Raw genomic sequence first — 115,343 nt, 5'->3', positions numbered from 1 at the left:
CGACGCCGGGAAACCGCTGATGTCGGTCAGGATCGGAGCGATGTAGGTGAAGGCCGCGAACACGCCGCCAAAGCCCAACACCGTCATCAACAGCCCCAGCATGACCTGCGGACGCATGAGCACGCGCACTTCCTTGCCGAAGTCGGCTTCTTCACCGCCTTGCGAGCGCGGCACCAGCACGGCGGTCGCAGCCAGCGCGATCACGCCGATGACGGTGACGGCCCAGAAGGTGGCGCGCCAGCCATAACTCTGGCCCAGCCAGGTGCCGAAGGGCACGCCCAGCACGTTGGCCACCGTCAGGCCGGTAAACATCAGGGCGATGGCCGAGGCCTGCTTCTCCTTGGGGACCAGGCTGGTGGCTACCACCGAACCGACACCGAAGAAGGCACCATGGGCGAAGGAGGCCACCACGCGCCCGATCATCAGCGTGGCATAGCCCGGCGCGATGGCGCAGGCCAGGTTGCCGATGACGAAGACCACCATCAGCGCGATCAGCAAGGTCTTGCGCGGCAGGCGTCCGGTGGTTGCCGTGACCAGCGGGGCGCCCACGAACACGCCCAGCGCATAACCGGTCACCAGCAGACCGGCCGAAGAGAGGCTCACGCCCAGGTTGGTCGCTACTTCGGGCAGCAGACCCATGATGACGAACTCGGTAGTCCCGATGGCGAATGCGCTGATGGTCAGCGCCCAAAGTGCAATTGGCATGGCAATCCTTCCAGAATGAGGAGTAATGAGGGTTTCCGGCTGCAGAACCCGAAATGGAGTCGCAGCGATGTGAAGGATTGTGCGCGCAGTCTTTGTTGAGAAAAATGCCGTTACAATCAAAGAATATTTGATCTGGAGTCAACAATGAGTATTCAGTCCGAGGAATTGCGCACCTTCGTCGCGGTCGTTGAGGCCGGCACGCTCTCGGCTGCGGCCGAAGTGCTGGAGCAGACCACCTCCGGGGTGAGCCGCGCGCTGTCGCGGCTGGAGGAGAAGCTGGGCGCGAGCCTCTTGACCCGCACCACGCGCCGCATGGAGCTGACCGAAGAGGGCGAAGCCTTTCTCGAGCAGGCGCGCGCCATCCTGGCCGCCATGGAGCAGGCCGAAGACACGGTGCGCATGCGCACGCGCAAGCCGGTCGGGAAGTTGCGCGTGGATGCGGCCGTGCCTTTCATGCTGCACTGTGTGGTGCCGCATGTGGGCGCTTTCCGCGCGGCCTATCCGGAGATCGAACTGGAGCTGACCACCAACGACCGCTTCATCGACCTGGTCGAGCAGCGCGCCGACATCGCCATCCGCATCGGCGAGTTGCAGGACTCCACCTTGCATGCGCGGCCCCTGAGTTCGGCGCGCCTGAACATCGTGGCCAGTCCCGATTACCTGGCCCGCCACGGTGCGCCGGAGTCGGTGGAAGCACTGGAACAACATCAGCTGATCGGCTTTTCCCAGCCGGACAGCCTCAATCACTGGCCGCTGCGCCACACTGCGGGAGACCGCTATCAGGTGCGTCCGGCGATTCGCGCCTCCAGCGGCGAGACCATTCGTCACCTGGCCCTGCAGGGGCAGGGCATTGCCTGCCTGTCCGACTTCATGACCGCGGCCGACCTGGCGGCAGGCCGCCTGGTGCGCCTGCTGGATCATTACGATAGCGGCTTCCGTCAAAAGATCTCGGCGGTGTACTACCACAACACCCAGCTATCGCGCCGCATCAGCTGTTTTCTGGATTTTTTGCAATGCAAGCTGTAAATCGGAAACGTTTTGCCATTATTCCAGTCTGAGCGCCAGCACTGCCGCAAGGGGGAAGGATCCTGTGGCTGTCATCACGACAAGATTGATCCGGAGAGAACAAGATGAAGCAAACGGAAAACGCCATGGCCACAGGCCGTCCATCGATCGCGGCGATGTGCCGCGCACCGCTGCAAGGGCTGCTGCTGGCCGGGGCGGCCTTGCTCAGCCTCGGCACGGCCACGGCGCTCACCGCACCGGCTGCGTATGCGGCCAATGCCAGCGTGCTGTCCTTTTCGCCGCAGGGCGAAGTGCAGCGCATCCGCCAGGTGCGGGCGCGCTTCTCGGAATCGATGGTCAAGTTCGGCGACCCCAAGGCGGCCTCGCCCTTCGATGCCGATTGCGCCATCAGCGGCACGGCACGCTGGGCTGATGACAAGAACTGGGTCTACGACTTCGAACGCGACCTGCCACCCGGTACCCGCTGCAGTTTCAATTTGCGTGCGGATGCCCGTTCCGTCGCCGGCAACACGGTCAGCGGCAAGACGCGCTTCCAGTTCAGTACCGGCGGCCCGGCGGTGAGCCGCGTCGAACCCTACAGCGGCGCACAGATTGCGGAAGACCAGGCCTTCATCCTGTTCCAGAACGGGCCGGCCACCGGGGCTACGGTTCGCGACCACCTGTATTGCGAAGCCGAAGGCATCAATGAGCGCATCCCCACCAAGGCCGTCGGCGACGCTGATCGCAAGGCCTTGCTGCAGCAGTTCGCCAAGGGCTCGGACCCGGCGTCGGTCACCATCGTGCAGTGCCAGCAGCGCCTGCCCAACGAGGCCCACGTGAAGCTGGTCTGGGATCGTGGCATTGCCGCTGCCAATGCGCCTTCCATCGTGACCTCCAAGCCGCAGGTCTTCAATTTCCAGGTGCGCAGCGAATTCGCCGCCAGCCTCTCGTGCCAGCGCGAGAACGCCAACGCTGCCTGCTCGCCCATCCTGCCGGTCACCTTGTCGTTCTCGGCCCCGGTGCCGCGCAAGCTGGCCGAGCAGGTGGTGATGAATGCCACCACCGGCAAGATCAAGCCCACACTGGAAGGCGACAAGGACGAAGCCGTGCGAGAGCTGCGCTTCAAGCCGCCGTTCCCGGAGAAATCCGACTTCACCATCAGCCTGCCTTCCGGCTTCAAGGATGAAGATGGGCGCACCCTGGCCAATGCAGGAGCCTTCCCGTTGAAATCGGCGCTGGCGGATTTCCCGCCGCTGGCCAAATTCCCGGCCGCCCCCTTTGGCATCATCGAGCTCAACGCTGATCCCACACTGCCGGTCACCCTGCGCCGCGTGGAAGCCGGGCTGCTGGTACGCGGCAAGGATGGCCGCGCCATGCCCGGCCAGGTCGCGGATCTGAAAGTGGATGGCGACAAGGCCGTCATCGCCTGGCTCACGCGCCTGAACAAGTATCACGAGAAGTGGGGCGATCCGAAGAAGGTGGATACGCGCAGCGTCAGCCTGCTGGCCAAGGAACCCGGTGCGAAGAAACTCGATCTGCCTGCACAGAAGGACGCCAAGGAGGGCGAATGGCCCTTTGAAGTGATCGGCATTCCCCTGAAGGATCCGGGCTTCTACGTGGTCGAACTGGAATCCCAGAAGCTGGGCGCGTCGCTGCTGGGCAAGCCGCAGCCGATGTATGTGCGCACCAGCGCGCTGGTGACCAACCTGTCGGTGCACGTCAAGCTGGGCCGCGCCAATGGCGCCGTCTGGGTAACCCGGCTGGACGATGCCAAACCGGTAGCCGATGCCGAGATCCGCGTCTCCAATTGCGACGGCACCCAGCTCTGGCAGGGCAAGACCAACGCCAGCGGCGTGGCCATGATGCCGGTGCTGGAAGATGCCTGCGTGAACCGCGGCTACAGCGCGGAGAACGCCGACAAGATCAGCGGCCTCTTCGTGAGCGCGCGCAAGACCGACGAGAAGGGCCGCCAGGACATGGCCTTTGCGCTGACCTCGTGGAATGAAGGCATCGAATCCTGGCGCTTCAATTTGCCGACCGACATGGACAAGTCGGCCACCACCCGCGCCACTACCATCTTCGACCGCACCCTGTTCCGTGCCGGCGAGACGGTCTCGATGAAGCACGTGATCCGCACCGAGACCATGCAAGGCTTCGGCCTCATGCGCAAGGAAGACCTGCCTACGCGGGTGCGCATCAGCCATCTCGGCAGCGGCCAGCAATACCAGTTCCCGCTGAACTGGCGCGGCAACAAGAGCGCCGAGACCAGCTTCACCCTGCCCAAGGAAGCCAAGCTGGGCAGCTACGAGGTTGTGCTCGACCAGGGCACGGTCGATCCCGCTGCCGGCAGCAATGCCAATGGCCAATCCGATGACGGCGACAATGAAGCAGGCTACGGCCGCGGCACCTACGTCACCGGCAGCTTCCGCGTGGAGGAATTCCGCCTGCCCCTGATGCAGGGGCGCATCACGCCACCCAAGGGCGCGCAAGTGGCCATCAAGGAGCTGCCGCTGGATCTGCAGCTGAACTACATCAATGGCGGTGCGGCTGCCAACCAGGCGGTGCGGGTGTCGTCGTTGTTGCGGTCACGTTCGGTCAACATCACGGGTTACGACGGTTTCTCCTTCGATGCGCCGCGTAATGACGATGACAGCAATGCTGATGACCAGAAGATCGTCGCCGACAAACTCGCCGTCACGCTCGACAAGAACGGTGCCGGCCGCGCCGTCATCGGCAAGCTGCCCGCGCTGCAACGCCCGCAGGAACTGCTCACCGAGATGACCTACAGCGACCCCAATGGCGAAGTGCAGACCATCTCCAACGTCACGCCCCTGTGGCCGTCGGCGGTGGTGGTGGGCCTGCGCACCGGCAACTGGGTCTCGGTGAAGAAGAAGCTCACGCTGACCGCCGTCACCCTCAATACCGCTGGCCAGCCGCAAGCCGGTGTGCCGGTGGAAATCCGTGGCCTGGCGCGCAAGACCAATTCGCACCGCAAGCGCATGGTCGGCGGCTTCTACGCTTATGAAAACGACGAGAGCAAGCAGGACCTCGGCAAGCTCTGCTCCGGCAAGAGCGACCAGCATGGCATGTTCAGCTGCGATACCGAATTGTCCGAAGCGGGCAATGTGGAATTGATCGCCAGCGCCAAGGATGGCAATGGCAATGCGGCTGCCGCCCGTTCCTCGGTGTGGGTCACCGGACGCGGCGAAGTCTGGTTCGATGGCGAGAACCAGGACCGCATCGACATCCTGTCCGAGAAAAAGAATTACCAGCCCGGCGAGACCGCCAACTTCCAGGTCCGCATGCCGTTCCGCTACGCTACCGCGCTGGTCGCGGTGGAGCGTGAAGGCGTGATCGATACGCGCGTGGTGCAGCTGTCCGGCCAGGATCCCACCATCAGCGTGCCGATGAAGGCCGAGTATGGTCCCAATGTGTATGTGTCGGTGTTGGCCGTGCGCGGCCGCATGCGCGAGGTGCCGTGGTATTCCTTCTTCATCTGGGGCTGGAAGGAACCGATCAACTGGTGGCATGAATTCCGCGAATACCAGGGACCGGGCCCCATCGTCGATCTCTCCAAGCCGGCCTGGAAATTCGGCATCGCCGAAGTCAACGTGGGTGACGCGGGCCATCGTCTGCAAGTGGCCGTCAGCACCGACAAGCCGGCGTATCCCATCCGCGCCACGGCCAAGGTCCAAGTGCAAGTGAAACTGCCCAACGGCAAGCCCGCCGCCGGTGGTGAATTCGCCCTGGCCGCCGTCGATGAAGCCCTGCTGGAACTGCAGCCCAATGGCAGCTGGGATGTGCTGCGCGCCATGCTGCAACGTCGCAGCTACGGCGTCGAAACATCAACGGCCCAGATGCAGGTGGTTGGCAAGCGCCACTACGGCAAAAAGGCCACGCCCGCTGGCGGGGGCGGTGGCCGTGCGCCCACGCGTGAACTGTTCGATACCTTGCTGGTATGGAAGCCCAATGTCACGCTGGATGCAGACGGCAGGGCACAGCTGGATGTGCCGCTCAATGATGCGCTGACTTCCTTCCGCATCGTCGCCATCGCCGAGAATGGCATCAGCGATTTCGGCACCGGCAGCATCAGCATTCGCTCCACGCAGGATGTGCAGGTCATCTCCGGCCTGCCGCCGCTGGTGCGCGAGGGCGACAACTTCAACGGCAGCGTCACCGTACGCAATACCACCACGCACGATATGACGATCAAGGTCGCCGCGCGTGCGCAAGGTGGTACTACGGCGAGCACGCTGACTCTGCCGGAACGTGAGGTGAAGATCGCAGCCGGACAGTCTGCCGAAGTCATGTGGCCGGTGCAGACGCCGGAAGGCATCAACCAGCTGGCCTGGGAAATCAGCGCCCAGGAGCAGGGCGGACAGAAAGCGCGAGACGCCATGAAGTTCACCCAGCGCGTCGTCCCGGCCGTGCCGGTCACGGTGCAGCAGGCCACGCTGTTCCAGCTGGACAAGAGTGCCGCCATCAACGTCGCGCGACCTGCCGACAGCCTGCCGGGACGCGGTGGCCTGGCGCTCTCGCTCAAGCCCAGCCTGGCCGGTGGCAGCGATGCGCTCACGCGTTACTTCGTCAACTATCCCTTCGCCTGCCTGGAGCAGAAGACGTCCAAGGCCATCGGCCTGCGCGATGAAGCGGCATGGCAGAAGATCGTGGCCGACCTGCCGACCTATCTGGATGGCGACGGCCTGGCGTATTACTTCCCGCCCAGCGACAGTGGCGCGCGCCGCGGCAGCGATACGCTCACGGCCTATCTGCTGGCTGCCACCAACGAAGCCGGCTATGCCATCCCGCAAGCCAGCCGCGACAAGATGCTGGATGGCCTCGCGGCCTTCGTGGAGGGCAAGGTGATGCGCGATTTCTGGTCGCCGCAAAAGGATCTGGACGTGCGCAAGCTGGCCGCCCTGGAAGCGCTGTCGCGCTACAACCGTGTGCAACCCGCGATGCTGGGTTCGATCCAGATCAATCCCAACGTCTGGCCCACCTCCGGCCTGCTGGACTGGATCGGCATCCTGCAGCGCGTCTCTGCCATCCCCGAGCGCGACAAGAAGCTGGAGCAGGCAGACCAGATCCTGCGTGCCCGCCTGAACTTCCAGGGTACGCGCATGGGCTTCTCCAATGAAGAGGGCGATTACTGGTGGTGGCTCATGAGCAGCGCCGATGCCAATGCCAACCGCCTGATCCTGCTGGAGCTGAACAACCCTGCCTGGCGCGAGGACATGCCGCGCCTGATCGCCGGTGCCATCGGCCGCCAGCAGCGCGGTCACTGGAGTACCACCACGGCCAACGTCTGGGGCAGCCTGGCGCTGGAGAAATTCGCTCGCAAGTTCGAATCAGAACCTGTTACCGGCACCACGCGTGCCACGCTGGAGCAGAACGGCACCAGCACCGCCACCCAGAGCCTGGCCTGGAGCGGTGCCGCCAACGGCGGCAAGCTGCAGCTGCCCTGGCCGGAAGGCAGTGCGCAGGGTGGCAGCGTGCGCCTGACGCAAGAGGGCAACGGCAAGCCCTGGGTGACCTTGCAGAGCCTGGCAGCGGTCCCCTTGAAGCAGCCTTTTGCTGCTGGCTATCGCATCACCCGCAAGGTCGAGGCCATCGAGCAGAAGCAGGCCGGTGTATATACACGGGGCGATGTGCTGCGCGTGACGCTGGACATCGACGCGCAAGCCGAGATGACCTGGGTCGTGGTCAGCGATCCGGTGCCGGGCGGTGCGACCCTGCTGGGTTCCGGCCTGGGCCGCGACTCGGCCATTGCGCAGGGCAAGCAGGAGGCTCCGCGTGATCGTGGCATGGGTTGGCTGGCCTATGAAGAGCGCAGCTTCGAAGCCTATCGCGCGTATTACGAGGCCATGCCCAAGGGCCGCACCAGCATCAGCTACACGGTGCGCCTGAACAATGCGGGTGAATTCAACCTGCCGCCCACACGCGTGGAAGCGATGTATGCGCCGGAAATGTTCGGTGAAGTCCCCAATGGCAAGCTGGTCGTGAAGGCGGCGCAGTGATGCGCATGGCCGCATGCACCATCCGGCCCGGCGCGCTGGTTTCGATCAGCGCGCTGGTGCTGGCTCTGCTGATGCCCACCGCAGCCAGTGCCGTGCCATCGTTCAACGAAGTACAGCGCGACTTCCTGCCCTCGGAAGCCAGCCTGCTAGACCGCAATGGCGAGCTGTTGCAGCGCATGCGCGTGAACATGGACGAGCGCAAATTGTCCTGGGTCAAACTGGAAGACGTATCCCCGGCGCTGCGGCATGCCCTGGTGGCCTCCGAGGACCGGCGTTTCTATCAGCACAGCGGCATCGACTGGAGCGCTGTAGCTGCCTCGGCCTGGGGCAACCTGTGGAATACGAAGACACGCGGTGCCTCCACCATCACGATGCAACTGGCGGGTTTGATCTATGACGATCTGCGCCGCAAGTCCGGCGTGCGTTCGCTCACGCAGAAAGTATCGCAGGCGTGGATTGCACAATCGCTGGAGCGCAACTGGCGCAAGGACCAGATCCTGGAAGCCTATCTCAACCTGGTAGCCTTCCGGGGCGAGCTGGTAGGCGTGCATGCGCTGTCGCGCGTGATGTTCGGCAAGCATCCGAGCGGACTCGACCAGGGCGAGGCGGCCATCGCGGTCGCGTTGATCCGTGCGCCCAATGCGACGCCGCGCCGCGTGACCGAACGCGCCTGCGCCATTCTCAAGGAAGAGGGCGCAGGCGAGCAGTGCAGCGGCATGGATGGCCGCACCGAGCTGGCGTTGGCGCGCGTGTCCGCCAAGCGTGATTTGCCGGGGACGAGCGATTCACCGCAGCTGGCGCCGCATCTGGCCCGCAAGCTCTTGAATGCACCGGGGCAGCAATTGCGTTCCACGCTGGACGCGCCCTTGCAGCGCTTTGCCACGCAAGCCCTGCGTCATCAACTGGCCGGACTGGCCGAGCGCAACATCGAGGATGGTGCCGTCATCGTCATCGACAATGCCACCGGCGAGGTGCTGGCCTGGGTCGGTTCCAGCGGCCCGCTGTCGGCGGCGGCCAATGTGGATGGGGTGGTGGCGCAGCGGCAGGCGGGCTCGACGCTCAAGCCTTTCCTCTACGAACTGGCCATCGAAAAGAAATGGCTGACGGCCGCGTCCCTGCTGGATGATTCTCCGGTCAACCTGGCCACCTCGGCCGGGCTCTACATTCCGCAGAACTACGACAAGCAATACAAGGGACTGGTGAGCCTGCGCACGTCGCTGGGTTCCTCGCTCAATATCCCTGCGGTGCGCACGCTGGTGATGGTCACGCCCGAGCGCTTCTTCCGTCGCTTGCAGGCGCTCGGTTTCAACCTGCGCGAGAGCGGTGATTATTACGGCTACAGCCTGGCGCTGGGCAGCGCCGACGTCACGCTGGCCAACCTGGCCAATGCCTATCGCGTGCTGGCCAATCAGGGCCGCTACACGCCCTTGCGCACGCGGCTCGATGAAGCGCGCACGCCAGCGCGCGCCACGCAGGTGATGGACGCCGATGCGGCCTACATTGTCGGCGACATCCTGTCCGACCGCAGTGCGCGCGCGCGGACCTTCGGTCTGGAGAATGCGCTGTCCACCCGCATCTGGACGGCGGTGAAGACCGGTACTTCAAAGGATATGCGCGACAACTGGTGTGTCGGCTATTCCTCGCGTTATACCGTAGGGGTATGGGTCGGAAACGCTTCTGGCGCGCCGATGTGGGACGTGTCCGGCGTGACCGGTGCGGCACCGGTGTGGCAGGAGGTCATGCAATATCTGCATGAACGAGGCCGCAACGGCGGACGTGATGCGGGCAACGGCCCGCCCGCAAAACCGGCCGGCGTGCAGGCGCAGATGATCCGCTACGAGCAGGATGTGGAAGCAGCGCGCACCGAATATTTTTTACCGGGCACCGGCCAGGCCGAGATCCGCCTGGCGCATGCGCGCGATATTCGTCCGGCCATCACTTATCCCACCACAGGCATGCTCGCTGCGCTGGACCCCGATATCCCGCCTGCGCGCCAGCGCATCCGCTTCCGCGCCCAAGGCGCGCCAACCGGCAGCCGCTGGGTGCTGGATGGGAAGGTGATGCCGCAGGAGGTCATGCAGGCGGGCAGGGTACAGGCGCAGAAGGTGGCGGCCAACTTCACGGCCGCTGGGGAAGAAGCCTTGGACTTCGACTGGATGCCCTGGCCCGGCAAGCATGTGCTGGTGCTGCAGGACAAGCAGGGCAAGGCGCTCGATAGCGTGCGCTTCGAGGTCAGGGGGGCGGTAGTGCGCAATGAATCCAAGGCTGGTGGACCAGCGCGCAAATAATGCGTGCTGCAGGGCCCAGCACAGATCCCTTCCGGCCCATTTCTAGCGCTTGCTGCCGCGCTTGCCGGTCTGCAGCAGTTCGCGCATTGCCTGCAAAGGCAGTTCGCGGCTGCGGCCTCGGCGCAGCACCAGGGAAAACTGCGACTGGTAGCCAAACTCGGAAGGCAGCAAGACTTTCAATCGTCCCTGCTCGACCCATGACTGCGCATAGTGCTCCGGCAGATAACCGATATAGCGGCCCGAGAGGATCAGGATCAACTGCGCTTCCATGCTTTCCACTGTGGCCACGCTGCGCTTGAAACCGTGCCGGCTCAGCTCGGTCTGGCTCCAGTAACTGCGGCTGACCACGCTCATTTCCGAGACGGCCGAGGCGCGCAGGTTGCGCTGCTGGAAGCAGGGATGCCGGTCGCTGCAATACAGCCACTGCTGCTCGCGGTAGAGCGGCTGATAGACCAGGCCGTTGGCCTTGGCGGGGAAGAAGCCCACCGCGATGTCGAGGTCATTGTCCAGCAAGCCCTTCTGCAGTTCGTAGGGGCTGCGGATGAGCAGGTTCAGGTGCATGCCCGGAAACTTGCTGGAAAAGACGCCGATGGCCTCCGCCATCGGCAGGGAGGGATCGGTCACCGTCGTATCGAGCACCCCTATCGTCAGCGTGCCGCCCAGTTCGCCCTTGAGCGACTGGGTATAGCGTTCGAAACTGTCGACCTCACCCAAGACGCGCAGCGTTTCCGAGAGCAGCAGTTCCCCCTTGTCAGTGAGCGCGAAACCACCCCGGCCACGCCGGCAGACGGTAAAGCCGACATCGCTCTCCAACTGGGCCATGTAGGTGCTGATGGCCGAGGTCGTCAGGTTCAGCTCCTGCTGGGCCCTGGCAAATCCCTGGTGGCGGACCACTGCGGCGAATATGCGCAGCAACTTGAAATCGATGCCTGGGGTCATGGATAAATCGTCTTTGCATGGAGGAGGGCGCGCGTTCAGTGCCCGAAATCAGTTTCGAATTCTAACAACTTATTATTTGATTACAGCTATCTTTTGATAACTATCGGCCATTGTATATTCGCTTCGTCGCAGCCTGCTGTTGCTGCCAGAACAAGGGTGATACGCAATGTCCAAAGTCTTCCACCAGCCCCAAAGCGGCAACGACATGCCGCGCTTTGCCGGCCGTTCGACCATGATGCGCCTGCCTGCGATGGACAGCGCCGAGGGCCTGGATGCGGCCTTCATCGGCGTGCCGCTCGATATCGGTACCTCCCTGCGCGCCGGGACCCGCTTCGGTCCGCGCCAGATCCGTGCGGAATCGGTGATGATCCGCCCCTACAACATGGCCACCGGTGCCGCGCCCTTCGATTCCCTGTCGGTGGCTGACATCGGCGATGTCGCCATCAATACCTACAATCTGCTCGAATCGGTCCGCGTCATCGAAGAAGCGTATGAGGAGTTGATGGCGTATCCGGTCATTCCGCTCACGCTGGGCGGCGACCACACCATCACCTTGCCTATCCTGCGCGCCATTGCACGCAAGCACGGCCCGGTCGGCCTGGTGCACGTCGATGCCCATACCGATACCAATGACGACATGTTCGGCGAGAAGATCGCCCATGGCACCACCTTCCGCCGCGCCGTGGAAGAGGGCTTGCTCGACTGCAAGCGGGTGGTGCAGATCGGACAGCGTGCGCAGGGCTACTCCAGCGGCGACTTCCAGTGGGGCGTGGACCAGGGTTTCCGCCTGGTGCAGGCCGAGCAATGCTGGCATCGTTCGCTGGCGCCGCTGATGGAAGAAGTACGCGCCCAGATCGGCGCCGGTCCGGTCTACCTGAGCTTCGACATCGACGGCATCGACCCGGCCTGGGCACCCGGCACCGGTACCCCCGAAGTGGGCGGGCTGACTTGCATCCAGGGCCTGGAAATCGTGCGTGGCTGCCGTGGCATGAACCTCGTGGGCTGTGATCTGGTGGAGGTCTCGCCTCCCTATGACTTGAGCGGCAATACCTCGCAGCTGGGCGCGAACCTGCTCTACGAAATGCTGTGTGTGCTGCCCGGCGTGACCTACCGCTGAGAGGCCGGCCATGGAGCTGAAGATCTTTCGCAGCGGCTGGGGCATGCAAGAACCCTGGAGCCGCTGCGTGGCCGAACTGCGCGAGGCCGGCTGCAGCGGCCTGGAAGCGCGCCTGCCGATGGCGCTGCAGGAGCGGCGCGCATTGCGCGACCGCCTGCAGGCCGAGGCGCTGGATTACATCGCCATCGTCTTCAGTGGCGTGGACGTCGTTCCGCGCCAGGCCGACCGGCCGGAGGTGCATTTGCAGCACCTGGCGCGCGCCTTCGACGCAGCGGCGGAACTGCAGCCCCGTTTCGTGAACCTGCTGGCCGGCAACGACCGCTGGCCCTTGGCGGAACAAGTCGATTTCCTGGGGCGGGCGCAGGCCTTGGCCGATGATGCGGGCGTTCCTTGCAGCTTCGAGACCCATCGCGCCAGTTCGCTCTACAGTCCCTGGGTCACGCTGGACATCGTGCGCCAGCTGCCCCGGCTGCGCTACACCGCCGACATCAGCCACTGGGTCGTGGTCTGTGAGCGTTTGCTGGATGACCCGCTGGATGACCTCACACCCTTCCTTGAGCGTGTACACCATGTGCAGGCGCGCGTGGGCTATGCGCAGGGGCCGCAGGTCCCGGATCCGGCCGCGCCCGAATATGCGCCCGAGCTGGCTTTCCACCAGCGCATCTGGGAGACGATCTGGTCTTTCCAGTACGCCAGCGGCTATGCCACCAGCACGCTCACGCCGGAGTTCGGTCCGGACGGCTACCTGCATCTGCTGCCCTATACCCGCAGCCCCGTGGCTGACTTGTGGCAGCTCAATCGTTGGATGGCGCAGCAGGAGCGCGCGCATTTTGCACGCTGGTCACAACAGCATGGCATCGGTTCTTCGTCATCAACGCAGTCGCCTTCTACCGCAGGAGTTTGAACATGCACACCGGACAGCGCAATTTCACGGCCTTGCCCGTGATCGATATCAGCGGCCTTTATCGCGACGAGCCGGCACAGCGCCAAGCGGTTGCCGACCAACTGGGAGCGGCGGCGCGCGAGGTCGGATTTTTCTACATCACCGGCCACGGGATCGATCCGCGGCTGATCGCCGGCCTGCGCGAGGCCAGCCGCGCGCTGTTCGCGCAGCCGATGCCGTGGAAGATGCGCTATTACATCGGCGACGCCTGGGGCCACAAGGGCTATGTGCCCGAGGGCGAAGAGGTCTATTCCAAGGGCCGGCCCGATCACAAGGAAGCCTTCGACATCGGTTTCGAGGTGCCGGATGACCACCCGCTGGTACTGGCCGGCACGCCCCTGATCGGCAACAACAAATGGCCCGAGCTGCCGGGTTTCAAGGAGGCCGTCTCCCGATATTACGAGGCGGTGTTCGCGCTTGGCCGCACCTTGTTCCGTGGCTTTGCCCTGGCGCTGGGCCAGCCCGAGGATGCCTTCGAGTCCCTGGTGACCTGTCCGCCCTCGAAGCTGCGGCTGATTCATTATCCGGTCGACCTGGAAGCGGTCGATGCGCCCGGCATCGGTGCCCACACGGATTACGAATGCTTCACCCTGCTGCTGGCCGATCAGCCCGGCCTGGAAGTGATGAACGACCAGGGCGCCTGGATCGACGCGCCACCCTGTTCGGTGGCAGGCGAGGAAGCTTTCGTCATCAATATCGGCGACATGCTCGAAGTGATGACCGCGGGCGCCTTCCCCGCCACGTCGCACCGCGTGCGCAAGGTGCAGCAGGAACGCTATTCCTTCCCGCTTTTTTTCGCCTGCGACTATCACACGCGCATCCGCCCCTTGCCGCAATTTGCCAGCGGATCTGAAGACGCGACCCGTTACGGTGAGCTGTCCATCGGAGAACACATGTATTCGCAGGCCCAGCAGACCTATACCTACCTCAAGCGCAAGGTGGAAGCAGGCGAGTTGGCGATGTCTGCGGACGCATTGAAGCCCGGCAGTTTTGGTTATACCCGGTCCAGGACGACGGCCGGCGGTTGAGTTCTCGCCCGTTTTCTTTTCTTTTTTTTCAGCCCGCTCACAGAAGGAGTCCAGCGCCATGACCCACCCCCTCCGCCGCATTTCGTTCAAGCGCCACCTGCTTACGCTGGCCCTGTCAGCCTTGCTGCCGGTAGCCGCGTCCGCGCAGACCATGGTCCCCGGCCAGCTCAAGGTCGGCATGGAAATCACCTACCCCCCTTTGGAATCCTGGCAGGGCGACAAGGTCGTCGGTTTCGATCCGGACATCGCCGAGATGCTGGGCCGGGAATTGAAGCTCAAGCCTTCCTTCGTCGACACCAAGTTCCCCAGCCTGATCCTGGGCCTCGGCGGTGGTCAGTTCGATGCGATCATTTCCGGCATGTACATCACGCCCGAGCGCACTGCCCAGGCTGATGCCATTGCCTACGGCAAGACCGGTGCGGCCATCATGGTGGCCAAGGACGGCGGCGTCATGCCCAAGAGCGAAAACGACCTGTGCGGTCTCAAGGTCGGCCTGCAAGCAGGGACCAGCTGGGTCAACGCCTTGAAGAAACTCTCGGCCGAATACTGTGTGCCCCAGGGCAAGCCGGCCGTGGCCGTGAGCGAATTCCCGACCGCGCCGGAAGCCTCGCAGGCCCTGCTGTCGAAGAATATCCAGGCCCAGATGGAAATCGCCGGTGCCGCCAAGATGCTGGCCGAGCACAGCAAGGGCCGCATCGTCATCAGTTCGCAAGCACTGGTGTATCCGCAGACGCTGGGCATCTATGTCAAGAAGGGCAATACCGCCTTGTACCAGGCTTTGCAGAAAGCGCTGGCGGCAGGACAGGCCAGCGGGGAATACGCGGCCCTCATCAAGAAATACGATCTTGAGCCCGTGGCGGTAGCAAAGTAACGTCGACCTTGAACCACCGGGAGCCCTCGCATGGCATTGGATTGGTCGTATTTCTGGTCCCTGTTTTCCATGGGGATCTTCTGGCGCGCGTGTCTCACGGTGGTCGAACTGGGTTCGCTGGTGTGGGTACTGGGCATGGTGCTGGGCTTCTTGCTGGCCTGCGCCCGCACCTCCGGCACGCGCTGGATCAACTGGGCCGCCGGGCTGTATATCTGGCTCTTTCGCAGCCTGCCGCTGCTGGTCGTGGTGGTGGTGGTCTTCAACCTGCCGCAAATTTTTCCGCTGACCCGTGCCGTTGTCGGTGATCCCTTCTTTGCCGGGCTGGTGGCCATGGTGCTGACCGAGGCGGCCTACATGGCGGAAATTCATCGCAGCGGCCTGCAGTCGGTTGCACGCGGACAGCGCGAAGCAGGGCGGGCGCTGGCGTTGAGCCGCTTTGGTACGATGCGGCTGATCGTCATGCCGCAGGCTTTCCGCATTGCCTTGCCCACTCTCATCAACGAATACGTCACCATCATCAAGCTCACGTCGCTGGTGTCGGTGATCTCCTTGCCGGAGTTGCTGATGACGGGCCTGCGCCTGTATTCGCAGAATTTCCTGGTGATGGAAACCCTGCTTGGCGTGGCCGTGTATTACGTGCTGCTGGTGACTCTTTTCAGCACGCTGCTGGGCTGGCTGGAGCGGCGCCTGGATCTGCAGAAGCGCCATCCCGCAACCCTCAGTGAGGGCCAGTGCAGCGCCTTGCGCAGCCATCTCGGCAAACCGCCTGTCGCACCGGCAGTGCCCCAGGCGGCGGGGCAGCCGAGTGCACTGGAGCTGATCGGCATCCATAAAGCCTATGGTGCGCATGAGGTGCTCAAGGGCGTGAACCTGAGCGTGAGGGCGGGCGAGGTGGTGTCCATCATCGGTCCTTCGGGCTCCGGCAAGACGTCGCTGATCCGCACCATCAATGCGCTGGAGAAGATCGACCAGGGTGAAATCATCCTCTTCGGCGAAGGCTATATCAGCGCCAACGCCTCACTCGAGTCCAGCCTGGTGCGCAATGGCATCGGCCGCATTGGCATGGTGTTCCAAGGCTTCAACCTGTTTCCGCACCTGAGCGTACTGGACAACGTGCTGCTGGCACCGCGCTACCACCGCCAGCCGGGCGAGCCGGCGCTGCGCCAGACCCGGGCCCAGCAATTGCTCGACAAGGTGGGCCTGCTGGCGCACCAGCACAAATACCCGCACCAGCTTTCCGGCGGGCAGCAGCAGCGGGTGGCCATTGCCCGGGCGCTGGCCATGTCGCCTGACGTGATGCTGTTTGACGAACCGACCTCGGCACTGGACCCTGAGCTGGTCGGCGAGGTCTTGAAGGTGATCCAGGAATTGGCGCAGGAGGGCATGACGATGGTGATCGTCACCCACGAGATGGACTTTGCGCTGACCATCTCCGACCGCGTGCTGTTCATGGAAAACGGCCGCGTGCAACTGGATGCTTCGCCCCGGCAGATCCGGGAGGCCACCGCAACCGACGCCGCTACCCTGCGCGTGCGCCGCTTCATGGGATTGGATGCTTGAGATGACTACGACACCCGATGAACTCGTCCTGCGCCGCGACCTGGCGGCCGCTTACCGGCTGGCCGCACTGTTCGGCTGGGATGACACGCTCTACACGCACTTTTCGGTGCGGCTGCCGCGTGCGGACAACGCGGCCCCCGAGGAGGACCGTTTCCTCATCAATCCTTTCGGGCTGATGTTTGACGAAGTGCGTGCCAGCGACCTGCTGGTGGTGGACCTGCAAGGCCGCGTGGTATCGGGCAAGGCCGACTACAACGTCGCCGGTTTCACTATCCACAGCGCCGTACACATGGCGCGCGAGGATGCCCATTGCGTGCTGCATACCCACACGCTGCCCGGCATGGCCGTGGCAGCCTGCGAGCAGGGACTGCTGCAGCTCAACCAGATCAGTACCGAGTTCCACCAGCGGGTCGGCGTGCATGCCTATGAGGGCGTTGCCTTCGATCTGGATGAACGTACACGCATCCAGCAATCGCTGGGCAACAACATCGCCTTGCTGCTGCGCCACCATGGTCTCCTGTCGGTGGGAGCCACGGTGGCCGATGCGTTTGCGATCATGTTCTACCTCAATCGCGCGTGCGAGATCCAGATGGCTGCCGCGCAAATGGCGACAGTCGCCGGACCGGTTACCGAGATTGCCGCGCACTTGAGCCAGCACGCCTGCGAGCAGCTGCAAAGCGTCGAACATGAGCGCCAGATCCTGTGGCAAGCATGGCTGCGGCGCCTGGACCGACTGGATCCTTCCTATCGCGACTGAGGGCCACGCCATGCCGACCTTGTTGATTTGCAGTGCGACCGATGACCTCAGTGACCTGCACGCGGTGTTTCGTGAAGAGGCCGCGCGCCGCATGCCGGAGCTGCAAGTGCGGCTGTGGCCGGACCTGCCCGATCCGGACGATGTAGAGGCTGTTGCCGGCTGGTATCCGCCGGCCGGGGTCATCGAGCGCTTGCCCAATCTGCGCCTGATTTCTTCCATTGCAGCCGGAGTCGATCATGTGCTCGGCGCTGCGCGGGCTCACCCTCTTGTGCCGGTGTGCCGCATCGTTGATCCCGCGCTGGCGGCAGGAATGGCCGAGTACGTCTTGTGGGCCGTGCTGTATTACCACCGCGCGCTGGACCAGGCGCTGCAGCAGCAGGTACAGCGTGTGTGGAAGATCCCGTCGCAAAAGCCGGCGCATCAGACCCATGTCGGCCTGATGGGGCTGGGTGCTCTGGGGAGCCATCTGGCCGGGGTGTTGCGAGGCCAGGGTTTCACTGTCAGTGGCTGGTCGCGTTCCGTGCATCACATCGATGGGGTAAGCACCTGTGCCGGTGACGATGCGCTTCATGCATTCCTGCAGGCACCCGATATCGTGGTCTGCCTCCTGCCGCTGACCGATGCCACCCGCAAGCTGCTGGGGCGCGACGTATTTGCGGCGATGAAGCCGGATGCAGCGCTGGTGCATTGCGGCCGGGGAGAGCATCTGGTGGAGGAGGACCTGCTGGAAGCACTGGACCGGCAGTATTTGCGCGGGGCGGTGCTGGATGTCTTTGCGCAGGAACCATTGCCCGCATCCAACGCGTTGTGGTCGCACCCGCGCGTGGTGGTTACGCCGCATATGGCGTCGAGTGCGCAGCCTGAGGTCATCGTCGGACAGATTCTGGACAACGTGCAGCGGGTACGCAGCGGGCAGCCTGTACTGAATGGTGTTGATCGCGGTCTGGGGTATTAGGAAAGCTGCCTTACCTGAATACGTGAACATGCAGTCCATGGGCCGGCCTGCGCCCATGGACCCGGCAACATCACTCAGGGTTGCGGAATCAATTGCGGCGACACCTGTTGCGCATGAGCCGCAAACAGGTGTTCGGCATCCAGTGGTAGCAGATAGCCTTCCTGCACCAACTTGTCGCCAGAGGCCTTGATCTGCGCGGCATAGTCTGCCCGGCCATGGTAGCGCTGGTCGAGTGCAGGCCGGGGATCACTGCTGCTCCTGCTCGCGCCACTCACGGCGAAGGGAATTGCGCTGCCCAGCGAAGAGCAGGTTTCCCCTTGCGCGTGGCCGCCGGCGCGCAGGTTCCATCCCGTGTAAGTAGCCAGTGGTACTGCCACTTCCGGCTGGGCGATGCCGCCCAGCTCATTGCCATCGGCATCAACCTTGGGCACCAGAATGCGGTAGGGCCGCGTGACATCCACGACCGGGATGGCGTTGCGATAATCGGTGACGGCCAGCGGATTGTGGATGCCGCTGTAGGCCAGCTGCAGTGGGGTTGGCGTGACTGTCCCCGAGGAGTCGGCCAGTGGTACCAGTACGTTGTCCAGTGCAGGGAAACCAATCGAGGCCTGGTCCGGCGTGACCGCCGTGCCGCTGGCCACCGTGGGGTAGCGCGAGGGTGGCGGCAACCGGTCTTTCGCCAGCCAGTTTTCCATCGCCGGAATCATGGCGCGCAGCACGGGAGCCTGCGTTACGGGGCTGGCCGGGAACTGGCACATGCTGTCCTTGCCGTTCCGCTTCACCACGCCATTCCTGATGCCGGCTCCGCCCGCGTGCTGGGTGCCTGAGATCAGGTAATAGCGCACGTTGTCCGGCAAGATCAGATCCTTGCCCGCGCCGTCGGTCACCACCAGTGCACCGCGTCCTCCCCACCATTCAAAGCTGCCATCGATCTGCATGATCTTCGGGCAAGTCGCGCTGGCAGTGCATCGCTTGAGCAAGCCATCGGTGACGCCACTGACGGGATCTTTCATCACGTTGTAGGCGAAGGGAAACTGGTCGCCCGGCATCCAGTGTTCTTCATGGCCCTTGGACCAGCGGCCTGGCTGGGAAAAGCGTTCATTGATCCAGGTGCGGCGTCCGCCCGGGATGATGGCCATCATGCCGTCGAAGACCTTGTTGCCCTGCGCATTCTTGTTGAATCCCATGTAGAGGAAGTCGCGCATGAAGCGGCCCGACTGCGAAATACCTTCACCGATAGTCAAGTCAACATTGCGCTTGTCGCGCGCCGTGCAGGACTGTTGTTCGACGCAGGCGGCGTTCTTCATATCGTTGAGGGGATTGGCCGTGCCTCTGGCATCGGCAGGCGCATCGCGCAGGAAGCTCACCAGGTCGCGGACCGCGGCAAAGCCGATCGCCATCACCTTGGGATGGGCGGCGGGATAGACGAAGCTGTAGATGCTGCCCTGGTCGGCGGGCACGGTCCCGCCTGCGGGGCCGGGGACTGCAGCGGGCGGAGTGAAGACCACGTTCACGCTGCCGTCCGCCTTGGGTTCGTAATGCCAGTCGGTCACCGGCGCAGAAGGAGCCTGGTAATCCTGCTGGCCCTGCGCATTGCGCCAGGTCTGGCGCACGGTGAAACTCACTTGCGATTTGTCGCGCAGGGAGGCAGGTGCGTACGAGAGTTTGAATTCGTTGTTTCCCTGATGGAAGTCGGGGATGTATTCTTCGCGGCTCGGACCGGTGATGGCGGAACCATCCTTGTTCGTGATCACCGGGAATTGTGTGCCCAGTGCGCCGTCGATGGCTGCGCCCGATTGCTTCAGATCACCCTGCCATCCACTCCAGACGATGGTGTAGCCGGCGCGCAGCAGGGAGGGGTAGGTGTCGCCGGGAGCCGGGCCGTTGCGCAGGGATTTGCCGCCGATGAAGAATTCCTCGGCCAGCTTGCGGCCACGATTGGCCACGTCATAGAAGAGCACGCGACGTGCCTGGGTCGCCGACTTCGGACGCAGGATCACGAAGTCGGTCGTGTAGGAAACGTAGCCATGGGCGTCTCTGGGGGCCTTGTCGAGATCGGTGATGCTGGCATTGTCCGGGTGAAGCGGATTGAGCTTGCCGTGCACGACGCCCGAGATCAACTGGTAGGGGCCGGCCGCACCGGCTGGCGTTGCGCCACCGAAGGCATCGGCGGTCTGGGTGATTTCAAGCTGGTCGATGTAGCCGGACGGCCTGGCAGGTGAGTTGGCGGCGAGCGCCTGTTCCGTGGCTGCCGTGCCAGCGACGAGGGCCAGCAAGGTGAGGGTGGTTTTCATGGTCTCCGTGATTTTGTGGGAACGAGGAAGACCAAGCCTACCGCAAACTGGGATGACGGGTTTTTATCGCTAGCGTCACCTTCGGTGATTTCATCTTTATGGAATACAGACTCAAGGGAAAAATGATTGATCAGTTCTGTGAGTGACGTCGCCGATAAGTTTTCTGCTGGTGACGCGAGAGAAGTTGAGTGCGTATCGAGCTGAGCAATAGTTTTGTGCAAACAGGTGTACGCGCCGTGCAATGGCAGGTCCTTGATACCCGGAAGCGAAAGCATTTGAAGACGCCGGTTACACTATTGCAATGAGCTTCGGCGCAGTCTTTGGTAATCCAAGGAGCTTGATGAGTGTCAGTATCGGGACAGCTTGGTTGTCACTTCTGGACGCGTAAAAAATGGGGATGTGGTGACATGGTAAAGCGACCTCAGAGGCAGAAGTCTGATGGCCGCTGAATAGAGTGCTGCTTAACCGGCAGCGATATAAAGATGAAATTTACCCATTGGATCAAAAATAAGTCATCCCTGATTTCAGGGATGCATGATCGCGGCTATAGATTATGTGCGTCCGATGATGAAAATCAGTGTATTTTCTATCCGGAGATCAGGCTAAAAATTTTTCCAAGAATAACGCTTTCGCAATGGGATGAGAGCACCTTTCGAAGCGCAATAATTTTATGCTCACGAGATGTGGCTGAAGAATTTCGTGAAAAAGATTTGTGGCTTGATGAGATGCCAGGTTTGGAAGGGAATTCGATTGGGGTATTGTCCGTGGAGCTGCTATGGCTGCGTTGGAACAACAACCCGGACTTGATGCAAAACTACCGCGATGATTATCGGAAATCATTTGAATCTGGATGCATGAGATTTTTTGAAGACTTGGATACATTCGGAATTCCATTCATTTCTTCGCTATCGAGGCCTGATCAATTGGCGAATGCCCTCGAAAATATTGATGAATATCCGGCTAACATAATGCAGGGGGGAAAGCCGAGATCGGCTGATCCATTTATCTATTCGGCTATTTTGTCCATGCGCAATGGTGAAATCGCTCAGGCGAAAGAGGCCCTGAAAAAAGGTGAGCTGAAATATGCATGTGTTAACCCCGATATCGAATGGCAGCACAGACGATCCTTAAATTACAAAGAGAGAATGCGTCGAATTTTGCGAGCGTAAGGAAATAGGCTGTGCTGCTCGATTGGAAGCGACATGGCTTTCATTCGAAAAAGCGGCATGACGCGTATTTTCCGTGCTGGAATTAAAAGCTCCCTCGGGAGCAGATCTTGAGAAGACGTTCCTCAGGCGCAGAAAATATAGCTGAAACGGAATATTGTCCGGCTAGCATCGTGCAGATACAGCTACCCGGATTTCCAGGAATGCGAACACAAGAACATGTCTGATCAACGACTTATCACTCTGATTCGTCAGCTCATTTCATGGCTAGTCGCGGGTGATTACGAAGCGGCCCAGCGCCGTTCACGCGGTATTCGCCTTTCCGCCGACCTGATGCGTAATGCTGTCTTGAGATACGGCCGGACGTTGGTTATTCCGCCCGACACTGCATTCGCCGGTATCGATGCGATTGAAGTCAGGAATGCCGCTAGCCCAACCTGGTCTGTTCGCTTTGATCTTTGGACGGCTGAGGAGGGCCGGTCAGACCTCTCGTTGGAATGCACATTAATCGACCGCGGTGCAGGGCGTATTGATTTGGAGATTGATAATTTGCACTCGTTTTGAGCTTGATACTGCCGCGAGAACAAGATGAGATGGAGTTAGCCGCCGAGTAACTGGATGTCGCTCCCTACAATGCCTTGACCAATAGCTGTCGAGATTTTACTGCAGCGCAGTTCAACTATATAAAAGCAGAGATTCTTCGGGCTCGCTCCGAGGGACGCGATTCCAAATTTTAGGCGGTCGATATGCAACATTCTCTTTGCCGATTGGTTTTCCTGATGGTCTTATTTTTCATATTGCCGGGATGCGATGGAGAGAGTCCCTTGAAAGAACTGCCATCACAGGTGATCCTGGAATCATATGCGCCCAACGGAGAATTGATTTCGAAGCGCATACTCCCGATGGATGATGCTGTTTATCTGAACTTAATTTCTTTTTTTGAGATGCAGCGTGTCGGCTGGAAGGTCAATGTCACTTCATATAAGACAGCACCCTTCATTCTGAGAGCCAACAACATTATTATTCGTTGCTATCAAGACTTGATGGTTATTGATACTGTTGACTCTGGTAGCTCGAAGTCTGTTAAAAAGGTTGTGCCAGGCTTGTTACTAAAACTTAGCTTGCGTGTGGAATAGTCCGGGCTAAACAAGATAACTCGTTAGAAATTAGCTATGCATATTCGTGCATTTGTAGAAATATTTGGGCTTGCTGCCCACGGAGGACCTCGGTCACGTCCCGCGACCCCGTCCGGCCTTGCAAGGCCGGACTTTCTAGTCCCTCCCGCAAAGCGCGCAGGCGCTTTGCTCGTACGCCCCAAAACGCAAAAGGCCGGTTGATTTTCATCAACCGACCTTTTTTGTTTTGGTGCCCACGGAGGGACTCGAACCCCCACACCTCGCGGCACATGGACCTGAACCATGCGCGTCTACCAATTCCGCCACGTGGGCCTTCTGCAAATGCGTTCAACCTGCATTGCTTGAAAGAGGCTGCATTCTAAGGGCAAACTATTAAGTTGTCACCTGTTTTTTTAAGTTTTTTATTCCTAAAAAACTAAGTAAAAAAAGGCTACTCAAGAATGAGGCGAGCTACTAAAAACTAACAATTTGAAGAGGTAGTTTTCAAAGAAAACCATCACCAAGTAAAAACTATTTTCCAATCCAAGAAACGCAAAAGGCCGGTTGATTTTCATCAACCGACCTTTTATGTCTGGTGCCCACGGAGGGACTCGAACCCCCACACCTCGCGGCACATGGACCTGAACCATGCGCGTCTACCAATTCCGCCACGTGGGCCTTCTGCACTCAGCGGTGACTTGCTGTGCTTGAAAGAGGCTGCATATTAAGGCCTATCAGGCTGATGGTCAACACCTAATTGAGAAATTTTTTATTATTTTTTCTCCAGCCCCGCCACATGCAACAGATCAAGCGCATCAGCCCCCCAGATAAGCCTCCACCACCTTGGGATTGCCCAGCAGATTCGCACCGCTATCCTCCAGCACGATCTTGCCCGTCTCCAGCACATAGCCGCGTTGCGCAATGCGCAGCGCCTGGCGAACGTTCTGTTCCACCAGCAGCACCGTCATGCCGGTCTTGTTGATCTCCTGCACGATGCGGAAGATTTCCTGGATGATCAACGGGGCCAGCCCCATCGATGGTTCATCCAGCAACAAGACCTTGGGCTTGGCCATCAGCGCACGCCCAATGGCCAGCATCTGCTGCTCACCACCCGAGAGATTGCCCGCCAGTCCGGCCGCACGGTTCTTCAAGACCGGGAAGAGGGAATACACCCACTCCAGATCACGCGCCACGCCGTCCTTGTCCTTGCGCGTATAAGCGCCCAGGGCCAGGTTCTCTTCGACGGTCAGCGTGGTCAGCGTCGCACGGCCTTCGGCCACCTGCACCACGCCGGATTCGACGATGCGGTGCGGCGACATCTGCAGCAGGTCCTGCCCGTTGAGCAGCACACGGCCACGCTGCGCCTTCACCAGGCCGGAGATGGCCAGCAGCGACGTGCTCTTGCCGGCGCCATTGGCACCGACCAGCGCGGTGATCTCGCCTTCGTTCAGGGACAGGCTGATGCCCTTGACCGCTTCAATGTGGCCATAGGCCACCGCCAGGTCCTCGACCTGCAGAATGGGTTGCTTGTTGCCGCTGGCGCTCATGCTTCTTCCTTGCCGAGATAGGCCTCGATCACTTCCTGGTTGTTCTTGATCTGGTCCGGGGTGCCCTCGGCGATGATCTTGCCGAAGTTCAGCACCGCGATGCGCTCGCACAGGCCCATGACGAAACGCATGTCATGCTCGATCATGAAGATGGTGAAACCGCGCGCCTTGATGTTGACGATCTCGCTCATCAGCTCGGTCTTCTCGGCCGGGTTCATGCCAGCCACCGGCTCGTCCAGCAACAGCAGCTTGGGCTTGGTCGCCAGCGCACGCGCGAACTCCAGCTTGCGCTGCTCGCCATAGGACAGACTGTCGGCCAGCATGTGCGCCTTGTGATCCAGGCGCACCCAGGACAGCAGTTCCAGTGCACGTTCACGCGCTTCCTGCTCGGCACGGCGGAAGCCGCCGAGATTGAAGAGCATGCTGGCCACGCCATAGTTCAGGTGCTCGTGCATGCCGACCACCACGTTCTCCAAGAGCGTCATTTCCTTGAACACGCGGATGTTCTGGAAGGTGCGGGCAATACCGCGCTCGGTGATCTTGTGCGGAGCGACGGCACCGATGTCGTCGTCATTGAAACGGATGCTGCCGGAAGACGCGCGCAGCAGGCCCGTGATGAGGTTGAAGACCGTGGTCTTGCCGGCACCGTTGGGGCCGATCAGGCCGAAGATCTCGCCTTCCTTGACGTTGAAGTTCACACCCTGCAGCACTTGCAGGCCGCCGAAGTTCTTGCTGATGTCGTTCAGTTGTAAAAGCATTACTTCACCTTCTTCTCAGCGTTGCGGCCCAGGAAGGCGCGGATGCGGCGCGGGTCCCAGATGCCCTTGGGCAGGTACAGCACCACCAGGATCAGGATCAGGCCATTGATGGCCAGGCGGAAGTCCTTGAAATGACGCAGCACTTCCGGCAGCAGCGAGAGAATGGTCGAGCCGATCATCGGTCCGATCAGGTTGCTGGTGCCACCGAAGACGGCCATGGTCAGGATGTCGACTGCGTTCTCGAAGCCATAGTTGTTGGGGCCGATGGTGAAGGTGAAGTGCGCGTTGAGGCCACCGGCCACACCCGCAATGGCTGCGCCGATGACGAAGGCCAGCAGCTTGTAGCCGGCCACGTTCACGCCCATCAGGCGCGCTGCGACTTCATCTTCCTTGATGGCTTCGAAGGCGCGGCCGGTCTTGGAGCGGCGCAGGCGGGCCAGCGCATAGATCGTCACACCCAGCAGCAGCACGATGTGCCACCACTCGGTGATCGGCGGCACGCCATTGAGGCCCATCGGGCCGCCGGTGATCTCCAGGTTGAGGACGATCACGCGCACCACTTCGCCAAAGCCCAGCGTGGCCATGGCCAGATAGACGCCCGACAGACGCAGTGTCGGGATGCCGATCACCAGCGCCACCAGCGAGGGCAGCACGCCGCCGGCGGCCAGCGCGATGGGGAAGGGCATGTCGAACTGCATCGTCAACAGCGACGCGGTGTAAGCACCGATGCCCATGAAGGCCGCATTGGCCAGCGACAGCAGGCCGCAGGACAGGGTGACGTAGATCGAGAGTGCCAGCATGGCATTGACGCCGATGCTGAAAATGACTGTGTTGTAGGTGGCCCAGAAGCCATCCCACCATTCCATGAAGCCCATCTTATGCCTTCCTTTCCAGCACTTTGCCAAACATGCCGGAGGGTTTTACCAGCAGGATCAGGAACAGGAGGCCGAACGCCACCGCATCGCGGAAGTCGCTGGAGATATAGGCCACCGTCAGCACCTCGGCAAAGCCGAGGAAGAGGCCGCCGATCATGGCGCCACGGATATCGCCCATGCCGCCCAGGATGATGACGGCGATGCCCTTGTGCAGCATCGGCTGCCCCATGAAGGGCGAGATCGCATTGAAGGACACGCCCACCAGCACGCCGGCCGCACCACCCAGGGCCGCAGCGGCAAAGGAGGTCAGCAGGAACAGGCCTTCGACGTTGATGCCCAGCAGGTAAGCCGCCTTGGGCGACTCGGCGATGGCGCGCAGCGCGCGGCCGAGCTGGGTCTTGCGCATCACGCCCAGCAGCACCACCATCAGCACGAAGGCGATCACGATGATCGCCACCTGCACGGCGGTGATGTGCAGGTTGCCCAGGCTGACGCTGTCTTCAGGGATGGTGCCCTGGGGGAAGCGCTTGTTCTCGGCACCGAAGAGGCCCTGCGAGATATTGGTGATCATGATGGCCACGCCAATGGTGGCGATCATCGGGATCAGGTGGGGTGCATTTCGTTTGCGCAGTGGCTTCAGGACCAGCACGTCGATGATGAGGCCGAGGGTGCCGGTGGCCACCATGGCCAGCAGCAGCGCCACCCACAGGGGCAGGGCCATCTGCTCCACCAGCAGCAGGGCGGCATAGCTGCCCAGCATGAAGATGGCGCCGTGCGAAAGATTGATCACGCCCAGTACGCCGAAGACCAGCGTGAATCCGAGCGCGAAGAGCGCGTACACGCTGCCCAGCGAAAGGGCATTGATGAGCTGTTGTTCTAACATTGGAACCTGCGATAGGTGATGGGAGACCATGCGCCGCGCCGGCAAATTTGCACGACTTTGCATGCTGCGCGGGGCCCTCCCTCGTTGCGTCGTAGTGCCGGGTTCAACTCGCCCGCGTCATGCGGCAGTTGGTGGTTCCCCGTTCCGGCCTGGCGATTTGCTTCATATCCCCTCCCAGGCGGGCAGCCGGCGGTTGTTGCCGGCTGCGCCCGGGTGAGCGTCGCTTGCGGGTGGCTTGCCGGTTGCCCGGCAGGCCACCCAGCCTGCGTCACACGGCGTGCTTACTTCAGCAGGACGAACTTGCCGCCCTTGGCGATGTTGACGATGGCTTCCTGGTCCGCATCGAAGCCGACCTGCTTGCCTGCCACTGCCGGTGCTGCACGGAAGGCGAACTTGCCGGTGGCGCCGTCGATCTTGACTGCAGGCAGTGCAGCGCGCACGGCATCACGGTCCTTGGCCAGGTTGCCGGAGAGCTTCACGCTCTTGATCGCATCGGCCATGATGTACATGGCGTCATAGGCTTGCGCGGCGAACTGGTCGGGATCGGAACCGAACTTGGCCTTGTAGGCGGCAATGAACGCCTTGTTGGCCGGGGTCTGGTTCTCGGCCGACCACGGGCTGCCCATCAGGGTGTTGTCACCGGCATCCTTGGCGATCTCGAACAGCTTGGGCGAGTTCAGGCCGTTGCCGCCGATGAAGGGCTGCTTCATGCCCAGCGCGCGGGTTTGCAGGATGATGTTGGCGGCTTCTTCAGCCAGGCAGGAGCAGACGATGGCGTCCGGGTTGCCGGCCTTGATCTTGGTCAGCTGGGCCTTGAAGTCGACGTCACCCTTGGCATAGGCCTCGGTGGTGGTGACGGGGATCTTCTGCTGTTCCAGGGTGGCCTTGAAGACGTCATAGCCGGACTTGGTGAAGGCGTCGTCGTTGCCGTAGATCACGGCAACCTTCTTGATGCCGAAGTGCTTCACGGCCGCCTTGACGGTGACGGGCAGCACGTCGGCTTCCATCACGGAATTGCGGAAGGTGAAGGGACCCATGGCAGTGATGCCGTCAGCGGTATTGCTGGTGCCGAACACCACGACCTTGGCGGCGTTGGCGATCGGGTCGGCAGCGAAGGCCGAGTTCGACAGGGTGGGGCCGAAGACGGCCAGTACCTTGTCCTGGAAGATCAGCTTCTTGAAGACGTTGATGGCTTCTTCCTTCTTGCCTTGTTCGTCTTCGATCACCAGGGCCAGCTTGTCGCCGTTGACGCCGCCCTTGGCATTGATTTCTTCGGAAGCCAGCGTGAAGCCGTTCTTGATGGCCACGCCATACTTGGCGGCCGGGCCGGTCAGGGCTTCGGCCACGCCCAGCTTGATGTCGGCGGCCAGCGCGGCCGAGGACAGGGTGGCACCGATCAGCAGGGCCGGAATGGTCTTGAGCATGGTATTGAATTGCATCGAGTTCTCTCCTCAGTTAGATATTGTAGAAATCGTCCGCATCACGGAGCGCCGTGCGCAACAGCGCGGCGCGACGTCATGTGGCGATTCCTTCATCGAGGATGATGCAAAAGACGCCCGGGATGGCCGGGACTTGTGCTCCATCCTCTGAAGACCGTTGTGTGGTCTCTTTCGATACAGCCGCCACAGCATACCCGAAAAGGCAGGCTGCGCCAGCGATTACAACCCGCTGCAACGCGCCCGGGTAGGGCGCGCCACAGCGGCATGCGAATGTCGTCCGGCCAGCGGACGAGGGTGGTGCGAGATGGTACTTAGTTCAGTTCCTTGCGCAGTTGCGCAATGGCTGCACGCACCTGGTTGGGTGCGGTGCCGCCGATGTGGTCACGTGCGGCCACCGAGCCTTCGAGCGTCAACACGGCAAACACGTCTTCGCCGATCAGCCCGGAGAAGGCACGCAGGTCGTCCAGCGACAGGTCGGCCAGGTCGCAGCCCTTGTCCACGCAGGTCCGCACCGCATGCGCCACGGCTTCGTGGGCGTCGCGGAAGGGCAGGCCCTTCTTGACCAGGTAGTCGGCCAGGTCGGTCGCCGTGGCGTAGCCCTGCAGGGCGGCCGCGCGCATGGCTTCGGGCTTGACGCTGATGCCGCGCGCCATGTCGGCGAAGATGCGCAGGGTATCGGTGAGCGTGTCGACGGTGTCGAACAGCGGTTCCTTGTCTTCCTGGTTGTCCTTGTTGTAGGCCAGGGGCTGGCCCTTCATCAGGGTCAGCAGAGCGATCAGGTGGCCGTTGACGCGGCCGGTCTTGCCGCGTGCCAGTTCGGGGACGTCCGGGTTCTTCTTCTGCGGCATGATGGACGAGCCGGTGCAGAAGCGGTCGGCGATGTCGATGAAGCCCACGCGCGGGCTCATCCAGATCACCAGCTCTTCGGACATGCGCGAGATGTGCGTCATCACCAGGGCAGCAGCGGCGCAGAATTCGATGGCGAAGTCACGGTCCGAGACGGCGTCCAGCGAGTTGCGGCACACGTCGTCAAAGCCCAGGGTCTTGGCCACGCGCAGGCGGTCGATCGGGAAGGTGGTGCCGGCCAGGGCAGCCGCGCCCAGCGGCAGGCGGTTGATGCGCTTGCGGGCGTCGATCATGCGTTCGGCATCGCGGCCGAACATCTCGACATACGCCAGCACGTGGTGGCCGAAGGTGATCGGCTGCGCCACCTGCATGTGGGTGAAGCCCGGCAGGATGGTGTCGGCGTGCTGCTCGGCCAGGTCCAGCAGGGCCAGGCGCAGATCGCGCAGCAGGCCGATGATGTCGTCGACCGCACCGCGCATGTAGAGGCGGATGTCGGTGGCCACCTGGTCGTTGCGCGAACGGCCGGTGTGCAGGCGCTTGCCGGCGTCGCCGACCAGTTCGGTCAGGCGCTTTTCGATGTTCAGGTGGACGTCTTCCAAGTCCAGCAGCCATTCGAACTGGCCGGACTCGATTTCACCCTTGATCTGGGCCATGCCGCGTTGGATCTCGGCGTAATCGGCCGCGCTGATGATGCCCTGGTGGGCCAGCATCTCGGCATGCGCCAGCGAGCCCTGGATGTCGACCTGGGCCATGCGGTTGTCGAAGAACACCGATGCGGTATAGCGCTTGACGAGATCGGAGACGGGTTCAGAAAAGCGAGCCGACCAGGCTTCGCCCTTTTTAGCAAATTGGTCTGTCATATAGGGAATTCCGGAGAATGGGCGATTATAGCAAGCACAACTGCGCCAGGCCACGGCCATGCAGCCGGAAATGCTGCGGCACGCGGATTTTTCGCATTTCATCACCAGCCTGTCGCACGCTTTTTTCATCCGTTCCCAGCGGGTGGTTTGGAAAAGCTTTTCTCGACATCAAAGCAGGCGAAGTTTCCAGGTGGCATCATTTTTGCTTGTTGTTTTTGCGCAAGCTCTGCTGAGACCCTAAAAAGCCGTGGGCTACTGACATTTGCTGACGCTATACTCAGGGTGCGATGACTGATCCGGGGGAAGTTCTGCAGGTTTCCGGAGAAGATCAGGGCTGCCAGCCACGGCGCAGCCAGGATGATGCCGGCACCGGCCGGTGTCGTGGGGGCATCGTCCAGCTGCACAACGCCAAGGGGGTGGTCCTGTCAAGCGCTCAAGCGAGATGTATGGGGGTCGTCTTACAGGAGAGAAGCATGAATTTGGAAGCACTGTTTCAGCAGCAAACTGCCTTGCCGAGCATTCCCAAGGTGGTGCAGGAAGTCATCGAAAGCTTCAACAATGAATCGGTCTCGATTGAAGAGATCGCCAAGAAACTGGCCGCAGATCAGGTCCTGAGCGCGAAGATCCTGCGCCTGGCCAATTCATCCTATTACCACGTCTCGCGCACCATCGGCACCGTCGATGATGCGGTGCTGATGCTGGGGTTCATGACGGTTCGTACGCTGGTGGTAAGCACCGGCATGGCTGGCAGTTTCAAGAAGCTGCCCGGCGTGGACCTGAAGCTGTTCTGGCGCTACAGCCTCGATACGGCCATCGTCGCCAAGTGGCTGGCCAAGCAGAAGCAGGTCAAGCTCAATTCCGATTTCGCCTTCACGGTGGGCCTGATGCATGCCATCGGCCAGCTGGTGATGCATGCCGGCATGCCCGAACAGGCGCTGGAGGTGGACAAGGTCGCCGGTCCCCTGGATGCGCGCCGCCTGGATGTGGAGCGCCAGTCCTTCGGCTACGACTTTGCCGATGTGGGTGCCGAGCTGGCACGCCGCTGGCGTTTCCCGGACGAGTTCGCCAAGGTCATCAAGGCCTTCCCGCAGCCGCTCAAGGGCGAGTTCGATCCCTTCGCCGCGGTCGTCCACCTGGCCGCCTGGCGCGCCCGGGCCGAAGAAAACAAGTACTCGGCCGACGAACTGGAATCGACCTTCCCGGCGGAAGTGGCCGCCAAGCTGGGACTGAGCCTGTCCACCTTCACCGAGGACATGCCGCCGCTGGCCGAACTGGGCGAGGGCATGCAGGACCTGATCTCCTGAGCGGCCTGATCCGCCCCAACAGGGCAGGCCGGAGAGCGCCGAAGTACGGTGGTTTCCGGCCGATGTGAAGGAAAAGGACGTAAAAAACGACAATGCCGGCTCCCGCAAGGGGCCGGCATTGTCGTTGGTGAAGGGTACTGTCAAAACCCGGGAGGCGCGTGGCCGGCCCGGATCCTCAGTGTTTCCTCAGTAATTCAGCTTGGCGTCCAGGAAGTTGAGCATGGAGCGATACGCCTGGCTGCGCGCATCCGGGTTGCCGCCGCTGGTGACGCCTTCACCGCGCTTGCCCACGCCGGCCACATCCATGCGCACGTGCACCGGCAAGCCGGGCGCGTCGAAGTCGTGATAGGTATCGGGATAGAGGCGCAGGGCGATCTCGGTGTCGCTGCCCTTCATCTTCTCCTCGATCGCTTCGCAGGCCTGGGGCGGCGTCCAGTCATCGTTCTCGCCCATCAGGATCAGAAGCGGTGCGGCCGGTTTGAAGGGCTCGGTGGTCTTGGCGTAGGGGCGGCAATCCGGATAGAAGGCCACGGCGGCGCGCGGCTGGATCTTGCGCACGGCCACGTCGGTTTCGGCCAGGTTGATCGAGGCCAGCAGGGTCGACGCGCCATGCGACCAGCCCAGCAGGGCGATGCGCTTCACATCCACATCCGGCTGCGAAGTCACCCAGTGCAGGGCGGCCTGCACGTCGTAGCGGCGGTTCATGGCGCTGACTTCGCGCTGGGCCACGGTGTCCTGGCAGGTGGAGCGGCGACCGCGCGGGGTGAAGCTGTCCGGGAACAGCACGTTGTAGCCGGCGTCGCTGAGCACGCGTGCCATCGCCAGGTGGCGCGGGGTGAATTCCCCCTTGCCATCCTTGACCATGCTGTACAAGCCGCCGCAGCCATGCAGGGCGATCACGGTCGGTGCCGGACCCTTGGTGGTGAGCGACTTGCGTGCCTTGATCCAGACGCCATAGAGCGCGGTGGCCTTGCCGCCCTTGCTGTCCACGCTGGTGAGCGAGACGCGGCGTGCTTCCAGTGGTGGCGGCGGTGCCGAATTGGGCGCGGCCTGCGCCCAGGAGCCGATCACGGCCAGCGATGCTGCAATGCAGAACGCAGCCAGCGGTTTTCCCCAATGTCGCATGATGTCTGATTCCCCGTAGTGATGCCAAATCGTTGCCCGACGGCCTTTCCCGTCAACGGGGAAAATGGTCGCTGAAGCAATAAGCTTCACGGATTGCAACGACTGTATGTATTTGAATTCTTCAGCTTGTATTTTACAAAAGCGAAGCGTCGTGCGGCAGGGAAGATTGGTTTTTGCGGTGCAAAAATCTGATCCATCACAAGAGCGCGCCTGCACCTGTGCGTCGCCCGCAACAGCTTGTCGCTTCGTCAAATGTCATATGAGCTATCTGTTATCGGCATGCAAACGCTGAACTTAAGACGGGGCGTCTCAGGCATCTTGCCAGGCCGACATCGCAGGTGCAGCGCCCAATAAAAAGGGCCGCCCGCATCGGCGGGCAGCCCTTGTAGTGGCAAGACGAACGCGTTGCTCAGCCGGTATTGCGCAAGCCGGCTGCCACCCCGTTGATGGTGAGGTGGATGCCACGCTGCACGCGTTCTTCCGGCGCACGCTTCGCTGCAGCCGTAGCGCGGTGGCGCTTGATCAGCTCGACCTGCAGGTGGTTCAGCGGATCGAGATAGGCGAAGCGGTTCTTGATCGAGCGCGCCAACAGCGGATTGCCGGACAGGCGTTCCTTGGTGCCGGTGATGGCCGAGAGCACGCTGCTGGTACGTTCATGCTCGCCGGTGATGCGGCCGAAGATCGTGGTACGCAGCTTGCGGTCCGCCACCAGTCCGGCGTAGCGCGAGGCCACGGCGAGGTCGGTCTTGGAGAGCACCATGTCCATGTTCGACAGCAGGGCGGCGAAGAACGGCCATTCCTTGCACATGGCGCGCAGGGTGGCCAGGCGTTTTGCGCTCTCCTTGGCGTTGCCGGCTTCTTCCAGCCAGCCCGAGACCGCGCTGCCGAAGCCATACCAGCCCGGGAAAAGCAGGCGGCACTGGCCCCACGAGAAGCCCCAGGGAATGGCGCGCAAATCCTCGATGCGCTGGGTCGCCTTGCGCGAGGCCGGACGCGAACCGATGTTCAGTTGCGCGATTTCGGCAATGGGCGTGGCCGCGAAGAAGTAATCGGTGAAGCCCGGGGTCTCGTACACCAGGTTGCGATAGGCGCGATAGGCACGCTCCGACAGTTCTTCCATGACGCGCTCGAATTCGGCCAGCTTCCTGGCTTCCTTGCCATCGGTGGCGGCGGGCATCAGGCTCGCTTCCAGGGTGGCGGCGACCAGCAGCTCCAGGTTGCGGCGGCCGATTTCCGGATTGGAGAACTTGGAGGCGATGATTTCGCCCTGTTCGGTCAGGCGGATCTGGCCGTTGACCGTGCCCGGCGGCTGCGCCAGGATGGCCTGGTAGCTCGGACCGCCGCCACGGCCGACGGTGCCGCCACGGCCGTGGAACAGGCGCAGCTTCACGCCGGCTTCATTGAACAGTTCCACCAGCTGGTTCTCGGCCTTGTAGAGTTCCCAGTTGGAGGTGAGGAAGCCGCCATCCTTGTTGGAATCCGAATAGCCCAGCATCACTTCCTGCAGCTTGCCGTGCTTGGCGATCAAGCCCTTGACCTGCGGCAGGGTCAGCCAGCCGCGCATGATCTCGGCCGCACAGCGCAAGTCGGGGATGGTTTCGAAGAGCGGAATGACCATCAGCTCCAGTTCGTGCAGCTGGTTGCCTTCGATGTGCAGCAGCCCCGTTTCCTTCTGCAGCAGCAAGACTTCCAGCAGGTCGGACAAGGTCTCGGTGTGCGAGATGATGTAGTTGCGGATCGCACGTTCGCCATAGCGGCGGCGAATTTCACGCGCGGCGCGCAGGATGGTCAGCTCGGAGTTGGTTTCATCGGCGTACTGCAGGTAGGGCGAATACAGCAGGCGCGGCTTGGACAGTTCACCCAGCAGCAGGGCGATCTTGCGTTCTTCGGTCAGGCCCGCATAGTCGGCCTCGACCTGGGACTTGGCAAACAGCTCGGCCAGCACGCGCTCGTGCACGTCGGAGCTCTGGCGCATGTCCAGCGTGGCCAGGTGGAAGCCGAAGATTTCTACGGCACGCTTCAATCCGGCCAGGCGCGGCTTGACCAGCGCGGCACCGTGATGGGCCTGCAGCGAGGCCACCAGCACCTCCAGTTCGGCCACGCATTCGGCCGGGCTGGCGTAGGGCGCAGCGGCACCGATTTCCTGGCGCAGGATGTTGACCACGCCCAGCGAACGGGCCGTGGCGGCCAGGCGCGCGTAGATGCCGATGAGGGCACGGCGGTAGGGTTCGTCGGCGCGGTGCTCGGAGTGGTCCGGCGAGGCATCGGCCAGGGCCAGCAGTTCCGGGCTGGCCGCGACCATCAGGGTGGAGATGGACATCTCGGCCCCCAGCGTGTGCACTTCGTCGAGGTAGTAATCGAAGATGGTGGTGGACTGGCGCTTCAGCGCATGCTGCATGGTGGCGGCATTGACGTTGGGGTTGCCGTCGCGGTCGCCGCCGATCCAGCTGCCCATCTGCAGGTAGGGCGGCAGCTCCACGGCGCGGGTCTTGGCGCGCGAGGGGAACTGGCTGTCGATCTCGGCTTCGATGTCGTCATACAGCGCCGGCAGTTCGCGCAGGAAGGTGATGCGGTAGTAGGAGAGGGCGTTCTCGATCTCGTCGGCCACCGTCAGCTTGGTATAGCGCAGCATGCGCGTCTGCCACAGCGTGGCGATGCGTGCGCGCAGCAGTTCGGTGTTGTGGCGCAGCTCGCGCGGGGTCAGCGGCAGGTCGCGTTCGGCCACCAGCCGGGCAATCTCGCGCTCGGCGTCCAGGATGGACTTGCGCTGCACTTCGGTCGGGTGGGCGGTCAGCACCGGAGACACCAGCGCTTCCTTCAGGAAGCTGCGCACCTGCGCGCCCGAGACGCCGGCATCATCCAGGCGCGACAGAGCATAGGCCACGCTGCCGGGCTGGGCTTCGGAGCCGGCCAGCAGGTGCGCGCGGCGGCGGCGGTTGTGGTGCTGGTCTTCGGCGATGTTGGCCAGGTGCGAGAAATAGGAAAACGCGCGCACCACCGAATTGGTCTGGTCGCGGGTCAGTTTCTTCAACAGCTTGTCGAGCTCGGCACCGGCCTTGGCATCGGATTCGCGGCGAAAACGCACGGCGGTCTGGCGGATGGTTTCCACCACCTCGAAGACTTCGTCGCCCTCCTGCTCGCGCACGACTTCGCCCAGGAGACGTCCGAGCAGACGGATGTCTTCCTTCAGGGGCGCATCCTTGTCGGTGCCGCGCACGGGTTTGGTGACGGTCTTGCTGGCCGGGCTGCGCTTGGCGGCAGCGGTGGCGCGGGGAGTGGAGGGAGTGGAACGGGCACTGCGTGGTGTTGGATTTTTAGTCGCCATGATCAACGGTTGCTGCGGTTTTCGGAGGAGAAAGTCGTGCTAGTGGATCGGATTGCCGTGGGTGTGCGTGCTAGAATTCGGCTCGTTTGTTTGCCTCGTTTTTGTGTGCGTCTCGCTTCTGGTCGCTGTGATCGATGTGCGTTGCTGCTTGCCCCCGATCGCTTTTTTTAATCGTATTGTTCAGTCTGGATGCGCCGGTCTCCTGCTTTCCCTGTCTCCTCGGCCGCGGGTGCCACGACTGAATCGGAAAGCCCGTCTTGAAAGAATTTCCTCCTTCCAACATCGTCATCGTCTCGCGTGAAAGCCGCCTTGCCATGTGGCAGGCCGAGTACGTGCGGGACCGTCTGGCGGCATTATATCCGCAGTGCAGCATCAATATCCTCGGAACCACCACCCGTGGCGACCAGATTCTTGATCGCGCGCTCTCCAAGGTCGGCGGCAAGGGCCTGTTCGTCAAGGAACTGGAAGTGGCCATGGCCGAAGGCCGCGCCGACCTCGCCGTGCACTGCTTGAAGGACATGCCGATGGACCTGCCCGAAGGCTTCGAGCTGGCCGCCATCCTGGAACGCGAAGACCCGCGCGACGCCTTCGTCTCCAACGACTATGCCTCGCTCGATGCGCTGCCCGCTGGCGCCATCGTCGGCACCAGCAGCCTGCGCCGCCAGGCCATGATCGCCGCGCGCTATCCGCAACTGGTGGTCAAGCCGCTGCGCGGCAATCTCGATACCCGCCTGGCCAAGCTGGATCGCGGCGACTACGCCGCCATCATCCTGGCCGTGGCCGGCCTGAACCGCCTGGGCCTGAAGGCGCGCATCCGCTCCTTCCTCGATCCTGAACAAAGCCTGCCCTCGCCCGGCCAGGGCACGCTGGCCATCGAGATCCCCGAAGGCCGTGACGACATCAAACGCCTGCTGGCCCCCTTGCACGACGAGCCGGCAGCCGTGGTCTCGGCGGCCGAGCGTTCGGTCTCGCGTATCTTTGGTGCCAGCTGCCAGATCCCGCTGGCGGCCTACGCCACGCTGGACGGTGATCGTCTGCACCTGCGCGCCATGATCGCCACCCCCGATGGCGCACAAGCCGCTGCCGCTGAAGCCGAAGGCTCGCCGGATGCGCCCGAGGCGCTCGGTGCGCAAGTGGCCGAGCTGCTCAAGTCGCGCGGTGCCGATGCGATTCTGGCGGCCTGCAAGGCCCAGGCTGATGCCGCTTCGGCCTGAGACCGCTGCACCGTTGCCGGTGGTCGTGACGCGGCCACTGCAACAGGCTGGCGGCTTTGCCGAGCGCGTGCAGCAGCTGGGCCGGCGTGCCGTGGTATTTCCGCTGCTGGCCATCGGCCCGGTCGAAGATGACAGCGAACTCAAGGCCACGCTGGCGCGCCTGCACGACTTCGCGCTGGTGGTCTTCGTCAGTCCCAATGCCATCGATGCCGCCTTTGCCCATCTGCAGGGCTGGCCGCGTGATGTACCCATCGGCATCGTGGGGGAGGGTAGCAGGGTGGCCTTGCGCGGGCATGGCGTCGATGGCGCCAACGCCACCATCTATGGCCCGCAGCGTGCCGACAAGATGGATTCCGAGGAATTGTTCAGATCCCTCCCGTTGGAACAATTGCGCGGCAGGCGCGCTCTGATCGTGCGCGGCCAGGCCGGCCGCGATTTCCTGAGTGAAGCTTTGCAACAACAGGGCGTGGAAGTCGAATTCCTTACCGCCTACCGTCGCCTGGCCCCCCAGTTGAACGCACAAAACCGCCTGCAACTGCTGGATTTGCTGGACGGTGGTGCCGACTGGGTCATCACCAGTTCCGAGGCCTTGCGCAATTTGCTTCACTTGGCAAGACTAGCCGGGGGCGAGGAACGTGTGGTAAAACTGCAACGACAACGCATCGTCGTCTCTCACCACAGGATCGCCGAGACCGCGCGGGAGCAGGGTTTCGTGCAGGTGGTCCTGACCGGGTCGGGAGATGAACGCCTGCTTGCCGCCCTTGTTCCACCCGCTCCCTGAGTGGCCGCGTAATTTGCCGCGTTACAATCCAGCCCATGAACGAACAGCAACCCACTCCCCAATTGCCGGAGCCTCAACCGCAAGCCAGCCACAGCGCTGGTACTGCGGCCCCGCAGGCGTCCTATACCTTCACTCCTCCGGATGGCACGGCCGTGCTGCGTCGCCGCCAGCGTGCGCAGACCATCGTGCTGCTGCTGGTCATCGCCGGCCTGGGCGCACAGTGGTGGGTCTCGCATGCCGAACTGCGCGACCTGCGCAGCGAAGTCGCGCAGCGCCTGCAGAATGGCGACAACAGCAGCAATGAACTGAAGGGCGTGCTCAAGGCCGTGCAGGAGAGCACCAAGGAACTGCAGTCCAAGGTCAGCGTGCTCGACAGCAAGCAGGCCGAGTCCCAGAGCCAGCAACTGGCGCTGGAACAGATGTACCAGGACCTCAACAAGAACCGCGACGACTGGGCCCTCTCCGAAATCGAGGAAGTCCTTTCCACCGCTGACCAGCAGCTGGAGCTGGCCGGCAACGTGCAAGGCGCGCTGATCGCCCTGCAGAATGCCGACAAGAGCCTGTCGCGTTCGGACAAGGCGCAGTTCATCGCCATCCGCCGCGCCATCGCGCGTGACATCGAACGCCTGAAGGCCCTGCCGACAGTGGACATCGCCGGCATCGCCGTGCGTCTGGACAGTGCCATCGGCCAGGTCGACAACCTGCCGCTGCTGGTCGATGAGCGTCCGGTGGAGTCGGCCAGCGAGCCCAAGCCGCAGCCAGTGAAAACCGCTGCCGCCGAGAAGCCTGCCGCCAAGGGCGATGCCGCCCATGCCAAGACCAAGGCCGAAGCTGCGCCTGCCGAAGCGTCTGCCTGGTCGCAATGGCTGGCCGGTGCCCGCGAAACCTGGCGAAGCATGAGCACTGAAATGTGGTCCGAGCTGCGCCAGCTGGTGCGCATCCGCGAAGTGCAGACGCCGGAAGCCATCCTGCTCTCGCCGGGCCAGGCTTACTTCGTGCGCGAGAACCTCAAGCTGCGTTTGTTGAATGCACGCCTGGCGCTGCTCTCGCGCAACGAGTTCGCCTTCCGCAATGACCTGTCCTCGGCCCAGGACACCATCGCCAAGTATTTCGATACCCGCGCCAAGCAGGTTCAGACCACACAGGCGCTGTTGAAGCAGGTGCAGGGCAGCAATGTCTCCATCCAGTTGCCCACGCTGGCCGAAAGCCTGAACGCGGTGCGCAACTACAAGGCCCGTCCGTGAGCCGCTGACGGGAACCTGATATGAAAATACTGCTCTGGCTTCTGACCCTGTTTGCCTCCGCCATCGGCCTGGCCGTGCTGGCGCGCTTCAACCCCGGCAATGTGGTGCTGTTCTACCCGCCGTACCGCATCGACCTGTCGCTGAACTTCTTCATCTTCGCCGTGCTGGCGGTGTTCCTGACCATCTACGTGGTCATCCGCGCCATCCGCCTGACGCAGAAACTGCCCGGCCGCGTGATCGCCTATCGCCGTGCCAAGCGCGAGAATGAAAGCAACAAGGCCCTGCGCGATGCCCTGAAGGCCTACTTCGAAGGCCGCTTCGGCCAGGCCGAGAAGTCCGCCACGCGCGCAGCCGACCTGCCCGACAACGCCGGCATCGCCGCCCTGATCGCGGCGCGTGCCGCGCATCGCATGCGCCAGGGCGACCGCCGCGACATCTGGCTGGCCAGCACCGAAGTCGATCCGACCTTGAAGGCTGCGCGCCTGATGACGGCGCTGGAACTGCAAGTGGACGAACACCACTTCAAGCAGGCGCTGGAAACGGTGGAAGAGTTGAACGCCAACGGCACGCGCCACATCCAGGCCCTGCAATGGGCGCTGAAGGCCAACCAGCAAGCCAAGAACTGGCCCGAAGTGCTGCGCCTGGTGCAGACCCTGGACAAGCGCAATGCCCTGCATCCGGCCTTGTCGAACCGCCTGCGCGAGCTGTCTTACGATGCCTTGCTGTCGGACCGCTCGCACGATGCCGAATCGATTCGCCTCTTGTGGAATGGCGTGCCTGGCGTGGACAAGCTCAAGCCCTACATCGCCGCACGTGCCGCACACGCCTTCTCCAGCCGTGGCCTGCATGACGAAGCGCGCAGCCTGCTGGAACGTGCGCTGGCCGCCGACTGGGATATCCGCCTGCTGCGTGCCTATCGCGAATCGACCGCCGAAGCCGGCTCGCCGGCCCTGCTGTCGCAGATCGAGCATTGCGAATCCTGGTTGTCCAAGAATCCGACCGATGCCGAACTAGCACTGACCCTGGGCATGTTCTGCCTGCGCCAGAAGCTGTGGGGCAAGGCCCAGCGCCATCTGGAGCAAGCCCTGTCGGACGCCATCGAACCGCGCACCGTGCGCGAATCGCACCTGGCCCTGGCCCAGCTGCACGAGGCGCTGGATCAGCCGGACCAGGCCGCCGGCCACTACAAGCAATGCGCCCTGGCCACGGCCATCCGCTGAACTTGTTGCGCTGGTGAATGACCAAGGCGGAAGCGGCGCAAGCCCTTCCGCCTTTTTCATGTGCGCTGCCGGGCACTGTCATGTTGGCGTAAGTTGCACCGGCCAAGATGCCGGTCTGAGCCTGAATGCCGCTATAATTGCCGCTTTCCGGTGTTTGGCATGCCAGAACTGAGCATTAAGCCCCGTTTAATGCTCATTGCATCGAGCATTAAACAAGATGCCCTTGGCGCTGCCGGCCCGAAAACCGCTTTTCGTTTCTTTCCCTAGTGAGAATCCCATGAGCCTGAACAACGTCCCCGCTGGCCGCGACCTGCCCAATGACTTCAACGTGATCATCGAAATCCCGATGAACGCCGATCCGATCAAGTACGAAGTGGACAAGGACACCGGCGCCATCTTCGTCGACCGTTTCATGGGCACTGCCATGCACTATCCGTGCAACTACGGCTACATCCCCCAGACCCTGTCGCAAGACGGCGACCCGGTCGACGTGCTGGTGATCACCCCGTTCCCGCTGATCCCGGGCGTGGTGGTGCGCTGCCGTCCCATCGGCGTGCTGAAGATGGCCGATGAATCGGGCATCGACGCCAAGCTGCTGGCCGTGCCGGTCGACAAGATCCTGCCGATCTACACCCACTGGCAAAAGCCGGAAGATCTGAACGAACTGCGCCTGAACCAGATCAAGCACTTCTTCGAACACTACAAGGACCTGGAAAAGGGCAAGTGGGTCAAGGTCGAAGGCTGGGAAGGCCCGGACGCCGCCCGCGCTGAAATCCTGGCCGGTGTGGAAGCGTTCAAGAACGCCAAGTAATTCCCCGTCAGCAAGACATAAAAAATCGCCCGACAGGTTTGCGCCTGTCGGGCGATTTTTTTCATGACCGGCACGTGGCCGGTCGATCCCTTCAACGCCGGGTCAATCCAGCTTGGCCGCGTGCTCGCGGGTAGCGTGGAAAGTGATCTCCGGCCAGCGTTCCTGGGTCAGGCGCAGGTTCACGCCCGAGCTGGCCAGGTAAGCCAGGTTGCCGGCTGCATCGATGGCCAGGTTGGCGCCGGCCGAGGACTTCTCGAAGTCGGCCAGTTTCTTCTTGTCATCGCAGCTGATCCAGCGCGCGCTGCTGATGCTGGTGCTTTCAAACACCGCATCCACGCCATATTCATTCAACAGGCGGCTGGCCACCACTTCGAACTGCAGCACGCCCACTGCGCCCAGGATCAGGTCGCTGCCGGTCACCGGCTTGAAGACCTGCACCGCACCTTCTTCGCCCAGCTGCTGCAGGCCCTTGTGCAACTGCTTGATCTTGAGCGGATTGCGGATGCGCGCCACACGGAAGAAGTCCGGGGCGAAGTAGGGGATGCCGGTGAACTGCAGCATCTCGCCTTCGGAGAAGCTGTCGCCGATCTGCATGTTGCCGTGGTTGGGCAGGCCGATGATGTCGCCGGCGTAGGCTTCTTCCACCTGTTCGCGGCTGGAGGCCATGAAGGTCACCACCGAGGACACCTTGATGTCGCGGTTCAGGCGCAGGTGCTTCAACTTCATGCCGCGTTCGAAGCGGCCCGAGCACACGCGCAGGAAGGCGATGCGGTCGCGGTGCGCCGGGTCCATGTTGGCCTGGATCTTGAAGACGAAACCGGAGAAGGGCTCTTCGGTCGGCTTGACCTCGCGCACGGTGGCGTCGCGTCCGCCCGGACCTGGTGCCCAGTCCAGCAGCGCATCGAGGATCTCGCGCACGCCGAAGTTGTTGATGGCCGAACCGAAGAAGACCGGCGTCTGCACACCGGCCAGGAAGTCTTCCAGGTTGAAGGGGTGGGAGGCGCCATGCACCAGTTCCACTTCCATCTTGAGCTGTTCGATTTCCAGCGGGAACATCTCGGCCAGCTTGGGGTTGTCGATGCCCTTGATGATTTCCACGTTGCCGTTGGCGCGTTCTTCACCGGCCTTGAAGAGCATGATCTCGTCACGCAGCAGGTGATACACGCCACGGAAATTCTTGCCCATGCCGATCGGCCAGGTCACCGGTGCGCACTGAATCTTCAGCACCGACTCCAGCTCATCCAGCAGCTCCAGCGAATCGCGGGTCTCGCGGTCCAGCTTGTTCATGAAGGTGATGATGGGCGTATTGCGCATGCGGCAGACGTTCAACAGCTTGATGGTCTGTTCTTCCACGCCCTTGGCGGCGTCGATCACCATCAGCGCCGAGTCCACGGCGGTGAGCACGCGATAGGTATCTTCCGAGAAGTCCTGGTGGCCCGGGGTGTCGAGCAGGTTGACCACGTGGTCGCGGTACTCGAACTGCATCACCGAACTGGCCACGGAAATGCCGCGCTGCTTTTCGATTTCCATCCAGTCCGAGGTCGCGTGGCGGCCGCTCTTGCGGGCCTTCACGGTACCAGCCAGCTGGATCGCGCCCGAGAACAGCAGCAGCTTTTCGGTCAGCGTGGTTTTACCGGCGTCGGGGTGGGAGATGATGCCGAAGGTGCGGCGGCGCTTGACTTCGCGCGCGATCAGGTCGGACGAGACCTTGGTGGCGGCGCCGGGCGCGCTGGCGTTGTCTGCATCAGCGGCCTCAGGAGCGGTGGCGGCGACTTCGGGGCGTTCGTTGCTGGGTTCTTGCATGGCGGATCGGTCGGGGTGGGAGCCCGGCGGAACGCGGCCCCTGGCGCGGCTGGACGATCCAACCCGCATGGCCTTGAGCGGCGCGCACTGTTCCTTTGACAAGGAGGCGGCGCACGCCCTGTTCCGACAGCTCTGGAAAACCCGAGATTATAACTGAAGCGGCCCGCTTGCCCGCATGTTTGCCGGGAGGCAACGTGTGCGCGGCGGGCCGCTCAGGCGATCACTGGCGGGGCAGAGGCGCTGCAGGATCAGGAGCGTTCGTCGCGACGGTCCTCGCGCCGCTGATGGGCGTCGCGCTGCTGGGCCTGCTGCTGGCGCGCGTGCTGTTCATGCTGGGCGGCCTGATGTTGCTGCTGTTGCTGACGGGCTTGCTCCATCTGGCGATGCTGCTGCTCGCGCTGCTGGTTCATCATCTGCTGCTGGCGTTGCTGCTCCTGTTGTTGATGCTGGCGCATCTGCTGCTCACGCTGTTGCTGCTGCAATTGCTGTTGCTGCATCTGCTGCTGGCGTTGTTGCTGCTGTTGCACCTGTTGCTGGCGCTGCTGCCACTGGCGTTCCTGGGCCTGCTGCTGCTGGCGCTGCTCCTGCGCTTGCTGATCGCGCTGGTGTTGCTGGTCGCGGATCATCTGCTCACGCTGGCGCTGCTGGTCATTGGCCTGCTGTTCACGCTGGCGTTGCTGATCGATGGCCTGGCGCTGGCGCAATTGATCCTGCTGTGCCACCCGCTGCTGGACGTTGTCGGCCACCGGCAGCGGACGCGCCACATTCGCGGGGAAGGGCTGCCCCGCTTGCGGTTGCGGGCCATGTCCATTCCACTGCGGCCCTTGCTGTGCCTGCACCAGGTTCTGCGGCTGGGGCCCGGCCAGCGGACGCTGCCCTGGCGGCGGGGCCAGCGCCGGGGCCGGTTGCTGCGCAGTGCGGCCACCGGCGTAACGCGGGTCGTGATGCCACACCACCGGCCGCTGGTTCATGCTCACGTTGCGGTTCACGTTGACGTTGTTGTTGACGTAGCGGTTGTTGATGACGTTGGTATTGTTGACGGTGTTCACGTTGGTCACATTGGTGACATTGTTGATGCGCGTCTGCGTCACCATCACCTGGCGCTGGCGCCAGTCGGGGCGCGCATCGCCAAACACAGCACTCATGACACCAATGCCCACCCCGAAGCTGATGCTGGCCGAGAAGCCCGGCTCATAGCTGGGCGGACGATAGCGCGGCGGCGGCGCCCACACCACCGGCGGAGCCGACGGCCACCACCAGCTGCCATACACCACGGTCGGGTTGTAATACGGCACGTAGACCACCTGCGGATTGACCGGCACGATCTCGATGACTTCATCCTGCACCACCACGCGCTGCTGCGGGCTGGATTCCAGCGTGCCGGCGATGCGGGCGCGTTCGCGCAGGTTCTGTACCGTGTCCATTACCGAGGGCTGCTGGGCGAGGAAGGCCTGTCCCAGCTGCTGGGTCCAGTCGAGGCGATCATTGAGCATGGCCAGCACCGAGGGGAACTGCACCAGCGCCTTCACGCTGGGATCCCACGGCATGGGGGCCACGGCGCGCGCCAGGCCATCGCCCTGCAGACCGGGCCGCGCTTCGACGAAGCGCTGGGCCTGCACCACTTCCAGCGGATAGGTCGAGGCCATCAGCACCTGGGCCAGCAGCGAATCGGGATAGAGCGCCACCGGGGCCAGCATCTGGTCCAGCTGTTGCTGGGTATAGACGGGCGCGGGCGGCGGGGCGTAGGCCGTCTGCGCCTGCACGGGCAGGCCCGAGACCAGAGAGAAGACCAGGCAGGTGGCCCAGGCCAGGGATGTCTTGTTCACGTTGTTCTCCTTGCGCGATGGCGTGCAGCCGGAAGAGGAAAAACAAGATGCTCGGTCCGGCGCACTGAGGTGAGCCTATGGTCTGCCAGCTCGGAGAGGCGAGGTGTAACGGAATTGCAAGCGATGTTTCAGCGCCGGGACGGCTGAGCCTCGCGGGTTGCCGATGGGAAAGCCTTGCGCAAGGCAGGGGAGCCTGTGGCATCATGAATGGCCACGGAACAAATCTCATCAACGGAATCGATCAATCGAGCGGTTTTCATGCTTCGCGCAGATCAATCGCCACGCTTCCTTGCACGCGCTGCAGCGGCCGGACAACCAGGGCCGGCGTGCCTTTTCTTGTTGAAGAGAAACGTTCTAAACAGTTTTCGCAGTACTCGCAGTACGTACCAAGGCAAATTTTTTACGACAACAAGCCATCAAGCAAGGAACGACCATGAGCCATCACCTGATCTGGCGGCGCGATGATTTCCTCATCGACACCGATCCCGACCGGCTGGACATCCCCCTCATCCACGACGTACTGACCCATTCGAGCTGGTCTCCCGGCATCGACCTCAACACCGTGCGCACGGCGCTGGCCAACAGCCTGTGCTTCGGCCTCTATCGCGGCAAGCAGCAGATCGGCTTTGCCCGCGTGGTGACCGATCACGCCACCTTCGGCTACCTGTGCGACGTCTTCGTCGTCGGCGACCTGCGCGGCCAGGGCCTGGGCCGCTGGATGATCGAATCAGTCAACCAGCATCCCACGCTGCAGAAACTGCGGCGAGTCATGCTGACCACATCTACCGCCCCGTGGCTGTATGCCAGCTGTGGCTTCGAGGCCATCAATCGCGGTGACTTCGTGTGGCATATCTCGCGTCCGGATATCTACAAGCAGGGCGTGCAGCAGTAAACCGGCATTCCCGGTCCAGCGGAGCGTAGGGTGGCTCCGCTGATTTTCCTGAGGCGTCCTTGCTGACGTAGTCAGGAAACTTAGTTTTTCAGCGCTTTCCCTTCCTTGCTCCTCTCTCGTGTCGCGACTGACGATTCCCGCGGTGTGCGATGCAATGGCTTCTCTCGCCTCCTTCTTCCGTTTTCGCTCCTAAGTATTTCTCTTCCATTCGCCCCGTAAAACCGGCGTGTACGGAGCATGCAACTTAGTTTTGATGAACACTTGATCCAGTTCCGGTCGCAATGACCCAAAGATGATCCGCATCAAGAAGCGGCCAGATGCGAATTTTCATCATTTTTTGCAGACTTATAATTTTGGCACTCATTCATTTCAGCTCATCGACCCGCTGCGCCATGCTGCGCACCCACGAATCCTGACCATGACCATTGCCAACAAACTCCGTCTGCTTCTGCTCGCCGTCGTCCTCGGCCTGGCCAGTCTCACCGGCTTGAGCATCTATCACAGCAATCGCATTGCCGATGCTGCCAGCTATTCGTCGTTCAACACGGTCCCCAGCCTGCTGGTGTTGGGGGAGGCGGGTGAAGCGGTCTTCCGCATCCGGGTTGGTATCTGGCGCTATGCCGCTGCCACGGATGCCGCCACGCGCGCCAAGCTGGAGAAGTCCATGAACACGAACCGCGACAAGGTCATCGCCGCCTTCGACCACTACGAGAAGGAGGATCTCTCCGACGCCACCGACCGCCAGCTGCTGCAGGCGGACCGTGATGCCTTTGCCGATTACGAGAAGAGCCGCCAGGCCGTCATCGCCCTCGGTGCTGAAGGCAAGACCGAGGAAGCCTTGCAGGCGGTTGAGCACCAGGTGGTCCCGCCCGGTGACAAACTCATCAACGCCCTGGCGGCCCATCGCCGCTACAACGAGCAGCTCGGCCAGCAAGGCGTGCAGGCGGCGCAGTCCAGCCTGCGTTCGGCGGTGGTTCAGGCGGTGCTGATGAGCCTGGCCGTGTGTGCAGTGGTAGCGGTGGTGAGCCTGCTGATTTCGCGCACCATTTCCACGGCACTGGGGGAGGCCATCATGACGGCCCGCGCCATTGCCACGGGTGACCTCAGCACCCGCATCCGCCGCCGCGCCAATGATGAAGTCGGCCAGTTGATGCAGGCCATCCAGCAAATGAGCGACAGCCTGGTGCGCATCGTCAGCAACGTGCGCAACAGTGCCAACACCATCGCCACCGCCACGGCGGAAATCGCCGCCGGCAATCTTGACCTGTCGGCGCGTACCGAAGCCCAGGCCGGTTCCATCGAAGAGACCGCGTCGGCCATGGAGCAACTGACCGCCACCGTGCGCCAGAATGCGGACAACGCCCAGCAAGCCAATGTGCTGGCGACATCCGCCTCCAGCGTCGCTACCGAGGGTGGCCAGGCGGTGCAGCAGGTGGTGCAGACGATGGACGAGATCAATGCCTCCTCGCTGAGGATCGTGGACATCATCAGCGTGATCGACGGCATCGCGTTCCAGACCAATATCCTCGCGCTCAATGCTGCCGTTGAGGCGGCGCGTGCGGGCGAGCAGGGACGCGGGTTTGCGGTAGTGGCGGCCGAAGTGCGTTCACTGGCCCAGCGTTCGGCTGCGGCTGCGCACGAGATCAAGGAACTGATCGATGATTCGGTCGGCAAGGTGGAGAGCGGCAGCCGGCTGGTAGCACAGGCAGGCCAGACGATGCAGCACGTGGTCGACAGCGTGCGCCGCGTGACTGACATCGTTGCCGACATCACGGCCGCCAGCGCCGAGCAGAGCGATGGCATCGTGCAAGTCAACCAGGCCATCGGTTTGATGGATCAGGCGACACAACAGAATGCGGCGCTGGTGGAGCAGGCGGCTGCGGCCTCGCAGTCGATGCGGGAGCAGGCTGCCGGCCTGGCGGAAGCGGTGGCGGTGTTCAAGCTGGCGCATGAGGTGCAGATGCTGAGCGAAGCAGGGACGGGCGTGGTGGTGGCCGGCACCTTGGCAGGCCGCGAAGTACTGGCCTTGCCGGCCTGATACGGAGGGTGCGGCTCAGCCTTCGTCAGAGCAAGAGTCTGTCGTTGAGGCTGATTTCTTTCTGGCGATGTGCCGGTTTGCGGGTGGTCAGCAGTGGTCATGAGATGTGAGCGTTGGTGATCCTCAGTTGGGCTAAGGTTCGTGCTGCCCGGTTGGGCAAGCATTCTGCAGTGACCCACTCATGCGCCCAGGAGAGCCGAACATGACCATTGCCAAGAAGCTGTACCTTCTCATCATCGCCGTCATTGCGGGCCTGTGTGCGCTGGCGGCATTGAGCATCTACCAGAGCTACCGGGTGTCGGCGGCAGCCGGCTATTCGACGCAGAATACGGTCCCAAGCATCCTCGCTCTGGATGAAGCGATCGAGGCGGTTTACGCGATACGGCTGAATGTAGCACGTTACTTCATCGAGCCCACGACCCGGGACAAGATTTTCCCAGTGATTGAGGCGCTGCATGACAAGGTGCAGGCCGCCTTCCTCAAGTTCGAGAAAGAATGCATCTCCGACGCGACTGACGCAAAGATGCTGGAGCAGGACCGTGCTGCCTTTGCCGATTACGAGAAGGCCCGGCAGCAGACCTTGGCTTTCGTCGATGCCGGGCAGGCGAACGAACTGCAGCGCGCGCGGGAAGAGCTGCTGGTCCCCGCCGGCAACCGATTGATGAAAGCCCTGATCGAGCACAAGCAGTACAACGCTCAACTGGGCCGCCAGGGCATGGAGAATGCGGCTTCCATTCTGGAATCGTCCATCGTCATCATCGTTGGCGTCAGCCTTCTGATCGGCACGCTGGTGGTCGGCTTGAGCCTGCTGCTGGTGCGCATGATCGCGACTTCGCTGCGCCACGCTACGCACGTGGCCGATGCCATTTCCCGCTACGACCTGACCAGCAAGATCGAACACGCTGCCCGTGATGAAATCGGCCATCTGATGCAGGCGCTGGGCCGCATGAATGACAGCCTGCGCAAGATCATGGGGGGCGTGGGTGACAGCACCGGCACGATCCAGGTGGCCGCGCGTGAAATCGCCACTGGCAATTTTGACCTGTCTTCCCGCACCGAATCGCAGGCGGGCTCGCTGGAAGAGACGGCCACCGCCATGGAGCAACTGACCGCCACTGTCCGCCAGAATGCGGAGAACGCGCGCCAGGCCAGCGAACTGGCGATCTCGGCCTCGGCCGTGGCGGCCCAGGGTGGCAAGGTGGTGGATGAAGTGGTGCTGACCATGGAGGCCATCAATGCCTCGTCGCTCAAGATCGTGGACATCATCAGCGTGATTGACGGCATCGCGTTCCAGACCAATATCCTGGCCTTGAATGCTGCGGTCGAGGCAGCACGCGCGGGCGAGCAGGGGCGCGGCTTTGCGGTGGTGGCCTCGGAGGTGCGTTCGCTGGCCCAGCGTTCGGCCACGGCTGCCAAGGAGATCAAGGAACTGATCCAGGATTCGGTCGACAAGATCGGTGCCGGTGGCCGCCTGGTCACGGAGGCGGGCAGCACGATGGCTCAGGTGGTGACGAGCGTGGGGCGGGTCACCGATATCGTCAGCGAGATCAGCGCGGCCAGCACTGAACAGAGCCAGGGCCTGGAGCAGATCAATCAGGCCATCGGGGCCATGGATGAAGTCACGCAACAGAATGCGGCGCTGGTGGAGCAGGCGGCTGCGGCTTCGCAATCGCTGCAGGAGCAGGCGGTGCAGCTGGCGGGCGCGGTGCAGGTCTTCAAGCTGGATCGTGAACGGGAGCTGGCCATTGACCTGGTGTCCGGGGAGACTATCCCGGAGCGGGCTGCCGATCTGCTGCTGGTGGGTGGGCGCGTGCAGGCTTGAGGAAGATCGGTACGCATTGAGGGACGCATTGCTGCGTCCCTCTTTTGTTTCTCCTCTTTCTCTTTTTTCTTTTCTTCAGGGCGACGGCAATGTCTTACCGAATCGAAGCGTTCTTACTTCTCCGGCATGCCTGAAGAATGATGGCTGGTGATCAGCCACTCCCTGCCATTCCATTCATAGGTAAAGCTGTAGCGCGCATGCACGACCTGGCCGGTAGTGCCGAAGGTGAAGCTGTAGAGGCCGGCATCGATCGCGGTGTTGCAGCCTATCCAGAGCCAGCGCTGGTCGATCTTGCCTACCGGCTTGTTGTGAAGGAAGTGTTCGAAATAATCGATGCGCTCTTCGTTGGTGAACCGGGGCTTGTTGGACACGGTGGGCAAGAGCAAGGAGCGCGGTGCGTAGTTTTCGGCGACGGCTTCGGGATCGAGGGTTTGCAGTGACGCATTCCAGCGGTCGAAGAGGCTGGCGATTTCTTTGCCTGTGGTTGACTTGCAGACCATGCCGTTGCCGGGGCCCGCAAAGGGCAGGTCGGGAGCGGGTTTGCTCGACGGGGTCGAGGCGCAGCCGGTGAGGATGAGTGCCAAGGCTGATGCGTAAAGGACTGTTTTCATTTTTCCCCCTGTTAATTTTTATGTTCAGGTGTTTCGCTGAAGATCGCTGACCGGAGTTGGCGTCTTCAGCGCTGGCTATTTTAAGCGGTGGGATTGGTTTTTACCGAGAAATTTGCGGTATCAGCCGTTTGTTATGCTTCAGAAAATGAGCGCAGTAAAAGCTTTGTCGGAATATGCTGTAGTTCTTATCGATAAAAATGAAAAGTGACGCGAGAATACTAGCCTCATTTAGAGAATCCAGTTCACACAGTCCCGAATGTCCTGAGGAAAGGCCGCATGATTGAGATTTCCACGGGCTTTCATCAGGGCTAGGAACGCCATTCTGGCGGCATCATCTTTCCTAGGAATTCCGAGGTGTAGCTCAATGGCACCTTTATCCCACACCCATATATTTTGTTGGCGCAGAAGGCCTGATAGCTGGGAAATTTGATTGGGCATCGCTGCCGCCAGCAACTCGAAAGCGCGTTCTGGCAGCACAGTAGAGTATTGAGTACCGTTGCGTCGAGTAGGGAAACCGTCTGCTCCTACAAGAAATTGATTTGCGGCATGATTTTGAATAAACCATTGATGACACGCGACAAAATTGGGGTCGGTAGTCTGTATTAAACCGATTTGGGGTGCTACCTTGAAAATAAAGTCTAGATCGACGATGGCTTTTGGCTGAAAGCCCACGTTATGCAGAACCTGCATTGTTGGGTAAATCGAAGAGCTGCTGCCTACGTCGATTAGGCAGGCTTTCGCTAATCCAAGTGAGCGCCCGGAGGCCACTTCGAATAGATCTGGGAAAATCATCTTCTCGGTTTTTCCTTCGACAACCAAAATTCTCTCTGAGAATAAAAGATAGGTGGAGTGCTGAAGGGAAAAAATGACACCCATTTGATGCGGGTTCTGAGCAAGTACGTGTGCTGCTTGGGATAGCTTAGGACGAACAGTAGTAACGCCTTGATTTTTGAAAATCATTGAAGTATCAAGGACGTCATCCTTCCCGATTAAAAGTGGTGAGTGGGTAGAAAAAATGACTTGAAAATTTTGAGCTGACAGCTGCTTCAATGCGTCTCTGAGTATTTCAATAGCTTGCGGGTGAAGATATAGCTCGGGTTCATCAATTAATAGGATCTTGGTAGCAAGATTAGCTTGAGCGTGATTGATCTGATCTGCCAGAAGCTTGATTAGGGCCATCTGTACGGAGCGTTGAGTTCCGTGCCCGAACGATGAGAAAGCGCGGACATGTTGTTGATTGTCGGACAGATTTAAGGATGCTCCCTTCACTAAATCCTCAAAGAGGGGAGTGTTGATGGAAATCTGGAGAGAGAGCCCTGGGAAGAATGCTGATAGTTCCTGGTTCCCGGCAGTTTCTAAATCAGTCAATTGCTGGATCTTCTGGGGACCATTCAGGCTGTCGTTGACTGTCTGAAGAGCATTTTGAATTGCTTGAAATGCTTGCACATTTTGCTGCTGAACTCCCTCTAGGAAGCATTTCAGCAACATGCCGATAGTATTTTTTGCAGAAAATCTGGCTACGTCGTCTGCTGCATCGTCCATTGCTTCGATATAAATGGCGTCAGGGAACAGTAGGCCAATCGCATTATCCAGTCCTACCGGGTTGTTTCTCCAATTCCCTGTATTGGGATCAAGAACTTCAATGCGAATCTGTGCGGCCGTAGCGGTTGGAATGTCCTGGCGGCGCCGAAATTCAAGCTTCCCATTTGCTATGTACGCTGCAACCTGTTGCTGCTGATGAACGGGTAAAATATTTACATTCACATCTGAAATTACTCCTTCGACTATGACTGCTTGATTCTGATCATAGAAGCTACTAGCTTGGAGTACGCTTTTTTTCAGTAGCCAGTTTATGGCTCTTAAGATATTCGACTTTCCTGAGTTGTTGTAGCCGATGATTGGGTTAAATGTATTCAGGTCTATGTCCAATGCATTGCACGAGCAAAAGTTGCGAATGCGGATTTTCTCAAGAATCAATTCATTTTCCCTTCATTTTTCTGTTATTTCTCTGTCTTTGAAATTACGACTTTAATTGTCGGCATTAGAATCTTTATCCAAGTCATTTCTCCACAGATGCTCCCGGGCGAGGAGATCTCTAGTCGATGTTCCGTATTTTTGTTTATATTTAGGCTAGCTTTCTCAAGCGTTGCTCCTTCTAGCGAAAGCCTTTTTCGAAGCTCAGCATGTGCATCGCTAGTTGATTGGATTTCTATCTTTGCGATAGCGGTCTCAGTTAGCGGGACGCTTATCTCTCGGTCGAATGGGCACGGCGCAGTAGTCCCCGCGAATAATTAGACCAATTTTAGCCAGTGTTTACGCTTTGGTCAGACCGGCCAATACCCAGCGTACTAGTTCATCGCCCGATGTCGATTGCGTTTCCACGAGCATACGCAGATGGGCGTTGTAGTACGCACCGATATGGATATCTGCTTCGGGGATTTGAGCATTGTCTGAAACTTTGCCAGAGTAAGTCTTATCTTCTTCTGCAGATCGAAGTTCGTATCGCTTGGTCCGCGAGTTGTATCCGATCAACTTGGATCGGACAACTACCTCTTCGGCTAATTCGATGTCGATACGATCGACGATTTCGTAGGCTTGTCGTATCTGGGCGGCAGATAGTTTAAATGTGCCACCCTTGGAAGGGGACACTGAGCCCCAGTCAAAGACCAAGCCCGACTCGATATCACTTAGCTCCTTGAGCAGGCGCCGGTACTTTGACGTGACCCGTCCTTTCAAAGCGTGGAGCTTATTGCTCAGTAAGTCTTCTGCGTCTGCTGCTCCTATCACATTGGCAAACTCTTCCAACGCAGCAGAAACCACGGACTCATCCAGTAGGTCAGTCGGTTCCCCCGCTCGAAATTGCACGCCAAAGGAGCCATGAAATAGCTTCGCGACGTTGACCCGAGTCTTTTGGAGCAGTTCTGTAGGTAAGGGGCCGCGAATAGTTGGATTGCCGGTGGATGACTGGCCGAGTGCGTCAATAAGCTCTTGGGTAGAAGTGAGAATCGCTCCGAGTTTCCGGCTCGGAATTTCGTGCGTATTCGGGTTATCTGGATAGATGCGGTAGTTGAACGTCTCTCTCCGAATGGCCGCAGCGGTCCTGGCCGGATATGTGGTTTCGTCATCGGCACTGCGTGCAACGTCTCTAGTCCACGTAGCTAAATAATCTGGCGAAGGGAGGTCGCTGTCGCTAATTTGATCAGGAAGCAGATATTCGACCTCATCTGGCCCTTCGTTATATACCTTGACCTGCACCACGTAGCCGTCCTCGGGACGCTTAAAGGCGTTATATAGGGATAGTTCGCCGCTTCCGAGGGCGTCTTCTCTGGTTTTAGAAATGCTTAGGAACAACCAGTCGTATTCCTCATCGTCGTCGTAAGTCGAAACAGCTATGTAAGTCTGCCCGGACACATTTGCGCATGTAAAAATCCGAGGGAAGTCATAGTGCTCTATAACTTGGCCCAACTGGAGGCTGCCGAGGCGCGGATTGGAAGGTAGCCACTTCATGCGGCCTCTCCGGTTTGCTCGCGGAAGAGCAGAAAGTGAGGTAGCGTTTCTAGTGGTGTCATGCCGCGCCACCACGTGTAATGACCCACGCAGCTCTTCGAAGGTGTGTTAGCCCAAACTCCGGCAGATGGTATTTGTAGATCACCTAGGGCGAGGCGCTTTTTTCGAAGGGCAGGTACTGCTTCTCGCATCACTTGGCAATCATCGTATGTGCGCAAAACTGAAAGCCCCCGTGCCAAGCATGCATCAGCCCAGTTCGCGGTGGTATCTCGCTCGTAGTGCGACCAAAAATCACGTTCAGCGGGTGTTCGTCCGTTTATGAACCGAAAAACTGGTCCCGAGAGAGGCGCTGCATCCTCGGGAGGGCATTGCGCAGGAAAATGACCAGGCCATTCGTTCAAGTTGTTCCCCCGTTCGCTTTTTTATGAATTGTGTCAGCTAAGAACATTCGGCATTCTAAGGCAGACGCGATTTTTCTGTGCGCTGGCGTGAGCACATTTTGAGCACACTACTGATGAGGAATTAGATGTCGAGCACAGTGAATGCAGTCCACTCTCGATGCTGAAACTGCTTGAATTGACTAAGAGAAACTGGCCTGCCCTGAGGGACTCGAACCCCCGACCTATGGCTTAGAAGGCCATTGCTCTATCCAGTTGAGCTAAGGGCAGTTCGGCGTGGCTGGCGGTGATGCTGCGCCGATGCGCTACCGCCAACGATCCAGAAAAAGAAAACGGGCTGTCACAGACAGCCCGTTTTTGATGAGTGGTCGGAGTACAAGGATTCGAACCTTGGACCCCCTGGTCCCAAACCAGGTGCGCTACCGGGCTGCGCTACACTCCGAGAAGCGAGATAATAGCAGCATCTCTTTCAAATGGTCAACAAAGAATGCAAATTCTTCAAACAAGACCCTAAGCCGCCGTCTCCCGCTCCCGTGCTTCGGCCTCGCCCTGCACCCTGATCTCCACCATCAGCTTCTTGATCTCCGGCACGCACGAGCCGCAATTGCCGCCCGCTTTCACACACGCCGTCACCTGGCTCACCTCCGTCAATCCCTGCGCACGGATCGCATTGCAGATGGTGTTGCGCCCCACACCAAAACACGAACACACCGTCGGCCCGGCATCAGCACCTTTCTCAATCGGCTGACCCACGAGCAGGCCGACGCGGTCAGCTTCTTCCAGCTTCTCCTTGGCAAACAGTCCCGCCAGCCACGAGCGCGAGGGCAGGTCAGGGCGCGCCGACATGAACAGGCACATGTCGATGCGATCATCCACCACATGCACCGCGCGATAGCTGCCATCGCTCAGGTCTTCATATTCAAGCCAGTCCGCATCATCGGCCTGCACGCCCAGCAGCCCCCTTGCCCACGCGGTGTGGTCGCTGATGTGATTGCGGCCGGCCAGTTCATATCGCACAAAATCCCGGCCCTGCACGCGTGTCCAGTGGGTGATGTCGTCCAGCTCCAGCGCATGGCGCGTGAGGATGAAGCCATGCCAGCCCACGCGGAATTCTTCGATCGCCACCGGTGTGTGCTTGAACTCCGGCTCGCCCGAGACCGGATCGACCACCGGATTGACCACCGCCCCCACGCGCGCGTCGGAGGCCGATTGCCCGTTCCAGTGAATCGGCACGAACACATTGCCGCGCGGAATGCCTCCACCATGCTGCACGCGCGCCACCATCGCGCCCCAGCGGCTGCTGATGCGCGCCAGACCGCCTTCGCGCACGCCATACAGCAGCGCATCCTGCGGGTGCAGGTCGATGAAGGATTCCGGAATATGGCTGGCCAGCGTGGCCGACTTGCCGGTGCGCGTCATGGTGTGCCAGTGATCGCGCACGCGGCCGGTGTTGAGGATCAGCGGGTAATCCTCGCAAACGGCGTGGCCCGGCGTGCGCGGTGCGGTCGGCACAAACCGCGCGCGCCCATCGGCGTGGGTGAACCGATGATCTTCCAGGACGCGTGCCGTGCCGCTGATGCTGCCATCAGACAAGCGTTGCACCGGCCACTGGATCGGTGCCAGCGCGTCATAGGCGGCCTTGTCCATCCCGGTCAGGCCGGAGAGATTGAAGACGCGGCGTGCGCGGTGTTCACCTCCTGCCTCGGCCTCGCCATTGCGATGCGCAGAGAGGCGCGCGTGTTCATCAAAGATCGCATGCGGGCCCGCGAAATCAAATCCCGCAAAGCCCATGCGCTGCGCGACCTCGCAGATGATCTGCCAGTCACCGCGTGCCTCGCCCGGTGCCGTGAGGAAAGCCCGTTGCCGCGAAATGCGGCGTTCGGAATTGGTCACCGTCCCATCCTTCTCACCCCAGGCCAGCGCCGGCAGCAGCACGTGGGCCAGCGCATTGGTATCGGTGTGCGTGATGACGTCGGAAGACACCACCAGCTCGCACTTCTGCAGCGCCCGCTGCACCAGGTCGGCATCAGGCAGGCTCACCAGCGGATTGGTGGCCATGATCCACACCGCCTTGATGCGGCCTTCCTCGATGGCGCGGAACATGTCCACGGCTTTGAGGCCCGGCTTGTCCGCGATACGCGGGGATTGCCAGAACTCCTGCACGATCTCGCGATGCAATGGCTCGTCCAGGTCCATGTGCGCGGCCAGCATGTTTGCCAGCCCGCCGACCTCGCGTCCGCCCATGGCATTGGGCTGGCCGGTGATGGAGAAGGGGCCCATGCCGGGCTTGCCGATGCGGCCGGTGGCCAGGTGGCAGTTGATGATGCTGTTGACCTTGTCGGTGCCAACCGAGGATTGGTTCACGCCCATGGAAAAACCGGTGACGACCTTCTCCGTCTCGGCAAAGGCTTCGTAAAAGTCCAGCAAGTCCTGCAGGTCCACCTTGCAGATGCGCGCTACCGTGGCGGGATCGGCGCACTCGGCATCGGCCACTGCCAATGCCTCGTCGAAGCCATTGGTGTGCGCGGCGATGAAGGCGTTGTCCCGCAGGCCGCGATGGGCGAGGTAACTCATCAAGCCGTTGAAGAGCCACACATCCGTGCCCGCCCTGACGGGCAGGTGCAAGTCCGCCAGTTCACAGGTCGCGGTGCGGCGCGGATCGATCACGATCAGGCGCAGGGCAGGGCGGGTCTCCTTCAGTTTGGCGATGCGCTGGAAGAGGATGGGATGGCACCACGCGGCATTGGATCCGACCAGCACGATCAGGTCGGCCAGCTCCAGGTCTTCATAGCAGACCGGCACCAGGTCTTCACCGAAGGCGCGTTTGTGGCCGGCCACCGCCGAGGACATGCACAGCCGCGAATTGGTATCGATGTTGGCGCTGCCGATGTAGCCCTTCATGAGCTTGTTGGCGATGTAGTAGTCCTCGGTCAGCAATTGTCCCGAGACATACAGGGCCACGGCGTCCGGACCATGTTCGGCGATGACGGCAGAGAACTTGCTCGCCACCTGCTCCAGCGCCTGATCCCAGGAGACCTGTTGCAATGCGCCTTGCGCATCGCGCACTTGCGGATGCAGCAGACGGCCATCCAGATCTACCGTTTCCGCGAGGGCCGAGCCTTTCACGCACAGGCGGCCGAAGTTGGCCGGATGCTGCACGTCGCCCTGTACGCCAATGCGGCCATCGTCCTTGAGCGAAGCCGTCACGCCGCAGCCCACGCCGCAGTAGGGGCAGGTGGTCGAGGTGGTGGCCACGGCCAGGGCCAGCGGGGTCTGTGCAAGATTCATTGGTATCCTTTGTTACTAATTGCCGTGGTCGCCATGATGGCTAGGCGGCATGCTGGCACATTGCCTGTCCAAACGGCAGTTCGCGCCGGAAGGCGCTGATGTCGCGTCCACTCTGGATCAGGTCGAAGTACCACGGTCCATCTTTGACATCACCATACAGCACCGCACCGATGAGGCGCGAGCCGCGCAATACCAGACGCTTGTAGATGCCGCGTCGCGGGTCGCGTACCACCAGGTCTTCTGTATCTTCGCCGCCGATGAAATCGCCTGCCGAATACAGGTCCACGCCGGTGACCTTGAGCTTGGTCGCCGTGGCCTGCTGCACATAGCGGCGATGACCGGCACCGGCCAGGTGCGCACCGCACACGCGCGCCTGATCCCAGATCGGGGCCACCAGTCCGAAGGTGGCCTTGCGGTGCTGCACGCATTCGCCCACCGCATAGATGCGCGGGTCGTAGGTCTGCAGGGTGTCGTCGACGATGATGGCGCGCTCGCAGTGCAGGCCTGCCGACTTGGCCAGCGCAATGTTGGGGCGCACGCCCGCCGTCATCACCACCAGGTCGGCCGGAATGCTGCTGCCATCCTTGAAGCGCACGGCGGTCACGCGATCCGGGCCGACGATCTCGTCCGTATGGGCGTTGAGGAGGAAGCGCAGGCCCTTGTCTTCCAGCGCTTTCTTGAGCAGGGCGGCGGCGGGCTTGTCGAGCTGCTGGTTCATCAGCGCATCCGTCACATGCACCACCGTCACGTCCATGCCCTGGCGCATCAATCCATTGGCCGCCTCCAGCCCGAGCAGGCCGCCGCCGATCACTACCGCATGGCGATGCGTGCGTGCGGCTTGCAGCATGGTGTCCACGTCCTGGATGTCGCGGAAGGCGATCACGCCCGGCAGTTGATGGCCCGGTACCGGGATGATGAAGGGTGTGGAGCCGGTGGCCAGCAGCAGGCGGTCGTATTTCACCGCGAGGCCGGATTGCGCGTGGACGGTACGCTGGCGGCGGTCGATCTGCACCACCGGGTCGCCCGCATGCAGGGTGATGCCGTGTTCGTCATACCATGCGCGCGGGTTGAGCATGATGTCATCGATGCTCTTGTCACCGGCCAGTACCGGCGAGAGCATGATGCGGTTGTAGTTGCCATGCGGCTCGGCACCGAAGACGGTGATGTCGTAGAGATCCGGTGCGAGCTTCAACAACTCCTCCACCGTGCGCATGCCGGCCATGCCATTGCCGACCACCACCAGCGAGGGCTTGGCGGTCGTCATCTCAGCCACCGATCCAGACTTTGCCTTCGTCGATGCGCGCCGGCCAGGCGGGGACCGAATTGGCAGGTTCTTCCAGGCATTGCCCGGTGGTGAGATCAAAGTGATGCTTGTAGATCGGCGAGGCCACCACGATGCGTTCGCCCAGGTTGCCCACCAGGCCGCGCGAGAGCACGGCGGCCTGGGCGTTGGGATCGTAATTGCCGATGGCGAAGACGCGCGGCTGCGGCTCGCCCTGGCTGCGGTCGATCACGTGGAAGATGGCTACCTGCTGGTCGCCGATCAGCGCGGCCACGCCCGTGTTGGGGACGATCTCGGCCAGTTCGCAGACGGGGGTCCAGTGCTTGATTTGTTGGTCGCTGTGCATGCGGTGCTCCTGATGGTTGTACGGCGGGTGCGCCTTCGATACGCGGCGTTGCCGCTACTCAGGACGAACGGTTCTTTGTCCATTGACGCCCGTTCGGACTGAGTAGTCGCGCAGCGACGTATCGAAGGCGCGACTACGGCCGGATATCACACGGTCTCGACGACGACCGGAATATCGAGCAGCTTCTTCTCGGCCACCGTGGCCGGACGGATCTGCCCGCGTTCTTCGACGAACTTGATGTTGCCGTCAGCCGCCTTGCTGTTGACGAAGTGACGGAAGCGCTTGCGCGTTTCCGGATCGGTGACGGCCTTCTTCCATTCGCACTGGTAGGTGTCGACCACGCGCTGCATCTCGGTTTCCAGCTCGGCGGCGATGCCCAGCTTGTCATCGATGACCACGCTCTTGAGGTAGTCCAGTCCGCCTTCCAGATTCTCGCGCCAGGTGCTGGTGCGTTGCAGGCGGTCTGCCGTGCGCACGTAGAACATCAGGAAGCGGTCGACGTAGCGGGTCAGGGTTTCTTCATCCAGGTCGGAGGCGATCAGTTCGGCATGGCGCGGCTTCATGCCGCCATTGCCGCAGACGTACAGGTTCCAGCCCTTGTCGGTGGCGATGATGCCCACGTCCTTGCCCTGCGCCTCGGCGCATTCACGGGTGCAGCCGGAGACGCCGAACTTGATCTTGTGCGGCGAACGCAGGCCCTTGTAGCGGTTTTCCAGGCGCACGGCGAAGCCCACGCTGTCGCCCACGCCGTAACGGCACCAGGTCGAGCCGACGCAGGATTTGACGGTGCGCAGCGACTTGCCGTAGGCGTGGCCGGTCTCGAAACCGGCGGCGATCAGTTCTTCCCAGATGTCCGGCAACTGGTCCACGCGGGCACCGAACAGGTCCACGCGCTGGCCGCCGGTGATCTTGGTGTAGAGGCCGTATTTCTTGGCGATCTGGCCGACCGCGATCAGGCCATCGGGTGTGACTTCGCCACCGGCCATGCGCGGCACTACCGAGTAGGTGCCATCCTTCTGGATGTTGCCGAGGAAATAGTCGTTGGAATCCTGCAGGCCGGCGTGTTCCTTCTTGAGCACGAAGTCGTTCCACAGCGAGGCCAGCACATTGGCCACCATCGGCTTGCAGACATCGCAGCCCAGACCCTTGCCATTCTTGGCCAGCAGTTCATCGAAACTCTTGATCTGGCCCACGCGCACCAAGTGGTGGATTTCCTGGCGAGAGTAGGGGAAGTGTTCGCAGACATGGTTGTTGACGGCCAAGCCCTGCTTTTTCATCTCTGCCTTCATCACCTGCGTGACCAGCGGCACGCAGCCGCCGCAGGCGGTGCCGGCCTTGGTGCAAGCCTTCAGGTCGCCAATCGTCGTGACACCCGAGGCGACCGCTGCACACAGCTGGCCCTTGGAGACATTGTTGCAGGAGCAGATCTGTGCCGATTCCGGCAGGGCATCCACGCCCAGGCCGGGTTTGGCCTTGCCGTCGGATTGCGGCAGGATCAGGAATTCCGGCGACTCCGGCAGCTCGATCTTGTTGAGCATCATCTGCAGCAGCGTGCCGTATTCGGCAGCATCGCCCACCATCACCGCGCCCAGCAGGTGCTTGCCCGATTCGGAGACCACGATCTTCTTGTAGATCTGCTTGCGTTCGTCGGTGAACTGGTAGGAGCGGCTGCCGGCTTCCTTGCCGTGCGCATCGCCGATGCTCGCCACGTCCACGCCCATGAGCTTCAACTTGGTGCTCATGTCGGCACCGTTGAAGGCCGGCACTTCGATGGCGTCATCGCGGTGCGAGAGCAGGTGCTTGGCCGCAGTGCGGGCCATGTCGTAGCCGGGGGCGACCAGACCAAAGATCTTGCCGTTCCACAGCGCGCATTCGCCGATGGCGTAGACGGCCGCGTCCGATGTCAGGCAGCTGTTGTCGATGACGATGCCGCCGCGGTCCCCCACCTTCAAGCCAGCCTGGCGCGCCAGTTCGTCACGCGGGCGGATGCCGGCGGAGAACACGATCATGTCGGTTTCCAGGTGCGAGCCATCTTCGAAATTCATGCGATGGGTGTGCTGCTTGCCATCGACGATCTCGACCGTGTTCTTTTGCGTATGGGCGGTCACGCCCAGTTCCTCGATTTTCTGGCGCAGGATGCGGCCACCGCTTTCATCGACCTGTACCGCCATCAGGCGCGGAGCAAATTCGACCACGTGGGTTTCTAGTTTCAGGTCACGCAGGGCCTTGGCGCATTCCAGACCCAGCAGGCCGCCGCCGATGACCACACCACTGGTCGAACGGCTGCCGCATTCCAGCATCGCTTCCAGGTCTTCGATGGTGCGATAGACGAAGCAATCCTTGCGCTGGTTGCCTGCGACCGTCGGCACGAAGGGATAGGAGCCGGTGGCCAGCACCAGTTTGTCATAGGACAAGGTCTCTTCTGCGCCGGCCACGTTGACCACCACCTGCTTGCGTTCCAGGTCGATGTGCCGCGCCTTGGCGTTCAGTTTGAGATCGAACTGCACCGGGCTGCGGCCGGCGTCGAAGAAACCGGGTGCCACCAGCGACAGATCTTCCGCGCTCTTGCCTGCAAAGAATTCGGAGAGGTGCACGCGGTCGTAGGCCGGGCGCGGTTCTTCACAGAGGATGGTGACCTTGAGGTCGCCTGCGCCGCTCTCGGCCAGGCATTCCAGGAATTTGTGGCCGACCATGCCGTGGCCGATGACGATGATGTTCATGGGTGCTCTCCTCAGGCTGCAACTTTGCTGTCGGCCAGGGCGGCATCGCCGCTCTTGTCCGACGCGGTGAAACGGATGGCCACTGCGCACAGTGCCGAAATGGTCACCAGCACGCCCAGCATCGACAGCGTCTGCTGGGTATTGCCCAGGCCCTTCATCAGGAAGCCCGCGGCCACTGCACCGACGTTGCCACCGGCACCGATGATGCCGGCCACGCCGCCGAGTGCCTTGCGGTCGATGAAGGGCACCAGCGCATAGGTCGCGCCGCAGGCCATGTGGGTGAACAGGCCGAAGCACAGCATGGCGATGACGGCGGCCACCACGCTGCCGGCATGGGCGAACCACAGCAGGCCCAGGCCTTCGCCCAGCATCATCACGAAGAGCAGGGTGGCGCGGCGGTTCAGGCCGCCACGCAGGGCCACCTTGTCCGAGATGTAGCCGCCCAGGGCGCGGGCAAACAGCGCCAGCAGGCCGAAGCTGGCAGCAGCGATACCGGCCGACTCCAGCGAGAGCTGGAAGTGGTCCACGTAGTAGATGGCGGCGATGTTGTGGATGAAGATTTCCACGCCGAAGCAGGCACCGTAGGTGATGAAGAGCATCCAAACGCGATAGTTGGCGGCCGCTGCACGGAAGCTGGCCCAGCCGCCGCGCTTGCCGCTTTCGATGGTCACGCCGGCGGCGCGCAGTTCGTCATAGTTGCCTTCCGGGCAGTCCTGGGTAAAGCGCCAGTAGAGCGCGGCCATCACCAGCATCAGCACGCCCGGCACCAGCAGCGCCGCACGCCAGCCCCAGCCTTGCGAGACGCCCAGCATCAGCATGGCGGCCATCAGCAGGGGCATCACGCCCTGCGCCACGCCGCCGCCCGCATTGCCCCAGCCGGCCGTGGCCGCATTGGCCGTGCCGACCACGTTGGGGGCGAACATGACCGAGGTGTGGTACTGGGTGATGACGAAGCTGGCACCGACGGCGCCGATGAGCAGACGGAAGAACAGGAAGCTCTCGTAGCTCTGCGCGAAGGCCACGCCGATGACCGGCACGGCACCGGCCAGCAGCAGCCCGGTATAGGCCTTGCGCGGTCCGAAGCGGTCGCACATGGGGCCGATGATGAGGCGCACCAGGATGGTCACGGCCACGGCGGCGATGTTGATGTTGGCGATCTGGCCGGGGGTGAGGTGGAATTCCCCCTTGATGACCGGCATCAGCGGCGCGCAGGCGAACCAGGCGAAGAAGCAGACGAAGAAGGCCATCCAGGTCAGGTGGAAGGCGCGCATCTGGGGCGTGCCCAGGGAGAACAGCGCGATACGATTGGATTTGCTCATGTCGGGGTCCCGTAAAAACAAAAAGGCGCCCGCTCGAATCCGAGGCCTTGCCTCGTTTCAAGCGGACGCCATTGTCCGTATGCATTGCAGATCCATCGTTAGATCGGCATCAAAGTGGTGGATCGTCCTTGATCCTGATGGACATTGAGCAAAGGCCGTGCCAGCCGCAGGGATTTGGCACGGAGGCAGCACGGGCGCGGTTTTGCGGAGAGGAAGGCGGAAATGAAGCGCGATAGTGGCGCGGGGCCCGATCACCGATATATATCATTGCATGATGTATTCGAGTGCAGTCTGCGCGTTCGTGGTGCAGTGCATCGTTGCAGTGCATGAGGGGTGACTGGGGGCCTGCGTTTCCCCCTCTTGCCCAACGGCATCAGTCTTCTTCGCGCGCGCTGATGTCGGCGCGTTCGTCGTCGGTCTTGCGCAGCCATCGGCGGTGCAGGAAGTGTTCCAGCGGACGGCCTACGACGAACAAGGTCAGGATCAGACCCGTCGCCATCAGCGCCACGCGCCACCAGCCGGCACCGCAGACGATGCCCACGGCAGCGGTCACCCAGATCGATGCCGCCGTGGTCAGGCCGCGTACCTTCTCGCTGCGCTGTTCATGGATGATCACGCCCGCGCCAAGGAAACCGATGCCGGTGATGACACCCTGGATGGCACGGCTGACCGCATCGCGGCTATGCACATCGGACTCCAGCGAGAAGTCCATGGCGGCCATCGTGACCAATGCCGATCCCAGCGCCACCAGGCCCAGGGTCTTCATGCCGGTCGGCTTGCCGCGCAGGTTGCGGTCGATGCCGATGACGCAGCCGATGAGCATGGCGAACAGAAGCCGGTAAAAAATTTCCAGATGATCGGTCATGGACAGGCGCGGGCAGTGAGCGAAGGCGACATTGTACCCTCCCGCCACGCGCGTTTTCACCGTCGAACGACTGCTGGCTGCAGCCATAAAAAAGCCCCGTCAGCTTCGACGGGGCAAATCATGCATGGCGGGAGGCATGAAGACTTCGCCATGCTGCGCTCAAGCATCAAACAACAGGAAACTACGGAGACAACAGAAACAACTACACAACGAAACAACATGAACTACGGAGACAACAAAAGCTGAAAAAGGTCATCAGAGTATCCGAGTCATCTGCGCATTACTGCGCAAGCGATCAGGAGCCCGAGCCGCCAGCGCCACCGGTGCCGCCGCCATTGCCGCCCGGCGAGGTGCCCAGCGGGCCGTTCTTCGAGTCAGTGGTATTGGCGTTGTTGCCCGAGCGGGAATTCTGGCTGCCGCTCTTCATCGACTTGTCCATCGACTTGTCCGACTTGTTGTGGCTGCGCATGCTCTTGCCGGAAGAGGAGCCGCCCGACTCAGTGGCGCTGTTGTTGGGCGTGGTCTGTGCGCCGGTGGCACCTGCTGCGCCCGAGCCAGCTGCGCCGGAACCGGCTGCACCACCGCTGGCACCGCCGGCATTCTGTGCGAAGGCGCCGGTGCTGAAGGCAGCCACTACCAGGGCAGTGCCGAGGAATTTCAGGGTCGGTTTGGACATGGAGATCTCCTAAGGTTGTTGTGGGGGGCGTCCCGCCATCGCGAGCCGTTGGAGCCATACTAGGTCCTGCGCCGAATGCGGGCAGTCGGACGCTGTTTCAATCGCGTGTCGGTGCTTTCGTACCGGGATGACGGCGCTTGTTGTTGAGCCACGCAGGTCAACGCGCCGTTTGGAGGTAAGGTTCAGGAGGCTTTGACCTCAGGGCAGGGTCTGCCGCAACTCGCTGGGGCTGATCCCGTAATGCTGCCGAAAGCGCATCGCAAAGCGCGAGGGCGAGTCATAGCCGCAGGCCGAGGCAATGTCGGCGATGGGCAAGGACGAGGCCTGCAACTGGTCCAGCGCCAGTCCCAGCTGCACCTTGTCCAGCAATTCGCGGAAGCCGGTCTGCTCGCGCGCCAGCCGCCGCCGCAGGGTCGACACGCTGCAGTGAAAAGCCTCGGCCACGCGTTCCAGGCTGCGTTCTTCCGGGGCCAGCATCAGCAGGTGCTGTTCGATGTGGTGACTGATGGCGTCACCGCGCTCGCGCAGCAGGCCGCCGATGGCGCCGCGCAGGCTCAGGGCCAGCAGCAGGCCTTCGGCTGCCTGGCATTGCAGTTCGTTGGCGGCTTCTTCGCGGATGCAGTCCTGCAGATGGCGCCAGGCGCGCAGGATGTCGGCATCCTGCGCCACGCTGCTGACCGCGCTGGCATCGCGCGCCTGTACGCCCTGGCCGGGATAGTGCAGGCGAAAGCGCTCGATCAGTGCCGGCGGCAGGGACACCATGTCGGCCGCATATTCGCCGCCCTTGGGCAGGTTGGCGACATTGACCTGGGTACCGGCGGCGATGAGCACCAGCACATCCTGCCCGCACAGCAGATGGCGATGGCCCCATTGCATGCGCTTCTTGCCCTGGCGCACGTGGCAGATGCTGGCCAGGCCGATGAAGACCTGGCGCAACTGCTGTTCGTGCCGGGCGCGGATGCGTGTCAGCGTGGGGCGGGTGCCATGGGCGAAGGGCAGGATGGCGATGTCACTTTGCATGCGGGAATCAGCGTCCGTAGGTGGCGGTCAAGCGGGCCTGGCCGAGGGCCGCGCCGTTGAGGAAGAAGCCGAGCATAGCACCGCTGGCTTGCGCATCCAGTGGCAATTTTTCGGTGTTCAGTGCCCAAATGACGAATTGATAGCGGTGCGGCTTGTCACCCGCTGGCGGGCAGGCACCACCGTAGCCGCTGCTGCCGAAATCGGTACGGCCCTGGATGGCACCAGCGGGCAGGCCGCGGCCCTGGGCATCGATGCCGGCCGGCAGGCTGGTGGTGGAGGCCGGCAGGTTGAACACGGTCCAGTGCCACCAGCCGCTGCCGGTCGGGGCATCCGGGTCATACACGGTCACGGCGAAGCTCTTGGTGCCGGCCGGGGCGTTGGACCAGGACAGCTGCGGCGAGCGGTTCAGGCCGCTGCAGCCGAAGCCGTTGAAGACTTCCGCGTTCGACAGCGCCTTGCCATCCTGGATGTCGCGGCTGGTCACGGTGAAATCGGCAGCATGGGCCGACAGTGCAGAAAACGTCAGGGCCAGCGTGGCCACGGAAAGGCGGAAAAAGGACATGAATGCGCTCCGGTCAAGGTTGAGGAGCGTCCATGGTAGAGGGCCGGCAGCGGCGACATGGTGCAGAAAACGTCAGCCTCGGTGCAGAAAGCGTCAACGCGCCCAGAGTGCTGCGTGCCGCGTTGTCAGAACAGGTTCAGCGAAATCAGGAAGTCCAGTCCCTGGAACAGTTCGACATAGCGGCTGGCCGCCGATTCATTGATCACTATGAAGCGGGTGAAATCGAACAGCGCCGGTTCCAGCTGCGCGTCGATGGCTTGCTGGGCCGCGAAGCTGGCGTAGCTGAGGCCGAAGCTGTAGAACTGCTGCTTGAACTGCGGATTGAGATTGGCCTCGTCGACCGGGTGGAATTTCATGACCAGCCGCGCATGCTGGCTGGCCACCAGCGCCTGCATGGTGCGCAGCGAACTCATCAGGCCATGCAGGTTGCGCTGGGCCTCTTCGCTGTGCTGGCCGCAGCGCGCCACCATGTTGATGATGTTGGGCAGGAAGCACAGCCAGTGGCGCTCCGTCTCGCGCAGTCCGCCCTGAGGTTCGAGGCTGATCGTGCGCACCTGCGGCAGGCCCGCAAAGGCTTGCGGCGAGACCCGGTAGGCGCCGCCATATTTCGGGCTCTGCGCATCGAACCAGATGGCGGGCATCGCATTGACCTGCAGGACGGCTTGCGGTGTGAGGCCCAGGCGCTGCATCAGCATGGGTTTGGCTTGCAGCATGTGCAGCAGTGCGGTGGCATCGACGGCGGCATTTTGCGCCGGTGCGGCCAGCAGGGGATTGCAGGAGGTGTTGCCTTCTTCCAGGTAGCACACGGTCTGCACCGCTGCCGCCAGCTTGAGCAGCTTGCCCAGCAGGAAGCCGGTGTGTGGCACGAAGATGCGCAAGGGCGTAAAGGTGGCAGGCAGGGCCGCCACCATCCCCTCCAGAAACGCCACGGTGCGTGCCGGATCCCAGATGCCGTCGTCGATGACGCTGACGTAGGGCCCCTCCCATTGCATGCCACGACCGCATACCACCAGCGGCGCGCGCACTTCTCCCTCGCGCTGCAACTGCCGGGCGATGGAATAGGTGATGGGGCTGTGCAGGTAGACGATGTCCATGGAAGAGCAATGGCGCGGGCGGAAACGCGCGCCTGATGAGGCCAGGGCGGGATGATGGCCGCCTCGGCCTGGCTGCACCATGGGAAGATGCTTCACAAACGTAACGGGATGTAACGAGAGGCGCGCTCGGTTTCAGCGTGGACGCAGCGCCTCTACCAGCGCATCGTTCACGTAATGCGGTCCGTCGAAGAGCCAGACCCGATACCCGCGATAGTGCTGCAATTGCGGCGTCAGCTCCTCCACGGTGGCACTGCGAAATCCGCCTCCGGGTTGCGGGCGAAAGGCCTCGGCGATGATCCGCACCCGTGCCGGCCCCAGCCGCTGCGACAGCACCTGCACGTAGTGCAGCGCCACCTGCGGCTCGCGGGCATAGACGCCGACGCCATCCTGGAAGAACACGCCGACATCCGGCGGCAGCCAGCTCAGCAAGCCGGCGGCCAGTGCTTCCGGCCCCACATTGGCACTGTCGTAGACGCTGATCCACAGCGGCCGCGGCAACTGGCCGAGCAGCTGGCCCAGTTGAGCAGCCTCGGTCCAGGTCGGATCGATCTCCACCGGGAAGTACCAGCCGCTGACCTTGAGCGGCGTGGGCAATCTTGCCAGCCTGGCCGATTGCGCGATCAGCTGCGGCAGGTCGGCGCGGGCGGCTGCTTCATCGAAGCGGCCGGCCAGTCCGAGGATCACCTCCTGTGCCCATGGTTCGCGCGCAATGCGCTGCCAGTCGGGCAGGCGTGGCACGGTCGGCAAATCACTGCCTGCAACAAAGGCCTGGCCATCGACTGCGGTCCATTGCACCAGCAGCGTTCGCGCTCCCAGTTTTTGCCACTGGCCGCGTGGTTCGACGGTGGCATTGTCGGGCTGCCAGACGATGCCCTCGATCTCGCCCTGCGCTTGCGCGCGCAGGTCACAGCCGGCGCAGGCGGCCAGCAGGCACGCCGAGGCAGCGGCCAGCAGGGCGCTACGGCGCAGCGGGGAGGGCAAGGGTGCCGGTGGCATGTACTTCATGGGAGGACCTGCGGTTCACGAGGACTCAGTAGGACAGCGTGGTACTGAAGAAGAATCCCTGCGCCCGTTCATCGCCGCCGATGCGCCAGCGATATTGCAGCGACAGGTCCACATAGGAACGCGGTGCATGATAGCGATCGCCCCGGAACCAATAACGCAGGTTCACCCCCGGACCCATGCCGATGGCGGTGCGATGGGTATTGAGCGAATTGAAGTCGGCGTTCAGGCTCAGATGCGGGAACAGCACCAGCTGATTGCTCACGCTGTCGAGCCGGAAACTGCGTCCGGTCTGGACCGAGGCCAGACCATAGGTCTGCGGATTGCGCAGGTAGCGGCCGACCTCGCCATACCATTGCGTGGTCCACCAGTCAGGGCGATCCACTCGGAGGTCGGTACCGATGCCATCGGAATAGGCCAGCTGCACCAGCCAGTCGGCGGCGGACTGGCTTCCCAGCGGGATCAGCCGTCCCAGCGACAGCACCAGGTTCTGGCTGGCCAGCGGTTTCCAGCGCGCGCCTACGGTGGCTTGCGCAGTCTGCGTGCCAGTCGCACCGCCGGACTGGTCCTGCAGGGTCTGGAATACGCGTGCGAACAGTTCGACCGGACGGCCGCCCTGATAGCCGAAGGGTCGCCAGTAGGCTTCTGCTCCGGCCTGCAGGGTGCTGTCGGTGGCGGAGGCACCGGGACGTCCGCCATTGCCGGCGCTGGGGCCGCCGCCGTTGTGCGTGAGCGAGGCGATGAAGCCGCCGCTGCGATCGATGGTGGAGATGCTGCGACGGGTATCGAAGCGCTGCTGCGGCGTCTGCTGCAGGCTGCCATCGTCGGCACGGTCGACGCTGCGCTTGAACCAGCCCAGCGCGGCGTCATCGTCACCGGCATCGATGGCGGCATACCCCGCATCGGAAAGTGCGCGGGCGGGCAGGGTGCCGCCTGCATCGGCGCGACCGAAAGCGTCCCGCGCAGCGCCGGCATCCCCGGCTTGGGCGGCCAGGTAGGCCAGTTGCAGATCATCCAGTCCATCCAGCGCGCCGCCGTCGCGTGCGGCGAGGAAGCGTTCACGGGCTTCGCGTGGATGACCGGTGCGGGCCAGCAGCGCGATCTCGGTCTCGACCGGCAAGCCACCTTGCGCCAAAGCCGCCTCATCGTCGGCGCGGGCAGCCGTCGCATCGCCCAGTTGCGCACGCAAGGCTGCGCGCCTTGCCAGCAAGGGGCCGTCTGCACCCTGTGCCTGCAGGGTGGCGCTGATGGCCTGCTCGGCTTGCTGATCCTGTCCACCAGCCTGCAAGGCATCGATCAGCAGCAGGCGGTATTCGGCATTCTGCGGTGACAGGGCTACGGCCTCGTTAGCTGCTTGCGCCGCCTGTGCGTACTGTTGCTGCTGCATCGCCTGGTAGCCACGTGTGGCGGCATCGAAGCCGGCATCGCGCGCTTGCGCGCCAAACGTCACGTGGCAGGGATTGACGTTTTCTGCACCATCGCGGCTGCAATCCAGTGCCGGCACGGGGTACTGGTGCGACGATACCGACGGGTTGGGCTGTTCGGCACCGAGCGCCGCCAGCCGATAGCGTCCCAGTGCCTGGGTGGCCTGCTGGCGCGTCAGGCGCAAGCGCGCAGCTTGGCGTGCATCGATTGCGGGGGCGAGCGTGTCGGGATCAAGATCGTTCAGCACATCCAGTGCCGCCTGCGGTTGTTGCATGGCCAGTTCGGCATCGGCCTGCAGCAGCCGGGCATCCAGTTGTTCAGCGGGGCTGCTGTCGCTGCTCGCCAACTGTCGTGCCTGTGTGAAGTCAGCGCGCGCGGCATCGGCCTGGCCCAGACGCACGCGGGCATAGGCGCGCAGCAGCAGCGGACCGGGCTGGCGTTCGTCCATGGCGTGGGCTTCGTCGGCGGCGCGCTCGGCCTGCGCGATCTGCTCGTTGTGCAGCAGCGCAATCACCAGCATCAGGCGATATTCCATCTCCTGCGGTGCCAGTGCCACGGCCCGGCGTGCAGCGTCCAGCTCGGCCTCGGCTTGGTTGCCGCTTTGTGCCCGGAAGACTTCGGCCGCAGCCATGGCGGCGCGTTCGCGTTGCAGTTCCAGCTGGCGGCGCAGCAGCGGGCGTTGGTCCGTGACGTTGTCCGCGCCTTGGGCCAGTACTTCGCTGGCGCGGTCGTAGTCATGGGTCTCGATCAGCGCATTGCCCAGCAGCAGCCAGTAGGCGGTATTGTGCGGGGCGGCGGCCACAGCCTGGCGTGCCAGCGTGACGGCCTGCTCGTAGCGCTTGCCATCATAGGAGCGATAGGCGGCAGCTGCGGCCGCATAGCCGGGGTCGCGCGCCGTGCCACGCCCGGCGCTAATTCCGGCGTGCTGCTGTTGGCGCAGTTCGCGCAATTGACGGCGCAATGCCATGGAATCCGGGCGCAGGCGTATCGCTTCCTGCAGTTGCGCCTGCGCCTGCCCGAACGCACCGCGCGCCGCCGAGGCATAGGCCTGCTGCGCCAGGCGATAGGCCGGGCCGGACAGCGGCAGTTCCACCACGGCCGTTTGTGCCAGCGCCGTGCCGGTGGTGGCAGCAGCACCGCTGACCAGCAGCAGGAGCAGCAGGGACAAGGTCTTGTTCTTCATCGTGTCTTCTTGTTGTGGTGATGAGGGCGGGGCTCAGGCAGGCTGGCCGCCTTGTGCCAGCCAGTCGCGCTGGCGTCGTACCGCCTCTTCGATGGCCTCGCGTGAGATCACGGCTTCATTGACCAGGTAGTCGCCGATACGGCCATGCAGGTCGGGACGATAGCGCTGCATGGCGGCATCGAAGACCGGGCGCGACAGCAGGCCGCTGGCGATCAGCAGGTCGCCCAGCAGCGGGACGCGGGCTTCGGTGCGGGCCGGGTCGAAGGCATTGTCCTGCCCGCGCAGCAGGCGCAAGCCGGCAGCGATCTCGGACTCGCGCGCCACCATGGCGAAGGGCGCGCGGCCCAGGACCGCTTCCAGCTCGGCCCGCGCGGCATCGGTCAGCGCACTGGCCACGGCCACCCGCGCCATGCCCTGGTCGGGCCGGCCTTCCTTGCCGGGGCCGAGGTAGAGCGTGCGCAGGCGGGCGCAGATTTCCACCGGCAGTTCGCCCGCATGGCGCTGCACGCGTTCCCGCGTGAGGCTCACGCGCGGCAGGCCTTCTTGATAGGCCAGTGCTTCGGCCAGGGTTTCTTCATCCAGCCAGCCATGGCTGACCATGACGGTCCCCAGCGGCAATTGCGTGCGGCGCTGTTCCTCCAGCGCCATCGACAGCGTGGCCTCGTCGACTGCCTGCCAGGTCCGCAGCAGGTCACCCAGACGCAGGCGCACGCGGCTGGCGATGCCATCCGTGGGGAAGTCGTGCATGGTCTTGTCCCAGGCCAGTGCGCGGCCCGCGAACAGGTACAGCAGGAACAGCCGCCAAGCGCGCGCCACGGCCATGAAGTTGACGAAGTTGGCCACCACCATGCGCGGCAGGGCCATCAGGCCGTGACGCCAGCCGTACAGCTCGGTGGTGAAATAGAAACGGTGCAAGGCACGATTGAGCATCGCCAAAGCATTGAGCGTGAGCACGGTGCGCCACCAGCCGTCACCGGCCAGCAGGGGAGGGTAGAACACGTCCCACCACTGGAAAGTGGTGGCCGCCGAAAACAGGATGAACTGCAAGGCCAGTACATAACCCAGCATGCTGACGAAGGCCGTGACGACGCCCTTGCGGTCATGCAGCAGCAGATAGCGTGCCGCCAGCGAGCCGCGCCACTCCATCTGCTCCCAGCTCTGCAGGCCGATGCCGATGACCCAGCGCGCCTTCTGGCGATAGGCCTGGGTGAAGGTGTCGGGGAAATATTCGCGCACCGCCAGCGGCATTTCCAGCGTGCTCTCGGCCACCTGCTCGCGCTTGCCGAAGAACCAGGGTTTGCGGCGTACCTTGAACTTCACGGGGAAGCGCGCAAAGATGGTCTGCATGCCCATCTGCGAGAGTTTGGTGCCGACCTCGTAATCCTCGGTCAGGCTGGACACGTTGAAGGGCTCGCCATCGGAGGCCTGCATCAGTCCGTGCAGCGCCTTGCGCGAGAAGCAGGTGCCGACCCCCGCCGAGGGTACCAGTCCGGCCACGCTTTCGCGCACCATCATGTCCTTGGCATGGCTTTCGGCGAATTCGTCCATGTAGGTACCGGCCACCAGTTCAAACCATTCGCGCTCCAGCGAGGCGACTGGCAGCTGGATCATGTCCTTGCGCGGCAGCAGGTAGTTGAAGAATTTCAGTTCCATCGGGTGCAGCACGTCTTCGCTGTCGTGCAGGACCACACCGGCGAACTGCAAGCCCAGTCCGGCTTCGCTGGCAAAGATGGTCTTGACCACCCAGTTCAGGCAATCGGCCTTGCAGGTCGGACCGGCATGCGGCACTTCCACCCGGTGCAGCTGCTTGTAGCGCACCCGCATGCGCTCCACTTCGTCGATGGTCTCGCGGTCGTTGACGTAGGTGCCGACGAAGATGTGGTAACGCCGATAGTCCAGCACGGCCACCATGTCCTCGATCATCTGCGCGATGACGTCCGCTTCCATCCAGGCCGGCACCATGATGGCGATGGGCTGCTCATCGCGCTGCCGCAACTGTTCCACCGTCAATGGCGTGCGTACGCGCTCGATGGTGAACCTGCGCCACAGGCGGCGTGACCAGTACCAGAGGTCGAAGAACAGGTCGTCCAGCGCCGACAGCAGGATCAGCAGGGCCACCACGGCCGCTGCAATTTCCAGCGCCGCGTAGTAGTTGGCGAACAGGAAGTTGAGCTGGGCCGTGGCATTGGCTGTGGTGAACATGCGCCGTCCTCAGTCCTGGCCGGCGTCGCGTGGCGTCGCCTGGGCTTGCTTGCGCTGGGCTTCCTGCTCGGCCATGCGACGGCGGCGTGTGCGGCTGGCCAGGATCAGCAGGAGAATGAACAGGCCGATGATGGTCAGCGGCACCACCCACCACAGGATGTCCGGAATGGTCAGCGAGGGGGCGTCCTGCACCGCATCGCGGCCACTGGCGTCATTGGTGTCGATCTCCGCCAGCAGTCCGGTCGAGGAGACGGCTGCCACATTGCCGGACGACAGCGCAAACGGTTTGGCCACCAGCGGCCGTTCCTTGCCGACGCTGTGCCAGACCACGCCTTGCTGGCCGTTGGTCTTGGCGACCTCCAGGATGCCGAGGCGGTCAAAGCCGGTGACGTCGAGCATGGGCTTGGCGCTGCTGTCATTCATCACCAGCGTATTGCCCTTGACCTGCACGATGCCCTGGGCATCCTTGAAGGGCAGGTCAAATGCCAGGAAGCTGCCCGAAGGAGCGGCCTCCTTGCCGTCGTCCACCACGGTCATGCGGGTGCGGTCGGCGGGCAGGCCGGCGCTGGAGGCCACCATGATGACGCGCTGCAGGCTGGCCGGCACATCGTCCAGATAGCTGTGCGGCACCAGCAACTGCGCACCGGCGGCGAAGCGGCGGACCATGCCGGTGAAGTTGGCTTCGTCCTGGGCCTTGTCCAGTTTCAGGTGGCTGGATCCCAGCACCGCTACCGGGAAGGCCTGGGGCGTTTCACGGCAGTTGTCGCTGGAGGGCTGGCGCACGAAGGACACGCGCAACTGGTTCTGTGCAGCCAGCGCACCCGGCGGGATGCGCGCGATGATGCGCTCGCGCTGGCCATCGGCCTGCAGGCTGCGCGCTCCCAGCAGCACATCGTTGAGGAACACCGAGGCTACCGGCGGCGTGCGCGTGGCACCCGGCGCGGCCGAGACATCCAGTACCAGTTCGGACGGCAGGCGGCCGTCGCTGGCGACTTCGGCGATATCGAAGGACGCACTCCAGTCGGCGCGGCTGAGCACATCGATGCTGCCCGGCGCGCCGCCCAGATTTTTCAGGAGAATGAAGTCTTCACCCGTCACCGGCTTGTGCGCCGTGCGCGCCACCAGCGAGGCGGCACCGCTGATGTTGCGCCAGTAGCGGTCGAACATCTGCGCAAAGGCGGGGCCGGACTGCGCACCCGCCAGGATCACCGGATGGCCGAAGGCTGACGACAGCCGCAGTTCACCTGCCTGCAGGCTGGCGGACTGCGGCTGCACGCGGGCGCGCCAGGCGCTGAAGGCCGGCATCGCTTCGGGCGCGCTGGCCTGCACCTGCTGCTGCAGGGCGTTCATGGCGCTGTCGATACCGGAGAGCAGCGCTGCATCGGCCACCACGATGTCGGCCTGCACCTGGTTGCGGCCCAGGGCCAGCAGGGCGCCGACTTCGGCGGGATCCTTCAGGGCATGTTGGCCGCTGCCCTTGAGCGCGGCAAACGCGGCAATGCCGCGCAGCCCATCGGGTACGTTGAGGCGGTTCAGGTCGATCACGTCGCCCACGCGCGGCAACACCGTCACCGTACTGTGCTTGCCCGCGCGTTCCAGCGCCACACCAATGCGCCAGGCGCTGTCGTAGCTCTGTGCATCCAGCTGGCGTCCCGCCACCATGATGGAGGTCAGGGCCGGCAGCGCCCCCCAGGCGGTGCGCAGGTCGCCGATGGCGCGGCTGTCGTAGCGGTAGCTGAAGGAGGAATCGGGATTCACCTGCAGCACGTTGCCGGGCGTACGCGGGTCGGCGCATTGCGACAGGCCGGAGAGCATGGTGGTCCAGTTCACGCCCATGCGCACGAATCCATTGGCGCGAGGCGCGCCGTCGATGCCCAGCGCCAGGCTGGCATCGCCCTGATCGGCCGTCATGGCACGCGCCGCGACCGGATAGGTATCGATGGCCACGACCATGGTGGTGCGGCCGCCGTCGGCGCGCAGATACTTTGCGTCCAGTTTCAGATTGGCATCCGCCAGCGGCACATTGGACGGCACCGGCAGATAGAGTTCGCGGCTGCTGTCATTGGACGCCAGCACCAGCGGCGAGGTGATGCCCAGTGAGGCCAGGGTCTCGCGGCGCTCGATCCAGGTATCGTCAGTCAAGGTGCGGAAAGCGTCAGCGGCGGCGTTGTTGCCTGCGGGGGCGGCCAGCAGGACCGGCGAAAAGCCCGCGGCAAGCATGGCGACGGCGAGCGTCATGAACATCGGCGTTCCCGCGGACAAGCGCAGGCGGCGCGCAGCCGCTGGCTGGGGGTGGTGGCGTGCAATCATCAGATTCCTGTCGCAAGAGGGACCATCGGTCCGCGTAGTCCGGACCTTGTGGCGTTTCGTTGAATTGTTTGTTGTTCGGTTGCGTGGCTCGGTTGCGTGCGGTAGGAGCGGAGGGAGGTCAATTTGGTTGCATGTTCGATATCACTCTTTACACCTTGCAGCACGCGGACACTTTCCTTGTGTCCATTTTTTCGTGATTTTTTGCTTGAAATGGCGGGCCAGAAAAACTAAGTATTCAGGGCGATTTCCGTCTGGCATCGCCCGGAGGGGCGCATGGAAAAAGGGGAGCTGCTGGCTGATTTCGCCTGAGGAGAAAAGGCGGGGTAACGCAACACTGACAAGGATTTTTGTGAGAATTCCCTACATCAAGGGACGTAAAAAATTTTTTATATTGTTTGATTTCACCAGGTTCTGGCCGGGAAAACTTTCCATAAAAAACTAAGTAAACGGGACGACGAAACAAACCGCAACGTCTCGCCGCCCGTGGCTTGCGAATGGATGAGTCAGGCGGAGAAGGGCTGGAAGTTGCGTCCGAGAATGGCATCGGCGATGCGGGCACAGGCCTGTCCGTCGCCATAGGGATTTTGTTTGCGTGCGAAGCTGCGCCAGAGCCGGTCTTCGCTCAGCAGGGTGGCCACGGTATCGACGATGCGGCCGGTATCGGTGCCGACCAGTTGCACGGTGCCTGCGGCCACGGCCTCGGGGCGTTCGGTGACGTCGCGCATGACCAGTACCGGCTTGCCCAATGCGGGCGCTTCTTCCTGGACGCCGCCGGAATCGGTGAGGATCACGTGGGCGCGCTGCATCAGCCGCACGAATTGAAGATAGTCCAGCGGCTCGATCAGATGCAGGTGCGGCAGGCCGGACAGCTCCTGCATGACGGGGCCGCGCACGTTGGGATTGAGGTGCACCGGGTAGACGATCTGCAGGTCATCGCGTTGCGCCAGCTGGGCCAGTGCGCGGCAGATCTGCAGGAATCCGGTACCGAAGTTCTCGCGCCGGTGGCCGGTGACCAGCAGCAGGCGGCGTTCAGGCAGCAGCGTTGGCAGGGCGGCATCGAGCTGGGCGCGAAGCCCGGCATCGGCATCGATGCGGGCCACCGTCATCTGCAGGGCATCGATGACGGTGTTGCCGGTGACCACGATTTTTCCCTGCAGGTTTTCTGCTTCGAGGTTGCGGCGCGACTGCGCGGTGGGGGCGAACATCAGGTCGCTGACCACATCGATGGTGCGCCGGTTCATCTCTTCTGGCCAGGGCTGATGCATGTCATGGGTGCGCAGGCCGGCCTCCACGTGGCCGACCGGGATGCGCCGGTGAAAGGCCGCCATGGCCGCGACCATGGCGGTGGTGGTATCGCCGTGGACCAGCACGCGGTCGGGCCGGGTCTGCTCCAGCAGCTGGTCGATGCCGGCGAAGAGGCGCGCGGAGAGACCGTTGAGCGTCTGGTCCGGCACCATCACATCGAGCTTGTGATCGGCCTTGATGGCGAACAGCTCCAGTACCTGCGCCAGCATCTGCTTGTGCTGGCCGGTGGCGCAGACGATGGAGTCGATGGCGCGCTCGGCATCGAGGGCCTTGACCAGCGGTGCCATCTTGATGGCTTCGGGGCGGGTACCGAAAATCGACAGTACCCGGAGAGGGCGGCTGGGCGTGGCGTGGTCCATGATGCTCCAGTAAAGGCTGCGTGAGCGCGCCTGTTTCAATCGTGGTCGTGACCGGCGTTGGGCTGTTCTTGTTGATTGTTGGCATCAGCGTGGTGCGCGGAGTGGTGGGGCCATCCGATAAGCAGAGACAGCCCGGGATATGGGACAAGACCCGCGAAGATTTGGTTCTGGCGACAGGGCGAGACTTGGACGGAGCATACGCGTTATCGTCATTGCGCCCGGGCAAGCTTGGCTGGTCCGGGCGCAGGACTTAGGGTGAGGGCGCGGCGAGATAGTTACGGCGCTGCCGCTGGTGGCGTATCGAGAGCAAGTGAACGACACCCCTGGAGCGGGCATAGAGCACCAGGTAATCCTTCATTACGTACTCTCGTACCTCCGTGTGGCGGGCCAGTCTGCCCAATTGCCGTTCGAGGAGGCGCAGGGCGCTGTGGACTTCGGTTGATTGCCCGGCGCCACCTTGAATCAAGGGGCCGAGCTGCGGAAAACTTTCCAGATTGGGGATGACGGTCGCGATCAGTTCATCCAGCAGCTGGTCATAGGCATCGGTTGCCTCATTGGCGTCGAGGAAATCCTCGATCTGCGCCAGCCCGCGAAGGAAATACGTCGTGACCTCGACCCGATGCGGGACGGCCACCTTGCACCTCAGCGCGTGGTCTTGGTAGTGCGGCGGCGTTTGAGGCCGTTGAGCGCGGTGCGGGCATCGTCCACATGACCGGCCGCGACATCGGCCAGCCCGGCGCGGGCATCTTCAATGGTCAGCAGGTGCAGGCGCTCCCGCTCCAACCGATGGTAGTAATCCAGTCGCTCTGCATCGATCAAGGCGACGTAGCTGACGCCGTTCTTGGTAATGATTTTCTCTGTGCCCGCCTTGACCTGATCCGCCAGTTCGGAAAGTTGGGCCCGGGCTTGCGTCAGCGTAATCACGTCAGTGGAAGAAAAGGCCATCTCGGACCTCCTAAAATGATGTACAGATTCCTGTACATTATAGAGGCCTGCCTTGCTGGTTGCTTGTGTGCGCATGATGTCACTCCTTGGGTGGAAGAGGCGCATGCTCGCGCAAATTGCCTGGTCTGGCAGCGAAATCGTGAAATCAATCCGCTTTCCTCGCATTTTTTGATTGTCTGCCACTTTCATCACCATTGGCCGCCCATGAACCTCACTCCCCTCGCCATCCTCCTGGTCTTCCAATGCCTGGGCGAAGGCACCGCGCAATTGCTGGGCCTGCCCATTCCCGGTCCGGTGATCGGCATGCTGCTGTTGCTGATCGCCTTTCTCTCTTCCTCACGCCTGGCGCAGATGATGGAGCCGACCTCATGGGGCATCCTGCAGCACCTGTCGCTGCTGTTCGTGCCGGCCGGTGTCGGCGTGATTGCCGCTGCCGGCCAGCTCAAAGGCGATCTGCCGGCCATCGCGGTGGCGCTGGTGGTGAGCACGGTGCTGGCCATCGGCGTCGGCGCGCTGGTGACCAATGCGGCGATGAAGCGCTTCTCTGCGGCACGCCAGCCGGATCACGATGAGGAGCCGCACTGATGCACGGCCTGGCCCGTCTGACCGATGTCTGGGTCTACCTGGCGGCCTCGCCGCTGCTGGGGCTGACGACCACGCTGGTGGCCTATCTCGTGGCACTGTGGATCTACCGGCGCCTGGGTTACCATCCGCTGGCCAATCCCGTGCTGATCGCCATCGTCATCGTGGTCAGTATCCTGGGCATCACGCATACGCCCTACAAGACGTATTTCGAAGGCGCCCAATTCGTGCATTTCATGCTTGGACCGGCCACGGTTGCGCTGGCCATGCCGCTCTACAAGCAGTGGCACAATTTCCGCCGCGCAGTGCTGCCGCTGATGCTGGGACTGGCCGCCGGTTCCGTGACGGCCGTGGTCTCGGCGGTCGGGATCGCCTACGCCATGGGGGCCTCGCGCGACATCGTCATTTCGATGGCACCCAAGTCGGCCACCACGCCGATTGCCATGGCCATCTCGGAACGCTTCGGCGGCCTGCCGTCGCTGACCGCCGTGCTGGTGATCTGCACCGGCATCCTGGGCGCGGTCCTGGCGCGCTACGTGCTCAACTTCCTGCGGATCGACAGCCATCCGGTGCGCGGCTTCGCGCTGGGCGTGGCCTCGCATGGCATCGGTACCGCGCGCGCTTTGCAGGTCAGTGCAGAGATGGGGGCCTTTGCCGGATTGGGCATGGGACTCAATGGCGTCTTCACCGCCGTGCTGGTGCCGGTGCTCATGCCGCTGTTCCTGCGCTGGACCGGAAATTGAGAATGAACTAAATAATTTAAATTTAAGTTACTTGCTTCGGGCACCATGGCGGTACCTTGAACTGCTCCACCAGAAAATCACGCATGCGCTGCACCTTGGGCGGCAGATGCGTGCGGGTCGGGTAGAGCGTATGCACCACCAGCTGCTCGCCGGTGCTCCAGCCTTCAAACAATTCCACCAGTTCACCGGACTGGATTGCCGCGTTGACGATGAAGTCCGGCTGGATCGCGATGCCCTGGCCGGCCATGGCCATGGCACGGCAGGTAGCGCCATTGTTGACGTAGACGGTGGAGCGCACGCGCACCGTGCAGGTGTCGCCGTGCTCATGCTTGAAATGCCACTCATCGCCGCCGTTGCGGTAGCTGTAGGAGATGAAGGGATAGTCGCGCAGTTCCGCCGGACTCACCGGCGTACCGTGCCGCTGCAGGAAGGCCGGCGAGGCGCAGGCAATCATGCGCACCGGTGCCAGCGGCCGCGCCACCATGCGGCTGTCACCGAGGGTGCTGATGCGGATGGCCATGTCGAAACCTTCCTCAAGCAGGTCGATGGTGCGGTCAGACAAGGTGATGTTGAGCGTGATCAGCGGATTTTGCTCGGTGAACTTGCCCCATAGCGGAGCCAGTTGCTCCACGCCGAAATCCTGCGGAGCGCCGATGCGCAGCCGTCCGCAGGCTTGGTCGGAATTGAGCCCGACTTCGCTCTCCACATCCTGGATGGATTCCAGCAATTCCTTGCAACGCGTGAAGTAGACGCGGCCCTCATCGGTCAGCGAGAGCCGCCGCGTGGTGCGGTGGAGCAGGCGGATGCCGAGGAACTGTTCCAGCTCCGAAACCTGCCGCGAGACCGCCGGTTTGGACTGGCCGGTCACCTCCACGGCGGCTACGAAGCTGCCGCTCTCTACCACGGCGACAAAGGTTTCCATCGCTTGCAACTTGTCCATGGCTGCTTTCCGATCCGCAAGAAAAATACCGGTCAGATTGCCACAGCAGCGTGCGCCTGCCCATGCTACGTTCGGATAATGGCGCGTCCAGAAAATCCGTTCATCGCACCGTGGCGGCCCACGCCACCACTTCGTTCGCCAGCCGCGCCGAGGCGCTGCCAAAGGCGCTGACCACCTCCGGCACCTTGCTGCCGGCCACCGCTTCCACCACCGCAAAGCGCCGCGCCGCCAGTTGCTGGCGCGTGGCGGTGTCGACCAGTCGCGCGTCATAGACGATCACCACGCTGGGCGCGCCGTTGCGATATTCCGTCTGGAAGGCGTTGAGTGCGCCATCGAGTTCGACCTCGGCCGCGATGTTGGCATTGTCGCCGGACAGGCGCGGGAAACGTCCGTCGGCCTGGAAGGCATCCAGCAGGCGGTCGCGCAGCAACTGCGGTGCCGGATCGCTCCAGCGCACGCCGGCATAGGACTTGACCACGTCGCCTTCAGGCAGCACCAGGATGCGTTCGCTGTCGATGCTGCGGCTGGCCGCCGGAGTGGCGATGCGCAGTGCGCGATAGGGCGTGCCGGTGGTCGCCGCATGGGGCGAAGCCAGTGGCGGCAGGCGATAGACCGCCAGCGGATCGGACTTGGGAAGAATCGAACACGCGGTCAGGGCCAGGCCGGCGGCCACCAGGGCGGTGCGCAGGAGCGGGGTCATCATGGTTGGAATTCCTGAAGATTGTCTTGGCCCAGCAGGTAGGCACCGGGATTGCTTTCCAGCTTGCGGCTGATGGCCCGCACCGAGGCCAGCGTGCCGCGCAGCTCGGTGATGGCCGGGCCGATCTCGGCCACGCCCTGGGCACCGTTGTTGAGGGCGGCCTGGTTCTGCTGGATCAGCTTTTCGATCTGCTGGCTGCTGGCCGCCAGCGAACGCATGGCTTGCTGCAGGTTGCCCATGGCGTCATTGCCGCGTGTGGCCAGCAACTGGTTGGCCGACTGCATCGCCAGATTGGCCTGGCGCGCCGCTGCCGCCAGTTCCTGCATGGCGGTGCCGACGTTGCCGCGCTGGTTGGCCAGGGTATCGGTCAGCTGTTCCAGGTGCGCCAGGGTCTGGTTCAGGCGGCGCGCGTTTTCCGGGGCCAGGAACTGTTTGGCGTTGAGCAGCACTTCATTGACGTTGGAGAGCAGGTCCTCGCCGTTGGAGAGTAGCGCCGACAGCGGCGAGGGTGAGGCGATGATGATGGGGTCATTGCCATCCTTGGACTCCAGCCGAGGACTCTCGGGCGAGCCATTGGTCAGCTGGATCAGTGCGGTGCCGGTGATGCCGGCCAGGGCCAGCTTGGCGCCGGTGTCTTCCTTGATGGGCGCCTTGCCGGTCACGCGGATGCGGGCGCGCACCTTGCGCGGGTCGGCCGGGTCCAGGCTCAGGCCGACCACATCGCCCACCTTGATGCCGCTGTACTGCACGGGGCTGCCGCGCGAGAGCCCGCTGACCGCCTCGTTGAAGATGACCGTGTAGTAGTCGACGTCGCGGTCCTGTCCGACCTTGGTCAGCCACAGGCAGAACACCAGTGCCGCCAGGGCGACCAGGATGGTGAAGAGTCCGATGAGGACGTGATGGGCACGCGTTTCCATTAGGCGTTTCCTTGATGCGTTGGGGTGGCCGAAGCACGCAGTGCGGCCTGGCTGGCGGCCCGTCCGCGCGGGCCCTGGAAGTATTGCCGTATCCACGGATCATCGAAGGCCGCCACGGCCTCGATGCGGTCGGCCACCAGTACGCGCTTGGCCGAGAGCACGGCAACGCGGTCGCAGATGGCATAGAGGGTGTCCAGGTCATGGGTGACCAGGAACACGGTCAGGCCCAGCGCATCGCGCAGGGTCAGGATCAGGCGGTCGAAGGCGGCAGCGCTGATGGGGTCGAGCCCGGCGGTCGGTTCGTCCAGGAACAGGATGTCAGGATCCAGCGCCAGCGCACGGGCCAGCGCGGCGCGCTTGATCATGCCGCCCGAGAGTTCCGCCGGAGTTTTGTCGCCGGCTGCAATGGGCAGGCCAGCCAGCGCCAGCTTCATGGCCGAGACCCCACGCGCCTCATCGGCATCGAGTCCGCCGTATTCGGTCAGGGGCAGGGCGATGTTTTCCAGCACGGTCAGCGAAGAGAACAATGCGCCCTGCTGGAACAGCACGCCGAAGCGACGCTCATACTGCGAACGTGCTTCGGTGGACAGTGCAGACAGATCCTGTCCGAACACTTTCACCTGTCCGGCCGCAGGACGTTGCAAGCCGACGATACTGCGCAGCAGGACCGATTTGCCGGTACCGGAACCGCCCACCACGCCCAGGATTTCACCGCGCCGCACCTGCAAGTCCAGCTGGTCATGGACCACTTGCGGTCCGAACTGGTTGCGCAGGCCGCGCACGTCGATGATCGCTTCGACGGCCTGATCGTCGTGCGCCGGGGTCACCATCCCATCTCCATGAAGAACAGGGCCGCCAGTGCATCCAGCAAAATCACCACGAAGATCGACTGCACCACGCTGGAGGTGGTGTGCTGGCCCACCGACTGGGCGCTGCCGCTGACCTTGAAGCCTTCGTTGCAACCTATGATGGCGATCACGAAGGCAAACAGCGGTGCCTTGACCATGCCCAGCACGAAGTGGCGGATGCCCACGTCCTGCTGCAGCAGCGAGAGGAACATGGTCGGGCTGATGTCCAGCGACAGCGCGCACACCATGGCTCCGCCGAAGAGGCCCGACATCATGGCGATGAAGGTGAGCAGGGGCATGGAGATCAGCAGCGCGATGATGCGCGGCAGGACCAGCAGGTTGATCGGGTCCAGTCCAAGGGCGCGGATGGCATCGATTTCCTCGTTGGCCTTCATCGAGCCGATCTGCGCCGTAAAGGAACTGGCGGTGCGCCCGGCCATCAGGATGGCCGTCAGCAGCACCGCGAATTCGCGCAGGAAGGAGAAGGCCACCAGGTCCACCGTATAAAGGCTGGCGCCGAAATCGGCCAGCACGGTCGCCCCCAGGAAGGCGACCACTGCACCCACCATGAAGGTCAGCAGGGAGACGATGGGGACCGCGTCCAGCCCGGTCTGTTCCACCTGGGCCACTACGCCCGTAAAGCGCCAGCGCGAAGGACGCCAGAACGAGGCCGCCAAGGTCTGCAGGCACAGTCCGGCAAAACCCAGCAGGCCGCGCGAACAGGCGCGCAGGTTGAGGGTGGCCACGCCGGCCCGTTCCAGCATGTCGGTAATCCAGGCCTGCGGCGGCGGGGCGGCCTTGGGCATGGCGATGGCCTTGGCCTCGGCCACGGCGGCCAGCAGGCCGCGCCAGGCGCGCGGCAGATTGCTGTCCTCGCCGGTCTGGCGCAAGGCTGCGGGCACGCCCAGCAGATCCACCAGCAGCTTGGCGCCCACGGTGTCAAAGGCGGTCAGTGCAGAAAACGTCAGCACCAGTTGATCGTCTACCGCCGGCCGCTGCTGCGCGATCTGGTGCGACAGCGCGCGATAGTTGCGCAAGGTCCAGTCGCCTTCCACGTGCAGCACAGGCGGGCTGGACGGTTCGAGGCGGAAGGTGGCGGCGTTGTTCAAATCAGGTCAGGCCAGCGAGGGCAAGGTTGGAAGAGGGCAGTGTACCGAACTTGCGCGCCACTGCGCAAAAAGCGTCAGCGGGCTGCGGCAAGTATGGCATGGGCACAGGCTCCGCGCCAGCCGCAATGACCCGCGCGGGCACTATCCCAAGAGGTAATTGCTGCGGGGGGAAGGGGCTCCTACCATGTGCCTTCCCTGGACCCGGCCAGTGCCATTCTCCTCCCTCCACCCGGCAGAAAGCACCCGGGATGATTTGACGTTTTCTGCACCATGCCGCGTGCGGCACGCTTCTCATGAAAAAACTCGTCTTCACTCTTTCCGCCCTGGGGCTGCTCAACGCCAGCCAATGTGCCCAGGCCCAGACTTCCAGCGTCACCGTCTATGGCGTCATCGACATGAGCTTGGTCTATACCAGCAAGGTCGGGGCCGGCAACAACAGTCGCGTCAGTGTCGACTCCGGTGACGCCATGGCCTCGCGCATCGGTTTTCGCGGCCGCGAGGAACTGGGTGGCGGACTGGCGGCCATCTTCCAGCTGGAAAACGGATTCTCCGCTGACGACGGTGCCATGGCCACGCCGGGCAGCCTGTTCGACCGCAAGTCGGTGGTCGGCCTGAGTGGCCATGTCGGTACGCTGACCATTGGCCGCCAGACCGACTATCTGGAAGAGATCGGCCTGCAATACAGTTCCTTCCAGATCTTCGGGGGTGGCGGTGTGCGTGCCGGTCACTTCAACAGCCTCGATCGCCTGACCGGCGCACGGACCAGCAATTCGCTGCGCTTCGATACCGCCGAGATGGGCGGATTCACCGGTAGCCTCTTCTACGGCTTCGGCGAGGTCGCCGGCAAGACGTCGGCGGGACAAGCCTTCGGCGTCGGGGCCAACTATCGGCGGGGCAATGCGGGCATCGGTGCCGCTTACTACCAAAGCAAGCTGGCGGCGGATACGCCGCCGTCCAGTGCCGGTGATACTGACCTCAAGACCTTCACCCTGGGCGCCAGCTACCAGGCCGGTCCGGCCAAGCTGTTCGCAGCCTGGTCGCAGGTGCGCCGCCCGACCCAGCAGCCGCTGGCGGCGAGCGGACTGGTGGCCATCACCAGCGCTACCCGCGCCAATGTGTTCGACGTCGGCGTGGATTACGCGATGAATGCCAAGCTGCACCTGCTGGGCAGTGTCATCCATGATCGTGCCGATCTGTCCCGTGCCAGCGGTGGTGCTACGCGCGGACACACCACGCAGCTCAATGTCGGCATCGATTATTTCTTCAGCAAGCGCACCGATCTCTACGCCATGGCCAGCCGCCAGTCAGCCAGCGACGTGCTCAATCCCGGCGTCATCAGCGCGGCCTATTCGTCGGCACCGGCCGACGACAGCAGCCAGAATGTCCTGCGTATCGGGCTGCGGCACAAGTTCTGAGAGCGCCGAAAAACATAGCCGAAAACGGCAAAACAGCCTCCGCAGTGCGGGGGCTGTTTTGCTTTTGAGCGGTGCGATCCGGAGACATCAGGGGCAAAGAAAGGCTGCATGCGGGAAGAGAACGCAGACTGCGCGCGCCGCAGGACCTCGTGCGGCGCGCAGGTTTGCCAAATCGGGCTACGCCGGTGCGGGAAGGGAACGCAATAATCCATCACACCCGTTCCACACCGACACGTTCCGACCATGACCCCCACTCGTTTCCGTTCCCGCCTGCTGCGCAAGGCGGTCTTGTCTACGCTTTCCGTAGCCGGCCTGGCCACTGCCTTGCTGGCGCCGCTGCCGGCCGCCGCCCATGGCGCGGCCGCACACATGTTGCCGCTCAAGAAGACCCTGGAAGATTTCGGCGCTACCGTGCGCTGGGATGCCTATGCGGGTCTGTGGACCATCCAGCGCAACAGCGTGACCGTGCGCGTCAAGCCGCGCGCCACGACCGCGCTGGTCAACGGCCAGAGCGTGAAGCTGCCGGTGCCGCTGGTGATGAAGAACGGACAGCCCTATGTCTCCGACGAATTCATCAATACCGTCTTTGCGCCCAGTCTGGACAAGACTTTCCAGATCGAGTCCGTGCCGCATCCGCTGAACCCGCTCAGCGCCGATGAGATCAATGCCACGCTGGATGTCTTGAAGGCCAGCGGCCGCTGGCAGCCGTCCTATCGCTTTACCGAAATCACGGTGGCCGAAGCGCCCAAGGAGCAGGTCTGGAAATTCGCCCTCGGCGAACGCGGACAGACCTTTGCCCGGCGCGCCGATTTCACTTTGCTAGATGGCAGCCAGGTGATCGAAGGTACGGTGGATCTGGGCCAACGCAGCGTGACGCGCTGGGAGCCCAAGACCGGCGTACACGGCATGGTGCTGGTGGATGACTTCGCCACCGTCCAGAACGCCATGGAAACCAGCCCCGACTACGCCCAGGCGCTGGCCAAGCGCGGCATCACCGACATCAAGAAGGTGGTGGCCACCCCGCTGACCGTGGGCTACTTCGGCGGCAAGGATGCCCTGCAGGAAGATGCCCGCCTGCTCAAGGTGGTCAGCTACCTGGATGTCGGCGACGGCAATTACTGGGCGCATCCCATCGAAAACCTGGTGGCGGTGGTCGATCTGGTGCAGAAGAAAGTCATCAAGATCGAAGACAACGGCGTGATCCCGGTGCCGATGAAACCGACCGGCTACGACGGCAGCGGCCGCGCACTGGTCCCGCCACCCAAGCCGCTGGACATCAGCGAGCCCGAGGGCAAGAACTACACCATCACCGGCAACACCCTGCGCTGGCGCAACTGGGAGATGCACTTCAAGCTGGATTCGCGCGTGGGCCTGATGTTCTCGACCGTCACCTACAACGACCACGGCAAGAAACGCCAGATCATGTACGAGGGTTCGCTGGGCGGCATGATCGTGCCTTACGGTGATCCGGACGTGGGCTGGTATTTCAAGGCTTACCTGGATTCGGGTGAATACGGCATGGGCACGCTGACCTCACCCATCGAGCGCGGCAAGGATGCGCCTGACAACGTGGTGCTGCTCGATGCCACGCTGGCCGACACCAGCGGCAAGCCGCGCACCATCCCGCGCGCCATTGGCGTCTTCGAACGCTATGCCGGCCCGGAATTCAAGCACCAGGAATACGGCCAGCCCAATCTGTCAGTGGAGCGGCGTGAGCTGGTGATCCGCTGGATCAGCACGGTCGGCAATTACGACTACATCTTCGACTGGGTCTTTGCCGAGAATGGCACCATCGGCATCAATGCCGGCGCGACCGGCATCGAAGCAGTCAAGGGCGTGAAGTCTTCGACCATGCGTGACGCCAGCGCGGCCGAGGATACCCGTTACGGCACGCTGATCGATCACAACATCGTCGGCACCACGCACCAGCACATCTACAACTTCCGTCTCGATCTGGACATCGATGGTGAAGGCAATTCGCTCACCGAAGTTGATCCGGTGGTGTTGCCCAACACCCGTGGCGGCCCGCGCAGCAGCACCATGCAGACCGTGCAGCGCACCGCAGAGACCGAGCAGCAGGCGGCGCAGAAATTCGATGCATCGACCATTCGTTTGTTGAGCAACCCCAACAAGTTCAACAAGGTCGGCAATCCGGTCTCTTACCAGTTGATTCCGTATGCGGGCGGTACGCACCCGATTGCCAAGGGCGCCAACTTCTCGCCCGATGAATGGCTCAACAAGCGCCTGAGCTTCATGGACCGCCAGCTCTGGGTGACCCGCTATGACCCGCAGCAGCGCTTCCCGGAAGGCAAGTATCCGAACCGCTCGCACGAGGACACCGGTCTGGGTGCCTTCGTCAAGGACAACCAGTCCATCGTCAACCAGGACGATGTGGTCTGGCTGACCACCGGCACCACGCACGTGGCGCGTGCCGAAGAGTGGCCCATCATGCCCACCGAATGGGTACACGTCCTGTTGAAGCCCTGGAATTTCTTCGACGAGACGCCCACCCTCGGCCTGAACAAGAAGAAATAAGGCTTCCCCAAGCCGGCAAAGCTTGACCGTCCGTGCTCCGGCCCGACGGTCTTTTTTCACAAGGAGACTCCATGCATATCGCATCCAACATCATCGGCGGCCAGCTGCGCACGGGCAGCCGCCTGCTCGATTCGCACAATCCCGCCACCGGCCAGGTCATGGGCCGCTTCCCGCACTCCGATGCCATCGAGGTTGCGGCAGCGGTAGCCGCCGCACGCCAGGCGCAGCCGGCTTGGGCAGCCTTGTCACTGGCGCAGCGGCGCGAGCACCTGGAGCGCGTGGCCGATGCCATCGCTGCCAATGCCGAACGGCTCGCCACGCTGGTGACACAGGAACAGGGCCGCCCGCTGGGTGGCGTCGGTCCGGATCAGGTGCCGGGCTCGCGCTTCGAACTGTGGGGCTGCGAGGCCTGGACGCGCGCCACGGCCAGCCTGGAACTGGCCCCGGAAGTGGTGTTCGAGGACGAGACCCGGCGCGACGAACTGCATCGCAAGCCCTATGGCGTGATTGCCGCCATCACCCCCTGGAACTGGCCGCTGATGATTTCCATCTGGCAGATCATCCCGGCGCTCTACACCGGCAATACGGTCGTGCTCAAGCCCTCGGAATACACCAGCGTCTGCGGCCTGGAACTGGCGCGCGTGATTGCGGAAGCACTGCCGGCCGGCGTGCTCAATACCGTCAGCGGCGATGGCAGCGTGGGCGCCCTGCTGGTGGAGGATGCGGACGTCAACAAGATCATGTTCACCGGCTCCGGTGCGACCGGTGCGCGCATCGTTGCAGCGGCCGCGCGCAACCTCACGCCGACCACCATGGAACTGGGCGGCAATGATGCGGCCATCGTGCTGGAGGATGCCGATCCCAAGGCGATTGCGCCGGGCCTGTTCTGGGGCGCCTTCCTCAACATGGGCCAGACTTGCGCCTGTGCCAAGCGCCTTTACGTGCCCGATGCGCTGCATGACCGAATCGTGGCCGAGCTCAAGGCCATCATCGCCGCCACTCCCATGGGCGACGGCTTGCAGCCCGGCATCGCCATGGGGCCGGTACAGAATCCCATGCAGTTGAAGAAAGTCGCGGCGCTGGTGGAGAGTGCCCGTGAAGAGGGCGGCACCATCGTCTGCGGCGGCGTGCTGCCGGACGGCCCGGGCAATTTCTATCCGCTCACGCTGGTGACGGACATCCGCGATGGTGCGCGCCTGGTGGACGAGGAACAGTTCGGGCCGGTGCTGCCCATCATCCGCTACAGCGATCTGGAGCAGGCCATCGCCAATGCCAACCGGCTCGACGTCGGCCTGGGCGCGTCGGTGTGGAGCAGTGATACGCAGCGTGCTGCCGAAGTGGCTACCCGATTGCAGGCCGGGACGGTGTGGGTGAACCAGCACGGCATGGTCCATCCCATGGTGCCCTTTGGCGGCAACAAGCGTTCGGGTTGGGGTCTGGAATTTGGGCAGGAGGGATTGAAGGGTGTCACGCAGCCGCAAGTGATCAGTTTGAAAAAATAACCGTACGGTGTTGTATCAAAAAAAGGATATCCGTGGATATCCTTTTTTAATGTCCGAAGCGACATGATGCGTGCGCGCCCCAGTGGGAAAGCTTAGCGCGTCACGCTCGCCTCCAGCTTGGCCTGCCCGCCCTTGCCATACGCGATCGGCCGCTCGGCCCGTCCATCCTGCAATTCCAGAGTGGTCAGCGCATCGCGTGCCACAGCCTTGATGCGCCATTGCCGTCCGTCGTCCTCGCTCACCAGCAGCGCACCGGAGAGCGAGCTTGCCATGACCTGATTGCCTTCGCTGCGCAGGGCCGTGATGGAGCCGCTGGTGGGCGAGGCCAGTACCTGCCAGTGCTGCCCGCCATCCTCGCTGCGCAGCAGCTTGCCGCCCAGGCCGCCAACGATGATTGCCCCGGAGGCGGTGACCACGCCGCTCCACAGCGAAGCCTTGCTGCCCGTGGCCAGCGCCTCCCAGTGCTGGCCGCCATCGGGCGAGCGATACAGCACGCCTTGCTCGGCCGCGACGAACAGCGCGCCATCGCGGCCGGGGAAGATGTGCAGCAGGTTCAGGTCGCCGCGCTGCTGGCCCGGTGCCGTGGGCAGCTTGACTTGCTGCCAGCTCTTGCCGCCATCGCGCGTATGCAGCAGCAGCGACCACAAGCCGGCCGCCCAGCCCTCATTGGCATTGGCAAACCAGACCGAAAACAGTGGCTGGTCCACGCTGGTGTCGCTGCGCTGCAGGGCCCAGGTCTTGCCGCCATCGGCGGTGTGCAGGATCACGCCGCCGTGGCCGGCCGCCCAGCCCTGCTCGGTGCCAGCGAAACTGACCGAGGTCAGCGTGGTATCGACCGGTACCTTGTCGGCCTGGCGATAGCTGGCACCGCCGTCGTCGGAGAGGATGATGTAGCCATAGGCGCCTACGGCCACGATACGGCTGCCCGCACGGGTCGCACCCAGCATCATGTTGTGCAGAGCATGCGCATCGGAGCGCGCCGGTGAAAGCGTGACCGCTGCACCGGCCTGCGCCAATGCGCCATGGGAGACGCCACCGGCCAGCACGGCCAAGGCCAGCGCCACAGAATGTTTGCGGAAATAAATCATGAATCGTCCTTGCGATCGGCAATCAGTGCGCCAGGGCGCTGTTGAGCTTGATGGGTGACTTGCGCGGGAACATTTTCTCCAGCACCACCGCAAAGGCGGGCAGGGCGGTCATCGCCATGACCAGGTTGACCAGGAACATGAAGGCCAGCAGCTTGCCCATGTCGGCCTGGAACTTGAGGTCGGAGAAGGACCAGGTGGCCACGCCAATGGCGAGCGTGATGGCCGTGAAGATGGTGGCGATGCCCACTTCCTGAATCGCGTTGTGCAGCGCCTCTTCAATGGGCAGGCCAGCAGCCAGATGCAGCTGCAGCCGGTTGTAGATGTAGAAGGCATAGTCCACGCCGATGCCCACGGCCAGTACCATCACGGGCAGAGTCGCTACTGTCAGGCCGATCTGCAATTGCTTCATGAAGGCATAGCCGATGAAGGTGGCCACCGTCAGCGGCAGGCAGCAGGCGATGATGGCGCGCCAGTCGCGATAGACCGCAAACACCAGCAGCACGATGGCCCCGTAGACGTAGAGCATCATGGGCAGCTCGGATTTTTCCACTTCATCATTGACGGCCGCGATCACGCCCGCGTTGCCTGCGGCCAGGCGGATTTCCAGCCCGGCCAGCTTGTGCTGGTCGCGATAGCTCTTCACCGCCTGGATCACGCCATTGATGGTGGCAGCCTTGTGGTCGGCCAGGAAGAGATGGCTGGCCAGCATGTTGCAGTCCTTGGAGAGGAAGCCGCGTACACGCCCGATTTCTACCGCCAGGGCGGCATAGTTGGCGGCATCCAGCGGCACCGTGAACATGGCCGGATTGCCCTCGTTGTAACCCTCGTTATAGATCTTCATCTGGTCGGCGAAGGAGCTCACGGACAGCACGCCCGGTACATGCCGCATGACCGTATCGAACTGATCCTGATAACGCCCGAAGCTGACGTTGTCGCACGAATTGGAAGGCGTCGACAGGATCACCGTCAGCCAGTCCAGCCCGTTGCCGTAATTGTCCGCGATCCAGCGGGCATCGCGGTTGTAGCGTGCGTCGGCATGCAGTTCCGGTGCGCCCGGCTGCAGCGTGCCGACCAGGCGGTCATGGCTGTACCAGGCCGAGCCGGCCAGCACCAGCAGGGTGATGACGACGATACTGCGCGCCACGCGCGGCTGTGCCGAGCGTGACAGCACGGCCAGCCAGCGGCCTCTGGCCTGCTGGGCGCGCATGGCGCTGTCGGCATAGGTCTTGCCAACCTTCAGCAGCGAGGCCGCCAGCGGCAGCATGACCAGGTTGGTGATGATCTTGTAGCCCACGCCGATGGACGCCGTGATGGCCAGTTCGCGCACCATCGGTATCGGGATCATCACCAGCGTGACGAAGGACACCAGCGCCGTCACCAGCGCCAGCACGCCCGGAATGAGCAGGCCCTTGAAACTGGCGCGGGCCGCCGCTTCGCAGGACTGGCCGCCGGCGATGCCGCGCACGATGGTATTGATCTGCTGCACGCCATGCGAGACGCCAATGGCAAACACCAGGAAGGGCACCAGCACCGCCAGCGGATCGAGCCCGTAACCGAGCAGGCGCAGCGTGCCGAACTGCCACACCAGCGACACCAGCGAGCAGGCCACCGGCAGCAGCGTGAAGGGCAGCGAGCGGCAATACCAGTAGACCGCGATGGTAGTCAGCAGCAGGGCCATGGCGCAGAATTTGAGCACGCCTTCGGCACCATCGGCCACGTCGCCGATCTGCTTGGCAAAGCCGATGATCTGCACTTCGAAGTCGGCGTTCTCGTATTTCGCGCGCAGGTCGTTGAGCAGCTTGTTGTAGGCCAGGTAGTCGACCTTCTCACCCTTGGCATCGAACTCGTTGATCTCGGCCACGATCATGGCGCTGTCCTGGTTGCGCGAGATGAGGGTGCCGACGAAGCCGCCATTGACGGCCGTATTGCGGATCTGCTCGATGGTCTCCGGCGTGAGCGCCGAGGGGATCACGGTGCCGGGAATGACGGGGTCTGCGCGGAAACCCTCCTCGGTGATTTCGTTGACGAAGGTGTTGGGCGTCCACAGCGACTGCACGCCCAGCCGGCTGATGTTGGGCAGGAACATGACGGCCTGCGTCATCTCGGACAGGCGGGTCAGTCCCTCCCTGGTCCAGATGCTGCCCTTGCGCGTGCGCAGCACGATGTTGAGGCGGTTAGCGCCGAGCACGTCATCGCGGTACTGCTTGAAGGTGTCGATGTATTCGTGATGGGTCGGCATCTGTTTTTCAAAGCCGGCGTCCATGCGCAATTGCAGCGCGAAATACGACAGCACGGCGGTGAAGGCCAGCAGCAGGGCCAGGATGGGAATGCGCAGGCGGAACAGGCTGGCGTCGAGTCTATCCAGACTGAACAGGGAAGGGGCGTTGGCCATGGTGCGGTGGTCTCGGGTCGGAGTTCAAAAACGCGGGCCGCCCGCAGGCGGCTTCAAGCAAAACGGGATTGCACGTCAATGCGCCCGGACCGTGGAGGGCCCGGGCGCGCGGCCTCAGAAGTTGCGGCTGATGGTCATGCCATAGAAGCTGCGGTCACGCAGCGGTTGATCGAACACGCTGGCTCCGCCCCAGAACTTGGCGAAGTTCAGCGCCACCTGCCACTTGGCCGGGTTCTGGGTGAAGGTCACGGTGAAGTTGGCCATCTTCGCGCCTTCCATGAAGGTCGCCGTGGCATTGGGCGTGCGGCCCTTGACGGCATGGAAGAAGTAGACCTCGGGAATGACCTGCCAGCCAGGGATCACCGAACCGTCGTAGACCCAGCTGAAGTCGAAGTTGTAGCCATACGAAGTCGCGCTGCCCACGCCGGAGGTATTGCCGCCATTGGCCAACGTATTGCTGGCATTGGCCGTGGTGTCGTAGCCCCAGCCCCACAGGCCCGCGGCCACGGGGATGCCGCCATACGCGTTCTTCAGGTTGGGATACTTGATGGCCACCGCTTCCACCATCAGCGTGGCGGTATCGGCCCCCAGGGTTTTGAGCACGGCACCGTGTTCGCTGGGGGTGAGGCTGAGCATGCCGGTGATGGCCAACTGGTATTTCTCGGTCTCGATGTAGCACTTGCCATTGGTCTGGCACAGGCCGCCATTGGCGTTCTGCACCGAGCCGTTGAGCGAGACCGCATCCTTGGGCCGATACGACAGTTCCGTGCCGATGGCCCAGTTGCCCAGCGGGAAATTGGCCGACAGGCCGACCATCTTGCGGTCTTCCAGATAGGAATAGCCCAAGCCGCTGGCGGTATTGGCGGTCGACAGCACGGGCGACTTGTCGTGGTAGTTCATCACGTACAAGCCGAAGTTCACATCGGCACCGGGCGGCGTATAGCGCAGGGCCACACCATATTGGCCGGTGGAGCGCGGACGGCCGGTGACCGGCACACCCAGCGCATCGGCACCGCTGCCCACGGTGGCGGTCGACCAGTAGCTGCCCACGGGCGGGAAATAATTGCTTTCCCAGCCTTGCTGCACATAGGTTTCCACCGAGAAGCCACGGCCGAGGCCGGTGGCGAAGTTGACCATCGGAGCGGGCAGGATGGCTTCCTTCAATTGCGTACCCGGATTGGACAGGCGCATCAGGTCGATGGCATTGGTCTGGTTGATGCCGCCGGCGATGAACAGGCTCTCGCCCCAGTTCACCACCTGATTGCCGACGCGGATGCGGGCGCGTTCCTCGCCCAGGTCAAAGGACTTGCTGACCCACAGGTCCAGCAGGCGCACCTTGGAATGCAATTCATTGGTGGCGTCATCCGACAGCGCGCGGCCGGTGGTATTGGCTCCACTGATGTTGCCGGTGCTGCGAGTGGCCGAGTAATCGCGCAGCCAGCTCACGCGGCCCAGGAATTTCACGTCTTCCGGCATGTTGAGCAAAAGCTCATGGGTGCCTTTGAGATAGGTGGTGAAGCGGTCCCCCCGGTTGTAGTTCAGGTCGCCCTGGTCGTTGAGCGATGACAGTGCATCGGCACAGCCACCCGGCGCACTGGGGCCGGAGGCGGCCGCTGCACTGCCGCCACTGCTGCCGATGATCAGGCCGCAGGATTGCTTGCTGGCGCGCACGCCCACACCCAGCGAGACCGTGGAATCGAAATTGCCGGACACCGTCTCGCCCTCGAAGGTGATGGCCTGTGCCGCGCCGCTGCACAGCGTGGCGGCGGCCAATGCGATGACCCTGGTTTGCAGATGATTTTTCATTGTTGTTCCTCTCCCGTTGCGGATGCCGTCTCAGGACCGCTCAGCGATCGCTGATGGCACGCAGGTTGTCGGCGCTGTAGAAGCTGGCCTTGGCGCGCGGATTGCCCTTGCCGTCGACTTCCCAGGCCATGTCCTTGCCGGTGCCGGCGGCGTGCAGGTCGAACACGTAGCGGCCTTCGGCCAGGTTGTATTGCGCGAAGCCGGCCTGGTCGCAGCTGCCGGTCTCATAGACCGGGATCACATAGGCTTCGCGGTGCTTCCACAGCTTGCCTTGGGCGTCGTAATCATCGGCGGCGACCAGGTTCCAGCTGTCCTCGTCAACATAGAAAGTGCGCTTGGGCGCGAGGTGGCGCACGCCGGCCTTGACCGTGGCTTCCACCACCCAGACGCGGTGCAGCTCGTAGCGGCGGGCGCTCTCGGCGATGGACTCGTCACCGGCCACGTCTTCGAACTTGGCCTTGAAGTCGGTGGCACCGAAGCTGCCATACGGCACGTACATTTCCTTCTTGCCGACCAGCTTCCAGTCGAAGCGGTCGATGGTGCCGTTGAAGACCATGGGCTCATCCAGCGTGTACTGGTTCTCCATGCCGATCTGCGGCGAGTCGTAGGCGTAGGAGGGCATGCGGCGTACGCGGCGCTGGCCGGGGAAATAGTAAAAAGTTTCGCCGCCGGCCTGGTTGAGGAAGGTGGTCAGCGACAAGGCTTGTCCGGCCAGCGCCGTGGGCGAGTTGTAGGCGAAGTAGGTGTAGTACTCCACCGGCGGCAGGGTCGAGAGATTCACGCTGCCCTTGGCGGCCCAGGGGAAGAACATGGTCTGCTGCGACCCGGCCTTGATCCATTCGCTGCTGCCCTTGCGCGGGGAGACGGCGGTGATGGTGGACTTCCATTCCTGGGCCACGCCGCGATAGCGCATCTTGCTGTTGTACATGACCTCTTCGCCGCTCTTGGGCACGGGGAAGGGAATGCCCGGCACCACCGCCTCGGCCAGGCTCCAGCCATCGGCGCCGAGTTTGGCACTGGTGTTCTTCTTGGTGTTCTCCACCACGAAATCGGGAGCGCTGCAGTAGCGGTGGCTGGGATAGACATCCATCTTGTACCCCTTGATCTGCTTGATCAGGGCGACCTGGCCGGCACTGAGCTTGCTGGCGTACTTGTCGACGTTGGAGGCATCGATGGTCTCGGTTTTCTTCTCGTCCTTGTACTTGAAGAAATCGCGGCGCAGCTTGCCGTAGGACCAGCCGGGCAGGACCACGTTGTCTTCCTTCCAGTCCGGCACGCCGTTGCCGCCGGCTTTCTCGCCGCCCAGCGGCGTGAGGCTGCCGCCGAGGTCGGCGGGCGTGGCGGCCTGCGCGAACGTGGCAGCCAGCGCCAGGGCCATGGCGCTCATGTGGATGACCTTCATTGCTGTTCTCCCTTGTTGTGATGCGGGTGTGCGTTGGCCGGATGCGCTGCCGCGCAGTCCGGATGGCGGACCGCTCCCAAGGCGTGGAGGCCTTTCCTATTGCCACAACCCGCTCGGGTTGCGTCCCATGTCTGACAAAACGCTGACAGAGTGGAAAATTGACTCGCTTATGGCGTTGTCCTGAATAGGTGGTTTTTTGGGAGCAGTGGACGAGGGAGAATGTAGAAGGGGCCACCTCGGTACTGTTAGCCGCTTTTAGCAATTTTCGGGAGGAACGCCCGGAGGGGATGGTGCAAAACCAGACGGCCCCGCTGTAATCGGCTTTGAAAAAGGCTTGCAGGGCGAGGCTGACCGATTTGTCCGGCAGGATGTTGAGGGGCGAAGAATGGAGCTGATTATTCCCTTGTCGTTGAATTGACCTGTGACAAAAACAGGATTGTTGCCGGAAACAATATTAATCAACCAACTGGTCGGTTTTATTGTGAGAAAAGCTCGTATTTTGAGGCGGGCTTGCCCGGAGCACGCGCAGATGGTGATGCGTGCTCCGGGTGCAAATGAGAGTGGACGATGGAGGTGGTGGACCAAGACAGGGCAGCTTTGCCAAAAACGGCTAGACCTCTGCCCCAAAATTGCCCAGGGCAGCGGCACAGTCCGTATTGGTAACCGGCGTTACCAATGCGGACTGTGCCGGCAGACTCAGGATTGTGCAGCCGTTTTGATGACCGTTTCCGAAGGCAGGACGCCGAACATCTTCTTGTATTCCGAGGCGAAGCGGCTGGGATGATTGAAACCGCACAGGGCGGCCAGGTTGCCGATGGTGTCGTGGCCGCGTTCTTCGCTGCTGCGCCGCTTGATTTCGCGATGCGCCGCGTTCAGGCGCAGCGCCTTGAGGTACTGCAGCGGCGAGATGTCGAGCCGTTCCTCGAAACAGTATTGCAGGGTGCGGCGGCTCACGTGGGTGGCGCGGCACACATCGAGGATGCCGATCTCCTCGCCCGCATGCGTGCGCATGTAGTCGATGGCGTTCTGCACGATGCGTTCGCGGCGCTGGCGCGAGGGCAGGGTCGATTCGAGTTCGTGATGGCCCTGGTTCAGCGAGAGCGCCAGCGCCACGTTGCTGATGGCAGTGGAAGCAAGCGCACGCGGGCTGATCGGCCGCGTGGCCTTGCCCGCTGGCGTGTTGAGGAGATCGAAGGCGACCGAGAAGTAATGGCGCAGCATGCCCGCCGTGGCCGCATCGAGCTGCAGCACGGACAGGTCCAGCCATTTGCGCACGCTGGCTTCATCCTGCTCGTGCAGCTGCGACAGGAACAGCTCGCGCTGCACCGAGATGCCCAGCAATTCGATCGGACCGTTGGTGCGGATGTGGTGTGCCCGGCTGCCATCGAGCACGATCAACTGGTCCTGCGTGAGCGGCCGGCCGTTGAGCAAGTGGCCTTGGGCGCTGGTGTTGCAGATGCCGATGACCATCTGCTCGGGCGGCGGCACGATGCGTTCGTGCAGGGCGGTGTTGGTGGTCTCGCGGATGAAGCAGAACTCGTCGGTCTGCACCATGGCCAGCGCGCCGACGAAACGGCCACTGCCCAGTTGCTGGTACTCCTGCTCCCATCCGGTGAGCGTACTGGCTTGCTGGTCCACATCCGAAAACTGTTCGGCATGAACGGAAAAATGGTCGGCATGCATGGCGCGGGCTCCTGTTGTTTTGTGTCAGACGATGCAAATTTCGCACCAGCCTGTCAAACATCCGGAAACGGCAAGCAAGACGCTCATCGGCGCCGCAAACCAGGTCTGCGGGCGGCGAGGGGCAGGGTGATTGATTTCCGTCTCCGTTGTCTCGGAGCACCTTCGAGGGTGGCTCTCGGACTTTCATTTTTTTCGCCAATCTACTGAATCACAGGGTAAAGCACAAGGGCGCATTCGTCACATTGGGATTCTGGAGTATTGCGGCGGGCAGAGCATTCGTGGTAGCGCGGCGATGTGTCTCAAAAATGAAAATATGCTCGCTTCGTTTTGTACCTAGGTGAAGTTTCGTGCGCGCCGTCCATGGACAGAAATATTCATATCGTTTCCGCTTGATCTATTTGATCGGCGTTGCATGTCGCATGGGGCGGCGCTTTGCGCGCTGCGTCGCGGAAAAAACTTTCATTTGACCTGCAAGCCGCATGGGGCGGGGACCGCCATTTTCAGCGGCATGGCGGCCCTTTGGTGCGATTTACGGGGTGCCTGTGCCGGGGTTGAATTGCTACGGGGCAAAACTATTTTGTCTTTCAGAAGAAGTGGGATGGGGTGACACCTTGTGTCGTCAGCCAATCAAGCTGCCTTGGGGAGGGAGAGCTTGCAGTGAAAACAGAGCAGCGACATGTTGTCCTGCCGGTCACTGCGGACCCTGGCTCATCGCATCTGGAAGACGGCGGTTTTGCCCCGCCAAGAAGTATGTGCCTCACCTCGCTCAGGGAAAACAACATGAAAACAACAAACGAAAACAGAAACCACATCCTTCCCATCATCACCTTGGTCACGCCGGAAAAAGTGCTTGCGCACATTTCGGCGAAGACGCTGGCGGCAGCTGACGCCAAGCGCCTTGCGGCCGCCAGTGCCCCCTCCTCGCTGCCGGCTGCTGGCGCGCAAGCCGTGGCTTCCTCGTCCGTTACCAAGCTGGGAGCGAATGTGACGGCACCCGCACTGCCGGTGGCCGCGCCGTCCTCTCACACGTTCAACGCGGCCTTGGCTGCCGGAACCGCCATCCGCAAGGCAGCCGGCCAGACCGAACGCGTGGCAGCGTCCCCGGCCAAATCGCTGGCACCGGTGCTGCCATCCCCCGCACCCGCTGCGGTCACCCAGGCGGCGGTGAGCGCCTTGCCCGACCGGGCGGCCGGCACGCCGATTGCCAAGTCGGGTGCGACTGCAGCGGCGCCGCCGGTTGCGAGCGCCATCGCCACCGCATCGGGCAGTACTTCCGCACGGGCACCTGCAACGCTCGCGCAGACGACCGCCGCCCCAGCGGTGCCAGCCCTGGTCGCGCTGTCACCGGTCGTGCCTGCACCCGTGGCCGTGCAACATCCGGCCCCTTGCCCGCCGTTGGCCTCCACTTGCCCGTCTTTGCCGGCCCCGGCACCCGTGTGCGTACAGACTGGCCAGCCGGCCCCGGTGTATGTCAAGGTCTTCCTGCATGACCAGGTGATGCTGTGCCCCATCGATATCTTCTGCCCGGCACTGATGCCGCTGGCACCAGATTCATCGCCATCGCCGGCCCCGGCACCCGCTCCCGCACCGGTGATCACGGCGGCACCCGCTGCGCTGCCAACCAGTACCTCGCCGCCGGTCGCCGCAGGCCCGGCGCTGAGCGTGACACCTGCCGCGCCGGTAGTTCGGGCTGCGCCGGCCGCTCCGGTTGCCCCGGTCCAGCCCGCCAGCACTGCTGCCGTGGCAGCGGCTGCTCCTGCACCCGCATTGGCGATGGCGGATGCCAGCGTGCGTTCGTCGGCCGATCCCTCCAATGCCCCGGCCACCTATCGGCAGCCGGGCCGTCTCGATCCGGCCAGCTTCATCGCGCGCCAGGCGTGCCGCGAAGGCGGGGCCAGCGCCGCTGAGTCGAAGAACAGCGTAAGTGATCGCAGCTGGCGCATTCTCGACAGCAAGCTGCAAGGCGTGAGTGCAGCCCAGCTGGCGGCGCTGGACGGCGATCACGACGGGCAGCTCAGTGGTACGGAACTGTCGGGCCTGATGGTCTGGTCCGACCTCAATCAGGACGGCATCGCCCAAGCCGGCGAAATCGATACCCTGGCCGAGGCCCTGCAGCGGGTGAGGTTCGACGCCTTGCGCGCAGCCGATTACGGTGTGTTCACTGCAGGCAATGCGCGCTTCCAGGCGCAGGCACCGGATGAAACGCCACTGCCTTTGTCGGCCAGGGCTCGCGCGTTGCCGACCAAGACGGGGGGCGACGGCAATAGCACGATCGGCGGCAGCAACCGCGCCGACCTGCTCCTGGGTGGCAAGGGCGACGACATCATCAACGGCTTTGGCGGCGACGACCGCATCGCCGGCGGGGATGGCAATGACCAGCTCTCGGGGGACGACGGCAATGACATCATCGATGGCGGTGCCGGCAACGATAGCCTCTTTGGCGGCTGGGGCAATGACCGCCTGTTCGGCGGCGATGGTGACGACACCATCATGGGCAGTGACATCGGCAGCGCCATTCCTGCCGGCTTCAGCAGCGCCCCCGCTGACGACGACGTGATCTTTGGCGGAGCCGGCAACGATTCGCTGATGGGCAATGGCGGCAACGACCAGCTCTGGGGCGGCACCGGTAGCGACAAGCTGTTTGGCAGCGAGGGCAATGACATGCTCTACGGCGAAGACGGTGACGACCGCCTGACCGGCGGCAACGGGGATGATGTCCTCTACGGTGGCGATGGCAACGACTACCTGCTCGGCAGCGATGTGCGCGCCAATTGGCTGCAGCCGCTGCCGGCCAGCGTGGTGGGCAACGACAAGCTCTATGGCGGAGCCGGTGACGATACCCTCATCACCGCAGGCGGCGATGACTATCTCGATGGCGGTGCCGGCAATGACCACATGGAAGGTGGCGATGGCAACGATACCTACGTGGTCAGCAGCCCCGGTGACGTGGTGCTGGAGCGTGACAACGGCGGCACCGATACGGTGCTGGCCGGGGCCAGCTATGCGCTGCCGGTCTTCGTGGAAGAACTGCATCTGCTGGAGGGCGGCAACTACAACGCCGGCGGCAACGGCCTGGACAACCTCATCCTGGGCAACAGCCTGGACAACGTGATCGATGGCGGTGCGGGAGCCGACACCATGGTCGGCGGCAAGGGCAACGACAGCTACTTCATCGACAACGTCGGTGACAAGGTAGTGGAACAGGCCGGCGAAGGCATCGATACGGTCTACGCGCGCATCAGCACGACCCTGGGGGCCAACGTCGAGAACCTGGTACTGATGGACGCCACCACGCCGGAGCGCGCCACCATCGATGGCCAGTCAGTCCTGGTCTATGGCGCACCGCATCGCTACAACCTGGACTATGACCAGGGCGGCGATATCGCCGGCTATGACGGTACCTGCGGCGAGACCAGCATTTCCAATGTGCTCAACATGGCCGGCACGCCGGTGGCCGAACCCGATGTCGTGCGGCGTGCCATCAGCCGGGCCCTGTGTGAACCGAAGAACGCAAACGGCATGGGCGGCGGCATGAACCAGTACAACTGCAGCACGCTGCTGGACAGCTACGGCATCCGCAACCGCGTCAGCAACAACTTTGAGCCGCAGGGCGTGGTCGATGCCGTCAAGGCCGGCAAGGCGGTGATCCTGACCGTCGATTCGGGGCGGCTATGGGGAGCCCCCGACGGCGACAGATTCATCCATGGCGATCACTATGTCACCGTCACCGGGGCCGCCTGCGATGAAGCCACGGGCGTGGCCAAGGGCATCTACATCGCCGATTCGGGGCGAGGCAATTCCAGCGACATGTGCCGCTTGCTGAGCATGGAGGAGTTCGCCAACGTAGCCAATGTCTATGGTGCCAACGTCATCTACACCAAGGACCCGATCAAGATGGTCGACGCCAACCTCAATGGCAGTGGCAACGCGCTGGACAACGAACTGGTAGGCAACCGCGGCAACAACATCCTCACCGGTGGCCGGGGCGATGACACCTTGGTCGGCCAGGCCGGCAACGATACCTATGTCTTCAGCCGCGGCGATGGCCGCGATCTGGTGGTGGACAACGATGCCACCAAGGGCAACCTGGATACGCTGCAGTTCAGTGATATCAAGCAGACCAACCTGTGGTTCAGGCACGTGGGCAATGATCTGCAGATCGATGTCATGGGAGGGCAGGATCAGGTCACCATCAAGGACTGGTACGTCGGCGGGGCCAGCGGCAGTGACAACCGCATCGAGCGCATCAAGACCGCCGAGGGCAATACGCTCTACGACACCGACGTGGAAAAGCTGGTACAGGCCATGGCCAGCTTCGCGCCCCCGGCGGCCACGCAGATGGAGTGGAACAGCGGAGCCACCAGCGAAGGCAAGGTGCTGCTGACCGTTACCCACTAAGACCGCGGCCAGCAGGTCTTTCAAGACCGGCGGTGCAGGCGGGCAGATGGTCCCGCCTGCCCGGCGCGGCATGCGTGCGCCGGCTGCCGCCCCTTGGCCATCGATCCAACCCCTCTCGGGAATGCTATGAACCAGACGGACAATGACTCCGGCCAGGCGGCGACGGACAGCGGCTTGCTGTGCCTTATCCTGCTGGCCAAGCTGCACGGTATTGCGGCCGATGCCCAGCAATTGCGGCATCGTTTCGGCCGCCAGCCTTTCAACGTGCAGACCATCCTGCTGGGCGCACGCGCGCTCGGCATGAAGGCGCGCTGCATCCGCCAGCAGGCGGCACGTCTGGAGCGCACACCGGTGCCGGCCATCGGCATCGATCACGGTGGCCGTTTCTTCGTGCTGGCCAAGATCGACAGCACGCCGCAAGACAAGAACGGTGCTGCCACACGCGTGCTGATCCAGCGTCCGGGGCAGCCACCGCAGGTACTCACCCGCAGCGAATTCAACGCCCTCTGGGCCGGGCAGGTCATCCTCATGACCAGCCAGGCGACCTATGCGGGAGAATCCTCGCGCTTTGATTTCACGTGGTTCATTCCGGCTGTGGTCAAGTACCGCAAGGTGCTGGCTGAAGTGCTGCTGATCTCGCTGGTACTGCAGATCATCGGCCTGGTCACGCCGTTGTTCTTCCAGGTGGTGATGGACAAGGTGCTGGTCAACCACGCCATGATGACGCTCAACGTGATTGCGGTCGGCCTGATCGCAGCCACCATCTTCGAAGCCCTGTTGACCGGGATTCGTACCGCCATCTTCGCCAAGGCCAGCAGCAAGATCGACGTGGAGCTGGGCGCGCGCCTGTTTTCCCATCTGCTGAGCCTGCCGCTGGCCTACTTCCAAGTGCGTCGGGCGGGCGACTCGATTGCCCGCGTGCGCGAGCTGGAAAACATCCGCAGCTTCCTCACCGGCAATGCGATGACGCTGGTGCTGGACCTGATGTTTTCCTTCATCTTTCTGGGCGTGATGCTTTGGTACAGCGTGCCGCTGACCCTGATCGTGCTGGCCTCCATACCGGTCTACCTGCTGTTGTCCCTGATCTTCACACCGGTGCTGCGCGCACGTCTGAATGACAAGTTCAACAAGAGCGCCGAGAACCAGTCCTTCCTGGTCGAGACGCTGACCGGCATGGATACCGTCAAGGCGCTGGCTGTCGAACCGCACTGGCAGCGCAAGTGGGACCAGCAACTGGCCGGCTACGTGGCCGCCGGCCTCACCACCACCAACATCAGCCTGCTGGCCAATGGCGGCGTGAACCTGGTCAGCAAGCTGGTCAGCGTGGGAATCATGTGGATGGGCGCGCTGCAGGTGGTGGACAACACCCTGACCGTGGGCGAGCTGGTGGCCTTCAACATGCTGGCCGGGCAGGTGGCGGCCCCCATCCTGCGGCTGGCGCAGCTGTGGAATGACTTCCAGCAGATCGGCATTTCCATGAGCCGGCTGGCCGATGTGCTCGATGCACGCACCGAGGTGGCGGGCCAGCGCACGCGGCTGCCGCGCGTGAGCGGGGCGATTGCCTTCGAGCGCGTGAGCTTTCGTTATCGTCCCGAAGCACCGGAAATCATTCGCGGCCTCACGCTGCAGATCCGGCCGGGCGAAGTGATCGGCATCGTCGGCCGCTCCGGGTCCGGCAAGAGCACGCTGGCCAAGCTGGTGCAGCGGCTGTATGTCTGCGAGAACGGCCGCGTCACCGTGGACGGGCAGGACATCTCCATCATCGATACCGCCTCGCTGCGCCAGCAGATCGGCGTGGTGCTGCAGGAGAACACCTTGTTCTCGCGCTCCATCCGCGACAACATCGCCCTCGTTGATTCGGCCGCGCCGATCGAGCAGGTGATCGCCGCCGCCAAGCTGGCCGGTGCGCATGACTTCATCTGCGAGCTGCCCGAGGGCTATGACACCCTGGTCGGCGAGCAGGGTAGCGGACTCTCGGGCGGACAGCGCCAGCGCATCGCGATTGCGCGTGCGCTCATCAGCAACCCCGGCATCCTCATCTTCGACGAGGCCACCAGCGCGCTGGACTATGAATCCGAAAAGATCATCCAGGACAACATGCGCCAGATCTGCGCCGGCCGCACCGTGCTCATCATCGCGCACCGTCTGTCTGCCGTGCGCGATGCCGACCGCATCCTGGTCATGGAACGCGGCAGCGTGGTCGAGAGCGGCAGCCATGAGGAATTGCTCATGCTGCCCGATGGCATCTATGCGCATCTGTGTGCGCTGCAGGCCGGCAAGCCACTGCAAGGGGAAGCACCATGAGTCTGCATCATCGTTCCCGGGCCTGGCTGGCCCTGTGGCAGCGTTACGGGCGTGCCTTCCGTCACGCCTGGCAGCACCGCGATCGGCAGGACAGCAATTTCTACAACGAGCAGGAAGCCGAATTCCTCCCGGCGGCGCTGTCGCTGCAGGAGTCGCCGGACTCGGCCAGCCTGCGCTGGACGGCGCGATTGCTGGTGGCGATGGTCCTGCTCACGCTGGTGTGGTCGCTGGTGGGCCGCATCGACATCGTGGTCAACGCCAGCGGAAAAGTGATTCCTTCCGCGCGCATCAAGACCATTGCCGCCGTCGAGGTTGCCAGCGTGCGTGACATCCTGGTGCGCGAAGGTCAGCACGTACGGGTCGGCCAGGTCCTCATGGAGCTGGACGCCACCAGCAGCGATGCCGAGCGCGACAAGGCTGCCGATGCCGTGGCCCAGGCGCGGCTGCAGGTGGCGCGCGCCGCAGCGATGATACGGGCGGTGCAGCAGCGGCAGCCGCCGCAGATGGAGACGGTCGAGGGGGTTGCGCGCGCACAGTGGACGTCGGTGCAGCAGCAGCTGGAGGCGCAGTATCAGGATTTCCGGGCAAGACTGGCGCGCCTCGATGACGAGGTCATCCGCTACGGTCTTGCCCTGCGGCTGGCGACGACGCGTGCCACGGATTACAAGGCGCTGATGTCGGATCACTCGGTGTCGCAACACGCCTGGCTGGAAAAGGAACAGGCCAGGGTGGAACTGCAAGGCCAGCTGACCGAGGCCCGCAACCAGCGCACCGCGTTGTTGGCGCAGACACAGAAGGAGGCCCAGGACAGCCGCATAGAGGCCGAGAAAATCATCGAGGCCGCGCAGCAGGACCGTCGCCGCGCCGAGGAGCGCAGTCGTCTGCTCACTCTCACGGCCCCCGTGACCGGCACCGTGCAGCAGCTCAACATGCATACCGTGGGCGGCGTGGTGACGGCGGCCCAGCCGCTGATGCAAATCGTGCCCGAGGATGGCGAGATCGAGATTGAAGCCTGGCTGGAAAACAAGGATGTTGGCTTCGTCGAGATCGGTCAGGAGGTCGAGGTCAAGATCGATGCCTTCGACTACACCAAGTACGGCACGGTTCCGGCCAAGGTCGTGCATGTGTCGCGCGATGCCATCCAGGATGAGAAGAAAGGGCTGATTTATTCCGCGCGCATCGTGCTGGCGCGGGACCAGCTCAATGTGGATGGCCGCAGCCTGCCGCTATCGGCCGGCTTGGCGGTCAATGTGGGTATCCGGACCGGCAGTCGGCGCGTGATCGAATATGTCTTGTCGCCGTTGCTGCGGCATCAGAAGGAGGCGTTGCATGAGCGTTGATGTCAAGGGCCGCAGCAGGGTGGCCTTGGTCGTAATGGGACTGGTGGGGGCGTTGCAGACCGCACCGGTGATGGCCGCCGAGCCTGGGCGTTTCGACCCCCTGCTGGCCAGGCCACCGGAGCTGGACCGGGGCCGGGTATTGCCGGGAGATGACCAGGCCATTTCGTGCGCCACCAGCAAGTTCGTGCCGGGCAAGGCCCTGACGCTGGTCGATGCGGTCGACCTGGCGTTGTGCCATCAGCCGCAGATACAGGCTTCATGGGCGGCGATCAAGTTGCAGGCGTCGCAGCTGGGTGAGGCAAGAGCCGCCTATCTGCCCAACCTGACCGCAGGGGCGGGCAAGTATCGTGAGAGCAGCAGCTCGGACCAGGGCAGCAGCCGGCGCTCGGTGGGCACGCTGTACGCCACGCTGACCTGGCGCCTGCTCGATTTTGGCGGACGCAGTGCCAACCAGCGCGCTGCCGATGTGCTGTTGCAGGCCGCGCTGGCCAGCCAGGATGCGACCTTGCAGAAGGCCATGGCCAACGCGGTCGCGCTGTATTACGACGCCCACAGCGCGCGGGCTGCCCAGCAGTCGCGCGAACGCAGCCTGGCCTTGGCGCGACAGATCCTCGACACGGCCTGCAAGCGCGAGCTGCGCGGCGTGGGCTCGCTGCCGGAAACCCTGCAGGCCCGCACCTTCGTGGCCCGTGCTGAACTGGAAGTGGCGCGCGCCATCGGCCAGCACAAGCGCAGCGTGGTGGCGTTGGCAGTCGGACTGGGCTTGCTGGACGAGGCCGGCGATGCGCCTGCGATCACGTTGTCCTCCGAGGTGGAGGAAGATCCGCTGGGTCTGGAGCAGAATCTGCCCGGCTGGCTGAAATCGGCCAAGCAGTATCATCCGGCGATCCTCGCAGCGCGCCACCAGGTCGAGGCCGCGCGCGAAAAGATGAATGCGGCGATGGCCGAAGGCATGCCGACCGTGGACCTGACAGCGAGCCGTTACATCAATGGCCGACCCAACCAGGCCGGCAATCGCGGTGATCGCGACACGGTGGTGGGGCTCAATCTCAACATCACGGTGTTCGACGGCTTTGCACGCAGCTACAAGGTCGATGGAGCACAGGCCCAGGTGGAGACGCGGGAGGCCGAATTGCGCGAGGTCCAGTCCCAGGTGCTGGGCGACATCGCCACCACCTATGCCGAAGCCACCACTGCCTTGCGCAGTATGGCCTCGGCGCGCAGCCTGCAGGAAGCGGCGCAGCGTTCAGTGGACTCAGTGCGGCGCAAGTACGACACCGGCGCGGCCGACATCGTGGAGATGCTCAATGCGCAATCGTCTCTCACCGATGCCGAGCTGGAACGCATCCGCGCCTTGGGCGAGTGGCGCTCGGCAAGGTTGCGCTTGCTGGCCAATGCGGGGGAGATGGGGCGCGCCAGCTTCACCACACCGCCGCGGCGCTGATGACCGGGCTCAGGTCTTGCGCGAGCGTGACGCACGGTACCAGGTCTGCCATCCGACCGCCATGGACAGCACCGCGCCCAAGCCGAATACCAGGCCCGAGGCCGTGCGCTGCGTGATGGCCAGGCTCAGCACGGCAGGAATCAGCACCACGCCGACGAAACCAGCGAAGACGCATAGCCCGGTAGCCCGGCCGACCTGCTCGCGCGGCACGAGGATGGCGATTTCGGAGAACAGTACGCCATTCCAGGCTACCACCGCCACGCCGAGCGCGGCCGCGGCCAGCGTCAGCAGCAGGCCCGGCAGCGCGGCGAACGCGGACCAGGCAAGGATGCCAAAGCCCAGCATGCCCAGTAGGCCCGAGACGGCCAGCATGCGCAGCGCCGGCACGCCGCGGTCGACGCAGCGCCCCCAAACCAGACGGAACACCACGCCCACCAGATTGAAGAGCGTCAGCAGCATGGCCGCCTGTTCGATCGACATCTGCTGGAAGCCATGCAGGAAGGGAACCAGCATGGCAATCGCAGTGACCTGCAGACCTGAGAACAGGAAGGCGACCCATGCCAGGATGCGCAGTGGCGGATGGCTGCGTAGCAACGACCAGACGTTATCTGCGGAGGCTGCGCCCTGGTTGGCCGCCGAGGCCGGGTCATGGTCTTGCGCCGACTTGCTGTTGAAGGCGGCCGCACCGAGCAGACCGATCAGACCCGGTACCACGAAGGTCCACAGCAGTCCGACATGCTGCGTCATGACCGGGACCAGCAAGGCCGCCAGTGCAGCGCCGGCGGGGACGCCGCTTTGCCGGATCGAGAACAGCAGGCTGCGGTTTTTCAGCGGGCCGCTCTGGCTGAGGAAGTAGGAACTGGCGGGCGTGATGCCGCCGTAGCCCATGCCCATGAGTACGCTGCCGGTCAGCACCCCTGCCACGTGGGTGGTCGCGATGAGCAGCATCCCCAAGGCGCAGAGCGCCAGGCACCAGCGGCTGACCTGGAATGCGCCGAGACGATGGACGCGGTTGCCGAACCAGATCGACGAGCAGGCCGCCGCCGCGTACAGCACTGCCGTGTAGACGCCGACCCAGCGGGCGGAAATGCCTAGCGTCTCGGCCAGCAGGGGCGAGATGGTCAGCACGGCGGTCGCGGCAAAGGAGGTGGCGATCTGGATGGCGGTCAGCAGGAGCAGGGCGGTGAAGGGATGCATGGAAAAAATCGCGTTACCGGGCTTGCCGGAAAAAAAGGATGCCTGCGCTTTCCCGCACGGCAAATCCGTTGCGGCCAGGCATCAAGACCATGATTGTAGGAAAAGACACGCGTTCATGCTTTTCCTGATAGCGTCGGACACCGGAAGCCTGATAGCCTGAAGCCGGGACGCAGTGACAGCAGAGGGCCGCAGCGGAGCGCGAGGCCCCTCATCGCCACGCATCACCACGCAATATCAGGCGATACCAGGCGATATCAAGCAAGACGGGGAGCACCAGCCAGAGAGCTTGGCTCACCACAGCACGCGCAACAGCGGCGGGGAAGGGGAAATGCGATTTCTCAACAAACATCACCAGTGGAAGATCGGGCAGCTCATCGCGGGCGCGCTGATCTGTTTCCTGGGCTGCCTGGCGGCGTTCGGCGCGGCCGGTTTTTTCTGGCTGCAGCATGACCTGGAAGAGAAGATCGTGCAGCCGCTGCTGGAGCGCGAACTCAATCGCGTGCTGGAGGGCTTCCGCTCCGAGTACCTGGCGGGCGGGGTGTTCATCAAGCAGATGCAGGGCCTGATGCTGGAATCCTCAATCCCACTGCATGGCGATCTGCGTTCGCTGGCCCGCTTCATCGAGTCATTGGCGCGCCGCGAGAATGCCGAGGAGCCGCGCTTTTCCTACATCCAGTTCGGCAACAACCGTGGCCAGCTGATTGCCGTCAATCTCAAGGGCTACGGCAGCCTCGACTACTACCTGCAGGATGACGCCCATCCCGGCCTGCAACACTTCGACCAGCGCCCCGACGGCGAGCACCTTGCGCCGTTGTCCGTCACGCCCGACTACGACGCCCGCCAGCGTCCCTGGTATGTGAATGCCACCGCCGAATGCCCGCAGGTCTCCGCGATCTACTTCAGCATGGGAGCCGATGCGCAGTGGAATGCGTCCATGACCTGTCCCGTCAATCGCTCGCCGGAAGACCAGGGCGTGATTGCCGTCGATCTCTCGCAGGCGCGGCTGCAGCATCTGCTGGATGCGGCAGTCCAGCAGTCGCTGGTGGCGGGGGTCTTCATCGTCGATGACAATGAACGTGTATTGCTGCAATCGGACCGCCTCAGTGCCGCCGACAAGCGCTTCCTGATCGACCAGCCGCCGGGCAGCCGCGCGCGTTTTACCGAACTGGCCATTGCGCGCCTGGCGGACCGTTCGCGCATGGTCAATCTCAAGACCGATGCCAATGGCAAGTTCCTGATTTACCAGCAGCCGCTGTCGAAGATCGACGGCGCACCCGCTGAACTGGCCGGTTACCGGGTGCTGGTGATTTCGTCCCGCTCCGAACTGCTGTCGGTGTTCGATGGCATCTTCTGGATCAGTTGGGTCGCACTCGCGGTCATGCTGGTCGGCGGCCTGGTCCTGATCCGTCTGTATCGCGGCAGCATCACTTCGCCGCTGATGCGTCTGCGCCATCAGGCCGAGCAGGTGGCTTTTCGCGAGGCCAGTGGAACGCATCGCTTCGATCTGCTCTATCCCAAAGGCTGGGCCATCGAGGAAATCGTCTCGGTGCAGGATGCCGTCGAGCGCATGGCCGGCAATCTCTACAGGCTGTATCACGAACTGCGCGACAAGGTCGACCGCGATCAGGAAAGCGGCCTCCTGAGCCTGATCGGCGCAGCCGAGCGGCTGGAGCAGAGCGCGTGGGAACAGGCCACGGTCTGCATGGTGGAAATCAACAACTATGTGGTCCTGGCGGATACGCTCAACAAGGTCGCGCTGCGTCACCTGTGGCAGAGCCTGTGCCAGCAGGTGGCTCCTGTGTGGGGTGACTTTGCCGCCCAGCGGCTGGTCCGTTGCCGCTACAGCGAGAGCCGCATCGCCGTGGTGATGCTGGGTGCGCCTGTCGACCATGAAGACATGCTCATGCGCCTGCGCAGCAAGTCCGAACTGGTGCTGTCGACCGGTGGGGCGGAAGAGGTGCGCGTGTTCCTGAGTTTTGGCGTGAGTGTTTGCGAACAGCGCAGCAAGGCCGCCATGGAAAAGAGCCTGGCCAATGCCGCCATTGCATTGCGCCAGGCGCAGCAGCCGGGCGGTGGCGGTTACTGCGTGTTCCAGCCGGCCATGCTGGCGCGCGAAGAACGGGTGCAGGCGCTGTTGGCGGCCATGGACGCCGCCACGCTGGAGGCCGAGTTCAGCATGGTCTACCAGCCCATCTGCGATCTGCGCAGCGGTGCGCTGCACGGCGTGGAGGCACTGATGCGCTGGCACTCGCCGGCCTTCGGCGCGGTCTCGCCAGCCGAATTCATTCCGCTGGCCGAACGCAGCGAGCGTATTTCGCAGCTGGGTGCGCTGGCCTTCCGCAAGGTGGCTGCCGATGTCGCGCAGTGGCAGGCGCTGGGCATCCTGCCGGAAGGATTCACGGCGCACGTGAACGTCTCGGTGCGGCAGGCGATGAACGTGCACTTCTTCGAGCAGGTGCGCGACATTGTTCTCAATGCCGGCGTGGCTCCGCCGATGATCACGCTGGAGCTTACCGAGAGTCTGCTCATCGATGACTCGCATCATCTGCAGGCGCAGTTCCGTCAGTTGAGCACGTATGGGTTCGGACTGTGCCTGGATGATTTTGGTACTGGCTATTCCTCCTTGTCGACGCTGCACAATTTTGATTTCAACTGCGTGAAACTGGATCGCTCCTTCATCCTGCGCGTGAGCGAAGAGGGGCGAGCCTCGTCGCTGCTGCCGGCCATCATCGGCATCGCGCGCTCGCAGCAGATGGAGTGCGTGGCCGAAGGCGTGGAGACCGAGGAGCAGGCCGAGCTGCTGCGAGGCATGGGCTGTGCGTTCGTGCAGGGTTATCTGTTTGCGCGGCCGATGGAGGCGCAGGCGCTGGTGGCGTGGATAGGTAGCCGGGACCGGGCGTGAACGCCGTTATCGTGTTGAGTCAATTGTCGGAGCATTTCAGCGATCTTTTGGCGGCAGGGGGTGGCGGCTGGCGTATGACACGCGCCCGCGCTTTTTGACAGACAATGCTTCGTCATGTCTTCCTGGAGGATCTGGATCTGTGCTTCATGGCGTCGGTGCCGCTGGCGCAGGTGATCGCGCGTTTGCAGGAGAAGGGCTGGCCGATCATTGAGGGGCCGGTGTTGCGGACAGGGGCGATGCATGGATGAAGTTCGAAACGATCTCGCCCGGCAACGCTGATACGGCATCATCGTTCAAGCGGATACACACAGTCCGCCCGGCAAGGCTCCAGAAAAGTGGTGCGCACCGACTTGACCAGGCCGATGTAATCCGAGCGTTTGTTCCTCGTGTAGACGATGTGGATGGCCTCGCCATAAGGCCCGGGCTCGAGATCCCAGGCCCAGTAAGTCTTGCCGTTCTCCGCCTGGAAGAGGAAGAACTGCCCGGTCTTCGGAAGCTCCACAGGTTGACGCAGCGTTCTGGTCAGCAGCGCACTCTGGCTGCGCAGCACCCTGCTCAGGCGCGCATGCGCCGGTCCGGGCAGGACACGTCGTGCAGCCCTTCCATTTTCGCCCGATTCTGCTTCGCCGCGCAGCGACGGGGCCAGCGCGGGCGGCTCGTCGCCCATAGCCAGAAAATGCCAGTAGATGTATCCGAAGTAATAGCCCTCCCTGCCGAGACGCCATATCGAGGCCGACTCTCCCGTGTTATCAATATCGCCCTCGGCGTCGGCAAAAAAAGCGGCCAGACCGGCCGGCCCGAAATACTTGTGCGGCCATTCCGCCGTGACGAATGCGTCATTTGTCTCCTCGCTGCTCATCCGCTTTTGCAAGGCCTTGCAGGCGGGATGCCGACAACGCTGATCAGTCGTGATCACGGTCTTCATGGAGCAGACGGTACGCATCCGATATCGGCCATTCGGCTCTTTCTCGAACTGGTGGATATTGAGTCCCTCGTGGTCACCGTTGACGGTGGAGACGAGGTAATTGATTCCTTCGAAGCGCACGAAATAAGGCGAGAGCAGAACGCCATTATTGACGCTGCCCTTGTCGATCAGGCGCTGCGATTGACCGTCCTCCTGCTTGCCGAACTCAAAAAACTGGATGAGGGCAAAGCGTCCTGATCCATTCACGTTCCAGACGTACAACTCATCAACCCCGTCATTATCCGCGTCCACAAGGGCAGCGCCGTTGTCATAGTCGGTCCAGGAGAGCAGATCAATATCAGAGCGATCGATGAGGGCTTTTTCCACGGCATTGGGTTCACGTGCCGGGTTCGGCAGCGTGGGATGCCGGGGATCTTTGAGATACGGGGTGAGTGCCGCGCAAAGATTGTCCGTCGATACGGCCCATGCTGGCACAGCACACGCCAACAGGAAGAGCAGGCAGATGATTTTTCTTGTTAATGAATTCGCTGGTGACATCGGGGGCGCAGAAGGTGGTGTGATGACGCTGATCGGTGGGTGACAGGTTGAACTGTAGCAGTCCGATGTTCACTTGTCGTTACCCGATATCAGGATCAGGAGTGGCATCAAAACTATGGCCTTTTCACATTCAGTCTCCGAAAGCGAGAGCTGGTCAGGCATGGTCTGACTAGGCGCGGCCACGCGTCGTAGCGCTGCTGCGGCGACGATCTCCAACAACGGCGGGCAACCCATCTCACGTCTGCATATGAAATGAGCTCTAGAGATATGAGCGCGGTATTAAGTACTAAGACGTTTTGAAATTCGGATGAATTTGCTGGCAGAAATGAAAACGGGCCCATTCGGGCCCGTTTTCATCATGTCATGGCGGAGGCTGTGTCCGCTAAGGTTTTGTACGGGGATGTCCAAGGATGTTCTGTAATTGGTTGATTATAAACATTTATGTATCCTCTTGTTGTCCAGGTTTGTCCGAGGATTTCTCTTGAAATCCATTGCTTTATGTGGGCACAATGTGGGCAGACTTTACGTGAGGGGAAGTGAATTGTGCCAAAGCGAGCCAAGGAATTAACTGCGCTAGCCGTTAGTAAGATAAAAGAGCAAGGCCGGCATGCAGTGGGCGGTGTTGATGGGTTGCATTTGCGTGTTTCATCCGGCGCGCGAGCGTGGGTGCTGAGGATTCAAATTGGCGATAAGCGCCGAGATCTAGGGTTGGGAGCATATCCTGCGGTCTCGCTCGCAGAAGCACGAGACCTCGCACGGGACTACCGGAAGAACGTACAAAACGGAATTGATCCGTTGGCCCACAAGCGTCAGCTGAAAATCGCGTTACGCAGCCAGCAGGCTAGCGAAAAAACTTTTAAGCAGTGCGCGGAAGCCTATATTGAAGCTAAATCTGGCGAATGGAAAAATCCGAAGCATCGCCAACAATGGAGTAACACGCTGGCCAGCTACGCCTACCCGTATTTGGGTCAGCTACTTGTCTCAGAGGTCGATTTGCAGCATGTGTTGGAGTGCTTAGAGCCAATCTGGAAGACCAAGAATGAAACAGCAAGTCGATTGCGTGGCCGAATAGAGGCAGTACTAGATTTCGCTACAGTTCGGAAGTATCGATTCGGTGAGAATCCGGCTCGTTGGAAGGGCCACCTAGATACTATATTGCCAGCACCCTCGAAGGTGCAGAACGTGAAGCATCACGCCGCGATGGCGCTGGATGATGTCGCAGAATTTTTCGCAAGGCTGCGCCAAAAAGAAGGTTTGGGCCCAAGAGCTCTGGAGTTCTTGATCCTGACGGCTGCAAGATCAGGTGAAGTTCGTGGCGCTACGTGGGCAGAAATTGATCTAGAGAACCGGGTGTGGATCGTGCCAGCAACTCGCATGAAGGCGAGGGTGGAGCATCGTGTACCGCTCTCAGATGACGCTGTCGAATTGCTCGGAAAGCTACCTCGTTTAGCTGACTCTCTACTGGTCTTTCCTTCGCCGCAAGGCAAGCAACTTTCTGATATGACTTTGACCCAATTGATGCGACGTATGGAGGTTGCCGCCGTTCCCCACGGCTTTCGCTCCACATTTCGAGACTGGGTTGGCGAGCGGACATTCTATCCGCGAGAGCTCGCCGAGCAAGCTCTCGCCCACACGTTGGAAAGCAAGGTCGAGGCAGCTTATCGGCGCGGAGATGCATTAGGTAAGCGACGAGTGATGATGAACGATTGGGCGAACTACCTGAAATTAGTGCCGAATCGCTGAATATGCGCCGTCCGCTCTGTGATGATGACGTGCATTTGAATAGATCCTTCCTCATCTCTTACGAGTAACAAAGCTCCACCTGTGGCGCCGGACACGTCTTCGTCGAGACCGATCGCTTCAAACTGGATGAACCGCACTACAACAACGGCCGCACCGTGCCCCTGAGGTAGGTGAAAGCATGGCCGCGAAGCGGCGTGGAATGTCTCGCTGCTGGTGGCCGTGCCGGCACGCTATCACCTGCTCAAGCACAAGCGGATTCCGTTGGAAGACCTGCTGCAATTCCCGCCGGTGGTGGGTGATCTACAGGCGTGCGAGGGCACGCGCGGCAGATCGAGCGCCTGTTGCGTCGCTCCGAGCGCGAACCCCTGATCGCCGAGCGTGTGGCCTCTTTCGATTTGATGATGGTGGTGGTATCGGCGGGCTTCGCCCTGGGCCTGGCCGGTGCGCCGGACATCGCGGCAAGCCGAGAACTTGGCGTTGTGGCCCGGCCTTTGGCTAGGCGCCTGATGCCACCGAAATTCTGAAGGTGCGCGGTGCATATTTCGGTCACTACTGGACACCTGGTTCAGTCTGAACTGGACACTCAGATCGGAACCAGGTGGACATTGTGACGGAAGTCTGGACAAGCAGCCGGCAACACAAGCATTGAAACGGCCACATGGACAGTTCTTTGGCAACGTGGACTTATTTAGACTTCAGCAAGTGACTACTTGCCGCGCAGTTTTCTCATTGACTCCCCTTTCAGCTGGATCTTGTAAGCCTGATGGACAACACGGTCCAAGACCGCGTCCGCTATTGTCGGGTCCGGGAAGAAACCACGCCAATTTTCCACTGGATACTAGCCGGTGATGAGTACTGATCCCGTACGTGAACGCCTGTCGACCACGTCCAGCAGCACTTGCGCAGCTGCGGGCGTCATCTCTCCCATTCCGAAGAAGTGTGATGTTGCATCGAATACTGACCCGGAATTTGCATCGAATCTTGACCCTCATGAATTTCTATTATTGTGCAGTTGGCCGGTTTGTTGATTTGCTCGCAGAATTGACCCTCTCCAATTGACCCACCTTCCACTGCCTTCCAAAGGCAGCCACACGATCGT

General features: G+C 62.6%; 79 protein-coding genes, 4 tRNA genes and 2 pseudogenes (1 of these 85 running past the window's edge). 35 read left to right on the top strand and 50 right to left on the bottom strand.

Annotated elements, in window-relative coordinates; translation table 11 throughout:
* Positions 1-705, bottom strand: the 5' portion of a protein-coding gene (locus tag MKD49_RS00435; RefSeq protein ID WP_252695151.1) for an MFS transporter. It extends 477 nt beyond the left edge of the window; 705 of the gene's 1,182 nt are visible here — the first part of the coding sequence; it begins with the start codon at positions 703-705; its stop codon lies off the left edge, out of view.
* A gap of 144 nt (positions 706-849) precedes the next feature.
* Here MKD49_RS00435 and MKD49_RS00430 point away from each other — a divergent pair, with 144 nt between their 5' ends.
* The 3 genes from MKD49_RS00430 to pbpC all read left to right on the top strand — a co-directional run bounded on the left by MKD49_RS00430 (position 850) and on the right by pbpC (position 10,015).
* Positions 850-1,731: a LysR substrate-binding domain-containing protein gene (locus MKD49_RS00430; protein WP_252695150.1), complete on the top strand. Its 882-nt coding sequence runs from the start codon at positions 850-852 to the stop codon at positions 1,729-1,731.
* A gap of 104 nt (positions 1,732-1,835) precedes the next feature.
* Entirely contained in the window at positions 1,836-7,727 is a 5,892-nt protein-coding gene (locus MKD49_RS00425) for an alpha-2-macroglobulin (RefSeq protein ID WP_252695149.1), read from the top strand.
* The gene (pbpC, locus tag MKD49_RS00420) at positions 7,727-10,015 is read left to right on the top strand and encodes a penicillin-binding protein 1C (RefSeq protein WP_252695148.1); all 2,289 of its coding nucleotides are present in this window, start codon (positions 7,727-7,729) and stop codon (positions 10,013-10,015) included. Before MKD49_RS00425 ends, pbpC begins: the two co-directional genes overlap by 1 nt.
* Before the next feature lie 42 nt (positions 10,016-10,057).
* On the opposite strand, the gene MKD49_RS00415 is transcribed toward pbpC, so the two are convergent.
* Positions 10,058-10,954 carry a LysR family transcriptional regulator gene (locus MKD49_RS00415; RefSeq protein ID WP_252695147.1) on the bottom strand — a complete coding sequence of 299 codons (897 nt, stop codon included), beginning with the start codon at positions 10,952-10,954 and terminating at the stop codon, positions 10,058-10,060.
* Between the two features lie 166 nt (positions 10,955-11,120).
* Between MKD49_RS00415 and speB the strand changes: the two genes are divergently transcribed.
* Genes speB through MKD49_RS00375 form a run of 7 tightly spaced genes read left to right on the top strand, consistent with a single transcriptional unit; the run spans position 11,121 to position 18,185 of the window.
* Positions 11,121-12,071, top strand: a complete 951-nt coding sequence (gene speB / locus MKD49_RS00410) for an agmatinase (protein WP_252695146.1) — start codon at positions 11,121-11,123, stop codon at positions 12,069-12,071.
* A gap of 10 nt (positions 12,072-12,081) precedes the next feature.
* The gene (locus MKD49_RS00405) at positions 12,082-12,975 is read left to right on the top strand and encodes a sugar phosphate isomerase/epimerase (protein ID WP_252695145.1); all 894 of its coding nucleotides are present in this window, start codon (positions 12,082-12,084) and stop codon (positions 12,973-12,975) included.
* Positions 12,976-12,977: 2 nt separating this feature from the next.
* On the top strand, positions 12,978-14,042 hold the full coding sequence (locus MKD49_RS00400; protein WP_252695144.1) for an isopenicillin N synthase family oxygenase: 1,065 nt from the start codon (positions 12,978-12,980) through the stop codon (positions 14,040-14,042).
* Positions 14,043-14,100: 58 nt separating this feature from the next.
* On the top strand, positions 14,101-14,913 hold the full coding sequence (locus tag MKD49_RS00395) for an ABC transporter substrate-binding protein (protein WP_252695143.1): 813 nt from the start codon (positions 14,101-14,103) through the stop codon (positions 14,911-14,913).
* Between the two features lie 30 nt (positions 14,914-14,943).
* Positions 14,944-16,473 carry an amino acid ABC transporter permease/ATP-binding protein gene (locus MKD49_RS26510; protein ID WP_305882112.1) on the top strand — a complete coding sequence of 510 codons (1,530 nt, stop codon included), beginning with the start codon at positions 14,944-14,946 and terminating at the stop codon, positions 16,471-16,473.
* A gap of 1 nt (position 16,474) precedes the next feature.
* Positions 16,475-17,230, top strand: coding sequence for a class II aldolase/adducin family protein (locus MKD49_RS00380; RefSeq protein ID WP_121041857.1), 756 nt, complete (start codon positions 16,475-16,477; stop codon positions 17,228-17,230).
* Positions 17,160-18,185, top strand: coding sequence for a glyoxylate/hydroxypyruvate reductase A (locus tag MKD49_RS00375; RefSeq protein WP_252695142.1), 1,026 nt, complete (start codon positions 17,160-17,162; stop codon positions 18,183-18,185). The genes MKD49_RS00380 and MKD49_RS00375 overlap by 71 nt, the downstream gene beginning before the upstream one ends.
* Positions 18,186-18,259: 74 nt before the next feature.
* Here the strand turns inward: MKD49_RS00375 and MKD49_RS00370 are convergent, their stop codons facing one another.
* Positions 18,260-20,479: an alpha/beta hydrolase domain-containing protein gene (locus MKD49_RS00370; RefSeq protein ID WP_252695141.1), complete on the bottom strand. Its 2,220-nt coding sequence runs from the start codon at positions 20,477-20,479 to the stop codon at positions 18,260-18,262.
* A gap of 482 nt (positions 20,480-20,961) precedes the next feature.
* On the opposite strand from MKD49_RS00370, the gene MKD49_RS00365 reads away from it, so the two are divergent.
* The 3 genes from MKD49_RS00365 to MKD49_RS00355 all read left to right on the top strand — a co-directional run bounded on the left by MKD49_RS00365 (position 20,962) and on the right by MKD49_RS00355 (position 22,781).
* The gene (locus MKD49_RS00365) at positions 20,962-21,648 is read left to right on the top strand and encodes a hypothetical protein (RefSeq protein WP_252695140.1); all 687 of its coding nucleotides are present in this window, start codon (positions 20,962-20,964) and stop codon (positions 21,646-21,648) included.
* Positions 21,649-21,864: 216 nt separating this feature from the next.
* Positions 21,865-22,209 (top strand): hypothetical protein, encoded by a 345-nt coding sequence (locus MKD49_RS00360; protein ID WP_252695139.1) that lies wholly within the window; start codon positions 21,865-21,867, stop codon positions 22,207-22,209.
* A gap of 260 nt (positions 22,210-22,469) precedes the next feature.
* Entirely contained in the window at positions 22,470-22,781 is a 312-nt protein-coding gene (locus MKD49_RS00355; protein WP_252695138.1) for a hypothetical protein, read from the top strand.
* A gap of 227 nt (positions 22,782-23,008) precedes the next feature.
* Here the strand turns inward: MKD49_RS00355 and MKD49_RS00350 are convergent.
* From MKD49_RS00350 to argH, 8 genes are all read right to left on the bottom strand, one after another.
* Positions 23,009-23,093, bottom strand: a tRNA-Leu gene (locus MKD49_RS00350).
* A gap of 260 nt (positions 23,094-23,353) precedes the next feature.
* Positions 23,354-23,438: transfer RNA gene (locus MKD49_RS00345), tRNA-Leu, on the bottom strand.
* 137 nt (positions 23,439-23,575) lie between these two features.
* Positions 23,576-24,307, bottom strand: coding sequence for an ABC transporter ATP-binding protein (locus MKD49_RS00340; protein ID WP_088753394.1), 732 nt, complete (start codon positions 24,305-24,307; stop codon positions 23,576-23,578).
* On the bottom strand, positions 24,304-25,065 hold the full coding sequence (locus tag MKD49_RS00335) for an ABC transporter ATP-binding protein (RefSeq protein ID WP_039785419.1): 762 nt from the start codon (positions 25,063-25,065) through the stop codon (positions 24,304-24,306). Before MKD49_RS00335 ends, MKD49_RS00340 begins: the two co-directional genes overlap by 4 nt.
* Positions 25,065-25,940: a branched-chain amino acid ABC transporter permease gene (locus tag MKD49_RS00330; protein ID WP_034335500.1), complete on the bottom strand. Its 876-nt coding sequence runs from the start codon at positions 25,938-25,940 to the stop codon at positions 25,065-25,067. Before MKD49_RS00330 ends, MKD49_RS00335 begins: the two co-directional genes overlap by 1 nt.
* A gap of 1 nt (position 25,941) precedes the next feature.
* Positions 25,942-26,823, bottom strand: coding sequence for a branched-chain amino acid ABC transporter permease (locus tag MKD49_RS00325; RefSeq protein WP_134222750.1), 882 nt, complete (start codon positions 26,821-26,823; stop codon positions 25,942-25,944).
* A 281-nt stretch (positions 26,824-27,104) separates the two neighbouring features.
* Complete coding sequence (locus MKD49_RS00320) at positions 27,105-28,262, bottom strand: ABC transporter substrate-binding protein (protein ID WP_034335504.1); 1,158 nt, start codon at positions 28,260-28,262, stop codon at positions 27,105-27,107.
* Positions 28,263-28,573: 311 nt separating this feature from the next.
* On the bottom strand, positions 28,574-29,968 hold the full coding sequence (gene argH, locus MKD49_RS00315; protein ID WP_121041846.1) for an argininosuccinate lyase: 1,395 nt from the start codon (positions 29,966-29,968) through the stop codon (positions 28,574-28,576).
* A gap of 473 nt (positions 29,969-30,441) precedes the next feature.
* On the opposite strand from argH, the gene MKD49_RS00310 reads away from it, so the two are divergent.
* Complete coding sequence (locus MKD49_RS00310; protein WP_039785423.1) at positions 30,442-31,272, top strand: HDOD domain-containing protein; 831 nt, start codon at positions 30,442-30,444, stop codon at positions 31,270-31,272.
* A 186-nt stretch (positions 31,273-31,458) separates the two neighbouring features.
* Here the strand turns inward: MKD49_RS00310 and MKD49_RS00305 are convergent, their stop codons facing one another.
* Positions 31,459-32,397 (bottom strand): dienelactone hydrolase family protein, encoded by a 939-nt coding sequence (locus MKD49_RS00305; protein WP_039785426.1) that lies wholly within the window; start codon positions 32,395-32,397, stop codon positions 31,459-31,461.
* Between the two features lie 409 nt (positions 32,398-32,806).
* Positions 32,807-35,722 carry a phosphoenolpyruvate carboxylase gene (gene ppc, locus MKD49_RS00300; protein ID WP_252695137.1) on the bottom strand — a complete coding sequence of 972 codons (2,916 nt, stop codon included), beginning with the start codon at positions 35,720-35,722 and terminating at the stop codon, positions 32,807-32,809.
* 257 nt (positions 35,723-35,979) lie between these two features.
* On the opposite strand from ppc, the gene hemC reads away from it, so the two are divergent.
* The 5 genes from hemC to ppa all read left to right on the top strand — a co-directional run bounded on the left by hemC (position 35,980) and on the right by ppa (position 40,992).
* Positions 35,980-36,936, top strand: a complete 957-nt coding sequence (hemC, locus tag MKD49_RS00295; RefSeq protein WP_252695136.1) for a hydroxymethylbilane synthase — start codon at positions 35,980-35,982, stop codon at positions 36,934-36,936.
* Entirely contained in the window at positions 36,920-37,717 is a 798-nt protein-coding gene (locus MKD49_RS00290) for a uroporphyrinogen-III synthase (protein ID WP_252695135.1), read from the top strand. The genes hemC and MKD49_RS00290 overlap by 17 nt, the downstream gene beginning before the upstream one ends.
* Positions 37,718-37,752: 35 nt before the next feature.
* Positions 37,753-38,961: a uroporphyrinogen-III C-methyltransferase gene (locus tag MKD49_RS00285; protein ID WP_252695134.1), complete on the top strand. Its 1,209-nt coding sequence runs from the start codon at positions 37,753-37,755 to the stop codon at positions 38,959-38,961.
* 20 nt (positions 38,962-38,981) lie between these two features.
* Complete coding sequence (locus MKD49_RS00280) at positions 38,982-40,181, top strand: heme biosynthesis protein HemY (RefSeq protein ID WP_121041830.1); 1,200 nt, start codon at positions 38,982-38,984, stop codon at positions 40,179-40,181.
* 277 nt (positions 40,182-40,458) lie between these two features.
* On the top strand, positions 40,459-40,992 hold the full coding sequence (gene ppa / locus MKD49_RS00275) for an inorganic diphosphatase (protein WP_006463345.1): 534 nt from the start codon (positions 40,459-40,461) through the stop codon (positions 40,990-40,992).
* 102 nt (positions 40,993-41,094) lie between these two features.
* Here ppa and MKD49_RS00270 read toward each other — a convergent pair whose 3' ends face one another.
* Both MKD49_RS00270 and MKD49_RS00265 read right to left on the bottom strand, forming a co-directional pair.
* The gene (locus MKD49_RS00270; RefSeq protein ID WP_252695133.1) at positions 41,095-42,795 is read right to left on the bottom strand and encodes a peptide chain release factor 3; all 1,701 of its coding nucleotides are present in this window, start codon (positions 42,793-42,795) and stop codon (positions 41,095-41,097) included.
* 248 nt (positions 42,796-43,043) lie between these two features.
* A complete protein-coding gene (locus MKD49_RS00265) occupies positions 43,044-44,621 on the bottom strand; it encodes a DUF3300 domain-containing protein (protein WP_252695132.1) in 1,578 nt (525 codons plus the stop codon).
* A gap of 433 nt (positions 44,622-45,054) precedes the next feature.
* Here MKD49_RS00265 and MKD49_RS00260 point away from each other — a divergent pair, with 433 nt between their 5' ends.
* From MKD49_RS00260 to MKD49_RS00250, 3 genes are all read left to right on the top strand, one after another.
* Positions 45,055-45,513: a GNAT family N-acetyltransferase gene (locus MKD49_RS00260; RefSeq protein ID WP_034333342.1), complete on the top strand. Its 459-nt coding sequence runs from the start codon at positions 45,055-45,057 to the stop codon at positions 45,511-45,513.
* A gap of 418 nt (positions 45,514-45,931) precedes the next feature.
* On the top strand, positions 45,932-47,551 hold the full coding sequence (locus MKD49_RS00255) for a methyl-accepting chemotaxis protein (protein ID WP_252695131.1): 1,620 nt from the start codon (positions 45,932-45,934) through the stop codon (positions 47,549-47,551).
* Positions 47,552-47,753: 202 nt separating this feature from the next.
* Complete coding sequence (locus MKD49_RS00250; RefSeq protein WP_305882111.1) at positions 47,754-49,373, top strand: methyl-accepting chemotaxis protein; 1,620 nt, start codon at positions 47,754-47,756, stop codon at positions 49,371-49,373.
* Positions 49,374-49,486: 113 nt separating this feature from the next.
* On the opposite strand, the gene MKD49_RS00245 is transcribed toward MKD49_RS00250, so the two are convergent.
* The 22 genes from MKD49_RS00245 to MKD49_RS00135 form a co-directional block, all read right to left on the bottom strand.
* Positions 49,487-49,984, bottom strand: coding sequence for a DUF4440 domain-containing protein (locus MKD49_RS00245; protein ID WP_252695130.1), 498 nt, complete (start codon positions 49,982-49,984; stop codon positions 49,487-49,489).
* A 228-nt stretch (positions 49,985-50,212) separates the two neighbouring features.
* Positions 50,213-51,961: an ATP-dependent endonuclease gene (locus tag MKD49_RS00240; RefSeq protein WP_252695129.1), complete on the bottom strand. Its 1,749-nt coding sequence runs from the start codon at positions 51,959-51,961 to the stop codon at positions 50,213-50,215.
* A gap of 336 nt (positions 51,962-52,297) precedes the next feature.
* Positions 52,298-53,491 (bottom strand): DUF6575 domain-containing protein, encoded by a 1,194-nt coding sequence (locus MKD49_RS00235; RefSeq protein ID WP_252695128.1) that lies wholly within the window; start codon positions 53,489-53,491, stop codon positions 52,298-52,300.
* A 591-nt stretch (positions 53,492-54,082) separates the two neighbouring features.
* A tRNA-Arg gene (locus MKD49_RS00230) sits at positions 54,083-54,159 on the bottom strand.
* 95 nt (positions 54,160-54,254) lie between these two features.
* Positions 54,255-54,331: transfer RNA gene (locus MKD49_RS00225), tRNA-Pro, on the bottom strand.
* Positions 54,332-54,399: 68 nt separating this feature from the next.
* Entirely contained in the window at positions 54,400-57,177 is a 2,778-nt protein-coding gene (locus tag MKD49_RS00220) for a nitrate reductase (RefSeq protein WP_252695127.1), read from the bottom strand.
* 40 nt (positions 57,178-57,217) lie between these two features.
* Positions 57,218-58,441 carry an NAD(P)/FAD-dependent oxidoreductase gene (locus MKD49_RS00215; protein ID WP_051156323.1) on the bottom strand — a complete coding sequence of 408 codons (1,224 nt, stop codon included), beginning with the start codon at positions 58,439-58,441 and terminating at the stop codon, positions 57,218-57,220.
* Position 58,442: 1 nt separating this feature from the next.
* Complete coding sequence (gene nirD / locus MKD49_RS00210; RefSeq protein ID WP_034337836.1) at positions 58,443-58,805, bottom strand: nitrite reductase small subunit NirD; 363 nt, start codon at positions 58,803-58,805, stop codon at positions 58,443-58,445.
* Between the two features lie 146 nt (positions 58,806-58,951).
* Positions 58,952-61,525, bottom strand: a complete 2,574-nt coding sequence (gene nirB / locus MKD49_RS00205) for a nitrite reductase large subunit NirB (RefSeq protein WP_252695126.1) — start codon at positions 61,523-61,525, stop codon at positions 58,952-58,954.
* Positions 61,526-61,536: 11 nt separating this feature from the next.
* The gene (locus tag MKD49_RS00200) at positions 61,537-62,844 is read right to left on the bottom strand and encodes an MFS transporter (protein WP_121041806.1); all 1,308 of its coding nucleotides are present in this window, start codon (positions 62,842-62,844) and stop codon (positions 61,537-61,539) included.
* A gap of 373 nt (positions 62,845-63,217) precedes the next feature.
* The gene (locus tag MKD49_RS00195) at positions 63,218-63,709 is read right to left on the bottom strand and encodes an MgtC/SapB family protein (RefSeq protein WP_039785458.1); all 492 of its coding nucleotides are present in this window, start codon (positions 63,707-63,709) and stop codon (positions 63,218-63,220) included.
* Between the two features lie 295 nt (positions 63,710-64,004).
* Positions 64,005-64,385 (bottom strand): hypothetical protein, encoded by a 381-nt coding sequence (locus MKD49_RS00190; RefSeq protein ID WP_209566853.1) that lies wholly within the window; start codon positions 64,383-64,385, stop codon positions 64,005-64,007.
* Positions 64,386-64,583: 198 nt separating this feature from the next.
* Positions 64,584-65,405 (bottom strand): helix-turn-helix transcriptional regulator, encoded by an 822-nt coding sequence (locus MKD49_RS00185; protein ID WP_252695125.1) that lies wholly within the window; start codon positions 65,403-65,405, stop codon positions 64,584-64,586.
* Positions 65,406-65,412: 7 nt separating this feature from the next.
* Entirely contained in the window at positions 65,413-65,967 is a 555-nt protein-coding gene (locus MKD49_RS00180; RefSeq protein ID WP_121041800.1) for a YbhB/YbcL family Raf kinase inhibitor-like protein, read from the bottom strand.
* A 125-nt stretch (positions 65,968-66,092) separates the two neighbouring features.
* Positions 66,093-67,142, bottom strand: a complete 1,050-nt coding sequence (locus tag MKD49_RS00175; RefSeq protein ID WP_252695124.1) for a hypothetical protein — start codon at positions 67,140-67,142, stop codon at positions 66,093-66,095.
* 51 nt (positions 67,143-67,193) lie between these two features.
* Positions 67,194-68,066 (bottom strand): hypothetical protein, encoded by an 873-nt coding sequence (locus MKD49_RS00170; protein WP_252695123.1) that lies wholly within the window; start codon positions 68,064-68,066, stop codon positions 67,194-67,196.
* Positions 68,067-68,091: 25 nt separating this feature from the next.
* On the bottom strand, positions 68,092-70,671 hold the full coding sequence (locus tag MKD49_RS26505; RefSeq protein WP_305882110.1) for a tetratricopeptide repeat protein: 2,580 nt from the start codon (positions 70,669-70,671) through the stop codon (positions 68,092-68,094).
* A 33-nt stretch (positions 70,672-70,704) separates the two neighbouring features.
* Positions 70,705-72,873 (bottom strand): glycosyl transferase family protein, encoded by a 2,169-nt coding sequence (locus tag MKD49_RS00155; RefSeq protein WP_252695122.1) that lies wholly within the window; start codon positions 72,871-72,873, stop codon positions 70,705-70,707.
* Between the two features lie 9 nt (positions 72,874-72,882).
* Complete coding sequence (locus MKD49_RS00150; RefSeq protein ID WP_252695121.1) at positions 72,883-75,183, bottom strand: cellulose biosynthesis cyclic di-GMP-binding regulatory protein BcsB; 2,301 nt, start codon at positions 75,181-75,183, stop codon at positions 72,883-72,885.
* Between the two features lie 503 nt (positions 75,184-75,686).
* Positions 75,687-76,847: a non-hydrolyzing UDP-N-acetylglucosamine 2-epimerase gene (gene wecB / locus MKD49_RS00145; protein ID WP_252695120.1), complete on the bottom strand. Its 1,161-nt coding sequence runs from the start codon at positions 76,845-76,847 to the stop codon at positions 75,687-75,689.
* A 250-nt stretch (positions 76,848-77,097) separates the two neighbouring features.
* Positions 77,098-77,481 (bottom strand): type II toxin-antitoxin system RelE/ParE family toxin, encoded by a 384-nt coding sequence (locus MKD49_RS00140; protein ID WP_252695119.1) that lies wholly within the window; start codon positions 77,479-77,481, stop codon positions 77,098-77,100.
* Positions 77,482-77,489: 8 nt separating this feature from the next.
* Entirely contained in the window at positions 77,490-77,792 is a 303-nt protein-coding gene (locus tag MKD49_RS00135; RefSeq protein ID WP_252695118.1) for a type II toxin-antitoxin system Phd/YefM family antitoxin, read from the bottom strand.
* A 204-nt stretch (positions 77,793-77,996) separates the two neighbouring features.
* Between MKD49_RS00135 and MKD49_RS00130 the strand changes: the two genes are divergently transcribed.
* Positions 77,997-78,377 carry a CidA/LrgA family protein gene (locus MKD49_RS00130; RefSeq protein WP_252695117.1) on the top strand — a complete coding sequence of 127 codons (381 nt, stop codon included), beginning with the start codon at positions 77,997-77,999 and terminating at the stop codon, positions 78,375-78,377.
* Positions 78,377-79,117, top strand: coding sequence for an LrgB family protein (locus tag MKD49_RS00125; RefSeq protein ID WP_034339613.1), 741 nt, complete (start codon positions 78,377-78,379; stop codon positions 79,115-79,117). Before MKD49_RS00130 ends, MKD49_RS00125 begins: the two co-directional genes overlap by 1 nt.
* 22 nt (positions 79,118-79,139) lie before the next feature.
* Here MKD49_RS00125 and MKD49_RS00120 read toward each other — a convergent pair whose 3' ends face one another.
* The 5 genes from MKD49_RS00120 to MKD49_RS00100 all read right to left on the bottom strand — a co-directional run bounded on the left by MKD49_RS00120 (position 79,140) and on the right by MKD49_RS00100 (position 83,631).
* Positions 79,140-80,057 (bottom strand): LysR family transcriptional regulator, encoded by a 918-nt coding sequence (locus tag MKD49_RS00120; RefSeq protein ID WP_134135924.1) that lies wholly within the window; start codon positions 80,055-80,057, stop codon positions 79,140-79,142.
* A gap of 100 nt (positions 80,058-80,157) precedes the next feature.
* A complete protein-coding gene (locus tag MKD49_RS00115; protein ID WP_134135923.1) occupies positions 80,158-80,760 on the bottom strand; it encodes an ABC-type transport auxiliary lipoprotein family protein in 603 nt (200 codons plus the stop codon).
* Positions 80,757-81,674: an MlaD family protein gene (locus tag MKD49_RS00110; RefSeq protein ID WP_252695116.1), complete on the bottom strand. Its 918-nt coding sequence runs from the start codon at positions 81,672-81,674 to the stop codon at positions 80,757-80,759. The genes MKD49_RS00115 and MKD49_RS00110 overlap by 4 nt, the downstream gene beginning before the upstream one ends.
* Positions 81,674-82,504: an ABC transporter ATP-binding protein gene (locus MKD49_RS00105; RefSeq protein ID WP_034339621.1), complete on the bottom strand. Its 831-nt coding sequence runs from the start codon at positions 82,502-82,504 to the stop codon at positions 81,674-81,676. The genes MKD49_RS00110 and MKD49_RS00105 overlap by 1 nt, the downstream gene beginning before the upstream one ends.
* Complete coding sequence (locus MKD49_RS00100) at positions 82,498-83,631, bottom strand: ABC transporter permease (RefSeq protein WP_121041767.1); 1,134 nt, start codon at positions 83,629-83,631, stop codon at positions 82,498-82,500. The genes MKD49_RS00105 and MKD49_RS00100 overlap by 7 nt, the downstream gene beginning before the upstream one ends.
* A 293-nt stretch (positions 83,632-83,924) precedes the next feature.
* Here MKD49_RS00100 and MKD49_RS00095 point away from each other — a divergent pair, with 293 nt between their 5' ends.
* The 3 genes from MKD49_RS00095 (at position 83,925) to MKD49_RS00085 (ending at position 89,083) form a co-directional block, all read left to right on the top strand.
* Positions 83,925-85,046, top strand: a complete 1,122-nt coding sequence (locus tag MKD49_RS00095; protein ID WP_252695115.1) for a porin — start codon at positions 83,925-83,927, stop codon at positions 85,044-85,046.
* Between the two features lie 243 nt (positions 85,047-85,289).
* Entirely contained in the window at positions 85,290-87,581 is a 2,292-nt protein-coding gene (gene tynA / locus MKD49_RS00090) for a primary-amine oxidase (RefSeq protein WP_252695114.1), read from the top strand.
* Between the two features lie 71 nt (positions 87,582-87,652).
* On the top strand, positions 87,653-89,083 hold the full coding sequence (locus MKD49_RS00085; protein ID WP_252695113.1) for an aldehyde dehydrogenase family protein: 1,431 nt from the start codon (positions 87,653-87,655) through the stop codon (positions 89,081-89,083).
* Between the two features lie 92 nt (positions 89,084-89,175).
* On the opposite strand, the gene MKD49_RS00080 is transcribed toward MKD49_RS00085, so the two are convergent.
* The 5 genes from MKD49_RS00080 to MKD49_RS00060 all read right to left on the bottom strand — a co-directional run bounded on the left by MKD49_RS00080 (position 89,176) and on the right by MKD49_RS00060 (position 97,454).
* Positions 89,176-90,171: a YCF48-related protein gene (locus tag MKD49_RS00080; protein ID WP_252695112.1), complete on the bottom strand. Its 996-nt coding sequence runs from the start codon at positions 90,169-90,171 to the stop codon at positions 89,176-89,178.
* Between the two features lie 22 nt (positions 90,172-90,193).
* Positions 90,194-92,563, bottom strand: a complete 2,370-nt coding sequence (locus tag MKD49_RS00075) for an RND family transporter (protein WP_252695111.1) — start codon at positions 92,561-92,563, stop codon at positions 90,194-90,196.
* A gap of 114 nt (positions 92,564-92,677) precedes the next feature.
* Positions 92,678-94,369: a DUF1302 domain-containing protein gene (locus MKD49_RS00070; RefSeq protein WP_051156330.1), complete on the bottom strand. Its 1,692-nt coding sequence runs from the start codon at positions 94,367-94,369 to the stop codon at positions 92,678-92,680.
* A gap of 40 nt (positions 94,370-94,409) precedes the next feature.
* Positions 94,410-95,771 carry a DUF1329 domain-containing protein gene (locus tag MKD49_RS00065; RefSeq protein WP_209534608.1) on the bottom strand — a complete coding sequence of 454 codons (1,362 nt, stop codon included), beginning with the start codon at positions 95,769-95,771 and terminating at the stop codon, positions 94,410-94,412.
* Positions 95,772-96,467: 696 nt separating this feature from the next.
* Positions 96,468-97,454, bottom strand: a complete 987-nt coding sequence (locus tag MKD49_RS00060) for a helix-turn-helix domain-containing protein (protein ID WP_252695110.1) — start codon at positions 97,452-97,454, stop codon at positions 96,468-96,470.
* Positions 97,455-98,234: 780 nt separating this feature from the next.
* Between MKD49_RS00060 and MKD49_RS00055 the strand changes: the two genes are divergently transcribed.
* The 4 genes from MKD49_RS00055 (at position 98,235) to MKD49_RS00040 (ending at position 106,940) form a co-directional block, all read left to right on the top strand.
* On the top strand, positions 98,235-101,852 hold the full coding sequence (locus MKD49_RS00055) for a calcium-binding protein (protein WP_252695109.1): 3,618 nt from the start codon (positions 98,235-98,237) through the stop codon (positions 101,850-101,852).
* Between the two features lie 126 nt (positions 101,853-101,978).
* Positions 101,979-104,156 carry a type I secretion system permease/ATPase gene (locus MKD49_RS00050; RefSeq protein ID WP_252695108.1) on the top strand — a complete coding sequence of 726 codons (2,178 nt, stop codon included), beginning with the start codon at positions 101,979-101,981 and terminating at the stop codon, positions 104,154-104,156.
* Positions 104,153-105,496, top strand: coding sequence for an HlyD family type I secretion periplasmic adaptor subunit (locus tag MKD49_RS00045; protein ID WP_252695107.1), 1,344 nt, complete (start codon positions 104,153-104,155; stop codon positions 105,494-105,496). Before MKD49_RS00050 ends, MKD49_RS00045 begins: the two co-directional genes overlap by 4 nt.
* Positions 105,486-106,940 (top strand): TolC family protein, encoded by a 1,455-nt coding sequence (locus MKD49_RS00040; RefSeq protein ID WP_252695106.1) that lies wholly within the window; start codon positions 105,486-105,488, stop codon positions 106,938-106,940. The genes MKD49_RS00045 and MKD49_RS00040 overlap by 11 nt, the downstream gene beginning before the upstream one ends.
* A 9-nt stretch (positions 106,941-106,949) precedes the next feature.
* Here the strand turns inward: MKD49_RS00040 and MKD49_RS00035 are convergent, their stop codons facing one another.
* Positions 106,950-108,137, bottom strand: coding sequence for an MFS transporter (locus MKD49_RS00035; protein WP_252695105.1), 1,188 nt, complete (start codon positions 108,135-108,137; stop codon positions 106,950-106,952).
* Positions 108,138-108,465: 328 nt separating this feature from the next.
* Between MKD49_RS00035 and MKD49_RS00030 the strand changes: the two genes are divergently transcribed.
* A complete protein-coding gene (locus MKD49_RS00030) occupies positions 108,466-111,039 on the top strand; it encodes an EAL domain-containing protein (RefSeq protein WP_252695104.1) in 2,574 nt (857 codons plus the stop codon).
* 131 nt (positions 111,040-111,170) lie between these two features.
* A pseudogene (locus MKD49_RS00025) lies at positions 111,171-111,275 on the top strand (VOC family protein); the annotation flags it as partial.
* A gap of 50 nt (positions 111,276-111,325) precedes the next feature.
* Here MKD49_RS00025 and MKD49_RS00020 read toward each other — a convergent pair.
* The gene (locus MKD49_RS00020) at positions 111,326-112,501 is read right to left on the bottom strand and encodes a hypothetical protein (protein ID WP_252695103.1); all 1,176 of its coding nucleotides are present in this window, start codon (positions 112,499-112,501) and stop codon (positions 111,326-111,328) included.
* A 543-nt stretch (positions 112,502-113,044) separates the two neighbouring features.
* On the opposite strand from MKD49_RS00020, the gene MKD49_RS00015 reads away from it, so the two are divergent.
* Together MKD49_RS00015 and MKD49_RS00010 are read left to right on the top strand one after the other, a co-directional pair.
* Entirely contained in the window at positions 113,045-114,244 is a 1,200-nt protein-coding gene (locus MKD49_RS00015) for an integrase arm-type DNA-binding domain-containing protein (RefSeq protein WP_252695102.1), read from the top strand.
* Between the two features lie 154 nt (positions 114,245-114,398).
* Positions 114,399-114,747 (top strand): annotated as a pseudogene (locus MKD49_RS00010) (LysR substrate-binding domain-containing protein); the annotation flags it as partial.
* A 203-nt stretch (positions 114,748-114,950) separates the two neighbouring features.
* Here the strand turns inward: MKD49_RS00010 and MKD49_RS00005 are convergent.
* Positions 114,951-115,076 carry an ATP-binding protein gene (locus tag MKD49_RS00005; protein WP_252695101.1) on the bottom strand — a complete coding sequence of 42 codons (126 nt, stop codon included), beginning with the start codon at positions 115,074-115,076 and terminating at the stop codon, positions 114,951-114,953.
* Positions 115,077-115,343 lie beyond the last annotated feature (267 nt).

Source organism: Herbaspirillum sp. WGmk3, assembly GCF_023952535.1.
Taxonomy (GTDB): domain Bacteria; phylum Pseudomonadota; class Gammaproteobacteria; order Burkholderiales; family Burkholderiaceae_D; genus Herbaspirillum; species Herbaspirillum huttiense.
This window is presented reverse-complemented; position numbering and strand designations above follow the sequence as displayed.

Bases quoted from the DNA above. Each gene is read 5' to 3' on its own strand.
- MKD49_RS00220 (WP_252695127.1), bottom strand. From the start codon at position 57,177: ATGAATCTTGCACAGACCCCGCTGGCCCTGGCCGTGGCCACCACCTCG.
- MKD49_RS00020 (WP_252695103.1), bottom strand. From the start codon at position 112,501: ATGTCACCAGCGAATTCATTAACAAGAAAAATCATCTGCCTGCTCTTC.
- MKD49_RS00155 (WP_252695122.1), bottom strand. From the start codon at position 72,873: ATGTTCACCACAGCCAATGCCACGGCCCAGCTCAACTTCCTGTTCGCC.
- MKD49_RS00095 (WP_252695115.1), top strand. From the start codon at position 83,925: ATGAAAAAACTCGTCTTCACTCTTTCCGCCCTGGGGCTGCTCAACGCC.
- MKD49_RS00215 (WP_051156323.1), bottom strand. From the start codon at position 58,441: ATGACGACCGCCAAGCCCTCGCTGGTGGTGGTCGGCAATGGCATGGCC.
- MKD49_RS00330 (WP_034335500.1), bottom strand. From the start codon at position 25,940: ATGGGCTTCATGGAATGGTGGGATGGCTTCTGGGCCACCTACAACACA.
- MKD49_RS00080 (WP_252695112.1), bottom strand. From the start codon at position 90,171: ATGATTTATTTCCGCAAACATTCTGTGGCGCTGGCCTTGGCCGTGCTG.
- MKD49_RS00395 (WP_252695143.1), top strand. From the start codon at position 14,101: ATGACCCACCCCCTCCGCCGCATTTCGTTCAAGCGCCACCTGCTTACG.
- MKD49_RS00255 (WP_252695131.1), top strand. From the start codon at position 45,932: ATGACCATTGCCAACAAACTCCGTCTGCTTCTGCTCGCCGTCGTCCTC.
- MKD49_RS00195 (WP_039785458.1), bottom strand. From the start codon at position 63,709: ATGACCGATCATCTGGAAATTTTTTACCGGCTTCTGTTCGCCATGCTC.
- ppc (WP_252695137.1), bottom strand. From the start codon at position 35,722: ATGGCGACTAAAAATCCAACACCACGCAGTGCCCGTTCCACTCCCTCC.
- MKD49_RS00040 (WP_252695106.1), top strand. From the start codon at position 105,486: ATGAGCGTTGATGTCAAGGGCCGCAGCAGGGTGGCCTTGGTCGTAATG.
- MKD49_RS00250 (WP_305882111.1), top strand. From the start codon at position 47,754: ATGACCATTGCCAAGAAGCTGTACCTTCTCATCATCGCCGTCATTGCG.
- MKD49_RS00340 (WP_088753394.1), bottom strand. From the start codon at position 24,307: ATGAGCGCCAGCGGCAACAAGCAACCCATTCTGCAGGTCGAGGACCTG.
- MKD49_RS00335 (WP_039785419.1), bottom strand. From the start codon at position 25,065: ATGCTTTTACAACTGAACGACATCAGCAAGAACTTCGGCGGCCTGCAA.
- MKD49_RS00180 (WP_121041800.1), bottom strand. From the start codon at position 65,967: ATGTCCTTTTTCCGCCTTTCCGTGGCCACGCTGGCCCTGACGTTTTCT.
- MKD49_RS00170 (WP_252695123.1), bottom strand. From the start codon at position 68,066: ATGAAGTACATGCCACCGGCACCCTTGCCCTCCCCGCTGCGCCGTAGC.
- MKD49_RS00375 (WP_252695142.1), top strand. From the start codon at position 17,160: ATGAGCGCCAGATCCTGTGGCAAGCATGGCTGCGGCGCCTGGACCGAC.
- MKD49_RS00120 (WP_134135924.1), bottom strand. From the start codon at position 80,057: ATGGACAAGTTGCAAGCGATGGAAACCTTTGTCGCCGTGGTAGAGAGC.
- MKD49_RS00320 (WP_034335504.1), bottom strand. From the start codon at position 28,262: ATGCAATTCAATACCATGCTCAAGACCATTCCGGCCCTGCTGATCGGT.
- MKD49_RS00285 (WP_252695134.1), top strand. From the start codon at position 37,753: ATGAACGAACAGCAACCCACTCCCCAATTGCCGGAGCCTCAACCGCAA.
- MKD49_RS00270 (WP_252695133.1), bottom strand. From the start codon at position 42,795: ATGCAAGAACCCAGCAACGAACGCCCCGAAGTCGCCGCCACCGCTCCT.
- argH (WP_121041846.1), bottom strand. From the start codon at position 29,968: ATGACAGACCAATTTGCTAAAAAGGGCGAAGCCTGGTCGGCTCGCTTT.
- MKD49_RS00060 (WP_252695110.1), bottom strand. From the start codon at position 97,454: ATGCATGCCGACCATTTTTCCGTTCATGCCGAACAGTTTTCGGATGTG.
- MKD49_RS00130 (WP_252695117.1), top strand. From the start codon at position 77,997: ATGAACCTCACTCCCCTCGCCATCCTCCTGGTCTTCCAATGCCTGGGC.
- MKD49_RS00070 (WP_051156330.1), bottom strand. From the start codon at position 94,369: ATGAAAAATCATCTGCAAACCAGGGTCATCGCATTGGCCGCCGCCACG.
- MKD49_RS00075 (WP_252695111.1), bottom strand. From the start codon at position 92,563: ATGGCCAACGCCCCTTCCCTGTTCAGTCTGGATAGACTCGACGCCAGC.
- MKD49_RS00400 (WP_252695144.1), top strand. From the start codon at position 12,978: ATGCACACCGGACAGCGCAATTTCACGGCCTTGCCCGTGATCGATATC.
- MKD49_RS00415 (WP_252695147.1), bottom strand. From the start codon at position 10,954: ATGACCCCAGGCATCGATTTCAAGTTGCTGCGCATATTCGCCGCAGTG.
- MKD49_RS00405 (WP_252695145.1), top strand. From the start codon at position 12,082: ATGGAGCTGAAGATCTTTCGCAGCGGCTGGGGCATGCAAGAACCCTGG.
- MKD49_RS00325 (WP_134222750.1), bottom strand. From the start codon at position 26,823: ATGTTAGAACAACAGCTCATCAATGCCCTTTCGCTGGGCAGCGTGTAC.
- MKD49_RS00280 (WP_121041830.1), top strand. From the start codon at position 38,982: ATGAAAATACTGCTCTGGCTTCTGACCCTGTTTGCCTCCGCCATCGGC.
- MKD49_RS00085 (WP_252695113.1), top strand. From the start codon at position 87,653: ATGCATATCGCATCCAACATCATCGGCGGCCAGCTGCGCACGGGCAGC.
- MKD49_RS00365 (WP_252695140.1), top strand. From the start codon at position 20,962: ATGAAATTTACCCATTGGATCAAAAATAAGTCATCCCTGATTTCAGGG.
- MKD49_RS00370 (WP_252695141.1), bottom strand. From the start codon at position 20,479: ATGAAAACCACCCTCACCTTGCTGGCCCTCGTCGCTGGCACGGCAGCC.
- MKD49_RS00185 (WP_252695125.1), bottom strand. From the start codon at position 65,405: ATGCAAAGTGACATCGCCATCCTGCCCTTCGCCCATGGCACCCGCCCC.
- MKD49_RS00030 (WP_252695104.1), top strand. From the start codon at position 108,466: ATGCGATTTCTCAACAAACATCACCAGTGGAAGATCGGGCAGCTCATC.
- MKD49_RS26505 (WP_305882110.1), bottom strand. From the start codon at position 70,671: ATGAAGAACAAGACCTTGTCCCTGCTGCTCCTGCTGCTGGTCAGCGGT.
- pbpC (WP_252695148.1), top strand. From the start codon at position 7,727: ATGCGCATGGCCGCATGCACCATCCGGCCCGGCGCGCTGGTTTCGATC.
- MKD49_RS00045 (WP_252695107.1), top strand. From the start codon at position 104,153: ATGAGTCTGCATCATCGTTCCCGGGCCTGGCTGGCCCTGTGGCAGCGT.
- MKD49_RS00065 (WP_209534608.1), bottom strand. From the start codon at position 95,771: ATGAAGGTCATCCACATGAGCGCCATGGCCCTGGCGCTGGCTGCCACG.
- MKD49_RS00115 (WP_134135923.1), bottom strand. From the start codon at position 80,760: ATGATGACCCCGCTCCTGCGCACCGCCCTGGTGGCCGCCGGCCTGGCC.
- MKD49_RS00260 (WP_034333342.1), top strand. From the start codon at position 45,055: ATGAGCCATCACCTGATCTGGCGGCGCGATGATTTCCTCATCGACACC.
- MKD49_RS00380 (WP_121041857.1), top strand. From the start codon at position 16,475: ATGACTACGACACCCGATGAACTCGTCCTGCGCCGCGACCTGGCGGCC.
- MKD49_RS00055 (WP_252695109.1), top strand. From the start codon at position 98,235: ATGAAAACAACAAACGAAAACAGAAACCACATCCTTCCCATCATCACC.
- wecB (WP_252695120.1), bottom strand. From the start codon at position 76,847: ATGGACCACGCCACGCCCAGCCGCCCTCTCCGGGTACTGTCGATTTTC.
- MKD49_RS00135 (WP_252695118.1), bottom strand. From the start codon at position 77,792: ATGGCCTTTTCTTCCACTGACGTGATTACGCTGACGCAAGCCCGGGCC.
- MKD49_RS00360 (WP_252695139.1), top strand. From the start codon at position 21,865: ATGTCTGATCAACGACTTATCACTCTGATTCGTCAGCTCATTTCATGG.
- MKD49_RS00305 (WP_039785426.1), bottom strand. From the start codon at position 32,397: ATGCGACATTGGGGAAAACCGCTGGCTGCGTTCTGCATTGCAGCATCG.
- nirD (WP_034337836.1), bottom strand. From the start codon at position 58,805: ATGCACAGCGACCAACAAATCAAGCACTGGACCCCCGTCTGCGAACTG.
- nirB (WP_252695126.1), bottom strand. From the start codon at position 61,525: ATGAACATCATCGTCATCGGCCACGGCATGGTCGGCCACAAATTCCTG.
- MKD49_RS00175 (WP_252695124.1), bottom strand. From the start codon at position 67,142: ATGGTGCAGCCAGGCCGAGGCGGCCATCATCCCGCCCTGGCCTCATCA.
- MKD49_RS00035 (WP_252695105.1), bottom strand. From the start codon at position 108,137: ATGCATCCCTTCACCGCCCTGCTCCTGCTGACCGCCATCCAGATCGCC.
- MKD49_RS00290 (WP_252695135.1), top strand. From the start codon at position 36,920: ATGCCGCTTCGGCCTGAGACCGCTGCACCGTTGCCGGTGGTCGTGACG.
- MKD49_RS00125 (WP_034339613.1), top strand. From the start codon at position 78,377: ATGCACGGCCTGGCCCGTCTGACCGATGTCTGGGTCTACCTGGCGGCC.
- MKD49_RS00310 (WP_039785423.1), top strand. From the start codon at position 30,442: ATGAATTTGGAAGCACTGTTTCAGCAGCAAACTGCCTTGCCGAGCATT.
- MKD49_RS00050 (WP_252695108.1), top strand. From the start codon at position 101,979: ATGAACCAGACGGACAATGACTCCGGCCAGGCGGCGACGGACAGCGGC.
- ppa (WP_006463345.1), top strand. From the start codon at position 40,459: ATGAGCCTGAACAACGTCCCCGCTGGCCGCGACCTGCCCAATGACTTC.
- tynA (WP_252695114.1), top strand. From the start codon at position 85,290: ATGACCCCCACTCGTTTCCGTTCCCGCCTGCTGCGCAAGGCGGTCTTG.
- MKD49_RS00430 (WP_252695150.1), top strand. From the start codon at position 850: ATGAGTATTCAGTCCGAGGAATTGCGCACCTTCGTCGCGGTCGTTGAG.
- MKD49_RS00105 (WP_034339621.1), bottom strand. From the start codon at position 82,504: ATGGTGACCCCGGCGCACGACGATCAGGCCGTCGAAGCGATCATCGAC.
- MKD49_RS00245 (WP_252695130.1), bottom strand. From the start codon at position 49,984: ATGAAAACAGTCCTTTACGCATCAGCCTTGGCACTCATCCTCACCGGC.
- speB (WP_252695146.1), top strand. From the start codon at position 11,121: ATGTCCAAAGTCTTCCACCAGCCCCAAAGCGGCAACGACATGCCGCGC.
- MKD49_RS00235 (WP_252695128.1), bottom strand. From the start codon at position 53,491: ATGAAGTGGCTACCTTCCAATCCGCGCCTCGGCAGCCTCCAGTTGGGC.
- MKD49_RS00110 (WP_252695116.1), bottom strand. From the start codon at position 81,674: ATGGAAACGCGTGCCCATCACGTCCTCATCGGACTCTTCACCATCCTG.
- MKD49_RS00425 (WP_252695149.1), top strand. From the start codon at position 1,836: ATGAAGCAAACGGAAAACGCCATGGCCACAGGCCGTCCATCGATCGCG.
- MKD49_RS26510 (WP_305882112.1), top strand. From the start codon at position 14,944: ATGGCATTGGATTGGTCGTATTTCTGGTCCCTGTTTTCCATGGGGATC.
- MKD49_RS00200 (WP_121041806.1), bottom strand. From the start codon at position 62,844: ATGAGCAAATCCAATCGTATCGCGCTGTTCTCCCTGGGCACGCCCCAG.
- MKD49_RS00150 (WP_252695121.1), bottom strand. From the start codon at position 75,183: ATGATTGCACGCCACCACCCCCAGCCAGCGGCTGCGCGCCGCCTGCGC.
- MKD49_RS00190 (WP_209566853.1), bottom strand. From the start codon at position 64,385: ATGTCCAAACCGACCCTGAAATTCCTCGGCACTGCCCTGGTAGTGGCT.